Origin of the sequence: Corynebacterium silvaticum, from assembly GCF_002162115.2 — a bacterium.
Lineage (GTDB): Bacteria > Actinomycetota > Actinomycetes > Mycobacteriales > Mycobacteriaceae > Corynebacterium > Corynebacterium silvaticum.
Genome location: NZ_CP021417.2, coordinates 2,016,544 through 2,131,886, shown reverse-complemented (window position 1 = coordinate 2,131,886; position 115,343 = coordinate 2,016,544). Strand labels below are relative to the sequence as shown.

General features: G+C 54.0%; 102 protein-coding genes, 6 tRNA genes, 3 rRNA genes and 8 pseudogenes (1 of these 119 running past the window's edge). 85 read left to right on the top strand and 34 right to left on the bottom strand.

Annotated elements, in window-relative coordinates:
• The first annotated feature begins 270 nt into the window (after positions 1-270).
• The 28 genes and pseudogenes from CBE74_RS22520 to CBE74_RS22385 all read left to right on the top strand — a co-directional run bounded on the left by CBE74_RS22520 (position 271) and on the right by CBE74_RS22385 (position 22,105).
• The gene (locus CBE74_RS22520; protein WP_225870139.1) at positions 271-594 is read left to right on the top strand and encodes a hypothetical protein; all 324 of its coding nucleotides are present in this window, start codon (positions 271-273) and stop codon (positions 592-594) included.
• Positions 595-606: 12 nt separating this feature from the next.
• Positions 607-885 (top strand): hypothetical protein, encoded by a 279-nt coding sequence (locus tag CBE74_RS22515; RefSeq protein WP_087454516.1) that lies wholly within the window; start codon positions 607-609, stop codon positions 883-885.
• Positions 886-890: 5 nt separating this feature from the next.
• On the top strand, positions 891-1,268 hold the full coding sequence (locus tag CBE74_RS22510) for a hypothetical protein (RefSeq protein ID WP_134316177.1): 378 nt from the start codon (positions 891-893) through the stop codon (positions 1,266-1,268).
• Between the two features lie 2 nt (positions 1,269-1,270).
• Positions 1,271-2,188: a hypothetical protein gene (locus CBE74_RS22505; protein WP_087454514.1), complete on the top strand. Its 918-nt coding sequence runs from the start codon at positions 1,271-1,273 to the stop codon at positions 2,186-2,188.
• Between the two features lie 323 nt (positions 2,189-2,511).
• Positions 2,512-2,937: a hypothetical protein gene (locus tag CBE74_RS22500; protein WP_225870138.1), complete on the top strand. Its 426-nt coding sequence runs from the start codon at positions 2,512-2,514 to the stop codon at positions 2,935-2,937.
• A gap of 19 nt (positions 2,938-2,956) precedes the next feature.
• On the top strand, positions 2,957-3,361 hold the full coding sequence (locus CBE74_RS22495) for a hypothetical protein (protein WP_087454513.1): 405 nt from the start codon (positions 2,957-2,959) through the stop codon (positions 3,359-3,361).
• Positions 3,343-4,566: a phage tail tape measure protein gene (locus CBE74_RS22490; protein ID WP_171483266.1), complete on the top strand. Its 1,224-nt coding sequence runs from the start codon at positions 3,343-3,345 to the stop codon at positions 4,564-4,566. Before CBE74_RS22495 ends, CBE74_RS22490 begins: the two co-directional genes overlap by 19 nt.
• Positions 4,567-4,762: 196 nt before the next feature.
• A complete protein-coding gene (locus CBE74_RS22485) occupies positions 4,763-5,659 on the top strand; it encodes a phage tail protein (protein WP_087454510.1) in 897 nt (298 codons plus the stop codon).
• A 172-nt stretch (positions 5,660-5,831) separates the two neighbouring features.
• On the top strand, positions 5,832-6,551 hold the full coding sequence (locus tag CBE74_RS22480; RefSeq protein WP_087454509.1) for a hypothetical protein: 720 nt from the start codon (positions 5,832-5,834) through the stop codon (positions 6,549-6,551).
• A gap of 135 nt (positions 6,552-6,686) precedes the next feature.
• A complete protein-coding gene (locus CBE74_RS22475; RefSeq protein ID WP_166741053.1) occupies positions 6,687-6,839 on the top strand; it encodes a hypothetical protein in 153 nt (50 codons plus the stop codon).
• 37 nt (positions 6,840-6,876) lie between these two features.
• Positions 6,877-8,172, top strand: a complete 1,296-nt coding sequence (locus CBE74_RS22470; RefSeq protein ID WP_087454508.1) for a hypothetical protein — start codon at positions 6,877-6,879, stop codon at positions 8,170-8,172.
• The gene (locus CBE74_RS22465; RefSeq protein WP_087454507.1) at positions 8,165-8,428 is read left to right on the top strand and encodes a hypothetical protein; all 264 of its coding nucleotides are present in this window, start codon (positions 8,165-8,167) and stop codon (positions 8,426-8,428) included. Before CBE74_RS22470 ends, CBE74_RS22465 begins: the two co-directional genes overlap by 8 nt.
• Positions 8,429-8,431: 3 nt before the next feature.
• Positions 8,432-8,590, top strand: a complete 159-nt coding sequence (locus CBE74_RS22460) for a hypothetical protein (RefSeq protein WP_166741452.1) — start codon at positions 8,432-8,434, stop codon at positions 8,588-8,590.
• 170 nt (positions 8,591-8,760) lie between these two features.
• Positions 8,761-9,177, top strand: coding sequence for a hypothetical protein (locus CBE74_RS22455; protein WP_171483265.1), 417 nt, complete (start codon positions 8,761-8,763; stop codon positions 9,175-9,177).
• Between the two features lie 247 nt (positions 9,178-9,424).
• On the top strand, positions 9,425-10,261 hold the full coding sequence (locus CBE74_RS22450; RefSeq protein ID WP_087454506.1) for a hypothetical protein: 837 nt from the start codon (positions 9,425-9,427) through the stop codon (positions 10,259-10,261).
• A gap of 37 nt (positions 10,262-10,298) precedes the next feature.
• Positions 10,299-11,429, top strand: coding sequence for a hypothetical protein (locus CBE74_RS22445; protein ID WP_087454505.1), 1,131 nt, complete (start codon positions 10,299-10,301; stop codon positions 11,427-11,429).
• Positions 11,430-11,434: 5 nt separating this feature from the next.
• Positions 11,435-13,282 carry a glycine-rich domain-containing protein gene (locus CBE74_RS22440; protein ID WP_087453215.1) on the top strand — a complete coding sequence of 616 codons (1,848 nt, stop codon included), beginning with the start codon at positions 11,435-11,437 and terminating at the stop codon, positions 13,280-13,282.
• Between the two features lie 5 nt (positions 13,283-13,287).
• Positions 13,288-14,541, top strand: a complete 1,254-nt coding sequence (locus CBE74_RS22435) for a C39 family peptidase (protein ID WP_225871224.1) — start codon at positions 13,288-13,290, stop codon at positions 14,539-14,541.
• Between the two features lie 35 nt (positions 14,542-14,576).
• The gene (locus CBE74_RS22430; protein ID WP_166741455.1) at positions 14,577-14,741 is read left to right on the top strand and encodes a hypothetical protein; all 165 of its coding nucleotides are present in this window, start codon (positions 14,577-14,579) and stop codon (positions 14,739-14,741) included.
• A gap of 3 nt (positions 14,742-14,744) precedes the next feature.
• Positions 14,745-15,119: a hypothetical protein gene (locus CBE74_RS22425; RefSeq protein WP_087453216.1), complete on the top strand. Its 375-nt coding sequence runs from the start codon at positions 14,745-14,747 to the stop codon at positions 15,117-15,119.
• Positions 15,109-15,571: pseudogene (locus CBE74_RS24775) on the top strand (hypothetical protein). The gene CBE74_RS22425 and the pseudogene CBE74_RS24775 overlap by 11 nt, the downstream one beginning before the upstream one ends.
• Entirely contained in the window at positions 15,568-15,903 is a 336-nt protein-coding gene (locus CBE74_RS22415; protein ID WP_087454504.1) for a hypothetical protein, read from the top strand. The pseudogene CBE74_RS24775 and the gene CBE74_RS22415 overlap by 4 nt, the downstream one beginning before the upstream one ends.
• 205 nt (positions 15,904-16,108) lie before the next feature.
• A complete protein-coding gene (locus tag CBE74_RS22410) occupies positions 16,109-17,506 on the top strand; it encodes a hypothetical protein (protein ID WP_134316364.1) in 1,398 nt (465 codons plus the stop codon).
• Positions 17,507-18,645: 1,139 nt separating this feature from the next.
• On the top strand, positions 18,646-19,038 hold the full coding sequence (locus tag CBE74_RS22405) for an Ig-like domain-containing protein (protein ID WP_134316365.1): 393 nt from the start codon (positions 18,646-18,648) through the stop codon (positions 19,036-19,038).
• A gap of 285 nt (positions 19,039-19,323) precedes the next feature.
• On the top strand, positions 19,324-19,824 hold the full coding sequence (locus tag CBE74_RS22400) for a DUF5979 domain-containing protein (RefSeq protein ID WP_134873840.1): 501 nt from the start codon (positions 19,324-19,326) through the stop codon (positions 19,822-19,824).
• Positions 19,775-20,185 carry a DUF5979 domain-containing protein gene (locus CBE74_RS22395; protein ID WP_134316367.1) on the top strand — a complete coding sequence of 137 codons (411 nt, stop codon included), beginning with the start codon at positions 19,775-19,777 and terminating at the stop codon, positions 20,183-20,185. Before CBE74_RS22400 ends, CBE74_RS22395 begins: the two co-directional genes overlap by 50 nt.
• Complete coding sequence (locus CBE74_RS22390) at positions 20,148-21,164, top strand: DUF5979 domain-containing protein (RefSeq protein WP_225870284.1); 1,017 nt, start codon at positions 20,148-20,150, stop codon at positions 21,162-21,164. The genes CBE74_RS22395 and CBE74_RS22390 overlap by 38 nt, the downstream gene beginning before the upstream one ends.
• Positions 21,161-22,105 (top strand): DUF5979 domain-containing protein, encoded by a 945-nt coding sequence (locus tag CBE74_RS22385; RefSeq protein ID WP_233426040.1) that lies wholly within the window; start codon positions 21,161-21,163, stop codon positions 22,103-22,105. Before CBE74_RS22390 ends, CBE74_RS22385 begins: the two co-directional genes overlap by 4 nt.
• Before the next feature lie 73 nt (positions 22,106-22,178).
• Here the strand turns inward: CBE74_RS22385 and thrE are convergent, their stop codons facing one another.
• Positions 22,179-23,648, bottom strand: coding sequence for a threonine/serine exporter ThrE (gene thrE / locus CBE74_RS22380; protein WP_087454502.1), 1,470 nt, complete (start codon positions 23,646-23,648; stop codon positions 22,179-22,181).
• A 154-nt stretch (positions 23,649-23,802) separates the two neighbouring features.
• Between thrE and CBE74_RS22375 the strand changes: the two genes are divergently transcribed.
• Both CBE74_RS22375 and CBE74_RS24670 read left to right on the top strand, forming a co-directional pair.
• Entirely contained in the window at positions 23,803-25,539 is a 1,737-nt protein-coding gene (locus CBE74_RS22375) for a pyruvate dehydrogenase (RefSeq protein WP_087454501.1), read from the top strand.
• Between the two features lie 155 nt (positions 25,540-25,694).
• Positions 25,695-26,562: pseudogene (locus CBE74_RS24670) on the top strand (DUF559 domain-containing protein).
• Between the two features lie 4 nt (positions 26,563-26,566).
• Here the strand turns inward: CBE74_RS24670 and CBE74_RS22360 are convergent.
• From CBE74_RS22360 to CBE74_RS22340, 4 genes and pseudogenes are all read right to left on the bottom strand, one after another.
• Positions 26,567-28,484, bottom strand: a pseudogene (locus CBE74_RS22360) (solute carrier family 23 protein).
• 73 nt (positions 28,485-28,557) lie between these two features.
• Positions 28,558-29,739 (bottom strand): alpha/beta hydrolase, encoded by a 1,182-nt coding sequence (locus tag CBE74_RS22355; RefSeq protein ID WP_087454500.1) that lies wholly within the window; start codon positions 29,737-29,739, stop codon positions 28,558-28,560.
• A gap of 114 nt (positions 29,740-29,853) precedes the next feature.
• Positions 29,854-30,364, bottom strand: a pseudogene (locus CBE74_RS24665) (TetR/AcrR family transcriptional regulator).
• 9 nt (positions 30,365-30,373) lie between these two features.
• The gene (locus CBE74_RS22340) at positions 30,374-31,792 is read right to left on the bottom strand and encodes an MFS transporter (protein WP_259484498.1); all 1,419 of its coding nucleotides are present in this window, start codon (positions 31,790-31,792) and stop codon (positions 30,374-30,376) included.
• A 208-nt stretch (positions 31,793-32,000) separates the two neighbouring features.
• Between CBE74_RS22340 and CBE74_RS22335 the strand changes: the two genes are divergently transcribed.
• The gene (locus tag CBE74_RS22335; RefSeq protein WP_087454498.1) at positions 32,001-32,714 is read left to right on the top strand and encodes a response regulator transcription factor; all 714 of its coding nucleotides are present in this window, start codon (positions 32,001-32,003) and stop codon (positions 32,712-32,714) included.
• A 40-nt stretch (positions 32,715-32,754) separates the two neighbouring features.
• A complete protein-coding gene (locus CBE74_RS22330) occupies positions 32,755-34,263 on the top strand; it encodes a sensor histidine kinase (RefSeq protein ID WP_087454497.1) in 1,509 nt (502 codons plus the stop codon).
• Here CBE74_RS22330 and CBE74_RS22325 read toward each other — a convergent pair.
• Positions 34,260-34,877 (bottom strand): esterase/lipase family protein, encoded by a 618-nt coding sequence (locus CBE74_RS22325; protein WP_087454496.1) that lies wholly within the window; start codon positions 34,875-34,877, stop codon positions 34,260-34,262. The two genes, CBE74_RS22330 and CBE74_RS22325, sit on opposite strands and share 4 nt — an antisense overlap.
• Positions 34,878-34,881: 4 nt before the next feature.
• The gene (locus CBE74_RS22320) at positions 34,882-35,307 is read right to left on the bottom strand and encodes an HIT family protein (RefSeq protein ID WP_087454934.1); all 426 of its coding nucleotides are present in this window, start codon (positions 35,305-35,307) and stop codon (positions 34,882-34,884) included.
• 51 nt (positions 35,308-35,358) lie between these two features.
• Here CBE74_RS22320 and purD point away from each other — a divergent pair, with 51 nt between their 5' ends.
• The 5 genes from purD (at position 35,359) to CBE74_RS22295 (ending at position 41,253) form a co-directional block, all read left to right on the top strand.
• A complete protein-coding gene (purD, locus tag CBE74_RS22315; protein WP_087454495.1) occupies positions 35,359-36,627 on the top strand; it encodes a phosphoribosylamine--glycine ligase in 1,269 nt (422 codons plus the stop codon).
• Positions 36,628-36,684: 57 nt separating this feature from the next.
• Positions 36,685-38,019 carry a TrkH family potassium uptake protein gene (locus tag CBE74_RS22310; protein WP_087454494.1) on the top strand — a complete coding sequence of 445 codons (1,335 nt, stop codon included), beginning with the start codon at positions 36,685-36,687 and terminating at the stop codon, positions 38,017-38,019.
• Entirely contained in the window at positions 38,012-38,668 is a 657-nt protein-coding gene (locus tag CBE74_RS22305) for a potassium channel family protein (RefSeq protein WP_087454493.1), read from the top strand. The genes CBE74_RS22310 and CBE74_RS22305 overlap by 8 nt, the downstream gene beginning before the upstream one ends.
• 29 nt (positions 38,669-38,697) lie before the next feature.
• Entirely contained in the window at positions 38,698-40,137 is a 1,440-nt protein-coding gene (purB, locus tag CBE74_RS22300; RefSeq protein WP_166741062.1) for an adenylosuccinate lyase, read from the top strand.
• 222 nt (positions 40,138-40,359) lie between these two features.
• Positions 40,360-41,253 (top strand): phosphoribosylaminoimidazolesuccinocarboxamide synthase, encoded by an 894-nt coding sequence (locus tag CBE74_RS22295; RefSeq protein WP_087454492.1) that lies wholly within the window; start codon positions 40,360-40,362, stop codon positions 41,251-41,253.
• 55 nt (positions 41,254-41,308) lie between these two features.
• Here the strand turns inward: CBE74_RS22295 and CBE74_RS22290 are convergent, their stop codons facing one another.
• The gene (locus CBE74_RS22290; RefSeq protein ID WP_259484258.1) at positions 41,309-41,434 is read right to left on the bottom strand and encodes a hypothetical protein; all 126 of its coding nucleotides are present in this window, start codon (positions 41,432-41,434) and stop codon (positions 41,309-41,311) included.
• A 235-nt stretch (positions 41,435-41,669) separates the two neighbouring features.
• Between CBE74_RS22290 and CBE74_RS22285 the strand changes: the two genes are divergently transcribed.
• Together CBE74_RS22285 and CBE74_RS22280 are read left to right on the top strand one after the other, a co-directional pair.
• The gene (locus tag CBE74_RS22285) at positions 41,670-43,796 is read left to right on the top strand and encodes a S9 family peptidase (protein WP_087454491.1); all 2,127 of its coding nucleotides are present in this window, start codon (positions 41,670-41,672) and stop codon (positions 43,794-43,796) included.
• A pseudogene (locus CBE74_RS22280) lies at positions 43,793-44,267 on the top strand (glutathione peroxidase). Before CBE74_RS22285 ends, CBE74_RS22280 begins: the two are co-directional and overlap by 4 nt.
• 568 nt (positions 44,268-44,835) lie before the next feature.
• On the opposite strand, the gene CBE74_RS22275 reads toward CBE74_RS22280, so the two are convergent.
• Positions 44,836-44,967: a hypothetical protein gene (locus CBE74_RS22275; protein WP_259493867.1), complete on the bottom strand. Its 132-nt coding sequence runs from the start codon at positions 44,965-44,967 to the stop codon at positions 44,836-44,838.
• Between the two features lie 353 nt (positions 44,968-45,320).
• Here CBE74_RS22275 and purS point away from each other — a divergent pair, with 353 nt between their 5' ends.
• The 4 genes from purS (at position 45,321) to trhA (ending at position 49,361) form a co-directional block, all read left to right on the top strand.
• Positions 45,321-45,560: a phosphoribosylformylglycinamidine synthase subunit PurS gene (purS, locus tag CBE74_RS22270; protein WP_087454490.1), complete on the top strand. Its 240-nt coding sequence runs from the start codon at positions 45,321-45,323 to the stop codon at positions 45,558-45,560.
• On the top strand, positions 45,561-46,232 hold the full coding sequence (gene purQ, locus CBE74_RS22265; protein WP_013912248.1) for a phosphoribosylformylglycinamidine synthase subunit PurQ: 672 nt from the start codon (positions 45,561-45,563) through the stop codon (positions 46,230-46,232).
• A gap of 14 nt (positions 46,233-46,246) precedes the next feature.
• On the top strand, positions 46,247-48,547 hold the full coding sequence (gene purL, locus CBE74_RS22260; RefSeq protein ID WP_087454489.1) for a phosphoribosylformylglycinamidine synthase subunit PurL: 2,301 nt from the start codon (positions 46,247-46,249) through the stop codon (positions 48,545-48,547).
• A gap of 136 nt (positions 48,548-48,683) precedes the next feature.
• Positions 48,684-49,361 carry a PAQR family membrane homeostasis protein TrhA gene (trhA, locus tag CBE74_RS22255; RefSeq protein ID WP_087454488.1) on the top strand — a complete coding sequence of 226 codons (678 nt, stop codon included), beginning with the start codon at positions 48,684-48,686 and terminating at the stop codon, positions 49,359-49,361.
• Positions 49,362-49,385: 24 nt separating this feature from the next.
• Here the strand turns inward: trhA and nrdF (CBE74_RS22250) are convergent, their stop codons facing one another.
• Both nrdF (CBE74_RS22250) and nrdI (CBE74_RS22245) read right to left on the bottom strand, forming a co-directional pair.
• Positions 49,386-50,408 carry a class 1b ribonucleoside-diphosphate reductase subunit beta gene (gene nrdF, locus CBE74_RS22250; protein ID WP_087454487.1) on the bottom strand — a complete coding sequence of 341 codons (1,023 nt, stop codon included), beginning with the start codon at positions 50,406-50,408 and terminating at the stop codon, positions 49,386-49,388.
• Between the two features lie 38 nt (positions 50,409-50,446).
• Complete coding sequence (nrdI, locus tag CBE74_RS22245) at positions 50,447-50,872, bottom strand: class Ib ribonucleoside-diphosphate reductase assembly flavoprotein NrdI (RefSeq protein WP_087454486.1); 426 nt, start codon at positions 50,870-50,872, stop codon at positions 50,447-50,449.
• Between the two features lie 149 nt (positions 50,873-51,021).
• On the opposite strand from nrdI (CBE74_RS22245), the gene CBE74_RS22240 reads away from it, so the two are divergent.
• The 3 genes from CBE74_RS22240 to purM all read left to right on the top strand — a co-directional run bounded on the left by CBE74_RS22240 (position 51,022) and on the right by purM (position 54,176).
• Positions 51,022-51,429 (top strand): sterol carrier family protein, encoded by a 408-nt coding sequence (locus CBE74_RS22240; RefSeq protein ID WP_087454931.1) that lies wholly within the window; start codon positions 51,022-51,024, stop codon positions 51,427-51,429.
• A 42-nt stretch (positions 51,430-51,471) separates the two neighbouring features.
• Positions 51,472-53,037 (top strand): amidophosphoribosyltransferase, encoded by a 1,566-nt coding sequence (gene purF, locus CBE74_RS22235; protein WP_087454485.1) that lies wholly within the window; start codon positions 51,472-51,474, stop codon positions 53,035-53,037.
• 74 nt (positions 53,038-53,111) lie between these two features.
• Positions 53,112-54,176 carry a phosphoribosylformylglycinamidine cyclo-ligase gene (purM, locus tag CBE74_RS22230; RefSeq protein WP_087454484.1) on the top strand — a complete coding sequence of 355 codons (1,065 nt, stop codon included), beginning with the start codon at positions 53,112-53,114 and terminating at the stop codon, positions 54,174-54,176.
• Positions 54,177-54,273: 97 nt separating this feature from the next.
• Here purM and CBE74_RS22225 read toward each other — a convergent pair whose 3' ends face one another.
• Together CBE74_RS22225 and ygfZ are read right to left on the bottom strand one after the other, a co-directional pair.
• Positions 54,274-54,477, bottom strand: a complete 204-nt coding sequence (locus tag CBE74_RS22225) for a DUF3073 domain-containing protein (protein WP_013242574.1) — start codon at positions 54,475-54,477, stop codon at positions 54,274-54,276.
• A 218-nt stretch (positions 54,478-54,695) separates the two neighbouring features.
• Entirely contained in the window at positions 54,696-55,826 is a 1,131-nt protein-coding gene (gene ygfZ, locus CBE74_RS22220; RefSeq protein WP_087454483.1) for a CAF17-like 4Fe-4S cluster assembly/insertion protein YgfZ, read from the bottom strand.
• 53 nt (positions 55,827-55,879) lie between these two features.
• On the opposite strand from ygfZ, the gene CBE74_RS22215 reads away from it, so the two are divergent.
• The gene (locus CBE74_RS22215; RefSeq protein ID WP_087454482.1) at positions 55,880-56,797 is read left to right on the top strand and encodes an aminodeoxychorismate lyase; all 918 of its coding nucleotides are present in this window, start codon (positions 55,880-55,882) and stop codon (positions 56,795-56,797) included.
• Here CBE74_RS22215 and CBE74_RS22210 read toward each other — a convergent pair.
• Positions 56,794-57,438 (bottom strand): heme-binding beta-barrel domain-containing protein, encoded by a 645-nt coding sequence (locus CBE74_RS22210; RefSeq protein WP_087454481.1) that lies wholly within the window; start codon positions 57,436-57,438, stop codon positions 56,794-56,796. The two genes, CBE74_RS22215 and CBE74_RS22210, sit on opposite strands and share 4 nt — an antisense overlap.
• Positions 57,439-57,506: 68 nt before the next feature.
• Between CBE74_RS22210 and CBE74_RS22205 the strand changes: the two genes are divergently transcribed.
• Positions 57,507-58,541, top strand: a complete 1,035-nt coding sequence (locus CBE74_RS22205) for a diacylglycerol/lipid kinase family protein (RefSeq protein ID WP_087454930.1) — start codon at positions 57,507-57,509, stop codon at positions 58,539-58,541.
• 5 nt (positions 58,542-58,546) lie between these two features.
• Here CBE74_RS22205 and CBE74_RS22200 read toward each other — a convergent pair whose 3' ends face one another.
• Complete coding sequence (locus CBE74_RS22200; RefSeq protein WP_087454480.1) at positions 58,547-59,335, bottom strand: LmeA family phospholipid-binding protein; 789 nt, start codon at positions 59,333-59,335, stop codon at positions 58,547-58,549.
• Positions 59,336-59,385: 50 nt separating this feature from the next.
• On the opposite strand from CBE74_RS22200, the gene mshD reads away from it, so the two are divergent.
• The 6 genes from mshD to CBE74_RS22170 all read left to right on the top strand — a co-directional run bounded on the left by mshD (position 59,386) and on the right by CBE74_RS22170 (position 64,884).
• Positions 59,386-60,297 (top strand): mycothiol synthase, encoded by a 912-nt coding sequence (mshD, locus tag CBE74_RS22195; RefSeq protein WP_087454479.1) that lies wholly within the window; start codon positions 59,386-59,388, stop codon positions 60,295-60,297.
• Positions 60,298-60,579: 282 nt separating this feature from the next.
• Entirely contained in the window at positions 60,580-61,686 is a 1,107-nt protein-coding gene (gene pstS, locus CBE74_RS22190; protein ID WP_087454478.1) for a phosphate ABC transporter substrate-binding protein PstS, read from the top strand.
• Positions 61,687-61,735: 49 nt separating this feature from the next.
• Complete coding sequence (gene pstC, locus CBE74_RS22185) at positions 61,736-62,767, top strand: phosphate ABC transporter permease subunit PstC (protein WP_087454477.1); 1,032 nt, start codon at positions 61,736-61,738, stop codon at positions 62,765-62,767.
• A 27-nt stretch (positions 62,768-62,794) separates the two neighbouring features.
• Positions 62,795-63,673 (top strand): phosphate ABC transporter permease PstA, encoded by an 879-nt coding sequence (gene pstA, locus CBE74_RS22180; protein ID WP_087454476.1) that lies wholly within the window; start codon positions 62,795-62,797, stop codon positions 63,671-63,673.
• Positions 63,674-63,707: 34 nt separating this feature from the next.
• The gene (pstB, locus tag CBE74_RS22175) at positions 63,708-64,481 is read left to right on the top strand and encodes a phosphate ABC transporter ATP-binding protein PstB (RefSeq protein WP_087454475.1); all 774 of its coding nucleotides are present in this window, start codon (positions 63,708-63,710) and stop codon (positions 64,479-64,481) included.
• Positions 64,482-64,680: 199 nt separating this feature from the next.
• Positions 64,681-64,884 (top strand): hypothetical protein, encoded by a 204-nt coding sequence (locus tag CBE74_RS22170; protein WP_013912229.1) that lies wholly within the window; start codon positions 64,681-64,683, stop codon positions 64,882-64,884.
• A gap of 79 nt (positions 64,885-64,963) precedes the next feature.
• Here the strand turns inward: CBE74_RS22170 and phoU are convergent, their stop codons facing one another.
• Entirely contained in the window at positions 64,964-65,716 is a 753-nt protein-coding gene (gene phoU / locus CBE74_RS22165; RefSeq protein WP_087454474.1) for a phosphate signaling complex protein PhoU, read from the bottom strand.
• Positions 65,717-65,763: 47 nt separating this feature from the next.
• Complete coding sequence (dusB, locus tag CBE74_RS22160; protein ID WP_087454473.1) at positions 65,764-66,909, bottom strand: tRNA dihydrouridine synthase DusB; 1,146 nt, start codon at positions 66,907-66,909, stop codon at positions 65,764-65,766.
• A 674-nt stretch (positions 66,910-67,583) separates the two neighbouring features.
• On the opposite strand from dusB, the gene CBE74_RS22155 reads away from it, so the two are divergent.
• The gene (locus CBE74_RS22155; RefSeq protein ID WP_087454472.1) at positions 67,584-69,089 is read left to right on the top strand and encodes an acetyl-CoA hydrolase/transferase family protein; all 1,506 of its coding nucleotides are present in this window, start codon (positions 67,584-67,586) and stop codon (positions 69,087-69,089) included.
• A 55-nt stretch (positions 69,090-69,144) separates the two neighbouring features.
• Here the strand turns inward: CBE74_RS22155 and cydC are convergent, their stop codons facing one another.
• From cydC to CBE74_RS22135, 4 genes are read right to left on the bottom strand one after another with little or no spacing between them, the layout of a single operon-like run.
• The gene (cydC, locus tag CBE74_RS22150) at positions 69,145-70,728 is read right to left on the bottom strand and encodes a thiol reductant ABC exporter subunit CydC (RefSeq protein WP_087454471.1); all 1,584 of its coding nucleotides are present in this window, start codon (positions 70,726-70,728) and stop codon (positions 69,145-69,147) included.
• Positions 70,725-72,293, bottom strand: coding sequence for an ATP-binding cassette domain-containing protein (locus CBE74_RS22145; RefSeq protein WP_087454470.1), 1,569 nt, complete (start codon positions 72,291-72,293; stop codon positions 70,725-70,727). Before CBE74_RS22145 ends, cydC begins: the two co-directional genes overlap by 4 nt.
• A gap of 9 nt (positions 72,294-72,302) precedes the next feature.
• Positions 72,303-73,286, bottom strand: a complete 984-nt coding sequence (gene cydB / locus CBE74_RS22140; RefSeq protein ID WP_087454469.1) for a cytochrome d ubiquinol oxidase subunit II — start codon at positions 73,284-73,286, stop codon at positions 72,303-72,305.
• A 3-nt stretch (positions 73,287-73,289) separates the two neighbouring features.
• Positions 73,290-74,813: a cytochrome ubiquinol oxidase subunit I gene (locus CBE74_RS22135; protein ID WP_087454468.1), complete on the bottom strand. Its 1,524-nt coding sequence runs from the start codon at positions 74,811-74,813 to the stop codon at positions 73,290-73,292.
• A 271-nt stretch (positions 74,814-75,084) separates the two neighbouring features.
• Here CBE74_RS22135 and CBE74_RS22130 point away from each other — a divergent pair.
• The 7 genes from CBE74_RS22130 (at position 75,085) to CBE74_RS22100 (ending at position 77,531) form a co-directional block, all read left to right on the top strand.
• Positions 75,085-75,157 (top strand) — tRNA-Lys (locus tag CBE74_RS22130).
• A 242-nt stretch (positions 75,158-75,399) separates the two neighbouring features.
• Positions 75,400-75,475 (top strand) — tRNA-Glu (locus CBE74_RS22125).
• A 23-nt stretch (positions 75,476-75,498) separates the two neighbouring features.
• Positions 75,499-75,572: transfer RNA gene (locus tag CBE74_RS22120), tRNA-Asp, on the top strand.
• A 156-nt stretch (positions 75,573-75,728) separates the two neighbouring features.
• A complete protein-coding gene (locus tag CBE74_RS22115; protein WP_087454467.1) occupies positions 75,729-76,805 on the top strand; it encodes an iron-containing alcohol dehydrogenase family protein in 1,077 nt (358 codons plus the stop codon).
• Between the two features lie 124 nt (positions 76,806-76,929).
• A tRNA-Asp gene (locus CBE74_RS22110) sits at positions 76,930-77,003 on the top strand.
• Between the two features lie 21 nt (positions 77,004-77,024).
• Positions 77,025-77,100, top strand: a tRNA-Phe gene (locus CBE74_RS22105).
• Positions 77,101-77,234: 134 nt separating this feature from the next.
• Complete coding sequence (locus CBE74_RS22100) at positions 77,235-77,531, top strand: GNAT family N-acetyltransferase (RefSeq protein WP_087454466.1); 297 nt, start codon at positions 77,235-77,237, stop codon at positions 77,529-77,531.
• A gap of 61 nt (positions 77,532-77,592) precedes the next feature.
• Here CBE74_RS22100 and epsC read toward each other — a convergent pair whose 3' ends face one another.
• Together epsC and cysK are read right to left on the bottom strand one after the other, a co-directional pair.
• Positions 77,593-78,159: a serine O-acetyltransferase EpsC gene (gene epsC, locus CBE74_RS22095; protein WP_087454465.1), complete on the bottom strand. Its 567-nt coding sequence runs from the start codon at positions 78,157-78,159 to the stop codon at positions 77,593-77,595.
• Between the two features lie 165 nt (positions 78,160-78,324).
• A complete protein-coding gene (cysK, locus tag CBE74_RS22090) occupies positions 78,325-79,260 on the bottom strand; it encodes a cysteine synthase A (protein ID WP_087454464.1) in 936 nt (311 codons plus the stop codon).
• Between the two features lie 777 nt (positions 79,261-80,037).
• Here cysK and ramA point away from each other — a divergent pair.
• Positions 80,038-80,877, top strand: coding sequence for an acetate metabolism transcriptional regulator RamA (ramA, locus tag CBE74_RS22085; RefSeq protein ID WP_013912216.1), 840 nt, complete (start codon positions 80,038-80,040; stop codon positions 80,875-80,877).
• 66 nt (positions 80,878-80,943) lie between these two features.
• Here the strand turns inward: ramA and CBE74_RS22080 are convergent, their stop codons facing one another.
• Positions 80,944-81,516: a cob(I)yrinic acid a,c-diamide adenosyltransferase gene (locus CBE74_RS22080; RefSeq protein WP_087454463.1), complete on the bottom strand. Its 573-nt coding sequence runs from the start codon at positions 81,514-81,516 to the stop codon at positions 80,944-80,946.
• 38 nt (positions 81,517-81,554) lie between these two features.
• Here CBE74_RS22080 and murA point away from each other — a divergent pair, with 38 nt between their 5' ends.
• The 6 genes from murA (at position 81,555) to CBE74_RS22050 (ending at position 92,401) form a co-directional block, all read left to right on the top strand.
• Positions 81,555-82,811: a UDP-N-acetylglucosamine 1-carboxyvinyltransferase gene (murA, locus tag CBE74_RS22075; protein WP_087454462.1), complete on the top strand. Its 1,257-nt coding sequence runs from the start codon at positions 81,555-81,557 to the stop codon at positions 82,809-82,811.
• Between the two features lie 736 nt (positions 82,812-83,547).
• Positions 83,548-85,068, top strand: a 16S ribosomal RNA gene (locus CBE74_RS22070).
• 370 nt (positions 85,069-85,438) lie between these two features.
• Positions 85,439-88,522 (top strand): 23S ribosomal RNA (locus CBE74_RS22065).
• A 120-nt stretch (positions 88,523-88,642) separates the two neighbouring features.
• A 5S ribosomal RNA gene (gene rrf, locus CBE74_RS22060) occupies positions 88,643-88,759 on the top strand.
• Together the 16S, 23S and 5S rRNA genes form the textbook arrangement of a ribosomal RNA operon.
• 291 nt (positions 88,760-89,050) lie before the next feature.
• Entirely contained in the window at positions 89,051-89,800 is a 750-nt protein-coding gene (locus CBE74_RS22055; RefSeq protein ID WP_087454461.1) for an ABC transporter ATP-binding protein, read from the top strand.
• Entirely contained in the window at positions 89,801-92,401 is a 2,601-nt protein-coding gene (locus CBE74_RS22050; RefSeq protein ID WP_087454460.1) for an ABC transporter permease, read from the top strand.
• A gap of 379 nt (positions 92,402-92,780) precedes the next feature.
• On the opposite strand, the pseudogene CBE74_RS22045 reads toward CBE74_RS22050, so the two are convergent.
• Positions 92,781-93,124, bottom strand: a pseudogene (locus CBE74_RS22045) (fluoride efflux transporter family protein).
• 126 nt (positions 93,125-93,250) lie between these two features.
• Between CBE74_RS22045 and pgm the strand changes: the two are divergent.
• The 6 genes from pgm (at position 93,251) to CBE74_RS22015 (ending at position 97,462) form a co-directional block, all read left to right on the top strand.
• Complete coding sequence (pgm, locus tag CBE74_RS22040; RefSeq protein ID WP_087454459.1) at positions 93,251-94,903, top strand: phosphoglucomutase (alpha-D-glucose-1,6-bisphosphate-dependent); 1,653 nt, start codon at positions 93,251-93,253, stop codon at positions 94,901-94,903.
• Positions 94,904-95,007: 104 nt separating this feature from the next.
• Positions 95,008-95,469: a DoxX family protein gene (locus CBE74_RS22035; RefSeq protein ID WP_087454929.1), complete on the top strand. Its 462-nt coding sequence runs from the start codon at positions 95,008-95,010 to the stop codon at positions 95,467-95,469.
• 155 nt (positions 95,470-95,624) lie between these two features.
• Positions 95,625-96,359: a DsbA family protein gene (locus CBE74_RS22030; protein WP_087454458.1), complete on the top strand. Its 735-nt coding sequence runs from the start codon at positions 95,625-95,627 to the stop codon at positions 96,357-96,359.
• A 175-nt stretch (positions 96,360-96,534) separates the two neighbouring features.
• Positions 96,535-96,610: transfer RNA gene (locus tag CBE74_RS22025), tRNA-Ala, on the top strand.
• Between the two features lie 249 nt (positions 96,611-96,859).
• Positions 96,860-97,252, top strand: a complete 393-nt coding sequence (locus CBE74_RS22020; RefSeq protein WP_225870277.1) for a hypothetical protein — start codon at positions 96,860-96,862, stop codon at positions 97,250-97,252.
• 72 nt (positions 97,253-97,324) lie between these two features.
• Positions 97,325-97,462, top strand: coding sequence for a hypothetical protein (locus CBE74_RS22015; RefSeq protein ID WP_225870278.1), 138 nt, complete (start codon positions 97,325-97,327; stop codon positions 97,460-97,462).
• Between the two features lie 66 nt (positions 97,463-97,528).
• On the opposite strand, the gene CBE74_RS22010 is transcribed toward CBE74_RS22015, so the two are convergent.
• Positions 97,529-97,684 carry a hypothetical protein gene (locus CBE74_RS22010; protein ID WP_166741057.1) on the bottom strand — a complete coding sequence of 52 codons (156 nt, stop codon included), beginning with the start codon at positions 97,682-97,684 and terminating at the stop codon, positions 97,529-97,531.
• A gap of 246 nt (positions 97,685-97,930) precedes the next feature.
• Here CBE74_RS22010 and CBE74_RS22005 point away from each other — a divergent pair, with 246 nt between their 5' ends.
• Positions 97,931-98,170: a hypothetical protein gene (locus CBE74_RS22005; RefSeq protein ID WP_166741056.1), complete on the top strand. Its 240-nt coding sequence runs from the start codon at positions 97,931-97,933 to the stop codon at positions 98,168-98,170.
• A 40-nt stretch (positions 98,171-98,210) separates the two neighbouring features.
• Here the strand turns inward: CBE74_RS22005 and CBE74_RS22000 are convergent, their stop codons facing one another.
• The 5 genes and pseudogenes from CBE74_RS22000 to CBE74_RS21980 all read right to left on the bottom strand — a co-directional run bounded on the left by CBE74_RS22000 (position 98,211) and on the right by CBE74_RS21980 (position 102,062).
• Positions 98,211-99,998 carry a heavy metal translocating P-type ATPase gene (locus tag CBE74_RS22000; protein WP_233426039.1) on the bottom strand — a complete coding sequence of 596 codons (1,788 nt, stop codon included), beginning with the start codon at positions 99,996-99,998 and terminating at the stop codon, positions 98,211-98,213.
• 6 nt (positions 99,999-100,004) lie between these two features.
• Complete coding sequence (locus CBE74_RS21995) at positions 100,005-100,127, bottom strand: hypothetical protein (protein WP_259493866.1); 123 nt, start codon at positions 100,125-100,127, stop codon at positions 100,005-100,007.
• Positions 100,124-100,527 (bottom strand): annotated as a pseudogene (locus tag CBE74_RS21990) (ArsR/SmtB family transcription factor). Before CBE74_RS21990 ends, CBE74_RS21995 begins: the two are co-directional and overlap by 4 nt.
• Before the next feature lie 125 nt (positions 100,528-100,652).
• Positions 100,653-101,039: a hypothetical protein gene (locus CBE74_RS21985; protein ID WP_225870281.1), complete on the bottom strand. Its 387-nt coding sequence runs from the start codon at positions 101,037-101,039 to the stop codon at positions 100,653-100,655.
• Positions 101,040-101,612: 573 nt separating this feature from the next.
• The gene (locus CBE74_RS21980) at positions 101,613-102,062 is read right to left on the bottom strand and encodes a hypothetical protein (RefSeq protein ID WP_134316358.1); all 450 of its coding nucleotides are present in this window, start codon (positions 102,060-102,062) and stop codon (positions 101,613-101,615) included.
• 402 nt (positions 102,063-102,464) lie between these two features.
• Between CBE74_RS21980 and CBE74_RS21975 the strand changes: the two genes are divergently transcribed.
• Positions 102,465-102,872: a hypothetical protein gene (locus CBE74_RS21975; protein ID WP_259493865.1), complete on the top strand. Its 408-nt coding sequence runs from the start codon at positions 102,465-102,467 to the stop codon at positions 102,870-102,872.
• A gap of 87 nt (positions 102,873-102,959) precedes the next feature.
• Positions 102,960-103,393: pseudogene (locus CBE74_RS21970) on the top strand (pyridoxamine 5'-phosphate oxidase family protein).
• 8 nt (positions 103,394-103,401) lie between these two features.
• Here the strand turns inward: CBE74_RS21970 and nadE are convergent.
• Positions 103,402-104,232 (bottom strand): ammonia-dependent NAD(+) synthetase, encoded by an 831-nt coding sequence (nadE, locus tag CBE74_RS21965; RefSeq protein WP_087454455.1) that lies wholly within the window; start codon positions 104,230-104,232, stop codon positions 103,402-103,404.
• Between the two features lie 234 nt (positions 104,233-104,466).
• Here nadE and ykgO point away from each other — a divergent pair, with 234 nt between their 5' ends.
• The 4 genes from ykgO to nrdE all read left to right on the top strand — a co-directional run bounded on the left by ykgO (position 104,467) and on the right by nrdE (position 108,184).
• The gene (gene ykgO / locus CBE74_RS21960) at positions 104,467-104,589 is read left to right on the top strand and encodes a type B 50S ribosomal protein L36 (protein WP_003852698.1); all 123 of its coding nucleotides are present in this window, start codon (positions 104,467-104,469) and stop codon (positions 104,587-104,589) included.
• Between the two features lie 487 nt (positions 104,590-105,076).
• Positions 105,077-105,310: a glutaredoxin-like protein NrdH gene (gene nrdH, locus CBE74_RS21955; protein ID WP_087454454.1), complete on the top strand. Its 234-nt coding sequence runs from the start codon at positions 105,077-105,079 to the stop codon at positions 105,308-105,310.
• Positions 105,311-105,436: 126 nt separating this feature from the next.
• A complete protein-coding gene (gene nrdI, locus CBE74_RS21950; RefSeq protein ID WP_087454453.1) occupies positions 105,437-105,874 on the top strand; it encodes a class Ib ribonucleoside-diphosphate reductase assembly flavoprotein NrdI in 438 nt (145 codons plus the stop codon).
• 150 nt (positions 105,875-106,024) lie between these two features.
• Positions 106,025-108,184 carry a class 1b ribonucleoside-diphosphate reductase subunit alpha gene (gene nrdE / locus CBE74_RS21945; RefSeq protein WP_087454452.1) on the top strand — a complete coding sequence of 720 codons (2,160 nt, stop codon included), beginning with the start codon at positions 106,025-106,027 and terminating at the stop codon, positions 108,182-108,184.
• A 72-nt stretch (positions 108,185-108,256) separates the two neighbouring features.
• Here the strand turns inward: nrdE and CBE74_RS21940 are convergent, their stop codons facing one another.
• Positions 108,257-108,742: a ferritin gene (locus CBE74_RS21940; RefSeq protein ID WP_087454451.1), complete on the bottom strand. Its 486-nt coding sequence runs from the start codon at positions 108,740-108,742 to the stop codon at positions 108,257-108,259.
• Between the two features lie 453 nt (positions 108,743-109,195).
• On the opposite strand from CBE74_RS21940, the gene nrdF (CBE74_RS21935) reads away from it, so the two are divergent.
• Both nrdF (CBE74_RS21935) and ctaD read left to right on the top strand, forming a co-directional pair.
• Positions 109,196-110,182, top strand: coding sequence for a class 1b ribonucleoside-diphosphate reductase subunit beta (nrdF, locus tag CBE74_RS21935; RefSeq protein ID WP_087454450.1), 987 nt, complete (start codon positions 109,196-109,198; stop codon positions 110,180-110,182).
• Between the two features lie 479 nt (positions 110,183-110,661).
• Entirely contained in the window at positions 110,662-112,383 is a 1,722-nt protein-coding gene (gene ctaD, locus CBE74_RS21930) for an aa3-type cytochrome oxidase subunit I (protein ID WP_087454449.1), read from the top strand.
• Between the two features lie 116 nt (positions 112,384-112,499).
• On the opposite strand, the gene CBE74_RS21925 is transcribed toward ctaD, so the two are convergent.
• A complete protein-coding gene (locus CBE74_RS21925; protein WP_087454448.1) occupies positions 112,500-112,841 on the bottom strand; it encodes a hypothetical protein in 342 nt (113 codons plus the stop codon).
• A gap of 1,539 nt (positions 112,842-114,380) precedes the next feature.
• Between CBE74_RS21925 and serB the strand changes: the two genes are divergently transcribed.
• Positions 114,381-115,343: the 5' portion of a phosphoserine phosphatase SerB gene (serB, locus tag CBE74_RS21920; RefSeq protein WP_087454447.1), read on the top strand. It continues 315 nt past the right edge of the window; only the first 963 of its 1,278 coding nucleotides appear in the window; its start codon is at positions 114,381-114,383; the stop codon falls past the right edge of the window.

The following is a 115,343-nucleotide window of genomic DNA, read 5'->3' as shown; positions in this document are numbered from 1 at the left end:
TCGAGTCCGTTGCACTGGGTGGTCTTGTCTTGTCTGATTCTCAATGCGAGTTGCTTGGTTTGCTGGGTAGCTCGCGGTTTAATTTCCCGCCGCCTGGTCGTTGGCCGGAGGTGAGCGACGAGCGAGACTGTCGTCATTATTTCTGACTCTGTATGCGCCGCTGTGGCCTTGGTGCCTTTGAGTAGTGAGGTCGATTTGGCGGAAAGTCGTTGATGGAAAATCTTGGCGATTGATCATCATCAACTGCTGGTTTGAAAGGGTGGTCTGTGTATGGAACAGGTGATTCGTCGTCCTGACCCAGTGTTTGTGAATGGGTTCCAAGCTGGGGTGGTTGAGGAGATATTCTTTGCCGATGTGTTCCCCATGGGGGCAACAACGTTCGATGATCAAGGTGATGGGGTTAACGGGGGAAACACTCGGCAGGTGCAGGTGCAGGTGCAGGTGCTGGCTGCTGCTGGCACCCCAATCAATGAGGGCGATGAGCTTGTGATCCGTGGCCTGTCCTATCGCGTGATTCATATCCCGTGGGATTGGGCGACGGGGCGAACCCCTGCGCTTGCTTCTCATCGCCCCCCGCATGCAGGTCATCGCTGAGAGGGGTGAGGCATGAGTTTCAAGATTGAGTTTGATGATGCTGCGATCATGGAGGCTGTGCGTAATGCTCATGCTGCGACGATTGCTGAGGTGACTGAGAAGGTTGCTGGTGAGATTCCTGAAGATGTTGAGGTTCTCACCCAGACAGGTGTTAATGACAACGGTCGCCCCTATGGTCTTGTGACCATTGCGGAGCCTCACGGCATGCTGCTGCAGGCGAAGCACGGTTATCTGACGAAAGCGGCCTCGGCGCTTGGTCTGACCGTCAGCCCTTATGGTGGTGACGGTTGATGTGGATGAAAAGAGACGCCGCGGAGCTGTTGCTTAATCGTCTGCGTCGTGTGTTTGACCCCGTTGACATTATCTCCGACACGCTGCCGCCTAAGTGGACTCCCCGTGATGGCCCTCGTGTGGTTGTGGTCTCCGATGGTGTTCCTTATTCCTCGCGTGGTTGGACGCGTGAGGTTGTGAGGATCACAGTGCATTGCGGTGACCTGCGAACCACTAACAGGATGCTCGACATGATTGACGGGCATCTTACTAAGCCCACCTCAACGGGGTGGGCTTTTTCTATTAAGCCTGCGACTAATCGCATTGCCCGCCCTGATTCCCGCATTGGTGGGTTTGTGGCGTCGGCTGCGTTTAACGTCGCGTTGAACAGAAAGGTGGCCTAGATATGGCTGCAACGAAGGGCGCTTCTCAGCGCTCCCCAGAAAACGTTTCTCCGCTGATTGACGGTCAGGTTTTGGTGTCTTTTCACGAGAATCCGCTGATTGGTTTTGATGGGTCTTTCAATGAGCAGTGGGAGACCATCGGAATTTTGGACGATGGCACCAAGATCGACATTCAGAAGACGGTCGAGAAGTCCAAGAAGAAGGGCTGGGGCTACGGCGTGGTTTCCACCACTGTTAAGCCCGGTGAGCTGACCGCTAAGGCCTCTGTTATTGAGCGCAACGCCACCGTTGACCGGAACGCGTGGCCTGACCGCGAGGATAAGACCACCGAGGCTAAGGAGAAGTTCGACGGTGTCAAGAGCGCTGAGGTTCCTTTCGGTGGTTCTGCTGTCGCTCTGCCTTATGTTGCGATGGTCGTGACTGATCAGAAGGGCGATCTTGAGATCATTGCTTCTCGTTATCCGGCGATCGCCACCATGCAGAACATTGGCTATGGTGAGGACCCTGAGGGCAAGGAAATCGAGTTCGATTTCAAGATTGGTCAGATGAAGGACGCTTTCGACCGTATCAAGGTTGGCAGTGCTGCTAAGGCTGCGCGCAAGGTTGATCTGCTGCGTTTCTCTGAAAAATCTAACGGCGAGAAGGTTGCTGCTGAGTCTGTTAAGAACTTCACAGTGAAGTTCGATAAGGCTGCTTCTTCCGGCTCCTTCACGCTGACGGTGAACGGCAAGCAGACCGAAGCGATTGATTACAACGCTGCTGCTTCGAAGATTCAGGAAGAGATCCTGAAGGTCACCACTGGCGTCACCGTAACCGGTTCTAGCGCAACCTCTGGCTACACGGTCAAGGGCGCAGCCAGCGTTACTGCTAATGGTGCGAAGCTCGGTGACAGTGCGAAGGTCACCGTTTCTGAGGGGTAATCCTCATGGCCCCACGCTCATGGCAGACCGGCGTGGGGCCATCCCTAAAGGTCTGCACAAACTTTTTGCACACATCTAAATAGAAAGGTCTGCCATGACTAACTCTAAGAAAACCCCCGCGCAAGCAGAAGCCAACAAAGAAAGCATCAGTTTCGAGGTTGAGGTCAATGGGAAAACTATTACACTCACCGCGCCTTCATCCTTAGACGATGCACCTGTCGCTACCGCAATCGCATGGGAAGAAGAAAAATTCGTGAAAGCATTCTCACTGATCCTCGGGCCACGCCAGATGCAAAAACTCGAAAACGTAGGTGCTTCAGTCCGTGACTTCACTGAAATCATCATTCCTGCATACACAGAGGCCACCGGGCTGGGGAAGGCTAGGGCTTTTTCGCCTGATCCGCGAGCGCGAAGACCTTGTAGAGCAGGATTTCGCAGATAAAGGCTGGGATTACCGGTACTTTTTCCTCCCCAACGGTGGGGAATCCCGGCTGACACTGCGGCGGCTTTTGCTGCTTGTGGATGGGTTGGATCGTGATTCTTCCCGATTCTGGGCTGACGTGAACGACACGGAGCGGTTCACGAAGCTGGAATTGATCACGATGACGATTTTTAATCTTTTCTCTGAGAAGGCTCATCCGTTTATGACTGCGCGTGAGGATCAGAAGAAGCAGGCGGATTTCGAGGCGAGAAAGCAACAAATTTTGGCCGCCGAGCGGATGCGCACAAGGGCGCTCGGTATGGAATAACAAAAAAAGGGGATTCGATGTGTCTGGTGTAGGTTTTGCGTCTTTGCCGATTTCGGTTGATTTGCGAGGCATTCAGAAGAACATTCGGTCTCAGGTGCAGGCCCCGATGGAAGCCGCGACGAAAAAGGCGGGCCAAGGCATCGCACAGGGCTTTAAGTCTGGCGTTGATGTTGCTGGGGCTGAGGTGAAGCGTCTTGAGGCTTTGGAGAAGAAGGCCACTGAGACGGTTGTTGCTCAGCAGAAGAAGATTGCTGACGCTAAGGCTGATGTTGCTGTGAAGGTGAAGCAGGTTGAGGCTGCTGAGAAGTCTTTGGAGGCTGCGCGGGCTGGCGGTGACGCGAAGGTGCGTGCTGCTGAGGAGTCTTTAGCGAAGCTGCGTGCTTCGGGAAGGCCTCGGTTGAGCAGTTGGAGCAGGCGGAGCTGAAGTTGAAGCAGGCGCGGGCTAGTGCGGATGCTGCTGTTGCTTCTAAGGAGTCGGCGGTTGAGCGTGCGCGTCTGGAGGCGTCGAAGGCGTCGGATAAGCTTGCGGATTCTGAGCGGAAGCTGGGTGAGAATCAGAAGTTCGCGACTGGGGTTAGTTCGGATTTGTTTTCGGCGACGCGGCGTTTGGATGATGCTCAAGAGGCGGCGGCGAAGTCCACGGAGTCTATGAGCCGCGGGATGGAGAAGTTTAAGGAGAAGGGTAGCCATGCTATTGGCGCTGTCTCTGAGAAGCTTAAAGGGTTGCCGGGGCTCATGTTGGGGGCTGCGACCGCGTTTGCTGGTGTGGCGTCGATTAAGGGTGCGGTGTGGGATGTGGGGAAGGAATTCGAATCCACATATAACATCATCCGCTCTGGTACGGGGGCTAGTGGTGAGGCTTTTGATGCTTTGAAGCAGTCTTTGCGGAATGTGTCTGGGACGGTTGCCGCGGAGGGTGGTCTGGCTGAGATTGGCGCCACAATGGCGGATCTTAATACCCGGTTGGGTGTTACTGGTGCTCCGTTGGAGGAGATGACCCGTCAGTTTCAGAATTTGAAGAATTTGGGTTTTGATGCTGATGTGACTTCTGCTGCGTCTGCGTTGAGTGCTTTTGGTGTGGAAGCTGGGCAGATGCCGGAAGCAATGAATGACCTCTTCCGTGTGTCACAGGCTACTGGTGTGTCTATTGATAGCCTTGCGGGGAATGTGGTTAAGGGTGGCCCACAGCTTAAGCAATTTGGTTTTAGTATCGGTGAATCTGCGGCCCTTGTCGGTAAGCTGGATAAGGCTGGTAAGGATCCTCAGAAGGAGCTTCACGCGACTGCTAGTGCGGTTGGGGATCTTATTAAAAAGGGTGATGAGGTTGGGGCTATTGCCCTTTCCGAGAAGCTTTTTGGGGTGAAGGGCGCCGGTAAGTTCGTTGAGGCTGTTAAAACTGGTGCGTTGTCTATTGATGATCTTCAGGGTGATATTGGGGTAACTCAGGACACGATTAATGGCCTTGCCGGTGAGCTGGAAACCACAGGGCAGAAGTGGCAGCGGTTCCGGGATACTGCGAAAGAAGCATTGGAGCCTGTGGCTCAGGCGGTGCAGGATTTCGCTAAGAATAAGCTTGAGGCTTTGATTCAGTTTATTCCGGTGGCTGAGGCGTTTTCAAGGAGAAGCTAGTCCCCGCTGTGAAGGCTTTGCCGGAGGCTTTTAAGGAGGCTGGGCAATGGATCGAGGCTAATAAGGAAAAGCTTATTATTTTTGCATCTGTGGTAGCGCCCCTTGTTACCCCCCCCTTATTATTGAGCTGGGTGTTTCGTGGGTTCAATCGGGTGCGAAAGCTTTGATTGGGGCTGGGAAGCACGGCAAAGCCTGGATGATCGCGAAAGCCGATGCGATTAAAGGATCCGCGTCGAATGTGAAAGCCTTGTGGAAGGTTGGTTGGGCGTGGGCTAAAACCGCTGGCAAGGCTATTTTTAACGCTGGGCGGATCGCCGCGGCTTGGGTGATCGCAATGGGTCCTGTTGGTTGGGCTATTACTGCGATTACTGGTATTGGGCTAGCGTTGTGGGGTTTCTTCACAAAAACCGAGACTGGTCAGAAAGTTTGGCAGGGTTTCACTGATCTTGTAAAAAGCGGGGCTGAGTGGATCAAAGAAGCGTTTAATAGCATCGTGACCGGTGCCCATGAGCTTTTTGATGCGTTCATGAATAGTGATTTCGTTGCTGGTGTTAAGGCCTTATTTGATGGGGTCACTGCGATTGCGTCTGCGTGGTGGGAGCAGCTTAAAGCTAGTTTCTCGGCTGGCTTTGAGATTGTGAAAACCATATTCACCACGGGCTGGGAAGCCGTGAAAGATGTTTTCGCCACTGCTTGGCTAGTTATCGTTGCCCTTTTCACCGGCAAGTGGGATGAGATCGGCGGGATTCTCTCCGCGGGTTGGGAATCCATCAAAAATCGTTTCGGTGAAGCTATTGAGCATATTAAAGCCGTAGTTGGTGAGTGGCTTGATGGTACCCGCGAGCGTATTAGCGTGGCGTGGGACACCGTTGTTGGGTTGACTCAGCGTTTTGGGTCTGCGGTCAAAGATTTCTTCCGCGAAATGGTTGAATCGGTTAAAGCGAAGGTGTCTGAGTGGGCTGAGTCTGTGGGGCGAAAAACCACAGAGATGAAAGATCGCATCCTCTCCACGATTAGAGAGCTTCCCGATAAGATCAAGGGATTTTTGCGAAATCCGGTGAGTGGCTCGTTGATGCTGGCAAGAACATCATGAACGGCTTGTGGGAAGGGATAAAGCGGAAGTTTGGAGATGTAAAGAGATGGCTGTCAGAAGCTAAAAATAGTATTTTCAGTATTTTTCCGATACGACGCAATCTGCGGGTCGGCAGATTAACGTCGTTCACCGCCATAATGATGGTGAGATACCCGGGTTCAATCGTGGTGGCGTGCTACCGGATATCCCGGGGGTTTCACGATCCACCCGTGACCCAATCGTGGGGATTACCCGCGCTGGGGTGCCCATAGCCAGGGTCGAGCCTGGTGAATTCATCGTAAATCGTGAGGCTACTTCACGGAATCTTCCACTTTTGAGAGCAATCAACGGCGGAAACCTCAGCCCACGTGTAGGGGATTTGGGGCTGCCGAGGTTCGCTGATGGTGGGCTAGTGTCTGCGAGCGAGCTTTTGAGATTCTTCAAAGGCGAGAATATCCGCGGGCAGCAAGGCCCCTCTTCTTTAGAAGGATCCCGCTATGCGTGGGGCGGTGGATTGGCCTCCAGCTGGGGTGATTACTCTGGCACTCAGTCTGCTGGTGCAGCTTTGGTTGCTGGGGTTCCGGTCGCTGGCCGTAAATTCGCCACCCTTAACCAAGGGCAGTGGACCGCTGTGCATGGGTTTAGGCGCGGAATGGGCGGGCCTAATACTTACTCAATAGGATTTTTAACGGCGGGCCTTATGGTGGGCACACGTCGGGGACTATCACTTTTGGTGATGGGAAAAAGGTCAATATCGAAATGGGTGGTGGCCGTGGCAATGGCCAGATTGGTGGGGCTGCGGCGCCCGCTAATCATCCTCAATACACCGATATTTGGCATCGTTCTCTTGCTGGCCCCACGCTGGTTGAGGGTGTGCAGTCCACATCGACAAGTGGGCTTACAAAACAACTAGCGGTAAGGAGATTAGTTGGGGTGCGGCGTCGTCGCTTGCATCTGAGTGGGATAAGCGGGCCGGGCGTGAATCGGCGCTCGCGCGTTGGCGTGATCGTGCGTTTGATCTCGGTGGGGTTGCCAATGGCGTAGGTTTTTGCCTAAGGCAACGATTAAGCCAGAGCGGGTGTTATCGCCGGGGCAGACCGTGGCCTTTGAGCGCCTTCCTGACGCTTTGGTGAAGGTTGCGGAGTCCATGCAGGTAGCAGGTAGCAAGCTCAAATCTGGGGGCTTTCGCCAGCGGGTTTAGCCTCAAAGATGTTTTTGGGGTTGGTGAGAAGCTTGGCTTGGGTGGCTTCACTGGCCTTTTCAAAGGTGCTTTCGACGGGGATGAGTCGATGCAGGATGCTTTTGCGGCGCAAGTTGATGCTGCGGATGCTGTGCGTCAAGCTGAGTCGAATCTGCATGAGGCCCGCGAAAATCATCTGAAGGCTAAGGACCCGAAAGCATCGGCGGAAGCGCTGAATCAGCTCATGAAAGCTGAAAGTGATCTAGAGAAGGCCCGCGGTGTTGTTACGCTTGCGGCTAAGGCTGCTGGGCGTACTGAGATAGCGGCGGCGATTGAAGTCGCAATCGCGGTTGTTAAGATCACGGATAAAATCGTGGGTGCTGTGTTCCAGGCCCGCTTGCAGGTGAGTAATGCTATCGCGTCCATGATGGGTGCTGTGCGCGAGTTTTCCACAATGGTGGAAAAGCAGCGTGAGCAGGTCATGGAGTTGCGTGTTGCGTTTGCTTTATCTCAGATCCAGGTGGCCGCTGCGGCTCTTAATCTCCGGATTGTGCAGCTTGATGGAGTGCGCTCTCAGCTTGAGGCTGCAAAGACTGTGGCTCAGGCTCAGGCGAAGTATCAGGCTCAGTTGCGGGCTGACGCGCGCGCACGGTTGTTGTTGCAGTCGGATATGGGGTTGGCGTTTGATCGGTTCCGGTGGAAGCTTGGTCGTGATGTGGCTGGGGCTCTGGCGGATTTTGAGCAGATGTCTGATGAGTCCCGTGCGCTGTATGCGGAGGTTCAGGCTGCGTTGATTGGGCAGCAGCTTGCTGAGAAGCAGGCTCGTGTGGCTTCTTTGAATGCGGTTTTTGAGCAGACTAAGGCTGTGTTTGATTTGCGTGATGCGACGCGGTCTTTGGGTGTTGCGTCGCAAAAGCTTGTGGTTTTGACGGGGACTGCGTTCGGTTTGGATTCCACACAGGCGACTGTGGGGGAGCGTTATTCGAAGCTTGCGGCTGAGAAAGCGAAGATCGAAGCGGATAAAGCAAGCGTCGGGAATTGGATTAACCCGGTTAAGTGGGCAACGTGGTACCCGGCGGCGAACCGCCGTATCTCTCAGATTAATGAGGAGATGCGGAAGCTCGCTGAGATGCCGGAATTCAAGAAATTTGATGAGAAGTCATTGGCTGAGATCAATAAAGCAACGGCGAGTGCTGGTGCTCTTGGATTTTTCGGTGGTGGTGATCGGGTTGAGGAATTGATTCGGTTTTCGCCTCTTGGTGATGCGGCGCGTGCGCTTGATCGGGCGAAGTTCGATACCGGGCTGGTTGATCTAGCCGCTGACCGTGAGGCGTTGAAGTCGAAGATTGATTGATCGGGGTAAGGCTGAGGCGCTGCACAAGCTTGATTTAGCGCCATTGGAGACCCTGATTAAGTCGCTGGAATCGCGTCAGGGGTCTGAAAAGTCTTGGGCTGAGTATTGGCGTGAGAAGGATGCCGGGGCACGGAAGTCGATTGCGGATGTTGCGAAGGTGCAGTCTGATTCGGCTGATGTGCTGAAAAAGTTAGCTGATGAGGCTAATTCTCAGCGTGATCTTTTGGGCCGTGTGGTTCGTGATGGTGGGTCTTAGACCGTGGTTAATGTGACTTTGGATTCTTCTTATCCTCGGAATGATCCGGCTTTGCGTCTTTTGCGTGAGCTTGGGGATCGTGTTGATGGTTTGGAGGTCAAGGTGAATGATCGTCGGTCTGGGATTGATGGGCAGCAATGGGCGGCTTTGCGGAGTCGCTAGGTTTTGAGGGTGAAAGGATTTCTTTGTGTTTGAGTTGTCTCGGGCTATGCCGGATGTTTTTCGGTGGAGGTCTTTTCGCCCTCTGGTGCTCGCCATGTGAATTTAACGGATGTTTTTTCGCCGGTGGTTTTGGCCGAGTCCGGGTTGTCGGTTTAGTGGGGTCACCGTCGGTGTCTACGGCTTCCTCGGTTGGTGTTGCAGGGCAGGTTGTTACTGATGCGGTTGCTCAGCCGGTCGAGGAGTCGCTGTCGTGTTTTGTACAGACTTTGGGGCTGTGTGATGTGGCTGCGTTGGTGGCTGAGTTTCGTGGGATGTGGTCTTCAGTGGCGAAATCAGTGTTGGTGGTGTCGCATCCTAGGTTGGGTCGGTGGAGTTTGCCGGTTCGGTTGTCGGGGGCGTTGTCTACTCCTGTGGCTGATCCTACTGAGGGTGGGGAGATTGTGATTGATGTTCCGTTGGTGGGTGATGGTGGTGTTTGGCTGTCGGATACTTTTGAGTCCCACGGTTCGAATATCGTCACAGTGACGAATAGCGGTGATGTTCCAGTATCCCCCAAATCGTATGGGAGGGGGCCGGGGGTGAGGTAAAACTCCCCTCCGGTGCCACTTTTACACTTCCTGAATCTTTCGAATTGCGGGTTTTGTCACTCGCGTGGGCTGATGGGCTTAAAGTCACCACGTTGAGGGGTGAGCTTGATCGTGCCCTGTGGCTGAAGGTTCGGGGTAAGGCTCTTCCAGAGCAAGTTCCGGTGGGAAATCTGGTGTTTTTCATCTTCCTGATGGCGCCACTTTGCGGTGGAACATCGGTGTCTATGATCCGTGGAAGGGGTAAAAATTGGATTGGGACGCGTTTGCACAGCGCCGTAAAAGCGTTATTAAGGCTCGTGGGGAGTGGGTGGGGCTGCTTGATGAAAATGGGGAGCCCGTGTGCGAGTGCCCACCGTATGAGCTGATGAAGGACCCTACAACCCGGCTGAATCCTGAATCTTTTGAAGCAAAGTTTCGTGTGGATATCGGCGGCGTGGCCCACCAGATTGTTGATGAGCTTGTTGCTGATGGTTTGGGCAGGCAGGATGAGAGGCTGCGATTGGTGCCGGTGATGGGGCCGCCGCGGTTTGTCATGGTTGAGCGTGAGTCGTGGCGCGCGGTGTATCGTGTACAGCTCACGAAAGCCGAGTGTGACGCACGGCTTCCCCATAGTTTGACCGTGCATGGCACGGATATGCTGTCCGAGTTGATGCTTTTACCCGGCTGGTCAGCCCCCGGGCAGGTGAAAGGCGAGTTTGCGCTACAGGATAGTGACCTGGGGGCGAGGTATGAAAAGCCTCGCATGTATGCGCCTGTGAAAATGGCAGTCGTGGCAGACGGGTTCACTTTTGACGGTCCAGCCGATCAGGTCATCCGCCGAATGATCCGCGAGAGCCTGAAGGCCACCTATGGGCTTTTCGGGGTGGAGGATTATCCGATTGTGGTGGCCGATACCTCCACTGGTAAGCCCTCGAAAAGACTTTTGCTGCGCCCGTCGGATAATTCGCTATGGGACGAGATTAGTACTCCGGCGCAGATGTCGGGGTGTGTGGTCAAGGCCCATATGTGGCTGCCAGGGGATAAGCCTGTGGCGGGGTTGGATCTGGCGAAGCCGTCGATTGTTGTGGAGGTGTTGCAGCAATGAGTGATGTTGTGTTGGTTGCTGATGGCGGTGAGGCACCGTGGGGCGCAGGGTTGCGGGGTTTGTGTGGGGAAAGTGGAATACCCAGGTTTTAGATGGGGAGCTGCCCCAAGCCGATGATCCGCGTCTTGTGCAGGGTTTTGTTCATAAGCCCGCTGATATGCCTATGGGTAGGTTTGATGTGCGTGGGGTGAGGGCCGATATTACTCAGGTGATGGCCGTCACCCCTGATGGTGAGGTTGATTATGTGCGTGGTTCGTCGGATGCAGAACAGGTCTTGGATGCGGCGGAAACCCGGTCTGATGGTGAGGTGTTTTTTGAGTCCGATATCACGGCGATAGGGTTAGGGCCACATGTCCCGGGTGTGAATTTTGATATTGATTCCATCGTGGATGTGCAGCTGTGCCAGCATCGTATTCCTGCGCCCGTGACTGCGGTCGACATGGTGGCGGAGAATGGGGTGTGGGGGTGGCGCGTTCATGCTGGCGGGCAGCCAATTGTTGATTCTGTGCGTTTGAATTCGTCGAACACGCAGATTTTGGGAGTTTTAGCCCAGGAACGTCGTGAGGCTGCTGCGAAGGTAGCTGAGGTGTCTTCTCGTGTGTCTCAGGTTTCTCGTGTTGCTCACGAGGCGAAGTCAGACGCCAGGGTTGCTGATGGGAAGGCTGAAGCCGCAGACGAAAAAGCTGGGGAGGCCCAGAAGACTGCTGAGTTGTCGATAGAGAAGTGGCGTGAGCAAAAAGACGCAACTGACGCGCTGCAATCTGCTCAGATTGAGGCGAACGCGAAAGCTAATGACGACCAGCAACGCGCGATTGAGGCGAACTCAATAGCCCTTACCTGTGCCCCACGGTTTTTGCACATCGATGATGGTAAGCCGGGGTTTTATGGCAGTTCTTCAGGGAAGCTTTCTACAGGGGATGAATTCGGAAGCCTGGAATTTCGGGGAACGACGTTCACAAAAAATTCTGGCGCGGCTTTCATTTCCAAAGCTGGATGGAAGGGGTCCATTCTGATGATCTGTGTTGCGACGAACGGTGCGACTGACATCACTGCTATGGAGATTACGCAAGCCGGCCAAGTTCACGAGATGCATGCTGGTTGCTCCTACCAGGCGTATAGGTCTGCAACCGTTGTTGTTTTGCCGGTTTTTAGCGAAGGAAAGAGATAAAAAGTATGCCTGTTATTCAGGGAAAATTGTCCACGGTCACCAAGCAGCCTTCTGGTATTCGGGAGGTGTGGCTGCGTCCTGCTGCCACCCGCCCTGGGGGTGGTGGGTTGATTGTGGATGAGCCAGTGCGTATCACTGTGGATGAGCGTGGTGAGTTCAGTGTTGATGTAGCAGTGGGTGCTGCGGTGTTGGTGTTAATCGGGGCTGATTTCACAGCTCGTGAGTCTATCCCGATGCTGGTGCATGAGGGCACGGCCACGCTGCGTCAGGCTGTGGAGGATGCGAAGGATTTTACCCCGGAAGTGGCAGATAAGCTGGCTGAGCTGGCTGATCAGGTGGCTCGTGGTGTGAAGACTGCTGGCGAGGCTGCTACGGCTGCTGCTACTGATCGTGAGAAAGCGGAAAAGTCCGCCACCGCCGCTAAAGAGTCGGCGTCTGTGGCCAGTCAGAAGGAGTCGGCGGCATCGTCAGCGTGGCAGCAGTTGAAGGATCGGCTTGCTCAGTGGGAGCCACGCGTCCAGCAGCTAGATGCGTGGCAGCCGCAGTATGAGTGGCTGAAAGACAACGCTGAGAGGTCTTTTTCGGTGGTGCAAGAAAAGATCACCCAAGCCACACAGCAGGTTATCTCGCAGGTCAAAGGTGATGCAGAAGCTGTGAAGCGGGATGCTGCAACAGCGGGGCAGCATTCGCTGAAAGCGCAAGCAGCGGCAAATACCGCGGAGTCGGTGACGAACCGCGTTGTTGAATCAGCGATTAATAAGCTTCTTGATGGTGCGTCGCAAGCTTATGACACGCTGAAAGAAGTAGCGGATGAGTTGGTGTCTCAGAAGAGTGCTGCGGCTGTATTGATGAAGCAGCTTTCTGAGAAAGCGTCTGTGACTGAGCTTTCGGCACTGCGTCAAAAAGTTGAGTCCCTTGCGATTTCTGGTGTGTCTGGTTTGTCGCAGGCGTTGGCTGGTAAGGCGAACACGAGCCATACGCACAGAACTTCCGAGATCACAGGGCTAGGTGGTGAGATAAATGAGCTTAAAAGCTCCCTGAGCCAAAAGGTTGATCGAGATGACGTTGTCGGGGTTGTTGAAAAATCTCGGAAGGTTGAGCAAGCCTGGGATTATGCGCGCCGCGCGTTGGCAGGAATACTGATATGCGTGTTGTTGATGCTGCCCCTGAATATCCTGCGCCTAACGTGTGGTATTTCGTCAGGGAGTCATAAAGTGATTTTTGTTGGTGGGAAAGCAATCAAAAGCATTACTGTCGGTGCGGTCCAGGTTCAGGAGGTGTATCGCGGTGGGGTGTTGGTGTGGAGGAATTCACGCCATCCAGAGGTTCGCGAGTTTAGGCAGCCTGGGCACTACGTGATTTTCTCTCCCTCGTGGGCGAAGTTTATGGATTTTGTTCTCATCGCCGGCGGTGGTGGTGGGGCGTGTGGTGATAATTCTTGGGGGCGCTTAGGCAATGGCGGAGGCGCTGGGCAGGTCACAAGTGGCACCCAACCCTTGCTAGGCAGAGTTCAATTCAAAGTTACAGTCGGTGCTGGAGGGGGTGGCGGGCTATCCTGGGATGATAGAAATGGGCGTGCCGGAGGTGAAAGCTCTGTCAATGGGGGTGGCATTACCGGAACTGCTGTTGGAGGCGGAGGCGGCAGTGGATTTGGAGGTGCTGCAGCCGGTGTACGTGAGCAGGTCAAGGTTGATGGTTTTTATGCACCTGCTGGCTCTCCTGCTGGTGTCGATACCCCTGGCATGACCCCCGGGGATGGTGGTGGTGGGGGCACCGGAGGCATTTTGGGGAAGTTTAATCCAGGGCAGTCCGGCGCGGATGGGCTGGCGTGGATACGTTTCCGCAGGAGTTAACCAAGATGGCAGGCACCCTCATCGGGTGCATTTTTTATGCCCAAAAGGAGGGAACGTTGGATGCTCAAACACTTGCTGAAGTAATGGGCGGTAGTGCGGATTACGCCCGCTTTGCAGCCCCTTTCACAGAAGCGATGGATGCTGCAGGGTGTACTACGGTGCGCCGCGCGGCGATGTTTTGCGCGCAGATCGGGCATGAATCCGCAGGTCTGCGCTATATGGAGGAGATAGCTAGCGGTGATGCCTACGAAGGTCGGTCGGACCTGGGGAATATCCACCCTGGTGACGGCAGGCGTTTTAAGGGCTCAGGCCCGATACAGCTGACAGGCCGGAATAATTTCCGCGCGTTCACCAGGTGGGTGCAATCACGGGGACTGACAACACTTGATTTTGAGCAGCACCCGGAGTTGGTGCGTCAAGACCCCCGTTGGGGGTTTCTTGCTGCTACGTGGTATTGGACTGTGGCCCGCCCCGAGATCAATGACTTGTGTGATGCGGAGGATATCGAGGGGGTCACTCGTGCGATTAATGGCGGGCTGAATGGGTTCCAAGATCGAAAAGAAAGGTATGAGCGCGCCCTAGGCATCGGGCAGCGCTTGCTTGGTGGAGGCCAGGCAGAAAGGAAAGTGATGGAAAAAGTTCTTGATTACCCACGGGATCAAGTAACCCAAGACACTTTTTATAACTGTGGCCCGGCGTCCTGTCAGACCGTGATTAGGTCTGCGACAGGGGGCTTGGTGTCAGAAAGCGTTTTGGGGAAAGACCTTCGGACGACGACTAATGGCACTGATTATATTGGGCAATTCCCGGCGGTGTTGAACGCGAATGTTCCTGGTGGGGAGTACCGGCACCGTGATGTTGGGGCTTATCCGGATTACCGGTTGAAAGATGTGATCTGGGATGAGATCACTAATAGCATTCGTGCAGGTCATGGGGTGGTGGCCAATATTGTGGCCCCGCCAAGCAATTATCCGCGTGCTGTTGCCCCGTCAACGATGTCACCGCGTTATGGCGGTGGGGTGGTGTATCACTACATCGCAGTGATGGGGTACTCGGATGAAGGCATGCGCAAGCTGTGGATCGCTGATTCTGGGTTCTACCCTTATGGCTATTGGATTGGGTTTGACCAGTTCTGCACGCTGATTGTGCCCAAAGGCTATGCGTATTCCACGGCGGCTCAGAAAACACATGAGAGGAAGGAGGCCCCTGTGGGGGCTTTAACGGAAAAGTATTTAAGGATTTCATCACTGGGTTTTTAACCCCGGTTGTTGATGCGGTATTCCGCATAGAAACCATGGTGAAAGATATTCACACCCAGCTTCGTGGCCCTGAGTTGAAGGGATGGCCGCAACTGGGGCGTAACATCCACGGCGATAATTTAACCCCGGTTGATGGGATTGCTGCTTTGCGTGCCGATGTTGCCAAGATTTTGAGCCTTATGGACAAGGAAGGGAAATAATTCATGAATACACTAAATCCTGCTGGTTGGGTACGGCTTGTGATGTATGTTTTATCCGCGCTTGTGGGTGTGGCAGCAGTTGTGGCCACCACCTTGGGCTATGAGCAGATAGCGTCCCTTTTGGGCGTTGTTGCTGGTGCAGGAGCAGCCGTGACCGGTGGTACGGCAGTGGTGAATCTACCGAAAGCACCTGATCAACAAACCGCAGGTCTTGATCTGGCAGCGTTGTTGCCTGCGGTGTTAAGTATTGCTGATGCAGCAAAGGTGTATAGCAAGGCTGTATCGTATGAGCCACGCCATAGCAGTGGGGAGCCTGCGGGTTTGCCGATATACTCAGGCCAGAGTACCGCTGAGGTGGGTGTAGCCCATGCCGATTGAGCGACTGCCTGCAAAATGAGACCTGTAGCCCGCCGTGTGCGGGCTTTTGTGATGACTGATTCCACCGCGTTGCTGATTTTGGCTGTGGTGCAAATCGCCGTGGGAGCCTATTATGTGCCCGGGATTTTGGGTGATCCTTTGCAGTGGCAGCGTCCTAGTGAGTTGGTGATGCCACTTATGATATGGGCGTGGGTGCACATCATCGTGGGTGTGGTGGGTGTGGTTGCTGCGATCATACGGAAATGGCATCTGGATACGGTGGTGTTAGCGGTGTCTACGGCGTGAATTTGTCGTGGGCATCAAGTCTTATGGTGGCATCCATTGAGACTGGTGAGGCTGTGTTATGGCTGGTAGCTGTGCTTATTTTCGCGTTGACGGTGTCGTTGATGTGGGCTGTGTGGCGTGGGAAGCGTGGGGATATTCCGTTCGTTAAAGAAGGGGGGAAGCAGTGAGCGTTGTAGCTGCGATACTGAGCGGCATCGGCGCCCTTATAACCGCACTGGGTGGTGTGTGGATCGGTGTGGTAAAAGCCCGGTCGGATACGCAGGCTGTGAAAGGCTCACGCATGGACGCGTTGGAGGCACGCATTGATAAAATGCAGGCCGATTTAGACGATGAGCGGGCTAAGCGGCGTGGTGTGGAGGTGGATAATCACCGGCTGCGTATGGCATTGGTAACGGCGGTGAAGCATTTAGAGCAGTTGATCCGGTGGGCTGGTGGTGCGAAGCCACCTAGGACTGATGATATTGATTTAGATGAGATTAAAGGCTTGTTGAAGGCGTAAAAAATTTAGTCCCCTTTGGTTTAGGTGATACACCTAGGCTGAAGGGGACTATCTTTGTGTGTGGCGCACCTGATCCGGGCCCGGTCTATGCTGTGGTGATTACCAGGGGTTTCCTATCAAAGCTATACAGATAGTAAGATTTTAATAGCTATTTGGTAAAGTATTTTCCTAAGGTGCTAAAGGACCCAACTGGAAGGTATACAAGATGACGCCTAACAAAAAGAGCAGGCCGATGTGCGCAGTAGCTACGTTAACAGCAGTAACACTGTTAGCTGCTGGATGCGGAAGCCCTACTGAATCATCTCAGGACACTACACAATCTACGTCAGTTTCAGCTGAGCAGAACTCTTTTAAATCTTATCTTGAGCCTTTTGGCCAAAAGATACAGGCGCATTGGCCTGCCTCCTCTTTGGTCTGGCCCGGAGTTGATTTTACTAAACATGTAGCTGTGGTCTTTAAGCTGGACGACGAAAAGAAAATTGAAGAGGCTTGGTCATTCGATACACAAGGCTCAAAGAAGCTAAGTCAAGCGGACCTCAACGATCTTACTCCGCCAGATCCAGGGCAATACAGCCAAGCAACATTCAAGGATCGTACAGCGATTTTCCTGTCTGTCAATAACAGCACCATCAAAGACGACCCAGATGCCAATGAGTTGTATAGGTTTGCATCGCATGAGCCTGTTCATTTCTATCACCAGCAAGATGCAGCTCTCCAAGATATCGGAGTTAGCAGGTCCCAGGAATATCCGATAAACCCAGAACCGCGTATCTTGCGTCAGATGGCTTACCACAACATGGTTAAAGCCTACGAAAATCCGAAAGAGCGCGAAACGTATTTGCGATATGCTAAATATTGGCATGAGCAGTGGAAGCAACAGTTCCCTGATGAGTATAAGTCGATCGCTTGGGTCGATATCGCCGAAGGGCACGCTCGGTATATAGAAAATTTTATGACTTTCCGTACGGTGAAAAGTACACCTGAAGAGATCCACGCGGGTGCGCTGAAAAATATTAAAAAAGATGTAACGTTTGACAGCGCCGATCAAGAAAGCTATGAGATAGGTTATGTAGCTAGCTTGCTTCTAGACGAAAGTCAGCCTTCGTGGAAGGATACCTATCTAAAAGAGGGCATCACCCAGGCGGAGAAACTGCTATCAAATATCACCCCTTTGGAGGAAAAGATAAATCCAAAGATTGAGCGCGATGTGACATCCATTATTGAGGGCCAGAACAAGGGGATATCGTCAGATATAGCTCCAGTGTTAGATGCAGAAAAGGATATAAATATCCCTTTGCTAAAACTTGATACTACTGGCGCTAAAAACAGTTTCTACAGTAAGCACTTTATTAATCACAAAGGCAAAGAGGTGGTAATCGGCTTTACAGGCTCTTACTCGGTAGCTGACGGAGAAGCCGCTTTGAATGGCGCTGCTGTGTTTATGGAGAATGGCCAGCTAGAAATTCCTTTGCCTAAAGATACAGAAAGTAATGATGGCATTCTTAATGTAGACACCGAGAAGACAAAAATTAAGAATATCAAGGTAAGTAAGGAAACGGACGCTAGCGGTCGGACTATTTACCTAGCAAAGGCAACTTCTTAATAATTAGCCGTCTGTGCGTATGCGGTCCGCACAGTAGGGATGTTCTGGAGATTGCGCATGTTGTGTGAAGCGCCAGATGTTAATGTTCTATGGAATTTTAACATCTGGTGCTTTTATCACTGGTACTGGACTATATGCGTAATGCGCTAATTCCGGCGCAGATTATGGCCCCCTTCCACACGATTAGGAAACTTATGGAAGGGGATTTGTGTTTTGGGGGCTTTGGGTGATGGGTTTTTGTGTTGTGTAGTGCTGGATTGGTGGTGTAAATGCCACGACATTTCCACAACAAGCCATACAAAACCGCAGGAAAAGAGAAGGACACACAAGGAAAGAAAAAATAAGAAAACCCCCGATAACCTACAAAAACGCTGGTAGTGCACCACACTGGCAGTGTGGGGGTCACGGGTTCAAGTCCCATCTCCAGCTCAAAAAATGAAAAGCTCCCCTGTAGTTGGACTGAGAAAACAGATACTAACTACAGGGGAGCTTTTGGTATATAGGTGGGGTGCAGGTTCAGGCCGCAGGGTTGTCTGTATTCGTCGAAATATCCGATGTACATTTTCCTCTTAAATGCACAAAAGCTCGTGCTTTCACACGAGCCTTGGAAGCGGAGCACCGCAGTGCGTCCAGCCTCGAGCATATCATAGGGGTAGGGATAGGTGGTGTTACTTGGATAATGGGTGTGCAAAACCTGGGAAAATTATGCCCGTTTCTTAAAAATTGGTATTTTTGTTGATATAGCCATCATATTCGTGGGCGACGTTGAAGCGCGCTTTTTAAACTTTCGTGCTGTGGGGAGGGACTTGATAAGTCACCTGGTAAGCAAGTGTTTTTCTCTTTCTGTATTTTTGCGGCTGGTCTGGACTCGGATGTGGGCTAAATCGAAGAATTTCAATTAGATTGGAAAAGAATGAACTTAGAGGTTCCTTTATCTGCTTCCTCTCCTATACGGAAATCCTTGTTCCGTATCCCTGCATTCAAAGCTCTAGTCACGACTGTGATTGTGGTTTTGGTTGCTGCATTATGTGCGGTGATACCGAAGTCTGTAGCCCAAGAAGCAGTACGGGAGGAATGCGCCGCGAAGTATACAGATCTCAAATGGAGAGATGGCAGCCCGGGCGTTAGCAATAATGTGTATGACCAAAAGTCAGGCCGAGCAGAGGTGGAATTTAAAATGGTCTGTTAATGAAGACGCGAAGAACGGTGACCAATTTAAGGTTGAATTACCGCAAGAATTAATGACTGTTGCTACGGGTTTCCTTCCGTTGAAAGATGAAAACGGAAAAACTGTAGCTACTGCCGCTATATCGGGAGGGCAAAAAGAAGTAGTCTTCACGCTAACGGATTACGTGCAAACGAATTTCCAGGTTAAGGGATCAGCCTTTTTTACCGTGGAATGGGATCACAAACATAGCGGACTGTCTGTAAACGGTTTTGGGAGTAGGGAGAATCCAGGAACTCTTACTTTTGGGGATGTGGTGACGGTAATTTGCAAGGAGTTTATCTGCCTGATGGTCCACCTGGGGTGACACATAGAAATGGTAAAACTGGTGTTCAATACGATGCTCCTATTCAATTAGATGGTAAGACTCTTTATCCTTTCGCGTGGACGATTTTTGTAGGAAGTGATACCGGAAAGAAAGATTTTACAGTAACGGATACACCTCCTGAAGGGCATAAAATTGCGTGCTCTGGCGATTTTGATTTCGGTCCGACCGCCGGTACATCTGGATGCAGTTCGTAGTGCTGCTGTGGACCCAACACCGCATTATATAGTCGATGGTTATGGTCGGGTCGAAGGCGGAATTCATAATATGACAGACCTGACTACGCCGATTCCGCATGGCTATGGCTATGAGATTAATTGTACTCCAGAGAAACTTACTGTTCGTTTTCCCTATGGGGTGGATCCAAGTACTGGTCCACGTATTACGTTGATTACTTATACAGATAAAAAACCTGTTCCGGGAAGTGCTGTAATAAATCATGCGAATATAAACGGAAATGATGTTAACGGAACAGTCTTTATTCCTTCTGCTGGATGTTGGGCTGAAGGTAAAAAAGGTGGATTTGCAGTTCAAAAACAGGTAGATGGGGTGAAAAATGATCCTTTGAAGGAATTTACTTTTGATTGGTCGTGCTCGCCTTTAGAAAACCTTGAAGAAATCTCGAAGAGTGGAACTCAAAAAATTAAAGGTGGTGAAAATTTCCACATCAGTGACCTTGACAAAGGATTAATTTGTAAGGTTTCTGAAAAGGACGCTGATGTTGAAGGATTCGAGAGGGAAACCCACTTGGACCCTCAGTGGAAATAAAGTCGAAGATGGAAAAGTCGAGTTCCCGGTTCGTGAGAAAAATGAAGACGCTGTTGTCGTCGAAGCAGTAAATACTTACACCAAGAAAACCGAGCCTAAGAATAGCAGCTTTAAGATCGTAAAAACTGTCAAGGGGCTGCCTGCGACGGAGAATCTTCCTACTTATTCATTTGATTACAGTTGTAAGAAAGATGATGTTGAAGTAAAAGCGGGCGTAGCTTCTATCACGGGAGCCGGAGAAGCACAGGTTGACGATGTTCCCGTGGGTGCATCCTGTCTTGTAACTGAACAAGAAAATTCTGCCAAAGTTCCTGGCTATTCTGTTGAAATCCCTGAGAAAAAAAGAAGTACTTATCGTTGAGGGGAAGACAGAGGTAGTAGAAGTAACTAACAGCTACAAGAAGGAATTTGGCAAATTCTCGGTTCTCAAGAAGGTCGTAGCAAACGGAGTTAACGTACCTGAGGACAAAGCCTTTGCAGTGGATTACACCTGTACCAAGAACGGTTCAGAAGAAATCAAGGGTGCACTATCAATCAAGAATGGTGTTTCTACAGAGTCTCCAGAAATCCCGGTTGGTTATTCCTGCAAAGTTGCTGAACGTGATTACTCCGCCCAAATCGATGATGCAACTGTTGACATTGATAATGGGCAGCCAGTAGGCGTTATCGCAGATAAGACCGCACAGATTACTGTGACCAACACGTATCACACTGCGGTCGGTGGATTCAAAATTGCGAAGACAGTTGATGGACTTCCTGCCTCACAACAAGCGAAGAACTATAAGTTCAACTACACCTGCACCAAGGACGGCAAAGAAATCGCTTCAGGTGTAAAAGAGATTTCTGGTGCTGGCGAAGCCACGGTGGAAAAGCTGCCGGAAAGTGCATTTTGCGCTGTCACCGAGGATCAGGAAAGCGTTCAGGTTAAGGGCTACTCGTTGGTCGTTGAAACTGGTGCTCCAGTTCTTATTACGGCAGGTACTACCGGGACCGTGACTGTGAACAACACGTACTCTAAGAAAGTCGGATCTTTCAGCATCACTAAGAAATTGGTAGATCCTGATGGTGTTGCTACCGGTAAGAAATTCACTTTTGATTACAAGTGTGTGAACGAAGAACTCGGTGAAGTCAAAGAAGGTGTTCTTGGCCCAATCGGTGCGGGTGAAGAAGCCAAGGCTGAAAATATCCCGGCTGGTTCTATCTGTACGGTTACAGAGAAAATGCTGAGGTTGGCAAGGCAGATCTCAAGGTTTCTGGGCTTGACTCCATCACAATTGTTGACAACAAAGAAGAAAAAGTTGTTGCAACCAACGAGTACTCCGCGTGGCGTGCTTCTTTGAAACTGAACAAGAAAATTCTGGGGCCACAGGTAGATGCTCTGCTGAATAAGACTTTCGATGTGGATTATGTATGCACCTTGGGCACATATTCCAAGAATGGTACGGTGACCATTTCTGCTAAGAAGCCTGCAGAAATCACGGATGTGCGTTCTGGTGCTACATGTAAGTTCACAGAGAAGACTGATACTGCCAAAGTTGAAGGATTTGAGTTTGATCTTTCAGCTTCTACCACTGCTACTGAAGTAGTCGTTGGAGATAAGGGAAGCACCAGCGAATCTACACTCGTCAATGCTTATGACGGTCTTGGTCGTATCTCCTTGACTAAGAAAGTGAGTGGTTTGGGATCAGTGCTTTCCGGTTCGTCTCAGAATCCTCGTGAGTTTGATGTTGAGGTTTCTTGGACAGATGAAAAGGGAGTGAAGCAGACCCGTGAGGTAAAGATCAGCGAAGGAAAGATCACTAATCTAGATCCGCTTCCGGTTGGAACTGAACTCCTGCTGAAGGAGATCATGCCCAAAAATACTGCGTTTACTACCTGGTCTACCCCAGGCTTTAGCACCACTAATCCAGGTGTTGAGCTAAAGGATCATGGTGATGGGACGGCAACGTTGTTGGTTTCTGTCCAGACGGTCAAAGAAGCCGCATTGATTGAAGTTCATAACACTGCAAATATTCCGTGGTGGTGGATCTTGGTGCCTACTTTGCCGCTCTTTATCCCGCCGTTGCTACCATCGGGTTCCTCGTCTAGCGCTATGCCAGTCACGCCGGCTACATCGGCTCCGCAGCCGGCGCCCAAGGATGTGCCTGCTCCAAAGGACGCTGACAAGAAACCGAAGAAGCTGCTGGCTAAGACGGGCGCTGAGATTGGTGTCGTTGTCATGCTAGGTATGCTTGACATACTTGCTGGGCTGATATTAGTGATCCGTCGTCGCAATAGCTAAGCGTGGAGTACGGACCTAAACATTAAAGAGAAGGCGTGGACCCAACTGAAGGATCCACGCCTTTTTTCATACCCTAATTGCCTGTCGCGATTTGCTTGTAGATCTTTTTGCGGCGGTTGCGTACGAGCTTGCGGGTGAAGCGTCGATAGTGATCAAGGCTCGGGGGCCTACGGAAACGGCGGGCGATCCACTCGCCAAAGACAACCCCGGAAGAAAGCGCTGTGGCGATGGCTATGGCATAAGAGAGGTTGGAGAAGCCGACCAGGATTTGATCATGGAGTAGTCCGTAGAGGCCCCGATAGATTGCAGAACCCGGGAGCAACGGAGTGATGCCAGCAATGGAGATGATGAGAGGCGGGATCAGGTAGCGGCGCCCTAAGAAGCCGCCTATGAGCCCGATGAGGACAGATGTGAGTGCAGATCCGGTGATGTCTCCAACTCCATGGGGGAGGAGCACAAAATAAAACAAGCTTGAACCACAGGCCGCGGTGAGCGCGGAGATGAAGACGGAAGGCCAGTCGGCGTAGCAAGCGCGGGCGAAACCGGACGTGGCAAAAATACTGCCCAAAACGCGGACGGTATTGGATGCGAAGTTGGGGACGGGGACGGTTTCTACCGGGGGCAGTGAGAATCCTAATGACCCCGCAAGGGATACACCTATGGCAATGCCGGCGACGATGCCAGCGGTGATGATGAGGGCGTCGAAAAGCCGTGCCGTGCCCGTGATCGGTGCGGAAGTGACTCCATTTTGAATCGCCTGCACCAGGGTTAGCCCCGCGACCATCACGATGATCGACGTGGCGATCACCATGCTGGGGCGGATAGAAAGTCCCAGGTACTGCCCCCAGTCGTAGGTGATGGCGGCCAGGAAGGCGACAAAAATTCCGCCCGCGGTGTTCTGGAAGAAGATCGGCAAGCCGTGCTTGTCTAGCCAGGCGCTCATCCAGATGATGACGGCGCCGGCAATGGTGGAAATGAGCGCGACGGGGATATTTCCTCCAAGGAGGAATGCCACGGCACCACTCATGACTGCAAAAGATGCGACAACTCCGGGCAGCCCGATGGGGTCGGGCGCGCGGTGTATGGCGTCGAGACGGGTCTCGGCATCCAAAGGCGAGGCATGGCCTGAATGGATATCGCGGATCAAGCGATCTACGTGCATGAGTTTGCGAAAATTCTGTGGGGCGGGCGCTACCACGCGAACGACCGTTACCGGATCGCGTCGGTCTTCAGAAACATTGGCAAAGAGCCGGATGCGATTGGAGGTGAGATCGACGTGAACAAACCACAGTCCGAATGATTCTGTGACGGCTTTGACCTGGTCGCTGGCATCGGAATTGGTTGATCCTGCTGAGATAAGGATTTCTCCGATACGTGCGGCGATTTCCAGCACGCCGGTGACTTGCCCGCGGTCGCTGAGGTCGACAGGAGCGAGCGGTGCGAGTGGAGGCGCAGCTGCGACGTCGATGGTGGCGGTGCCCGTTGATGCTGCTTGCCTACGTCGCAGGATTCGGAAGATGGGGGCGTCGAAAAGCTTCAGCATGATGAGACACAGAATACCGCAGCGAACAGAAGCACAACATTTAGTTATTTATGTCATAATTGTGGGGTAGATGTGTGATTTCAGTCGAACTATGGTGGGAAGAACCAGCAGGGAAGCACAATCGGAACCATCATCAACGTTATGGAGGACGATCATGGCTCAGTCGTTTGCAGAACAACTTGTGGAGACCCTGGAAGCCCAAGGCGTAAAACGCATCTTTGGATTGGTCGGCGATAGCCTCAATCCCATTGTCAACGCCGTGCGGAAATCCAGCATCGAATGGGTGCACGTTCGCAATGAAGAAGCTGCGGCATTCGCTGCCGGCGCAGAATCACTGATCACTGGCGAGCTGGCCGTGTGCGCAGCCTCGTGCGGTCCCGGAAACACCCACCTTGTACAGGGGATTTACGACTCCCACCGCAACGGTGCAAAAGTCCTAGCCATTGCCTCTCACATTCCTTCCACACAAATCGGCTCCCACTTTTTCCAAGAAACCCACCCCGAAGCCTTGTTTGCAGAATGCTCCGGCTACTGCGAAATGGCCAACTCTGCGACCCAAGGGCAAACGATTGTGCACCATGCAATCCAGTCCACCATGGCGGGAAAGGGCGTATCAGTCCTGGTGATCCCGGGCGACGTCACCATGCAGCGCGCGGAGGACGATACCTTTGCCGGCTCGGTGATTGCGAGGGGAAAGCCGATCCTCTATCCAGATCCTGCGGAGGCAGCCGACCTGGTCCGCGCAATCAACGAGGCCTCCACAGTCACGCTTTTCTGCGGATCAGGTGCCCGCGAAGCCCGTGAACAAGTCCTTGCGTTAGCCCAAAAAATCAAAGCTCCCGTTGGACATGCGCTCGGCGGAAAAATGTATATCCAGCATGACAACCCCTATGACGTGGGCATGTCGGGGCTGCTCGGGTATGGGGCATGCCACGATGCTTCCCATGAAGCCGACCTCCTCATTCTGCTCGGCACCGACTTCCCCTATACCGAGTTCCTCCCCAAAAAGAACGTTGCACAAGTAGACATTGATGCCTCCCATATTGGTAAGCGCACCCGAATCACGCATCCTGTCGTGGGTGATGTAGCTGCAACGATTGAGAATATTTTGCCGCACATAGAGGAAAAGACTGATCGCAGTTTCCTTGACCGGATGCTTGAACTGCATCACCGGAAGCTTACTGATGTTATTGAGGCATACACCTCCAACGTGGAAAACCACACACCCATTCACCCCGAGTACATCGCCAACATCATTGATGAGATAGCCGATGACAACGCTATTTTCACCATCGACACCGGCATGTGCAACGTGTGGGCCGCTCGCTACGTAACCCCCAATGGCAAGCGCGAGATGCTGGGTTCCTTCCGCCACGGAACCATGGCCAATGCTTTGCCGCATGCAATTGGCGCGCAATCCAGTGATAGGGACCGGCAGGTCGTGTGTTTCTCCGGCGACGGCGGCCTCAGCATGCTCATGGGGGAGCTGCTCACCGTGAAACTTCATCGACTGCCCATCAAGATCGTTGTTTTTAACAACTCTTCCTTGGGAATGGTCAAGCTTGAGATGCTCGTGGAGGGGATACCGGAGTATGAAACAGACCATGAACACGTTGATTTTGCGGCGATTGCGGCTGCCGTAGGCCTGCACCACATCGCGATCACAGACCCGAAGACTGCAAGAGAACAGCTAGAGGCGGCTTTTTCTCACCCCGGGCCTGTGCTTATCGACGTCACCACCGACCCCAATGCCCTCTCCATCCCACCTAATATCACCATGGAGATGCTCATGGGGTTCTCCAAGGCAGCGACTCGCACGGTCTTCGGCGGTGGAGTGGGGCACATGGTGGACATGGCATGGTCTAATCTGAGGAACATCCCGCGCCCCTAAATACACGGGCCGTGGAGCCTGCATTTCCATAGACATTAGGCTGTAAAACACATTTTTAGGCGTCTTTGTCTATGGAAATGCAGGTTTTTCCGTATCTTCCTACTACTGGGAACCGATCGCTAAGTCCCCACGTCTAAGGACACACGGGCAACCACATCTTTAAGACCCAAGAGCTCCATCAATTGGGGCTTTCCCGCAGCGCTATTGCAACGAAAATAAAACACGGCGATCTCTACCGCGTGGAGCGCGGAATTTACACCGACAAAAGACCGGAGGGAATTTTGTTGCTCAAAGCATTGCAAAAGTCTCGGCCCGGGATTGTCTTTAGCGGGCGTACAGCGATGCAGGTGCATATGTCTGCAGAGATTGAGACTCCGGTGGAAGCCGTAATTATCAAGAGCAGATCTGCCTGTTCTAATGATGTGATCCGCATCAAACAAGTGAGGTCTGCAGCGTCAGAGTTCAGGCAGGGGGTTCGCGTAGCTCCTCCGCTTGATGTTCTCAATAATGCCGAGGCCATGACTATTGCTGAACTCGTTGAGTTTATTGAGAACATATATTGGGGAAAGACCGGGGTAGCTCGATTAATCCGCGATATGTCCAAAACCCGGCTGACTAAGCATGCTCATCGAGTAATTGAGCTTGCGGCTGTAGGAGCAGAAAGTCCTGCAGAGATTCTCTTGTTCCGAAAGCTACGCTCTATGGGGTATCTTTGAACAAAACCTGCAGCTCGGCGCTTATCGGTGGGACGGGGTACACACAAAGAGCAAAGTTATCGTTGAAGTGGACGGCTACACCTACCACGGGAATCGTCATGCTTTTGTCTATGACCGGTGGAAAGGCAATGACGCCGTGCGCCGAGGCTATGCCTTGGTGCGGTATTCCGCGTGGTGTGTCTTTGAATGCCTTGACCAGACAGCAGGGCAAATAGTTGCCTTGGTGAGTGCCCGGCTGTCTGGTCGGCAAGCTCCTTTATTGGAGTTTGAGAAGACGCCAGTGTGGGATTGGCATCCGATGCTGTAGCGCGTTATTCCACTTCGGTGAACTTCCGGTCCCACGCGGAGCGGACGGGGTTGGCATCGGCGAGGAGGATGTCAAAGCGGTCGTTGGCAATCTCGATGATCTCAGAGAAGGCTACGCGGTGTTCCTGTTCGTCGGAATTTGCTAGGCGTCGTATAGCTGCGTCCACGATGCTTCGGATGCTGTCGTTGGTGCCCAGGCAGTAGACGAATGGCATGTTGAAGCGCTCGCGGTAGGCGGCGCTGACCTCGAGGAGCTGCGCGGTTTCTACGTCGTCGAGGTCGTCAAAGCCAAGGGAGCCGCGCTCGGCGCTGATGCTGGGAGCCTCGGCGTCGGTGGCTAATAATATGGCAGAGGTATCTGGGTAGTCGTGGATCAAAGCTTCTCGACGCTCCCCAGAAGCCGTGAGAACCCCAACCTGGATGGCTGCTCGTAGCTCGCTGACATCGGCGAATGGCCGTGATTCCCATGCTTCCTCTAGCGGCCAGGTCTCCTGGTTGAATAGCGGGCACAATGCGGCGACAAAATCTTCGCGGGTCATAGCGTTGATCTCCTCCAAAGACACACCCTCACCGCTGGCGTCACGGGCTACGTCAGAACCGGTTTGCTTACCTACGTGGAAGAACAGGATGTTGAGGAGGATCGCAGCAATAGCTCCGATGGACATGCCGGAAGAGACGAAAATGCGGGCCCATTCAGGGAAAGCCTCGGCAACCGAAGGTTTGAACGTGACCAGCATGGCGAGGCCCAGCGCAGTGGTGACGATAGCTGCATTGCGGTTATCCGTGAGGTCGGTTTTAGCGATGGTCTGCAGGCCGACCCATGCCACGTTGGCAAAGAGCGCCAGAGACGCTGCTCCCAATACTGGCGAGGGGATAGAAGCCACGATTGCTCCGGCCTTAGGAAGCAGCCCCAGAAGGATCATGAATCCCGCAGCGGAAGCCGCGACCCAGCGTGACTTCACTCCGGTGATGCGGACGAGTCCTACGTTTTGCGCGAAGCAAGTATACGGGAAAGAGTTCATGACACCACCGAGGAAAGTGGAAAGACCGTCTGCGCGGAGGGCCCGCTGGATGTCATCACGTCGGATACGCTTTTTCACGATCTCTCCGGTGGCAAACACGTCGCCGGTGGTCTCGACCATGGTGATGATCATGACGATAATTATGGAGAAGCAGGCACTAGCGCTAGCGTTGAAAACGGGTGTTCCAAAGTAGAACGGCGTTGTGATCCCCACGATCGCAGCATGAGAGACCTCCGAGAGGTCCGCATGAGCGCTACGAGAGTGCCGCTGACCAGGCCTATGAGCACAGCGAGGGTGCCCAAGAAACCCCCAAGAAACCACGGAAAAATCGTTGCGCCAAGATGATGACCACGAGAGTGACAAAGGCGTACCACAGGTCGCGACTTAACGGAGTGTCCTCGGCGTAGTTGATGAAGTCATTTGCGGAGACTGCGAGGAGGGATGTGCCCATCACCAACAAAACGGAGCCGGTGACTACCGGCGGAAAGAACTTGAGAAAACGTGCGAAGATTGGTGTGGCAAAAAACGTAAAAAGTCCGGCTACGATAACCGCGCCGTACACGGTGGGGAAAGACTCCACGCCGCCTTGTCCGTCAGAGACGCTAAGGCCAATCGCGATAATGGGAGCCACCGCAGTTGTGGTGACTCCCTGAACGATAGGCAGACGTACGCCTATGTATTTTCCTACGCCGACTGATTGGATCAGTGTGGCTAAACCACAGGTGAGTAGGTCGGCGTTGATGAGATGAACGGTGGTTGCTGCGTCGAGGTTGAGGGAACCTGCGATGAGCAGCGGCACAATCACCGCGCCAGCATAAAACGCTAAAACATGCTGGATGCCTAGCGCGACGAGTTTAGGAGACGAGGGAAGTGCGTCCACGGGGTGGGTCGCTGAGGTCACGAGCAGAGCTCCTTGAGATAGGTCGGTTCTAGACCCCGTTTACCTTAGCAACTCACCGTGACCCCAAGGTTTGTTAGTAAAGAACACCCTTGATGGCATCCCACGCGGGACGCAGTTGGCGGTTAAAGAGCGGCCAGTCGTGGACTCCACCCTTGATCAGATCGACTACGTGGTGGTTCATTCCGCGGGAACGCATCGCGGAGTCGAGGGCCTTGGTGCAATGCAGGGTTCCCTGCTCCAAGGCCACGGCTGCTGGCAACTCGTAGAAGGGGCGGTTGTGCGCACGCTCTAGGTCTGCCGGAAGAACTCCACCGTCGGCGCTAGAAAGATAAACCGCCATGTTGCGCAGGCCCTCAGGATTGGAGGGGACGTCGTGACGCTTCCATAGCTCAGAACCGTCTGGGCCCCACATATTGTGGACGTTGCCGCCGCGGGACTCCACAACGAGCTTAGTGGTGATTCGGCCCACGGGCTCTTGCGTGGAATAGCATCCCGAGATACCGAATACTCCCTTGAAGAGATCGGGGTTCTGGTTAGCAATGTGGACAGCGCCGATAGCCCCCATGGACAGGCCGCCGATGGCGCGCTTGCCGTTGAAGTTGAGTTTTTGTGCTGGATCCTCGACGAGTTTTGTCAGTTCCTTTGTAATAAAGGTTTCCCACTTGAGGTGTCCTAGGGCGGGATCATCCGTGAGCCAGTCCGAATAGAGGGAGGCTAGCGCCTGGGTAGGCATAACCACAGGCACGTTCTGGTCGCCGAGGGCTGGGTGTAGTCCGCCTTCGCGGACCCAGCCGGGATTACGCATTCCACCGATGCCGTCAAGGAGATAGAGCGCGGGGGAAGGCACCGAGGTGTCCTTGGGTACGCGGACAACAACCTCTACGTTGCGCTGCATCGCTGGGGAAGCCACAACCCAGCGCTCCAGGTTCGGAATCGTCGTTTCCGCTGTACGGCTAAGGACCTCCGCCTTGGTGATGTGCGGGTTGGTAGGCAACGGATACTCCGAGTCGGAGCTGCCCACGCCTGAAGGAAGCCGCCATGCCGGGAAACCAATCGACTGGGCCAAGTGCGCGGCATTATCGATGGTGGCATCGCTGGAGCTGGGGGAGTTGGCGAGTGCGGCAGTAAGCGATGCGACGATGGAGCTCGCCGAGCTGGAAACAGGCGCGGAAGAAGTAGATGCGTGCGCAGGGCTATGCGTTACGACGAGCGCAGTACACACTGCGGCAACGCCGAGAGAACGGGACAATTTCATGTCGATTGAGGCTTTCTAAATGGTTTTCTACGGAATCCACGGCGGCGAACCACCAAACATGAGAGTTATCTTAAAGTAATTTAGGTTAATCGTGAAGTTGAGAGTAAAGATAGGCTATTCAGTCACTTCATTAGATAGTTTACCCAGCAACGATTGCGCTGCATCTACTGCGGCGTGTCGCTGTTGGGGGGTGAGTGGGCGGGCATTGATGTGGTCGTATACCCACAGGCCATCAGCGATAAGTTGCACGATAGTTGCATGAGGATTGTGGGGATCGGTCCAAGGCGTTAAGGCTTTGTCCCATATGGCACGGATCTCCTCGTTGAGGTTGGCGTCGATGCTTAATAAAAGATCCGCGCGAGTAGCGCTTTGCGATTCCACCTCCAGCAGGGCGCGCATTCTCTGTCTGAGGGAAACCTCGGAGGCAGGTCCCCCCCGCTGCTGCCTCTAGCTCCTGCGTCCATGTTCGGGCTGCGGACGCATTCAGCTCTATAAGGAGCTGGTGGCGAGTGGGGAAGTGATAGATCAATCCAGACTTGGATATGCCGCTGGCTGCGGAGAGGGAATCGTATGTGAGGGCCGCAAGGCCGTCTGGCTCCACGATGCTGAGTGCGGTGGCCAGCAGCGAGTCTTTTTATTCGTGCGCAAATTGAGTCTCCTTGGGGTTGTTTCGCAACAGATAAGCGGTGATGACGCATGCGATGCATGCAGTTATGGCAATAATGACGAGCACGGATACATACGAGGTGTCTATGGCGGCGCGGGCGGCGTCGGCAAGCGTGGGGTGCGAGAGGCCCTGCTCAAAATTTTGGGCGATGGCTTCGGGTGCGGAACGTGCGTAGAAGAAGGAGAACAAAGAGCCCACCACCGCCACCGAGAGCAGCGTGCCAAACTCGTAGGAGACTTCCTCCATAGCGGACGCCATGCCGGAGCGGCGCGCCGGGGCCGAGCCGATGATCGCGGTCGTGGATACGGACATGGTCAATCCTGCGCCGAAGCCTACGAGGAGCAGACCAACAACAAAGAGTGGGAAGGCGTCGGCACGCGTGCCTCCGACTGCGATCGACGTTCCAATAGCCATGGAGAGAAAGCCGCCAGAAATGAGCGGGAGAAAGCCGATGAGGTGCAGCAACGCTCCGCCCAAGATTGAACTAGGAAACGCTGCCAAAGCTACGGTGCCTGTGAGTAGGCCGGCTTGCAAGGGGGTAAAACCCTCGGCTAGCTGGAAGCGCTGTGTGGTCATGAGCTCTGCGCCGGAGAGGATGAACATCGCTAGCGCTGCGGCCAGGGTTCGCGCCGTGAAAACTCGGTTTTTGAATACGTCGAAGGTGAGGAGCGGCTCGGGGAGTGTGCGCTGGCGTTGGCTGAAAAGCAGCGCGCCGATGATGATGGCGGCCAGTGCTCCGATGAGTACTGCTATTTCTATATGGGCGTGCGTAAGTTCCTTGATCAGTAGCACAAGGCCCATCATGGTCACCATCGCCCAGAGAGAAGAGAGAAAATCCCAGCGGCGGGAAGAATCGGCCATATTGGGCGGCGCGATTAATAACGTTCCTAGGAATGCGACGATTGTTACTGGGATGTTGATCAGGAATACGGATCCCCAGTAATAATGCTCGATAAGGAAACCCCCGATGACTGGGCCGAGCGCTGCTCCTAGCGTGGCGACGGAACCCCAGATGCCGATTGCGATGTTGCGTTCACGGACATTGGGGAAAGTGATGCGGAGCAGGGCGAGCGTGGCGGGCATCATCGTGGTGGCGCCCACGCCCAGGACGGCGCGTGCAGCGATGAGTGCCAGCGGATTGTGGGCGAAAGATGCGGCCAGGGACGCCAGTCCGAAGATCGTAATTCCGATCTCAAACATTCGTCGGTGCCCAATCTTGTCTCCAAGGGTGCCTGTTCCTAGGAGAAGGCCGGCAAGGACCAGCGAGTAGGCGTTGATAATCCAGAGGCCTTCAAGCTCGGTGGTGTGCAATTCGCTTCTTAGTACCGGTAGGGCGGTGTAGAGGATGGAATTGTCTGCGCCGATCATGAAGAGTCCTAGCGAGATAACACCTAAAAAGACTCAGCGTTGTCGAGATTCCATAACTCAAAACTGTACCGAACGGTCATTACAGTTTCAATTTTCGGTGCGGGTGCGCTAATCCATTCACAGGTAGTTACCAGCTACGCTTCAGAAGAAAAGCAGAGCCGTGTTGTTGACTTAAAGGAACTAACCGTGAGGTCGTGTCCTCACCAGGAGATCAGGACAGGTAAAAATGGAAGGCGTGAACGAAAAAACTAAGCGAATACTGGTCGTCGACGACGAGCCGAACATCGTTGAGCTTTTGAACGTCAGCTTAAAATTCCAAGGATTTGATGTTGCCGTAGCTAATTCCGGCGTAGAAGCGCTGGAAATAGCCAAGGATTTTAAGCCCGATGCATTCATTCTTGACGTCATGATGCCGGGCATGGACGGCTATGAGCTCCTGCCCAAACTTCGGGCGGAAGGCCTCGACGGTCCCGTTTTGTACCTGACGGCAAAAGACGCCGTGGAGCACCGGATTCATGGGTTGACCATCGGGGCTGATGATTACGTGACCAAGCCTTTCTCCTTGGAGGAAGTGATTACTCGGTTGCGCGTGATTTTGCGCCGAGGCAGCACCGTGGAGATGGTCGAAGACGATTCCACCTTGGTGTATGCCGACCTGACGCTTAACGACGACACCCATGAGGTGACAAAAGCCGGAAAGGTCGTCGATCTCTCGCCCACCGAGTTCAATCTGCTGCGCTGCCTGATACTTAACGCTGAGGTTGTGATGTCTAAGGCAAAGATTTTGGATCACGTGTGGCATTACGATTTCGGTGGCGACGGAAATGTTGTCGAGTCCTATATTTCTTATTTGCGTCGCAAAGTAGACACCCATGATCCGCAACTGATCCAAACAGTGCGAGGCGTGGGATACGTGCTGCGTAAGCCGCGAAATGCGTAATAGCCGCAGTGCGGCGAAAACCCAAAGAAGAAAGTAGTAGATGAGCACCCAGAACCCATATTCCACCGCGGTGGTTCGCGGGAGCCCTGTCCACAGCGGGAAACAACGCTGGGGGTATTGGGGTGCCAGAAAAACGGGTAAAAGCTTGGTCGCGCGAGTCCGAGATATGCACGTGTTATCTGGGATGCCATTACGCTTTGGGCTGTTAGTAATCGTGGTCGCGGTCTCCGCGGTGGGGTTGATCGGCAGCGCCGTTGCCGTTAACCGAACGATGCGGGAGCTCACCTATTCGCGCATTGACAAGGAACTAGAACTGGGCCTCAATGGGTGGGCCAAGCAAGATTCGCTTTTTAAAACTAACCCCGGGGCTACCAGCGCGCGGCCGCCGACAGAATTTTATGTGGTCAAGATCTACCAGGACGGAACCACAAACGTATACAACGAGGACGTTTCTGAACCTGATCTGAGCCAAGTTTATGCTGGCCAAGGCCCTCACACTGTGGAATCTAGCCCGAAGAGCCATAAAGAAGGCATGTGGCGAGTAACCGCTGAGACACGTAATGGCGTGACCATGGTCGTGGCCAAGGACATTACCCAAGAAGCCAACATGTTGCGCAGGCTTGCCGTGGGGCAGGTCATCATTGAAGTCGCCGTGCTTCTTCTCATGGCGCTCATTGCGTTTTTCCTGATCCGTAGAGCATTGCGGCCTTTGCGCGAAGTCGAATGCACCGCCAAAGCAATCGCGCAGGGCGACTTAGACCGACGAGTGCCGGAAGTCTCGGAAAACACTGAGGTTGGGGCGTTATCGCGCTCATTGAACTCGATGATCTCTAGGCTGCAGTCCCTCATCGTGGAGCTGCAGGATAAAGAAGCCCAGATGCGCAGATTCGTCGGGGATGCCTCCCATGAGCTGCGGACACCGCTGACGTCGGTTCGCGGCTACTCGGAGCTGTACCGTTCTGGAGCCACAAAAGATGCGGATCTGGTGATCGACAAAATCGAGGGAGAAGCCTCTCGCATGAGTCTCTTAGTAGAAGATCTCCTCGCGCTTACTCGCGCCGAAGGTGCTCGTCATGAGACAGCCCAGGTTGATCTTTTGGAGGTTTCTCTGTCGGTGGCGTCCTCCCTGCAGGCCGCCTACCCTAACCGCAGCATCGACGTGCGGTCTGAGTGCGCCGGTGTGCCCATCACCTTGGGCGACGCGGCCCGGCTGCACCAAGTGCTCACCAACCTCACCACCAACGCTTTGAAACATGGCGGCGAGGACGCAAAGGTGCAGATTAAGCTTTACGACGATCCCACCAGCAACAATATCGCCATCGACATCATCGACGATGGCATAGGTATGTCGGAAAAGGATGCCGAGCATATTTTCGAGCGCTTCTACCGAGCCGACACGTCACGCGCCCGCTCCACCGGCGGCAGCGGCCTGGGGCTGGCCATCGTGAAGTCGCTGGTATCTGCCCACAGCGGAAGCATCAGCGTGATCAGCACTCTTGGCCAAGGAACCACCTTCCATCTAGTGCTTCCCCGGCTAGAAGATCGCTAAGCCCCCAACGCGTCTACGATGATGTCGGCCTGGCGCGGCAAGTCCTCATGGCGAACTCCATGAATCTCTACGAGTTCGCCTAGCTTGCTCGACTGAGCCGGCACCACAAGGTCCGCGGTAGAAAACACTGAAATCAATTCCACGTTCTCTGGAAGTTCAGCCGGGATTTTTTGCGTAAGCTGCAAAAGCGCTTGTCCGCCAATCCATTTGACCACAGGCTTAAAACGTAAATTCTTGGGAACCCCATGGAACGCTGCCCCTAGCCCCACCAGTTTCCTCACAAAACCCGGGCGGGCATGAGCGATCCGCAGCGCGAGAAGTCCCCCGGCGGAATGCCCCACAACATCAACGTGATGTATCCCCTGGCTAGCGAGCCCATCGACGTACCTCAGTAGTTCTTGTAGCGAGGAATCAAGATCGGCTGTCCCATGGTTGCCATAGGCCGGCGCGAAAAATGGGCGCCCTTGCTCTACAAGCCGCTGGGCGGGCCTCTCAAAGTTACCCGGTGACCCTAAAGTTCCGTGTAAAAACAGCGCGGGGATATGGGAGTCTTTGGTGATACGGGGAGAAACCGGCAGTCGGCCGCGTGTGGGCACCCACCTCAACAACGCCATGGGGCTACTTCACTAGCCCGTTCTCATCAGTTCCCAGTGCCTGCCGTAGCTTTTCTGCTGCAGCATCCATCTGAGCTGGGTCGGTCGCGTCCATGGACATCGCTTGAGAGAAAACGTAATCGGACATCTTTGCGGCTGGGAAAACATGAATATGAGTATGGGGAACATCAAAACCAGCGATCACGTAGCCCGCGCGAGGTGTAGCAAACACGTCGGTGATTGCCTTGCCCACTCGCTGCGCTAGCTCATTGAGCTTTGCCCACGTGCTGGGATCCAGGTCGGTCCACTTATCTACTTCTGCCACTGGCACCACCAATACGTGTCCGTAGGCCAACGGCTCGATGGTCAGGAAGGCCACCACGTCTTCGTCGCGATAGACAAAACGACCTGGCAAATCACCTGCAATAATTTTTGTAAATACGCTGCTCATGTTTTCGAGGATAGTCGGCTTATACGCAGTCTCGCCGGTATGATTCGGATCATGCACATTCTTGTTATCGGTTCGGGCGCCCGTGAGCACGCCCTTGCACTCGGCTTGTCCAAGGACCCTGCGGTTACAGAAATCCACGTGGCACCAGGAAACGTTGGCATGGAGTCGATTGCTACCGTTCACCCGGAAGCAACGCAGGTGGATAATCCAGATGAGATGCTAAAGGTCGCGCAGGAGGTACATGCGGATCTTGTGGTCATAGGACCTGAAATTCCTCTGGTCGCGGGGGTAGCCGATACCTTGCGTGCACATGGGTTTGCAGTCTTTGGTCCCAATAAGAATGCTGCACGGATTGAAGGCTCAAAGGCCTTTGCCAAGGACGTTATGGCCAAAGCGGGTGTGAAGACAGCTCGCGCGGAACAGATCGTGCCGGGTGCCTCGGATGCCGAGCGGGAAGCTGCCCTGGATAATTTTGGTCCGCATTACGTGGTCAAAGATGACGGCCTTGCTGGTGGCAAAGGCGTTGTGGTGACTAAGGATCGCGCGCAGGCGCGTGCTCATGTGGATGCTGTTTTGTCTGCCGGAAATCCGGTGCTCTTGGAGAGCTTCCTCGATAGCCCTGAGGTTTCACTCTTTTGCTTGGTGGACGGGGAAACGGTTGTGCCGTTGCTTCCGGCGCAGGATCATAAGCGCGCGTTTGATAATGATGAGGGCCCGAATACCGGCGGCATGGGAGCTTATACGCCGTTGCCGTGGCTACCAGAAGACGGGGTTCAGCGAATCGTGGACGAGGTCTGTGTGCCCGTGGCGCGTGAGATGGTCGCTCGTGGTTGTTCATATTCCGGGTTGCTGTACGCCGGCATAGCGTGGGGCGAAGAAGGCCCCGCAGTGGTGGAGTTCAACTGCCGTTTTGGCGACCCAGAAACACAGGCGGTGTTGGCTCTGCTTACATCGCCTCTGGCGGAGGTTCTGAAGGCTGTGGCCACTGAAAAACTGGTTGAGTTGCCGCCGCTGGAGTGGGAAGATGGATATGCCTTGACGGTGGTTTTGGCTGCTGAAGGCTACCCGGAGGATCCCCGCAAGGGCGGCGAGATCACTGGCGCGGACGATGCCGCAGTGCTACACGCTGGCACGGCGCGCGACGCAGACGGAAAACTTGTTGCCGCTGGAGGACGCGTTCTGAACGTGATCGGCACCGGGGACTCGCTTATCGACGCCCGTCGTAACGCTTACAACGTCTTGGACAAGATCACGCTGCCTGGTTCCCACTACCGCTCTGACATCGCGTTGCCCGCGGTGGAAGGAAAGATCACGATTTAACTGAGCGGGCGCTGAGTTCTTGCTCTGCGAGCCGTGGCAGGAGTAACGTTTCGCCTCATGCGTAAGACCCCTGCTCGGCTTGTAGCCGGTAGTTTTGCAACGCTCGTTATCATCGGAACGCTTGTCCTTCTTCTCCCCATATCCCGAGAAGGACAAGCGCAAGCGGACGTCATCACGGCTTTGTTTACCGCAACCTCGGCCGTGTGTTTGACCGGCCTGACCGTTGTGGATACCGCCACGTATTGGTCGCATTTTGGCCAATTAGTGATTCTTCTTTTGATCCAGCTCGGCGGCTTGGGCATCATGACCTTGACGTCTTTTGCCGCGTGGGTGCTGGTGGGGCGGATCGGAGTGCGAGACAGGCTCAACGCAGCCGCGGAGGGGCGCGGTAGAGAATTAGGCGAGGTCAAAGGCCTGCTCGTAGCCACCTTTGCGTTCACCGTGGTGGTGGAGTCTGCCGTAGCGCTGGTCTTGACCCTGCGCTTTAAGGGGCTGGGTTTTTCTTGGGGCGCGAGTCTATGGGAAGGCGTCTTCCACTCGGTGTCGGCCTTTAACAACGCCGGCTTTGGTCTGCGGTCAGACAACCTCGTGCCCTACGTGGGGGATTTTGGGATTATTCTCCCGATTTCCGGCGCCATCATCCTCGGTGGACTAGGGTTTACCCTTCTTTTGGAACTGCATCGTCGGCACGAGCATAGAGCGGCGGGTATCGCTGAGCGGCGATTTTCTTTGACTGCGGTGTTCACGATCGTCGGAACGCTCGCGTTGCTCATCACGGGAACTGTGGGCATTGCTGCATTTGAGTGGCGCGGAGTTCTGTCTGGATTTAGCGTGCCGACGAAACTCCTCGCCTCCTTTTTTCAGTCAGTAACTAGCAGGACCGCAGGATTTAACTCGATCAACATAGGTGAGATGCACCCCTCCAGCCTGTTGCTCACTGATTTCCTCATGTTTATTGGTGGCGGTTCTGGTGGCACGGCTGGTGGCATCAAGATCACGACGGTGGCAGTTCTCCTCACCGTCATGGTGGCGGAGATCCGCGGAGATGACAACATCTTGATCCGAGGTCGCCGAATCCCCACCCGCACCGTGCGCCAGGCGTTGGCGGTCACCATGCTGGCCACGCTGTTGGTGTCTGTCTCCCTGATGACCATGCTATTGGTGGCCCCGGAATTTGAGTTTTTGGATATTTCCTTTGAAGTAGTCAGCGCTTTTGCCACGGTAGGCTTGAGCACGGGTATTACGCCGGATCTGCCTAGCGTTGGCAAGCTGCTTCTGGTTCTTTTGATGTATGCAGGCCGTGTTGGGCCGGTGTCGCTTGTGGCTGCTCTTGCAGCTCGCAGCAATAAGCGTTTGTACTCCTATCCAGTAGAAAGGCCGATCATTGGCTAAGTTCCGTTCCCGCTCTAAAGCACCCGTGGTGATTCTTGGCTTAGGTCGATTCGGCATGGCTCTGGGCGAAGAGCTGGTGCACTCTGGCATTGAGGTTTTAGGAGTTGATTCTTCTGAATCCGTGGTCAACGCAGCCGCTAAAGTTCTCACCTATGCCGCCATGGCGGATACGACCAACGAGGAAGCTCTCCGCCAGCTCTCTGTGGATGAGGCTTCCCGCGTGGTGATCGGAATCGGCTCGGACATGGGGGCATCATTGCTCACCGCCTCTACCGTGATTGATCTGGACGTGCCGAGTATCTGGGCGAAGGCTCTGAATAACTCCCACGCTAAGATCCTGCGTCAAATCGGGGTGCATCACATCATTCGCCCGGAGCAGGATACTGGTCGACGAGTGGCACATTTGATGAATGGCCGGGTGCAGGAATACGCGGAATTCGACCGAGATTACGCCATCGTGAAAGTTGCGCCGCCTGTCTCAATTCTGGGTAAGCGGGTACACGAGGTTGATCGGGTACAGATCATTGCCGTTCGTCCGAGCAACGGTATGTTTAGGCCCGCGAAACCCGAGATGATTCTGCAAGCAGGGGATTTGGTTTTGGCGGCTGGTCACCCAGACGAGTTAGAGCAGTTTGGGATGACTGACTAGGGGGGACAAGCGGTGCTTCGCATGCGATAATGAGTGACGTGGCAGACAAGAAGAAGATCACCAACGTCCTTTCCAACCGATACGCTTCCGCCGAGCTCACTGAGCTGTGGAGCCCCGAGGCCAAAATCCTGCTAGAGCGCCAGCTCTGGATCGCTGTGATGAAGGCTCAAAAAGCATTGGGGGTTGAGATTCCTTCGGAGGCTATTGCTGCCTATGAGCGGATCATCGACCAGATTGATCTCGCGAGCATTGCTGATCGCGAGAAGATCACCCGCCATGACGTTAAAGCCCGGATTGAGGAGTTCAATGCCCTCGCTGGGTTTGAGCATATTCACAAGGGCATGACCTCGCGTGACCTCACTGAAAACGTAGAACAGCTGCAGATCTACCGTTCTTTGGAATTGATCCGCAACAAGTCTGTGGCAGTGGTGGCACGGGTGGCACACCATGCCGCTCAATACCAATCACTGGTTATGGCTGGGCGTTCTCATAACGTGGCTGCTCAGGCCACTACATTGGGCAAGCGTTTCGCTTCTGCCGCCGAGGAAATCCTGGTGGCCATCGACCGCGTTGAGGAGCTCCTTGATCGCTATCCTCTCAGAGGAATCAAGGGCCCGATGGGCACGGCGCAGGACATGCTTGACCTGATGGGTGGGGACCAGAAGAAGCTGGCGTCCTTGGAAACGCAGGTGGCTGATCACCTTGGCATTTCACGGGTCTTTGATTCCGTGGGGCAGGTGTACCCGAGGTCCCTCGACTTTGACGCTGTATCGGCTCTGGTTCAGTTGGGGGCAGGCCCATCAAGCTTGGCAACCACCATCCGCCTCATGGCAGGCAACGAGACGGTGACTGAGGGCTTCAAGGAGGGACAAGTCGGTTCTTCCGCTATGCCTCACAAGATGAATGCTCGCTCATGCGAGCGGGTCGGTGGACTCCAGGTGATCCTGCGTGGATACCTCACGATGGTCGCCGATCTTGCGGGCCAGCAGTGGAATGAAGGCGACGTCTTCTGCTCTGTGATCCGCCGTGTGGCTCTGCCAGATGCGTTTTTTGCTCTCGACGGAATGTACGAGACCTTCCTGACTGTCCTCGACGAGTTCGGGGCATTTCCGGCAATGATTGATCGGGAACTTGAGCGTTACCTCCCATTCCTTGCCACCACCCGTATTTTGATGGCGGCGGTTCGCGCAGGCGTGGGCCGTGAGACTGCCCATGAGGTGATCAAGGAAAACGCCGTTGCAGTGGCACTGAACATGCGAGAAAACGGTGGCGGGCAAGACCTGATTCAGCGCCTCGCAGCAGACGAGCGCCTGCCGATGACTCAGGAGCAGCTGGACGAGGCCCTTGCGGATCATCATGCCTTTATCGGTGCCGCAGAATCGCAGGTTTCCCGGGTTCTCAACCGGGTGGAGGACCTCACCAACCGCTATCCGAGCGCCGCGGCCTATACTCCTGGCGAGATTCTTTAGCGTTTAAATTTAGCGTTGAAAAGTGCTACTCCACTGAAGTAGCCGGTTGTAGCTTTGGTCACTGTAGTGTGTGATCGTCACGACCCTGGTTTTAGGATCAGGGTGGTGAACAGTGGAAACGGGCGCGTTTGGGATATGTTTGGCCGCTTGCGCATAACGTTAACCCTACAAAAGCAGATAAGATATGACTTGCATGAGACGTGAGGGCTAGACTGCTACGTTATGCGTCCTGAACTCTCCCAGTACACTCATGTGTCCGCGGGCAAAGTGCGTGAGATCTATGAGATCGACGACGAACGCCTGCTCATGGTGGTCTCTGACCGCATCTCCGCATACGATCACATCCTGGATCCGGAGATCCCCGACAAAGGCCGAGTGCTCACTGCGATGAGCATGTACTTCTTTGATCACATCAATTTTCCCAATCACCTTGCCGGACCCATCGATGATCCTGCGATTCCAGAAGAAGTTTTGGGACGTGCGCTGGTGTGCAAGAAACTGAAGATGCTGCCTTTTGAATGCGTGGCACGTGGTTACCTCACCGGCTCTGGCCTCAAGGAATACCAGCAGGCCGGCAAGGTATGCGGTATCGAGCTGCCAGAAGGCCTGGTAGAGGCATCTAAATTGCCCGAACCGATCTTTACGCCTGCAACCAAAGCTGACTTTGGCGATCATGATGAGAACGTGTCCTTTGACGCGGTCGTCGACAAGCTAGGCGAGGCGCGCGCTAACGAGCTACGCGCAGTGACTCTGAAGATCTACTCCGAGGCAGCAGCCATCGCGGAGTCCCGCGGCATTATTCTTGCGGACACAAAGTTTGAGTTCGGACTCGATGCGGACGGCACTTTAGTGCTTGCCGACGAAGCCCTCACCCCAGATTCCTCCCGCTATTGGCCTGCCGACGGCTACGAGGAGGGCAAGGCGCAGCCGAGCTTTGATAAGCAGTACGTGCGCAACTGGCTCACCGGCCCCAAGTCGGGGTGGTCCACGGATTCGCTTACTCCGCCGCCCTCTCTTCCTGGGTCCGTCGTGGAAGCGACGCGGGAACGCTATGTGGAGGCATTCGAACGCATTACTGGAAAAAAGTTCAGTGATTGGATCGGAACCTGTGTGTAAAAACTAAAAGAAGCGCTGTACCTGATACCGGTACAGCGCTTTTTGATTTTCTTAATTAGGTGAGCTTGTTGATCTTCTCTACAACGCTGACGATCTTGCTGGTAAAGCTGACCATCTCCGAAAGTAGGTTGAGACCTTTGATAGACGAGAGTTGGCTAAATACGTCTACGGCATTGCTCATTATGGTACCTTTCATTTTTCTCACTAAGACCGGATTTACACTAGCCGAACTCTGTAAAAAATCAAGAGAAAAAGGCAACACGTGGCGGGGTTCACTGAAGTAAAAAGACGCAGCACTAAGGTGATAAATCCATATTTTTTGCATATGTCTTGGTGGGGGGACGTAGGGGCGGATGTCAAGAGCTCGAAAAGCTTAAAAAATAGGCTTGGTAGTGGTTTCCACTACGATTTAGAGCATGTCTGAAGCAACGCGAATTCAAGCGCCGATAGCCCCGATTCATCCGCACACCAGAACGGTGCATGACACCACGTTTGTCGATGAATACGAATGGCTACGGGATAAAGAGCCTCCAGAGACCATTGCGTATCTGGAGGCGGAGAATGCCTTCACGGAGCAAGAGACCGCAGGGTTGTCTCAGTTGCGGGACAATATTTATCAAGAGATAAAGTCGCGAGTAAAAGAGACCGATATGTCGGTTCCGCAGCGCTCCGGCGATTTTTGGTATTACGGGCGCTCGGAAGAGGGGAAAAGCTACGGTTACTCCTGCCGCATCCCCGTCGTTGAGGGGCAGGACGCATGGGTACCACCTGTGATTCCAGAAGGGGAGCCGGTTGCTCAGGAACAGGTCATTCTCGATTTGAATGAGCTGGCGGAGGGGCACGAGTTTTTCTCCCTGGGAGCCTCCACGATCACCACGTCGGGCCGCTACTTGGCCTACTCCGTGGATACCGCCGGCGATGAGCGTTTTACCCTGCGGATTAAAGACCTGGAGACAGGGGAACTGCTAGACGACGTCCTGGAGGATCTTTTCTACGGCGCAACATGGGCCGGAGAAGACTACCTGTTCTATCAGCGAGTCGACGACGCATGGCGTCCGGACTCCGTGTGGCGACACAAGATCGGCACGGATTCGAGCGAAGACGTTCGCGTGTTCCATGAGGCAGACGAGCATTTTAACACCGGTATTGGTGCGACGCGTTCAGAAAAATACCTGATGATTGCATCCGCATCGAAGATAACTTCTGAGGTGTGGGTCCTTGACATGGATAATCCAGAGGGCGAATTCCGCTGCATTATCCCCCGGAAGTCGGGCGTGGAATACGACGTGGACCACGGCGTTGTTGCTGGCGAAGACGTGTGGATAGTTACTCACAACGCTACGGGGCCGAATTTTGAAATAGGGTGGGCACCCGCGACGGAGCCCCTTGCCTTGTCCGATCTGACAACGCTGATGCCGCACCACGATGATGTCCGGATTGAAGGCGTAGACACCTACCGCGATCAGATCGTGGTGGGATACCGCGCCGGGGCCATTGGTCGTGCCGCAATAATGCAGCTCACTGACCAAGGCTTCGGGACCTTTGAAGAGCTTCAGTTTGATGAGGACCTCTACACCGTGGGCGTTGCCGGAAACCCCGAGTGGGATGCGCCCGTGCTGCGCGTTTGCTATACCTCGTTTACCACTCCCAGCCAGGTGTTCGACTATACGGTTGCGGATGGTTCCAAGCGCCTGCTCAAGCAACAAGAGGTCGTTGGCGGCTACAACCGTGAGGACTACGTAGCAACCAGGCTGTGGGCCACGGCAGCAGATGGGGTGCAGATCCCGGTGTCGCTCGTGCACCGCGCTGATCTCGACATGACCACTGCAAACCCAACGCTGCTCTACGGCTACGGTTCCTACGAGGTATCTATGGATCCCGAATTTTCCATTGCGCGGCTCTCCCTTATGGATCGCGGGATGATTTTTGCCGTTGCACACGTCCGCGGTGGCGGCGAGATGGGCCGGGGTTGGTATGACAACGGCAAGATGCTGTGCAAAAAGAATACGTTTACGGACTTCATCGCCGTAGCGGATTTCCTTATCGCTCAGGGCGTGACCACGCCAGAGCAGATGGTGGCCGAGGGCGGCTCCGCCGGTGGCATGCTGATGGGAGCAATTGCCAACCTCGCAGGCGACCGATTCAAGGCAATTGAGGCTGTGGTTCCGTTCGTGGATCCGCTGACCTCCATGCTGATGCCAGAGCTGCCGCTGACTGTCACGGAGTGGGATGAGTGGGGCGATCCGCTGCACGATAAGGAGGTATATGACTATATGGCGTCGTATGCCCCTTATGAGAATGTGGAGGCCAAAGACTATCCCAATATCCTGGCTTTGACCTCGATTAATGACACCCGGGTGCTGTACGTAGAGCCTGCCAAGTGGATTGCTAGGCTGCGTGCTACCGCCAAGAGCGGCGACTTTTTGCTCAAGACCGAGATGGCAGCGGGCCATGGCGGAGTGTCCGGTCGGTATGAAAAGTGGAAGCAGACGGCGTTTGAATATGCATGGATCATTAACCAGGCGACGGGAGTGCTTCAATGACACAGTTCTTTGATATTCCGGTGACGCTTAACGACGCCACCGAGACAACCATGAATGACTGGGCAGGACACTGCCTGCTTATTGTGAATACCGCGTCCAAATGCGGTCTGACTCCGCAGTACGAGGCTCTGGAAGAGTTGTATCGCGACTATGCTCAACGAGGCTTCTTTGTGATTGCGATGCCGTGCAACCAGTTTGCTGAGGAAGAACCCGGATCCAATAAACAGATCGCGGAGTTCTGCAAGCGGGAAATACGATGTGACCTTCCCGATTCTTGCAAAGGCAGACGTGAACGGTGAGAACGCTCATCCGCTGTACCGATTCTTAAAGGGAGACGGCCCGGATATTGAGTGGAACTTTGAAAAGTTTGTGGTCTCTCCAGAAGGAAAGGTTGTGGGTCGGTTCACCCCGAATATGGACCCCGATGATCTCAAGATTATCGAATGCCTAGAGGAACACGTGGTGCTTTAGCGCCCAACAGCCTGCATTTCCATAGACAAAACATCCTCTGGGTACCGTTTTGCGGTCCAATGTCTATGGAAATGCAGGCTGTGGTGACAAAAAGAACCGGCCACCGTGTGCGCGGTGGCCGGTATCCCTCAACCTCAAAAGGAAAGATGCCTCAGAAAGTTAAACCGAAATGGATTCGGCTGTGGGACCAGTCGGTCTGTCTTTGCCTAATGCCTGCTCTGAGTCGCGCCCCTCAACGCTTCCCAGGAGGTGGGATAATCCCTATGCATCGAGCTACCTATGACTCTTAGAATGTGGTGCGTTAGCTAGTCCCTCAACAAGTAACGCTATCCCTTGAGTCTCTGGTCCTCGGGTTCGCCGCTCATCGTGCTACATGTTCGCTACCATGTGCCGCTGTGTTGAGCTGCTACCCGAGAGTTAGCTGCCATGCTCTCTCCTTTCGCCGGTGACTGTTTGGGTCTCCCAACAGCTTGTGTGCTGTTGATGCAATGAAGTCTCGCATGGATTAAGTAGAGGCGCAATAGGACAAAAACATCTATAATCATGCCGCTGAACTGCATAAATTCCTTTAGCTGAAAAAATTCTGTGAGCGCTGGGAAATTTCTGGAAACGGTGCCTGACCTGCTTGTTTTTGCTTGGTATGTTGTTGTGTGAATATCGCGGGGGTGGATTGTTGGAGTTTGCTGACAAACTGTTCCATGTTTCCTACTGTGGTCGTAACCTGCTATTTTGCGATGTATCTGAGTTGGGATGTGGGGATGGGGTCGGTGGGGGTGGTTGACAGGTCATAAGCATGTGTTCTCCTGGGTAGAGGTGAGGGGTGCCTGGAGGCTGGCAGGTAGTACCAGTTCCCTGTCTAAAGCGGTGTTGGTGCTAAAAATCCTGTCTTAACCTGCGGGGATAACCTGATCTTTTCTGGATATAACCAGTGGTTTTTAGTGGGTTTGTGGCTAGTTTTTTTGTGATGATGTCTAGGTAAGCTGGGGCCATTGATTCCCTTCTCTTGGGAATCGGTTTGCATACCAACCTCTGAATAAGGGAGCTGAAGTCAACGTGGCCCGTGTAGTTGTAAACGTGATGCCAAAGGCAGAGATTCTGGACCCGCAAGGCCAGGCCGTCGTTCGTGCGCTGGGGCGTATCGGGGTTACGGGTGTTGCTGATGTCCGGCAGGGTAAGCGCTTTGAAATCGAGGTCGATGATTCGGTGTCCCGCGAGGACCTGGAAAAAGTGGCGGAGACCTTGTTGGCTAACACGGTTATTGAAGACTTTGACGTGATCTTTGAGGACGCCTAGATGACTGCGAAAATTGGCGTAATTACGTTCCCTGGAACTCTTGACGACGTCGACGCTGCGCGTGCTGCTCGCATCGCAGGCGCGGAGGTAGTGAGCTTGTGGCATGCCGACGCAGACCTGCGTGGCGTGGACGCTGTGGTTGTTCCCGGCGGTTTTTCGTATGGCGACTACCTGCGCACTGGCGCAATCTCAGCATTGGCGCCGGTGATGCGTTCTGTCGTAGAGGCGGCCGGCAAGGGCATGCCAGTATTGGGAATTTGCAATGGATTTCAGATTCTCACTGAGGCCAAGCTTCTCCCTGGCGCGTTGACGCGTAATCAGGGCCTGCATTTCCACTGCGTGGACACCCATTTGGTAGTGGAAAACAACCACACCGCGTGGACCACTACCCTAGAAGCAGGACAGAAAATCTTGGTCCCTGCCAAGCATGGTGAGGGGCGCTTCCAGGCTTCTCAAGAGACCGTGGACATGCTTGAGGGGGAGGGGCGCGTGGTGTTCCGCTACACGGATAACTTCAACGGCTCGGTTAACGGGATTGCTGGCATTACCAATGAGACGGGCCGCGTGGTGGGGCTGATGCCGCACCCAGAGCATGCCGTCGAAAAGCTAACGGGCCCGTCCGTGGACGGCTTGCAGCTGTTCCTTTCCGCAATTGGCACGATCGCAGCGTAGAAGAGGCAACTTTCATGACTGAACGCACAACTTTTAATGACACGGTCGAGGCTGCAACTGCTGAGCCACACCTCGACCAACCGTATGCGAGCCTGGGACTTAAGGACGACGAATACGCTCGGATCAAGGAGATCCTGGGTCGTCGACCCACCGACGCTGAGCTGGCCATGTACTCCGTCATGTGGTCGGAGCACTGTTCCTATAAGTCCTCTAAAGTGCACTTGCGTTATTTCGGGGAAACCACCACGCCTGAGATGGGGGAGAAGATCCTCGCGGGTATCGGTGAGAACGCGGGTGTTGTGGATATCGGAGACGGCAACGCTGTTACCTTCCGGGTGGAGTCGCACAACCACCCGTCTTATGTTGAGCCGCATCAGGGCGCTGCAACCGGCGTCGGCGGCATCGTCCGCGACATTATGGCCATGGGCGCTAGGCCTATCGCAGTGATGGATCAGCTGCGCTTTGGCCCTGCTGATGCCCCGGATACCGCCCGGGTGCTGCCTGGCGTGGTTGACGGAATTTCCCACTACGGAAACTGCCTGGGACTTCCCAATATCGGCGGTGAGACGGTCTTTGACGAGTCCTATTCCGGAAATCCTTTGGTCAATGCGCTATGCGTGGGCACGTTGAAGGTGGAGGACCTCAAGTTGGCATTCGCGTCGGGCCTGGGCAACAAGGTGATGCTGTTTGGTTCTCGTACCGGCCTTGACGGCATTGGCGGAGTATCTGTACTGGCATCTGACACCTTTGTGGAAGGCGCGGAGCGCAAGCTTCCAGCCGTGCAGGTCGGTGATCCCTTTGCGGAGAAAGTACTCATCGAGTGCTGTCTTGATCTGTATAAAGCAGGCGTGGTTGTGGGAATCCAGGATCTCGGCGGTGCTGGTCTTGCCTGTGCGACTTCGGAGCTTGCTGCGTCTGGCGACGGCGGCATGGAAGTCAACCTGGATGCCGTTCCATTGCGTGCGGAGAACATGACCGCGGCGGAGATTTTGTCTTCGGAGTCGCAGGAGCGCATGTGCGCGGTGGTGCGCCCTGAGGATGTCGAGCGTTTCCAAGAGATCTGTGCTCATTGGGATGTTACCTGCGCCGAGATCGGTGAGGTGACGGACGGAAAGCACCTGATTATTCGGCACCGTGGGGAACTCGTGGTGGATGCTCCGGCGCACACCATTGCTAACGAGGGGCCGGTATACGATCGCCCGCTGGCGCGCCCGGAGTGGCAGAATAGCCTGCAAGAATTCGCTGGTGTGAATAAGCCCACGGATGCTGCGGAGATTAAACAGGCTCTCTTTGACATGGTCGCTTCCCCTGCGTTGTGCTCTCGTGCGTTTATCACGGAGCAGTACGACCGCTATGTGCGCGGAAATACGGTTCAGGCCAAGAATGCGGATGCGGGCGTTTTGCGTATCGACGAAACCACCAACCGCGGGGTCGCTGTCTCCGCGGATGCGTCGGGTCGCTACACCAAGCTGGATCCCAACACCGGTGCGCGCCTTGCTCTGGCTGAGGCGTATCGCAACGTGGCGGTTACGGGTGCTCGTCCGGTTGCTGTGACCAACTGTCTGAACTTCGGTTCTCCAGAGGACCCCGGGGTGATGTGGCAGTCCAAGGAGGCCGTGCATGGCCTGGCGGATGGTTCCAAGGAGCTTGGCATCCCGGTTTCTGGCGGAAACATCTCTTTCTACAACCAAACCGGCGATGAGGCGATTTTGCCTACTCCTGTGGTCGGCGTTTTGGGAGTGATTGACGATGTACATCAGGCCATCGGCGCGAAACTGGGAACCGTTGAGGGGACAGAGGAGGTTTATCTCCTAGGCGAGACCTTTGATGAGTTCGGTGGTTCCATCTGGCAGCAGGTCTCCGGCGCAGGGCTCTCCGGTATGCCTCCGCGCGTGGATCTGGCTAATGAGGAAAAGCTCGTGCGATTCTTTGCGGAGCCAGGAATCGTGACTGCGGCTCATGACATCTCAGAGGGTGGGCTTGCCCAGACTCTGGTGGAGCTAGCAGTGCAGGCGGACAAGGGCATGGACATTGACGTCACCGAGGTGGCTACTGATGTGTTTACGGCTCTGTTCTCCGAGTCTGCGTCCCGCGTGGTCGTGGCCACACAGGCGGGAGACGCCGTGGAAGCTCGTGCTCGGGAATTGGGAATCCCGGTTCTCAAGGTAGGTGTCACTCGCGATGACCTCATGCTGAGCGTGAAGGGCGCTAACGCTGAGTTTTCCGCTGGGGTGGAAGAGCTCCGTGCAGCATGGGAAAACACTCTTCCGGAGTTGTTTGGACATGCTGTGGGAGCGAACTCCGTAGTGGAATAAAATACAGCTAACAAGTGAGTTCTTCCGGTGGTTACGCCGGGGACCCACTTTTGTTGTATCCAAGGTCTTGGCAACGCACCCGCGGGAAGGTAGGTTTAGAAAAACCTACGCAGTAGTAACTTAGGGTGGAGGGTTAATGACAGTGACAATGAAAAAGGCCGTGGTAGTAGACCGTGGCCAGCGGCCACAGACTAGAGGTTGGTTCCATGCTGTGGCTTCTTTGTTTGCGCTGGTATCGGGCGCTATTCTTGCTACTTTTGCGTGGCTCATGCTCACGTGGTGGCAAGCACTGGGAGTGACGATCTACGTCCTGGGGACAGTGGCTCTCTTCAGTGTATCGGCCTCCTATCACCTAGGGCGCTGGCGCAGCATGAGTACGATCAAACGCTGGCGCCGGGCTGATCACGCCACCATTGCGGTCTTTATCGCGTCCACCTACACGCCGCTCTGCCTTGTGGCCTTGCCACCGGCCACCGCCGCATGGGTCCTGACAGTGGCCTGGGCGGGCGCCGTTCTTGGCGTGATACTCGCGCTCGTGTGGGTAGACCACCCGAGGTGGCTTGCGGTATCCGTCTACCTTGTCCTTGGATGGCTGGTGATACCGGTGATCCCCAACCTCTGGGTCAACGCTAGTCCGGCTATTGTTTGGCTCCTAGCCGCAGGCGGAGTGATCTACTCCCTGGGTGCTGTTGTGTATGCGCTGCGCTGGCCCGGCCGCAGCGCGCGCATCTATGGCTACCACGAGCACTTCCATACAGCCACGATCGTTGCTGCTATCGCCCACCACGTGGCTATCTGGCTCTTGGTGGCATAGGGCCCGGGCGGGGGCGTCGAAAAGCTAGAAGTCCCAATCGGACTCGGTGGTGTTTTCGGCGCGGCCGATAATGTAGCTGGACCCGGAGCCGGAGAAGAAGTCGTGGGTCTCATTGGACTCAGGGGTGAGCGCGGCGATGATCTCGGGGCTCACATGGGCGGCTTGCAGCTCGTATGCGGGGGCATAGCCGAGGTTCATGAGGGCCTTATCGGCGTTGTAATAGACAAAGGCCATCACGCCGTCAATGGTGGGTCGGGGTTCTTCGAGAGTGTCCACGCTGGCGTAAAGGTCGGCGGAATAGTCTTTTTCCAGGGCGAGGAGCTCGTCGCAAAAGTTGTACGTGAAGTCTTCCATCTCGTCTTTGCGTTGTGGCTTTGCGTCCAGCCCTCGCTGATACTTGTAGCCGGAATAATATCCATGCACTGCCTTGTCGCGCAGGATGAGCCGGATCATATCGGCCGTGTTCATGAGCTGGCCGCGTGTGGAAAGCCATAGGGGGAGATAGAAGCCGGCGTACAGGAGGAGCGAAGATAGCAGTGTGGAGGCAACTTTTCGCTTGAGCGGATCGTCGCCGTAGTAGTATCTCATCACTGAGGACGCTCGTTGTTGGAGCAGGGGGTTAGACACTGCCCACGAGTAGGCCTCATCAATCTCGGTGGAGGAGCACAGGGTGCTAAAGACGGAGCTGTAGCTGCGCGCGTGGACGGCCTGCATGAAGGCGATGTTGGTGTACACGGCTTGCTCGTGCTCGGTTTGGGCGTCGGGAATCTGACTGATCTCACCGACTGTGGCCTGGACGGTGTCAAGGAGAGTGAGGCCCGTAAAGGTTCGGGTGACCAGGGTACGATAGTTTTCTCCCATGCCGCGCCATGTGGGGATGTCGTTGGAAAGTGGGACCTTTTCTGGGAGCCAGAAGTTGGAGGTGAGACGCTGCCAGACTTCCATGTCTTTGGGATCTTCTGTGTGGTTCCAGTTGACGGGGCGCATGGGGATTTCCGGGGTGGTGCGCCATTGCGGTGGGGTGATGGACTGATCGATATAACTCATGGGTGAATGGATCTCCTTAATAAAACGTCGGGGGATGTTTATACGTGTGCGGGCGCTTTATCCAAAGCGTTGAGGACTGCGGTGCGCACGTATTCGGCGTCGACCGCTGTTCCTAGCAGCTCAAATCGATAGAGCTCGGGCACGCCGCATTTATGGGCGATGGTGGTTCCTGCAAAACAGAAAGCCGGGCCGAAATTGCGGTTTCCGGAGGTGATAACGCCTCTTAAGAGCTCCCGATTTTCCGGTATGTTTAGGAACTTGATCACCTGTTTGGGCACCGCTTTGGCTAGGTCACCGCCGCCATAGGTTGGGGTGATGAGGACAAAGGGGGAGGAGGCATGGATGGGGCCGTCTTTGACCCTCAGGCCAATGCGTTGCGCAGGTAGCCTTGTTTTTTCAACGAACCGCTTTGTGTTTTCCGAGACTGAGGAAAAATAGATCACGGCGGGTCCCTCAGGGGACATGATTAACCCTCCAAATCTATAAATGAACATAAAAGTTCAATGGATTGAACTTTAGGGGATATGGAGAATGTACGCCGCGCTGAGTAAATTGCAAAAGCTCCGAGGTAAGCCCGCGTAGCTTCTCGACGCCACCAGATATGCTTAACGCCATGGCACCACGCAGTATCGATCCCCTGGAAACCCGCGCAGCAGTCCTGGCAGTCGCACAGTGGATCATCGACCCCCACCAGGCCCCCAAGCCCTCGCGAGAGTCCCTAGCCAAGGCCGTACGCCTGAGCGTCCGCACCCTCGGGCAGATCGCGCCGGGGAACTCAGTTGAAGTGCGGGTGCCGCCATTTGCCGCAGTGCAATGTGTGGAAGGCCCTCGGCATACTCGGGGCACACCTCCTAACGTTGTGGAGATGTCTCCGCACACATGGCTCAGGGTGGCGGTTGGACTGGAGACGCTCACCGGAAACGCTTCTGTTGACGTGTCGGGAACGCGTGTGCACGAAGTGGAAAAGTGGTTGCCGCTTGTGACCCTGCCAACACCACCAAAAGAAGGGACAGTATGTTAACCCCATTAGTGCATGTATGGATCACGAGCTAGAATGACATGAGTGGCACAATTTGACCGTCATCGTAACGATTACTTTCCACACTCAACTACTAACCCGACGCAACCTGATCAAGGGCGTCGAATTTTAGACCTCAACGATCATGGCGAGCAGTCCCCCCGCGAAGAATGCGGCGTTTTTGGCGTCTGGGCGCCCGGCGAGGAAGTTTCCAAACTCACGTACTTTGGCCTTTTCGCGCTTCAGCACCGTGGTCAAGAAGCCGCTGGTATCGCCGTAGGCAATGGTGACCAAGTGGTGGTGGTGTTCAAAGATTTGGGCCTTGTGTCGCAAGTTTTTGATGAGCAAACGCTGGAATCCCTCAGTGGCGACATAGCTATCGGACACACGCGTTATTCCACCGCCGGTGGCGTGATGTGGGAGAACTCGCAGCCCATGTTCCGCGTCGCCCCCGATGGAACAGACGTGGCCCTGTGCCATAACGGCAATCTGGTGAACTACCTTGAGCTCATGGCGGAAGCTGGGGAGCTCGGTCTGGTAAAGCCGGAAGAAGCTCCGTCGGATTCCGACGTCATGACTGCTCTTTTGGCGCATGGCATTGCTAAGGATCACGGGCTGCTGGATTCAGCGCGTGAGCTCTTGCCTAGAATGCGCGGAGCGTTTTGCTTGACGTTCACCGATGGAAAAACCATGTATGCCGCCCGAGACCCGTGGGGAGTTCGCCCCTTGGCTCTCGGGCGGTTAAACAATGGGTGGGTTATCGCTTCCGAGACGTGCGCGTTGGACATTGTCGGAGCTTCCTTTGTCCGGGAAATAGAACCGGGCGAGCTGGTTGCTATCGACGGCTCCGGGGTGCACAGTGAACGCTTTGCTCAGCCGCAGCGCAAGACGTGTGTGTTTGAGTACGTTTACCTAGCGCGTCCGGATTCCACGATCCATGCGCGCAACGTCAATGCCACTCGCCTGGAAATCGGGCGCAGGCTTGCTCGTGAGGCCCCCATCGAGGGCGATTTGGTTATCCCGGTGCCAGAGTCGGGAAACCCCGCCGCGGTGGGGTACGCCCAAGAATCCGGGATTCCTTTTGGCCAGGGCCTGGTGAAAAACGCTTATGTGGGTCGAACCTTCATCCAACCTTCGCAAACCTTGCGACAACTGGGCATCCGGTTGAAACTCAATCCGCTGCGCGAGGTCATCCAGGGCAAACGATTGATCGTTGTCGACGATTCGATTGTGCGCGGTAATACGCAGCGTGCCCTCATCCGGATACTGCGTGAGGCGGGGGCGGCGGAGGTTCACGTCCGCATTGCCTCGCCGCCGGTGAAATGGCCGTGTTTCTATGGCATTGACTTTGCTAGCTCCGGTGAGCTTATTGCCAACGCGGTAACTGGCGATAACGAATCGGAGATTGTTCAATCTGTGTGTTCCGCGCTCGGTGCGGATTCGCTGGGGTACGTCTCTGCGGAACAAATGGTGGATGCGACTCAGCAACCGCGTCATGAGCTGTGCTGTGCATGCTTTGACGGCGAGTATCCCATCGGCATGCCTGAGGGGAATAAGAACGCGGAATTGGTCTCTGCCATGAAGCGAAGCTCCTGCGCTAGCATCGATTAGCAATTATTATCGGCGGTGCATGAGTAGTGTGCCGAATACAAAATAAACTCCCAAGAACAAGGACAATAAGGACCATGACGGATCCCAAAGAAAGTGTCTCTTACGCTGCCGCTGGCGTGGATATTGAAGCCGGCGATAAAGCCGTTGAGCTCTTTGCACCCTTGGCAAAGAAAGCAACCCGCCCGGAGGTGCGAGGCGGGCTTGGTGGATTTGCCGGACTCTTTGCCCTTGGCAAATACCGCGAGCCACTGCTTGCTGCTGGTTCGGATGGCGTAGGCACTAAGCTTGCGATCGCTCAGGCGATGGATAAGCACGACACTATCGGCATCGACTTGGTGGCAATGTGCGTTGATGACCTGGTGGTGTGTGGCGCAGAGCCCTTGTTCCTGCAAGACTACATCGCTATCGGGAAAGTGGTGCCCGAGCATGTCGCGCAGATAGTTTCCGGCATTGCCGAAGGCTGTATCCAGGCAGGATGTGCCTTGCTCGGTGGCGAGACCGCTGAGCATCCCGGTGTCATGGAGCAGGGGCATTACGACGTCTCCGCGACCGCCGTGGGCGTCGTGGAAGCAGATGAGCTATTGGGCCCTGATCGGGTGCGTAACGGGGACATCGTTATCGCGATGGCTTCTTCCGGTCTTCACTCCAACGGGTACTCGTTGGCGCGCCACGTGCTGCTAGAAAAGGCCGGTTTGCCTCTCGACGGACACCTGGAAGAGCTCGATCGCACCTTGGGCGAGGAATTGCTTGAGCCAACCCGGATTTACACAAAGGACTGCTTAGCGCTTGCCGACGAGTGCGAGGTGCACACCTTCTGTCACGTCACCGGTGGCGGTCTGGCAGGAAACCTTGCTCGTGTTATCCTTGAAGGGCTCACGGCAGAGCTTACTCGTGCCTCCTGGACTCCAGCGCCGATCTTCCGTCTCATAGAGACGGTAGGACAGGTGCCTCAGGAGGAAATGGAGAAGACCTTCAACATGGGTGTGGGCATGGTTGCTGTTGTCGCGCCACGCGACCGTGACCGTGCGCTCGCTATGCTGACCGCGCGGCATATCGACGCGTGGGAATTGGGCACCGTGCGTGTGAGCGCTGAGGGCGAGGATTCGGTAGTTCTTAACGGAAACCATCCGAGTTACTAAAGCCTGAAGGCACGCGAAGAGGCTCGGGGAATTTACTCCCCGAGCCTCTTCGCGTTGTCTAAGTTGCGGAGCTATGTAAGCAGGAGGCGGTGCCTTGCTACTTTTTCTCCCAGTCGGAGTAATCCCCGTACTGGTCGTCCTCTGCATACTCATCCGAATAATTGTTCTCATAGTTATCGCTAGAATTAGGGGACTTCCCAGCTAACTCTCGTTGAAGCGAATCCAGATCCATATTCGGAGTGTTGTACTTCAGCTGGCGTGCAACCTTGGTCTGTTTTGCCTTCGCGCGACCGCGACCCATGGCAGGACCCCCTTGGAGTGAGCAGGAGAAGACTTGGGAATTTGGGCTTCTCCGGAAGCTGTAATATTCGACGTATATATTCCTGTTAGACACAATAGCCCGAAACAGTCCGATTTGTCGCACCGCCGCCGTAACCACGGAAAATTTCCCCTCAGTCGTGGGTTCGTGGTGCTGAATTTTCTCCTTGCTTACCCCCACGGGGTAAGCAAGTCTCAACCTTAATCGGTGGAAAGTCCTTTTAATCTGTTGATAGCCTTTCTCCCAGCTTTTTCATCGTCATCTGTGGGGAGAGAATCTGGATCTATGGCAAGGGCCACATCATCTGCGACCACGAGGTTAATGGCGTTCAGTGCGCTTCGCTTAATCGTTGCTAGTGCGATCGGGCCCAGCTCATAGTCCTGGACCACAGTGCCGAGCTTGCCGACAGTCCTGCCACCAGACACAATCGGGTCTCCTGGCTTGGGCGTGGTCGGGGCGGAGCCGTCGAGAAGCGCAATCACCAGCGAACGGGGTGGGCGGCCGAGATTTTCCACCCGGGCCACCGTTTCTTGCCCGCGATAGCATCCCTTGTTCAGGTGCACAGCATCTGCGATCAGACGAGAGGCTTCGTGGGGAATCGACTTATCGTCCAAATCGAGAGATACAACAGGTTGTTGGCTTCGCACTCGCTCCGCCGTAAAAGCCATAAGCCCAGTGGGCACAGCGCCGGCGTCCGTAAGCGTTGTCGCGATGTCCGCGAGCTCTGGGCGGCGCACAAGAATATCCAGGCGGTGGGTAGTAAAACCTGGGACCTGTGCAGCAGCCACAATCGCGTCTGAGCTTGGTAAGCGGAAATCAGGGACTCCAGTCCCCATGAGGGTCAAGAGAGCAAGGTCGGCGGGTTCTACTTCGACCTTGGACCAAAAAATCATGCGGGTGAGGAACGTGAAAAACGTCTCGTATTGGTCCTGCGGAAGATGTAGGTAAAGCACATCTTCCGAGTCCTGTGCCGCGAGTATGTTCACTTGGTGGAGGATGTGGCCCTGAATGTCCAGGTCTAATGCCGAGGTTGCAGTATTTTTTTCTGCCAGGCACTGGGGGGCGTCGGAAAGCTTTTGGGAAAGGAGGTTGTGCAGGAAGGCACCGGCCTCCGGGCCGTGGACTTTGATAACGCGGCGGTGGGAAAGATCAATAAGCCCCACGCCGGTGTCAAAGACTCGTTGTTCAGTAAGCGGTGCGCCGTAATGCCAGGCAACACCTGCATATTCGGGGAGATCGTCGTCGCCTTGGGGCAGCGCAGCACCCGGCCAGGTGGCAAGCGGAGACACATATACGGAATCGTGGGGATGAGAGTTCTCAAAGTTTGTCACATTTTGATCGTACCGCGACCGAGCACGTGGTTGTCAGGGCATAATGAGTAATCATGGCGCCCAGCTCATCAGATCAAGATCATCGGGATGATCGACACGAACCGAGGAATCCCGAACCCATAATCCTTGCGGTGGAACCCTATGGTGGGTCAGTACGAACGCATAGCCCGCTGCTGCCCTTGGTCTACTGGGATGATGCTGTGGTCACGCGTGGGGATGGTGTTTTTGAGACGCTTCTTCTACGACAAGGGAAGGCCTGCAACATCGAAAGGCACGCGCAACGCTTTATCGCTTCTGCAAAATTGCTGGATTTGCCCGCGCCTAACATTGAGGATTGGCTGCACGCCACCACCATGGCGATTGAGCAGTGGTTTGCACACAACGCGTGCGACGCTAAATGCGTATGGACGTACACCCGCGGGCGCGCTTCCACAGGACATCCCTCTGCGTGGTTGACGATCACCAAGGTCGACGAGGGCGTCGTAAAGCAACGTGCTGAGGGCGTACGCGTTATGACGAGCCCACGGGGATACCACGTGGATTCCACCTCAGTTCCCTGGCTGATCCTGGGAGCTAAGACCCTCAACTATGCATCCACCATGGCTGCTCTGCGGTGGGCACGTAAACATGGTTTTGACGATGTCATCTTCACCGAGGGCGACCGCATCTTGGAAGGCGCGACATCGACCGTGATTACGGTTCGCGATAAGAAGATACGCACGCCCCATCCCGGCGGAGATATCCTGCCGGGGACAACTCAAGCAGCGCTTTTTGAACAAGCCCGCGCAGCCGGGTGGAACTGTAAAACTAAGGGCCTGGACCTGGAATATCTCACTGAGAAAGCCGACAGCGTCTGGCTTGTGAGCTCAGTGCGCGTTGCCACCCGGGTACGGCGCATTAACGACGTCAAGCTGCCGCGCCCGGACAACGAGGATGAGATCCGCGAGCTTATCTATTCAGCCCTGGGCTAGCCAATGACGCGGGAAAGCTCCGCAGACATCCGGGGGCGGAGCTCGCCGTCAACCATGCGCTCATCTACCCATCCCAGATTGTTGTTGGGCATGAGGCCGTACAAACGCTTGCCGGGGCCTAGGGAAGCAGGGCCGGTAGAAGTGACCATCGTCGAGGCTGACTCGACCTGCCAGGCGCGCTCGTTCATAGGCTCGCCGTAGAGAACCTCGACGACTCCGGTGGAGTGCGTAAGCACAACCTCGATCTCATCTTTGAGGCTGATACGCCAGAAACCGGACTCGCGTTGATCTAGACCGATGTGGTTGCCGTCCTCGTCCAGCTTCCAGATGCGGGACTCATAGGTGAGATAGTTTTCTCCATCGTGGGCAAAGGTAATTTGTTGCCCAAAGGAATACTGGCCGTCTTCTGCAGTATCCGCACGGCCGGTGCCGCGCCACACGCCCACCAGCGGCAGCAGTGCGAGAAGCCCATCGTGCAGGTTGGGTCCTTCGCGCAGGTTTGCGGTGTCATCAGGGATCGGAAGGTCACCGAACGCCGGAATATTGCGCAGGGCGGAGTCTTTCCATTGTTCCGCAGCGCGGTTGACGGCGTCGTTCCCGCTGAGAGCAGGAGCATCTACGTGGTTTTTATCGTCGCTCATAGCAACTCAGCCTACTGGCAATTATGCAAAGAACCCCAACTGTTCGCCAAGGCGATAAGGTGGGGGCCGTGCGAGCCCTTCTCATAGCTAACCCGAATTCCACCACCCAAGATTCGGACTTGTTTGGAGTGGTGATTCCTCTGCTGCGCTCTGTGGCAGGCTTGTCGTTGCATGCAAAGTTCACTCACTACCGAGGTCATGCCACGAACATCTGCGCGGGACTCAGCCGAGACGACGTTGACGTAGTCATCGCGGTCGGTGGTGATGGAACGGTGAATGAGATCATCAATGGGCTGTTGGGCCCGGCGGGAAAGAAACCCAGAGAGAATCTCCCCATCCTCGCGGTAATACCCACGGGTTCTGCCAACGTGTTTGCCCGCGCACTCGGGTTTCCACCGGATCCTATTCAGGCGACCGAGGTGTTGGTCGACGCACTGAAACACCACAAGATCCGCAGTATTGATGTAGGAACGTGGGGTACGTCCTGGTTTGCCGTCAACGCAGGCTTTGGGATTGATGCTGATGTGATCGTGGGCGTCGAGCGCGTGCGCAGACGCGGTGCCGCCGCGACACCGTTGCGCTACCTCCACGCGGCATTAGTAGCGTGGCGACGCATACACCGGCACCCTCCGCGGATGAGAGTCCGAGCGAAAAACCGTAAGGGAGAGCTTTTCGAGCATTCCGACCTACCGTTGCTCATCGCTTCCAACACCAACCCCTGGACCTTTTTAGGTCCCGTCCCCGTGGTAACCAACCCCAGAAATTCTTTTGATCTAGGGCTGGGGTTATTCGGGCTGACAGACTTATCCGGCCCGGGCGGTGTGGCTGCCATGGCGCACCTCGTGGGTTTTGGGCACAGCCGGGCGATGAAGCGCTGGTTTAACCGTCGCATTGTGCGTTTCGACGATGCCATGGACGTGGAAATCTCATGCGCAGAAAACCAGAGTTTCCAAGTAGATGGGGAATTTGTAGGAAAGTTCGATGGTATTCGACTAGGTGCTGTGGCTGATGCCCTCAACGTCTATGCGCCGACGCATCCGGTGAAAGCGAACCCGATGTCCAAAATCCGGCTCGCTTTTAGTTTCTTCGATCCTCGTATGTAGCGCTTTTAATCCACTACCACTTTGTTGGATGCGGAGCGGACAGGCGCAAGATCTTCCAGCCGCAAGGTGACGTTGCGCTCTTGTGCCTCAAAGCGAATGCTTCCGCCGGCAAGGTAGACGTAACTGGCTTGGGCGTTGATGGGGAGCGTCTTGGTGTTGAGCGTCCAGGTGAAGGCGCGGAAAAGAGCAGAGTCATCTAGATCGGAGTCGCCACGGTCCACCACAGTGATAGGCGTGAGCTTAAATGTAGGGCCTTCGAGCCGCATGGTCGCGATCACTGTGACGGGTTTGCTAAAGCCGTCTGGGGTTCCGCGCAGTTGTACTTCGCTGGAATTGGTGCCAGCGGGGGACACGTCATAGGGGTTGGAAAGGTCTAAATCTAAAATATCGAGTTGTTTTCCCACTGCTACTGCGTCGAATCCCACGGTGCGGGTGAGCAATTGAGCGTGGGTTCCTTCTACGTCGCCGCTGAATAACTGAGAGCGGTTGAGTTCCATGTCGGTGACTTGGGAGGTAGTGGTAAGAAGCCCAAAATCGTTTACTTCCACGTCAGAAACGCTCACACCCAGCCCGGGGACTTTTCCTGAAAACAGAGCACCAATATAAGGAAAACCCCCAAGATAGACGCTGGGGTTTTGATCGAGGTGCGCGTTGTTGCGAACGTCGTGAGAAATTCGGTGCTCCGCTCGTGCAGCGATTGCGGAATCGACACCCCACAGGGCAGCGATGAGGGAGATAAGAGCAATGCCTGCCCACACAGCGATGGAAAGCCGAGACCGGGTTGTAATTCTCACCTCACTATTATTACCAGCTAGACCTGGCAGCGCTGACTAGTGTGGTGGCTATGATTTTCACATCCACCCAGATCCCCGCAGATAAACAGCTCTCCCAAGCTGCCGTAGCCCTTGTCAAGTCTGCACAAGCGGTTGATGGTGTAGCCCCGCTGGCAGAACACCTTGTTGCGGGCCTTGAAAACCCCGAGCTAGACCACCATCACATCGTCGTACACGACAACTCCGGGCAGCTTAGCGGTGTAGGTGCCTATCACGGCGGGAAAGCAGAGTTTGTTGTTGCGCCTGAACACCGCAATAAAGGGATTGGGCGTGCGCTGGCTCGCAAGCTTCTCGACACCGGCCTCACCGACTTTTGGTCCCATGGATACCTTCCCGCAGCGCAACGATTAGCGGTAGCGCTCGACCTGACTGTCTCGCGTGAGCTGCTGGTCATGGCGGCCCGGAGCGAGGATCTTGTCCCAGGCGCCGGTACTGCTCCCGAGGGATACCGCGTGATGAACCTTTTAGAAGCGCGAGAGCTATTTCCCGATATAGACGCACAATGGCTCCGCATTAACAACGAGGCCTTTTGGTGGCACCCAGAACAAGGCGGGTGGGACGCTGAGCGCTTAGGCCGTGCGCAGCAGACTCCATGGTTTGAACCTGAGGGGGTTCTCTTCCTTATCACCGCCGATCCTGAGAACCCAGAAGTCGCGGGATTCCATTGGACTAAAAAACACGGTGACCTGGCAAAAGGAGCAGATGGGGAAGTCTATGTGGTTGGCCTGGCGGACTCCTTCCGAGGCAAAAAACTCGGTGGCCCTTTGGTCGCCGCAGGATTACAACATCTGGTGCATGAGGGTGCCCAGCGGATCATCTTGTACGTAGAAGCGGATAATAAGCCAGCGCTTGAGGCCTATAACCGGCTTGGATTTAGCACTTTTGAACGGCATGTGGTGTTCTCCGCGGCTGGACAAGCGTGAACATGAGGTTAATATCAGCCGGTGGGTGCGTAACCTAGGCACCCAAGGCGGGCGGCTTTCACCCCCTAATCGGGATAAAATGAGTGGGCAGGGGGCGTCGCAAAGCTGCAGTGAACTGCGGAAAGCTAAAAGTCAACCGGTCGTTTTGCAGGATTTAACCTAAATAGGTGTTGTACGTCACCTTGGTTCTTTAGATTCTTCCACGTGAGCGAGAGGCATTCCTTGTGTGCAAGGAACAGTCGCTTACATGATCCTCACTCAACATCATTTGGAAGGTCGATCGTGAACCTGAATCTCAAGCGCTCAACTACCGCCCTCAGCATCGTATGTATGGGCGCTGTCGTACTCTCCGCATGTTCCGAGACGGGAAGTTCCTCCGGGGCAGGGGCCTCTACCAGTGAGGTCTCCGGTCTGAACAAGGTAGGCGGAGAACTCGTTGGCGAGGGAGCCTCCTCACAACAAAACGCGATGGACTACTTCAACATCAAGTATCAAGAGGCCGTCTCGGGAGCTTCGCTAGCGTACACAGCCTCGGGCTCTGGTTCTGGGCGTAAAAACTTCATCGCTGGTCAAGTAGCATTCGGTGGCTCGGATTCCCCGCTGAGCGCAGAACAAGTGGACAAAGCAAAGCGTCGTTGCAACGGCAACGACGCATGGCACCTTCCGTTTGTCATCGGACCAGTGGCAGTGGCCTATCACCTCAACGGCGTAGACCACCTCAACCTCTCCGCTGCCACCGTAGCCAAGATCTTCAAAGGCGAGATCAAGAAATGGAACGATGAGGCAATCGCTCAGGAGAACACGGGTGTGCAGCTTCCAGACTCAGACATCAAAGTGGTCTATCGTTCCGACGAGTCCGGTACCTCCGATAATTTCCAAAAATTCCTCAAGGCAGCCAGCCCAGAGAACTGGTCTACAGAGGGACAAGCATTCCCCACGGCCGTCGGCTCAGGTGCAAACGGCTCCAATGGTGTGGCCACCGAAGTATCCAACATTGATGGCGCCATTACGTATGTCGAGGCTGGATTTGCCAAGCAGCAAAAGCTAGGAATAGCTGCAATCGACTTTGGTCAGGGACCCGTCCGGCTCAACCCCGACTCCGTGGGAGTGGCCCTGGATCACTTGACCTTTAAAACCCAGGGTAACGACATGGTTGTCGACTCCTCAGCGCTGTTTGCCATGAAAGAAAAAGACGCCTACCCGTTGGTTCTCACAACCTACGAGATCGTGTGCTCCGCAGGCTATGACCAGACCACCCATGATCAAGTCAAAGACTTCCTGAGCGTGGCACTGAATTCCCAAGACCAAGAGCTCGCCGACCTGGGCTATATCCCAGTTAAAGGCACTCACCGCGATCGCCTAGAAAAAGCAGTCAAAGCTATCTCCTAATCGGGAATGCAACGACAACAAGCGATAACTATGTAAGGACGCAGTCTCAGTGGAACGTATCGCGGAACGCATAACAATTGAGGATTTGGTTCTCCCCGAATCCTCACCACCGGCACCACAGAACAGCCCGAAGCAGAAACCGGTTCGGGTTCGCCGGCTAGGAGACAAGATCTTTAGTCTTCTTACCACCTCATCTACGGTGATCATAAGCGTGATTATCGCAGCTATCGGGCTGTTTTTTGTGTGGCGTGCCATTCCGGCACTCCGTCATAACTCAGAGGGCATCGTTGGGTTCTTTACCTACGCGGGAGCATGGAATCTGCAGAACACAGCGCAGATGCTCTTTGGTATTCCCAACCTTTTGGCAGCGACTGTCCTTGTCTCTGCGATAGCGCTTGTCATTGCGATGCCCATTGCGTTAGGGATCGGAATCTTCCTGTCCCACTATGCGCGTCCGCGTGCGGTAAAACCACTGGGATTTTTGGTGGACATGCTAGCTGCGGTCCCATCAATTGTTTATGGGCTATGGGGTTGGCAGGTTTTGGGGCCGGCGTTGTCAGGCTTTTATGAGTGGGTGAGTAGCTGGGGCGGAGGCTTCTTCCTCCTTGCCACCTATAGCAACTCGCCGGCCTTTGCCACCGGTCGCAATATCTTCACCGGTGGTGTGGTTTTGGCGGTGATGATTCTTCCGATCATCGCCGCGACCGCTCGTGAGGTCTTTGTACAAACACCGCGCGGGCACATTGAGGCTGCGTTGGCACTAGGTGCTACCAAATGGGAAGTCGTGCTCATGACAGTGCTTCCTTTTGGCAAATCGGGTTTTATCTCCGGCTCGATGCTGGGGTTGGGACGTGCTTTGGGCGAAATGATGGCGCTGTACCTCGTCATTTCGCCTTCGTCCGAGTTCCGTTTTTCGCTTTTCGACGGCGGCACGACCTTTGCCACCGCGATCGCCAATGCCGCGCCGGAATTCAACGATGACCTACGCGCCGGGGCGTATATCGCTGCCGGACTGGTCTTATTCCTGCTGACTTTTGCAGTTAACTCCCTTGCCAGGTCGATAGTGAATTCTAAGGCCTGACATGAATGATTTTGATCTGAGGACGTCATGATCCACATGCAGACTGCCACTAGGCGTCGAAAGCTTACAGATAAAACGGCTACGCTTCTGGTCTATGCGTGCATGGCTCTTGCCCTCATCCCGTTGTTATGGGTTCTTGCCACCCTGATCACAAAAGGCTTGGGAACGCTGATCGACCCCTCGTGGTGGACTACTTCCCAGCGGGGTGTTTTATATTCTCGTCCAGGTGGCGGTGCGCTACACGCGATGGTCGGGACGCTGGTTCAGACTGCGATCTGCTCCCTTATCTCTATTCCGATTGGGGTGCTTACGGCGGTCTACCTTGTGGAATACGCACACGGTAATCGTTTAGGGCGTATCACCACCTTCATGGTGGACATCCTGACCGGCGTTCCTTCTATCGTGGCTGCGCTGTTTGTGTACTCCATGTGGATTGTCATGTTTGGCTTTGGCCGCTCCGGATTTGCTGTGTCTCTGGCGCTGGTTATTCTCATGATCCCCGTGATTATTCGGAACACGGAGGAGATGCTGCGGGTTGTCCCCATGGATTTGCGAGAGGCCTCCTACGCCCTGGGAATTCCACGATGGAAGACGATCACCAGGATAGTTTTGCCCACCGCTTTATCCGGAATAGTCACCGGCGTGATGCTGGCTATCGCGCGAGTGATGGGGGAGTCCGCGCCCGTGCTTATCTTGGTGGGTTCGACCCAAGTGATCAACTGGAACCTAGCAGCGGGGCCGCAGTCGTCGTTGCCGCTGATGATGCTGGATATGTACAAAGCAGGCACAGCGGATGCCGTATTGGACAAGCTCTGGGGCGCTGCGCTCACGCTTGTTCTCATCATTACCGTGCTCAATGTTCTTGCACGGGTTATTTCCTCCAAGTTTTCCGTCCGCTCCGCGTAGCCGGTTCTCTTTTCACAGAAAGTAATGTGCGAGTATGTCTAAGCTAAAAATTGATGGTCTGAACATTTTTTACGGTGATTTTCACGCTGTACAGGAGATCAATCTTGAGGTCCCGGAACGCTCTGTGACTGCTTTTATCGGCCCGTCGGGTTGCGGAAAATCCACGGTATTGCGCTCTCTTAATCGGATGCATGAGGTGACACCGGGCGCCCGAGTAGCGGGCACTGTGCTTCTCGACGGCCACGATATCTACGCGCCGCATGTCGATCCCGTTACGGTCCGCACGACCATCGGAATGGTCTTCCAAAAAGCCAATCCGTTCCCCACTATGTCTATCGAGGATAACGTTGTGGCGGGTTTGAAACTTGCCGGGGTCAAGGACAAAAAGAAAGTCAAAGAGGTAGCGGAGAAATCGCTGCGTGGGGCAAATTTATGGGAAGAAGTCAAAGATCGCCTCAATAAACCTGGCGGTGGATTGTCTGGTGGGCAGCAACAGCGTTTGTGCATTGCCAGGGCCATCGCGGTAGAACCCGAGGTGCTACTGATGGACGAGCCGTGTTCTGCACTCGATCCCATTTCCACGCTGGCGGTGGAGGAACTGATACATGAGCTCAAACAGGACTACACCATCGTCATCGTTACCCATAACATGCAGCAAGCATCCAGGGTGTCTGATCAGACAGCGTTTTTCTCTTTGGAAGCCACGGGGAAACCTGGCCGACTGGTGGAAGTGGGAAAGACCAAGAAAATCTTCTCCAACCCCACAAATAAGGAGACGGAAGATTATATTTCGGGCCGGTTCGGCTAGGTTCTGAGGTGACCCTTTGTGCTGGTTATCACCTTTTCTGAGGTTATTTACCTGAGATGACGGGGAAGTTCACCAACTGTTTACCTGCGCGGTGCTTTCCTTTTAACTTTGGGCGTTAGATTAGTTTCTTGTGAGGCTAAGTCAGCGTCACAAGAAAACATCATCAATGTGATTTCAGAACTTCTAAGAAGGAACATTTATGGCCGGCACCATCACCGCACTTAAGCTCGATCTCCCTACTGCAGATCAGTTGATAAACGCGGCAGATGTAGCTTTTAGCAACATGTATGCAGCACAAGAGCGAGACAACTCCAGTGTCGCTGACTTCCTCGTTGGATCTTTCCGCCGTATTCAAGAAAACCTCAGTGAGTCTTTCCGCTCTGCCGGTCCTCTCCGCGCGTAGTCGCACGGAGAGACGCAGATAAAAAGCTTCCCAACCCCTTTGGTCGCGAGTTGGGAAGCTTTTTCATGCGGTATAACCGCTATTCCTTGGGCTTAGGCCAGTCGAAGTTGCTGAACTGCTTTTCTAACTCGGAGAAGCGTCGTTCTAGCTCGTCCTGCGCGTAGCCGTCGTTACGCTTTTTCTGGTATTCCTCTGGCATGAGGCCTGATGTGAGGTAGACGATTTGGGCTGCGACGTTGACCGTGTGGTCGGCAAAGCGCTCAAAGTAGCGTGCGAGCAGAGTGACGTCCACTGCCTCGCGGGTGCTGTGTGGCCAGTCGCGTTTAGTGAGCACACCCATGAGATGGTCGTGTAGATCGTCCACGGCATCGTCCTCCGCGGAGAGTACGAGCGCTACGTCTGCATCGGGATCGATGAGGACACTGCGGATTTTTTCCGACATTTCCAGGCTAAGCCGGCACATCTCTTGGAAGTAACCCGTAATGGGTTCAGGTATAGCCGACTCGGGATAACGACGCCGCGCGATGCTTGCGATGTGCATCGCGAGCTTGGCCATACGATCCAGGTCTTCCACAATGTAGATGGAGGAGACGATTTGCCTGAGATCGCGGGCAACGGGAGCCTCAAGGGCCAAGAGCTGAACAGCGCGCTTGCTCGAACGAGTTTTGATTTCCTCCATCTCGTCGGAAAGCGATAGCGCGGCTTGAGTCGCTTGCAGCGATTGTTCCATCAGTCCTTTGGAGGCATTACGAAGGATCTTTGTCACCGTGTCGCACATGACGATGAGGTCATGAGAAAAGGCATCAAGATGTTCTCTGTAGGCTGTCCGCATGGGGAAACTATAACCCTAAAACGCTAGCGCGGCAGGGTATGAAGCGCCTATCCCCCCGAGTGCATGATGTCAGCTCCTTCCGGCACAGTAGCGTCCTGCGGATCATCAAGCCAGCCGTCGGGAAGCGATACCTTAGCCGGTGAACCCTGCCTGCCACGTGCGCTATCTGAGTCTTCTGCCAAAGCCTCGGAATCTGCCCACGGTGCCAAGGCCTCTTTGAGCTCAGCGAGCGTGCTAATGCGGGACAGCGCTCCTCGGAATTCTCCTCCCACGGGGAATCCGCGGAGATACCAGCCCATGTGCTTGCGCATATCGCGGCAGCCCTTGGTTTCGCCTTCATGCTCGACGAGGAGTTCTGCGTGGCGATAGATGATGCGAGTAACTTCTCCCAGGGTGGGCTCCGGAGGGATGTCCTCGCCACGCATGACAGCCGATAGTCCGGCAAAGAGCCACGGCCTGCCCAAGCAGCCCCTGCCCACTACCACGCCGTCGCAGCCAGAGGCTTTGATCATATCGACGGCATCTGTGGGCTTGAAGATGTCGCCATTGCCCAGCACCGGGACATTGGTGCGGGCGAGATGTTCTTTGAGCTTTCCTATTTCGTCCCAGTGGGCATCTCCGGAATATCTCTCGGCGGCGGTGCGAGCATGGAGAGTGACGGCTGCAGCGCCCTCTTCTGCGGCGATCCTTCCTGCGTCAAGATGGGTCAGGTGATCTTGGTCGATGCCCATGCGGAACTTGACCGTTACGGGGATGTTAGTGCCTTCCACGCCTTTGACTGCGGCTGCGACGATATTGCCAAAAAGACGGCGCTTATACGGCAGAGCGGAGCCGCCACCGCGTTTGGTCACCTTGGGAACTGGGCAACCAAAGTTCATGTCTATATGATCTGCGATGCCTTCGTCAGCGATCATCTTTGCTGCTTTGAAGGTGTACTCAGGGTCAACGGTGTACAGCTGAAGCGATCGAACATCTTCGTGGGGCCCAAAAGTGGTCATGTGAAGAGTCTTCTCGTTGCGGTGTACCAGCGCGCGGGCGGTAATCATCTCGCAGATGTAGAGCCCGGAGACTGTTCCGGTTCTTTCGAGTTCTTGCTCTCTGCAAAGGGTGCGGAAAGCTACGTTTGTTACACCTGCCATCGGGGCAAGGGCCACGGCGGAGTCTAGGCTGAGCGCACCAATCTTCAAAGTCACCCGTGTCATTGTTCCTTAAGGGAGCCCTGCTCTCAAATATTCGCTAGAAGAAGTCCGTTATCCTGTGTTTTGTGGCCATACTTGTTCACTTCGGGTGTAGTTGTATGGGGTGCTGTATGCAACCTATTCACAGTATGGGGGATGGCTCTTATTAAGGGGTGTCCCTGTGGCGTTGCCGCCGCATGTGATTGGCGCGTCTAATGACGGTTTGGGGCAAGGCTGGGGGGGATGGTGCAAGGCTTATCGGCGGTCTCGGTGGAACGGGGCTTAAAAAGTGCTTCACACCTCTGAACTGTGTAATCAATCGCACAATCGATTTTATGAATTGTGTCTCTCGTGCAAGTACTCTGAATGAAAGTACCTCTGATTGTCTTTCTTTATGTCAACCATGATGAACTTCCCGGGAACCTGTTCAGTGGCAGATGAAAGCGGGGAAAGCGTATTTACTGATGCTTTACTTTTCCTGAATTCTTGCTGAGTTTCGGCTCTGTGGGGGAATTATGGGTGAAATAGTGAACTAAGCAACAGTGCTCGCATTATTGGACTATTGTGGTGCCCATAACTGAATGGCTGTGATGCCGGTCGCTATTACTCGACGGGTGGAAAGCACGTAATGTCCGAGCCTTCTGCGGATGGGTAAGAACCCACCAGCAGGTTTCTTTGAGGAGGAATAAATGTCTGATCGCATTGCTAACGCACAGTTGCGGGGCAAAATTATGTCGGCACAAGAGGCCGCTCAGTTCGTAGACAACGGCGATAAAGTCGGTGTCTCGGGCTTTACCGGTGCCGGCTACCCAAAGGTTATGCCTGCTGCGATCGCCGAACGTGCAAAGGAAGCACATGCTAAGGGGGAAAGCTACACCATTGACCTCTTCACCGGCGCTTCCACTGCACCGGACTGCGATGGCGTACTGGCAGAAGCCGGCGCTTTGCGTTTCCGAATGCCATATCAGTCAGACCCCAACATGCGTAAGGCTATTAACTCAGGGGACATGCTGTACTCCGATATTCACCTATCGCATTCGGGCGCAATGGTTGCGGAGGGCTTCTTTGGCCAGCTCAACGTGGCCATCGTTGAGGCTGTCCGCATCAAGGAAGATGGCTCGATCGTGCCTTCTTCCTCCGTCGGCAACTCTGTGGAATACCTCGATGCCACAGAAAAGATCATCATCGAGGTTAACTCCTGGCAGTCCGAACACCTTGAGGGAATGCACGACATTTGGAGAATGCCACGCACCCCGAACCGCATTGCAATCCCCATCAAGAACACCGGTGACCGTATCGGCGATACCTCGATTTCTATCGACCCCAATAAGGTAGTCGCAGTTATCGAGACTGACGCCCCTGACCGCAACGCTCCTTTCAAGCCTCTCGACGACATCTCCCGTGAGATCGCCTCGAACTTCCTGGGCTTCCTCGAAGGCGAAGTGAAAGCTGGTCGCCTCGATTATGACCGCTACATCATGCAGTCCGGCGTGGGCAACGTCCCCAATGCCGTGATGGCAGGCCTGCTGGACTCTAAGTTTGAAAACATCCAGGCTTACACCGAGGTCATCCAAGACGGAATGGTCGACCTGATCGACGCTGGCAAGATGACCGTTGCCTCTGCCACCTCGTTCTCGCTGTCTCCGGAGTATGCGGACAAGATGAATGAGAATGCGGAGTTCTACCGCAAGCACATCGTTCTTCGCCCGCAGCAGATCTCCAACCACCCTGAGGTGATCCGTCGTACCGGACTGATCGCTTCCAACGGCATGATCGAGGCTGACATTTACGGCAACGTGAACTCAACGCACGTCAATGGTGTGCGCATGATGAACGGCATCGGCGGTTCCGGAGACTTCACCCGTAACGCTTTGATCTCCACGTTCATCTCCCCATCGGTGGCTAAGGACGGCGCTATCTCCGCTATCGTTCCTTTCGCATCTCACACTGACCACACGGAGCACGACGTGATGGTTCTTATCACCGAGTACGGTGTCGCAGACTTGCGTGGACTTGCACCACGCGAGCGCGTCCAGAAGGCCATCTCCGTTGCGCACCCGGATTACCGCCCCTTGCTGGAGGAGTACTTCGAGGCAGCAAAGAAGGCAACGCCTTTCATGCAGACCCCGCATGATCTCACCCAGGCATTCTCGTTCCATCAGCGCATGAACGAGACCGGAACAATGGCTAAGTAAACACACACATATTCGTCATCAGCACAGGACGCGTCCACCACGGGCGCGTCTTTTGCTATCCGCGGACGGGTTTTCCCTGTTCGTGGCTGACGATTATGAGGCTGCGGTGGGGCAACGCGCCGGGTAACTGCTGATGAAGCAGGGTATAGAGGATACGAGAGGCGTCGGCGTGGGAGATATGGGCGGTGGGTTCGTCGAGAAGCACAATTGGCGCAGTAGAGCACAAGGCTCGGGCCAGCAATAATCGCCGGCGCTGACCGCTGGAGAGCGAGCTGGCGCCGTCGAGAAGCACCGTATCGAGCCCCTGGTTTGCATCCAGCCACTGGCCTAGGCCCAAATCCCTGAGCGTGGCGTCGATGAGATCATCGGAGGCATCAGGGTTGGCAACGCGGATGTTTTCTCGGATAGTGGTGGAAAAGAGCCACTCGTTTTCGGGATGCATACGGATAAGCGCTCTCTTGGCCTCGGCGGTAGTATCGCCGCCTATCGACGCGCTACCGGCACGAGGCTCCAACAAACCAGCCAGGGTATAGAGCAGCGTGGTTTTTCCGAGTCCGCTAGGCCCGGTAATGAGGAGCCGCTCGTTGGGTGCGAGCGTGAAGTTCCACGTTTTGTCTGTATGCAGGCACTGCAGATGGGAAACGGTGAGCGTCGTATCGTGGGGAAGCTGTGTGGCTGGGTGACGCGGTAACGCCTCGCCGGTTACCTCGGCTAGTGCTTGCGACGCAGTGGACACGACATCTGCATAGACAGATGCTTTTGCCAGCTCGGCATGGGATTCAAAGGCGGCTAAAGACAAGATAACCAGCATCCCCAACCACATCGGTGAACCACCATAATGCTGGACCCCCAGCCACGCTATCCCAAGAACGGTGAGGTCGCAGGATAACGACAGCAAGAATGCCTGAACAGACTCGTTTCGGGTTGCACGGATCTGGTCGTGGGAGGCGCGTCGAGAAGCAGTGGCCGCCGACTCTGCGCGTTGCTGTGCGATGCCTGCGGCGTGGAACTCTACGCGATGAGAGAGCACCCCCTGCAACTGCTGCTCCCACGCGTCCTCCGACTCAACGGCAGCGCGCTGCAACCGCTTGTCGGACGCGCGCCGGGAAAGCCACGGAATGAACACACCCGTAACGCAAAAACCAGCGAGCAGCACTAAATCCGCCGTGGGTAGTAAAAGGGCGGCAAAGGCTACCGCGATAATGGACACCACCAGTGCTGTACCAGCCGGAACGAGCGAGCGGACGATGAGGTCAGTCACCCGCTCGGTGTCCTTGGAAAGACGGGTGAGCTGATCGCCTTGTGTGAGAAGAGCATCGGGGTGAGGCGTTGTTGTCTCAGCGATACTCTGGAAGACAGTGCTGCGGAGGTTTCTCAGTGCGCGTAGTGCCAGCCGGTGTGAGATCAGGCGGTCAATATATCTGAACACAGCCCGGGAAATACCCAGGGCCCTGACCGCAGTGATGGCGATGGCTAAGTCCAAGATCGGAGGCATCTGCCACGCCCGCGTGATAAGCCAACCGGACAAAACAGACAACCCAAGCGCGCTTATAAGAGTGACGCTTGCGGCGGCGATAGCGCCGGCCAGGTCACGGTTGCGCACCCCGCTTTGGCGCAGAAATTTTCTCGTATCATTCATAGTTCCACCACCTGGTGGGCAGCTGTGAGGAGCCGATCATCGTGCGTGGCTATCACTACAGCAGCGCCAGCTGCTGCGCGTTGTTGAATGGCGTCAATCAACGGTGCAATCAGCTCTGGGCTGAGATGAGCACTGGGTTCGTCGAGAAGATAGAGGCTAGCGGGCTGGGCGAGCGAGCGGGTGAGAGCCAGCCGCTGTGCCTGCCCGGTGGAAACACCCGTGCCAGGGCTCATCTGACGTTCAGGCGGCAGTTGTACATCAAGTTGTGCCATATATGCCTCTACGGCGGCGGGATCGCACTGGCCAAACACATGGAGGTTCTCATCCACCGTTCCCTCCAGAAAATAGGGCTGAGCGGCGAGATAAGAAATGGATTCTAATGGCGGGGCCGTGATAGTCCCGGTGTAAGGAAGAACGCCGAGAACAGCAAGAAATGTTGTGGACTTACCGGAACCGTTGCCACCCAATAAGACGGTGATGCGTCCACGAGGTGCGTTAAAGCTGAGGTTGTGGGGCAAGATGCCGTCGCGGCCTGCCACGCTGAGTCCTCGGACACACAGTTCCCCAGCGGGTTCATGCGTCGGCGATACATGCGACGGGGGAGCGTCTTTGATCAGCTGAAACACCTGGTTTGCTGCCGTGAGCCCGTCAGCTGAGGCATGGAAAGCAGCACCTACCCTGCGCAAGGGTGCATAGACCTCAGGTACCACAATAAGGATGATCAGCCCCGCTTCCAAGGATATTTCTCCGTGCACCAAACGCAGCCCGATGCCCACTGCTACTAGCGCGACAGAGAGCGTGGCAATAAATTCCAGAGCAAAGGAAGAGAGGAAGGCTAGCCGGAGAACAGACATCGTGGTGCGAGCATGGCGGGTGCCGCTGCGCCGTATTTCTTCCGCTGGACCTGCAGTGTTTCCCAATGCTTTAAGGGTAAGTGTCCCGGATAATAAATCCACGAGCTGTCCGTTGAGAATCCCGGTCTCCTGCAGACGACGCTGGGTAGCGGTGCGGGTGAGCGTACCGATGAGCACCATAAAAAGGGGTATGAGTGGAATCGTGACTGCTGCGAGAATCCCCGAAGGAAGGTCGAGCAGACTAATGACGAGGATCGCGGAGGGGGTAGCGATGCACATTGCGAGCAGCGCCGGAAGGTAATCGCTGAAGTATCCGCGCAAGCCGCCAAGTCCCTCACCTAAGAGAGTGCGCCAGTGCGCAGATTCTTCTTGCACCTCACGGGGGTCTTTGCGTCGCAAAGCGTCAAGTGCCTGAGATCTTAATTGGTCTATTGCGTTGCCGCAGCTGACGTGCGCCCAGTGGCGCGCTGCACCTGTTACTAGTGCGAGCGCAACCATGACTATCAGCGTGCTTATCCAATACCAGGAAGAAATATCCGGGATGGTCTGGTTACTAAAAGTAGTAATCACGCGTGCCACAAGGGTTCCGATGAGGAAGCCCCTCGCAATCACCAGGCAACTACGCACCCCTTCTGCCACGCCAGCACCGATGAGGAACTTTTGTGTGGCAGGAGTACTACGTACGAGGTCGATATTGATCGGCCCATTCATAGAGCGCACCTAATCGCGATGGACGATGACTCTGGCGCGGAATACCCAGTAGGTCCATCCTTGGTAGAGCAAAACCAACGGGGTAATAAGAACCGCAGCCCAGGTCATGACCTTGAGCGTGTAGGCAGAGCTTGCGGCGTTGTAAATGTCGAGCCCAACGCCATCGGTGAGAGTAGTCGGAAGCAAAGATGGGAACAGCGAGCCAAAAAGCAACACGGAGACCGCGCAAATGAGAACAGCCGTTGCGCTAAAGGCCCAGCCGGCACGTCGGAAGCTTAACGACGCCACCACAGCCGCGCACGCCGCAACAATGACCGCGACCACTGCCCACGTCCAGGTTTTGCCAAAGGAAAGTTGCGTCCACAAGGCAAAGGCGGCACCAACGGCAATAGTTGGCCCAATCATTATGCGTGCAGCACGGTGAACCGGCTGGATGTCTGTTTTTAGAGCCAAGAACGTGGCCCCATGGAGGAGGAATACCGCAACAAATGCAACACCTCCTAGCAGCGCAAAGGGATTCAAAAGCGCCAATAAACCGTGTAGCCCGGAATCTATCTGTCGGTTGGCATCTACTGCGACACCACGCACGATGTTGGCAAAAGCAACGCCCCACAATAATGCTGGGACCCAGCTTCCAATGCCGATGCCACGGTCGCACCAGTGGCGCCAGGCAGCAGTGTCAGCTTTAGAGCGCCATTCCAATGCGACTCCGCGCAGGATCAAACTGATCAGGATGAGGAATAACGGCAGGTAAAAGCCTGAAAACATGGTGGCATACCACTCAGGGAACGCTGCAAAGAGCGCACCTCCAGCGGTGATCAGCCAGACCTCGTTACCGTCCCACACCGGGCCGATGGCTTTGACAGCAGCATCGCGTTCGCAGTGCTTGAGGAAGGGCAACAGCATGCCTACGCCGAAGTCGAACCCCTCAAGGATGAAGTAGCCGGTAAACAGGAATCCCACGAGGATAAACCAAATGATGTGCAGGTCCATCTGTTAGCTCCTACTTTCACGGTCGGTTGAGGGCTTGTCTTTGCCAAACTGCAGAACGTGCACGGACGAGTCTTCATCGTGCGGAGTGACAAGAGGTGCGGAGTCCACATTGGTGGGCATTCCCTCCACAACTTTCTTCTTCATCAACCAGAACCAGACACAGGCCAGAGCACCATAAACGAGGGTGAAACCGATGAGAGACGTAAAGACTACCCACACTGGGTTGTTAGACACGCCAAAGTCAACGATGAGATGAATACGATCTGCGTTGTCTGGGGAGCCAGGCGCCACATCTGGGTTGGGGGCGACTACCCACGGCTGCCGACCCATCTCGGTGAAGACCCATCCCGCTGAGTTGGCAAGGAAGGGGAAAGGCACAGCGATTAATGCGCCAATGCCCATCCAACGAGCACGCGGGACTGCACCCCGTCGGGTGTACCAGAGGCCCACGACAGCAAGCACTATCGACGCCAGCATTAACCCAATCATCGCGCGGAATGACCAGTACGTGACAAACAGATTAGGCGTGTAATTGCCAGGGCCGTAGAGCTGTTCGTACTGCTTCTGCAGCTGTTCTACACCCTGCAATGTCACACCGCTGAACTTATTGGTGGCAAGGAAACTCAAGATGCCGGGCAACTCAATGAGATGCTTTACCGCTCCACAATCGTTATGGGTTCCTACGGATAAAACTGAGAAATAGGGGTCTTTGGCGGTTTGGCACAAGGACTCTGCAGCAGCCATCTTCATTGGCTGCTGGACAAACATGAGTTTTCCTTGAATGTCTCCAGTAAGACCCAATCCTGCGGCGCTTAAGAGCGTGACCCACGACCCGATGCGTAAGAGAGGCCGCCATACAGAAGCTGCTTCTTCGCGCTTTTCTGCGGACTTACTTCGGGCTTCTTTAATCATCCACCAACCAGCAATTCCCGCGACAAAGGTGCCTGCGGTAAGCAACGAACCGGTTACCGCGTGAGGCCACGCAGCAAGAGCGGTGGGGTTTGTCAGCAACTCGGTGAGAGAGACGAGCTCGGCTCGCCCAGTATCGGGATTAAAGATAGCTCCCACCGGGTGCTGCATAAAGGAGTTGGCGACGATAATGAAGTAAGCGGAAACATTGACGGCTATGGCAACAAGCCAGATGGACGCCAGGTGAGCCCATCGGGGCAAACGCCCCCAGCCAAAGATCCACAGTCCAAGGAAGGTGGACTCCACGAAGAATGCGACGAGGCCTTCTAGCGCGAGTGGTGCTCCAAAGACGTCACCGACAAACCTGGAGTACTCGCTCCATGCCATTCCGAATTGGAACTCTTGCACAATGCCGGTGACCACGCCCATGGCAAAGTTCACCAGGAAGAGAGTGCCAAAAAATTTTGTGGCTCGTAGCCACTTGTCTTTGTTAGTGAGTACCCAAGCAGTTTGAAAGCCTGCGACTATCGGTGCTAGCCCGATTGTGAGTGGTACAAAAATAAAGTGGTAAACAGTTGTGATTCCAAACTGCCACCGTGAAATATCAACCAGATCCATGGGAACTGCTTTCAGGGAAAATCGGGATAAAACCTTAAGGAAATACTACGGTAACTTAACTGTCGCTAAACGTGGCTAAAAAGTTTCCGACTGTGACAACTTTCATCGAGGGACGGGGGTGTGGCCTGTTGTGTCACATGACGCGCGATTTGCGGGAGTTTTTGTGTGGGGGAGTGATGAGGGTGCAGGGAAAACCTGAGCGGTGGGGGTTGGATTTCGCACTTGAGGGATGAAAGTAGTAAAGTGCCAAACGCACCGGCAAAACGGTGATGGGCCTTTAGCTCAGTTGGTAGAGCTACGGACTTTTAATCCGCAGGTCCCGGGTTCGAGCCCCGGAGGGCCCACTTTTATGCAGGCCAGGAAGTATCTATTTACTGCCTGGCCTGTTTTTGTTTTAGTGCGTAATGGGAGGCCTCGTGTTGCCTGCATTGGCCGGTGTCGGTGGGAACCTTTCTGGGGCTTGACGCTTCTTGCTTCATATATTGGAAGGAAAGAAGCACTTTTACCTGCTGTTTTGTGATTATTGGAACATCAAGTATAGTTCTCTGCAGTCGAGCCGCTCAGCTAGCTGAGTATGGTGACGCTTGCTCCCATCGTCTAGGGGCCTAGGACACCGCCCTTTCACGGCGGCGACACGGGTTCGAATCCCGTTGGGAGTACCACCACTTTTGTGGTTTTGTGATACGGTCCTGTGGCGCAGTTGGTTAGCGCGCCGCCCTGTCACGGCGGAGGTCGCGGGTTCAAGTCCCGTCAGGGTCGCAACTAAGCGGCGAGTTTTTACTCGCCGCTTTTTGCATGTTCTTAGTAGCTTACGGGGGTGAAGCGGAGGGCTTATGATGCGTGATTGCACTACCTTGGGTAATCGACACCGCTAAGGTGAATCACGGAACTAGAATTTTCTGAGGTGTACTAGTTATGTCTTACTCGCTTCAACTTCCTGGCTACAGCATTGGCAAAGATGCGTATGGGAAAATTGATGAGGTCATTGCTGCTTATGGATACCGTGCAGTAGTTATCGGGGGTAAAACCGCCATAGAGAAAACCCGTGAAGCTTTTGAGATTGCACAAGCAAGCCAAGATTTTGTTATCGAGGACTGGATTGTTTACGGGCATAATTCCACGTACGCCAACGTCGATAAGCTATGTAGCCTTGAATCGGTGCGCGACGCAGAGGTCATCTTCGGTGTTGGGGGCGGCCGGGCAGTTGACACCGTTAAGGTTGTTGCAGCGCGGTTGGGAAAGCCCCTGTTCAACTTTCCTACGGTGGGCTCTAATTGCGCGGCGGCGACAAATCTATCCGTGATGTACAAGGAAGATGACGCCCTGGACGGCTATGACTACCAACCAGGACCTTGTCAGCATGTATTTATCAATACTTCCGTGATCGCGCATTCCCCGGTAGATCTCTTCTGGGCGGGCATTGCCGACGGCATGTCAAAAGAATGCGAAGTCAAATTGCAATCCCGGGGCAAAGAATTGACCAGTGCCCCACTGATGGGCCGTCATTTGAGCTCAGCCGTGACTCCTGCACTCATGGAGTATGGATTCCAGGCCCTTCAGGATTGCAAGAACGCTAAGCCTTCAACTGCCATTGAAGAAGTGGCCCTGGCGATCATTATGACCTGTGGATACGTATCTAATATGACAGTCGATCCGGGACAAACGTATTACTACAATTCCGCATTGGCGCATGCTTTCTATAACTCCACTACCGCGATACCTCGTTGCGTCGGTGTGCATCTGCATGGCGAGATCGTGTCCTATGGAGTGTTGGCGCTCTTGCAGTATGACCAAGATTTTGATCGCAAAGATCGTTACGTGGAGTTTTATAAAACCATGGGCTTCCCATTGACGCTTGCGGATCTGGATCTTAGTGAGTCTGATGTTCCGGCGATTATGGAAAGAATTCCGGCTACCACCGAGTGGAAAGTCGGAGAGTACGACTTTGATCGATTCGCCCGGGCGATCATTGAAGCTCAGGTCTTGGACTAGTCAGGATTTCAATCATAGTTTCCTGCCCGCACGCTGGGGATTTGTGCGAGGTGACGACTACTGTGTAAAGTTTTACCTCGTGCAAAGGGGAGCGATGCTTACCGGATTGCATACAAATAAATATGGCCCTGTGGCGCAGTTGGTTAGCGCGCCGCCCTGTCACGGCGGAGGTCGCGGGTTCAAGTCCCGTCAGGGTCGCGGATCACTTTTGTGGTCAGTGGCGCGGTAGCTCAGTCGGTAGAGCGTCCGCCTGAAAAGTGGAAGGTCACCAGTTCGATCCTGGTCCGTGCCACCACCGAAGCCTCATCCTCGTTGAGGATGGGGCTTCTTTTTGTGTTGCTGGGGACGTCGAAACGCTTAATGGAACATCGGACAGTGATGCGTTGTTGTAGAGAGTACTTGGACGCTACAACTCATCAGGGGATAGCTATGACACAGAACTCTCATAACATCATTGCAGTAGAACATGAGCCGGAGCAGAGCCGTTTTGTTGTTTACAAAGACGGGAAGCCCGGAGGATTCGCCAGTTACGTTGAACGCGGCCAGTCTCGCGACTTCAACCACACGGTGGTAGATTCTGCATTCCGTGGGCAGGGGCTATCCAAACCGCTGATTATGCAGGCCCTTGAGAGCAGCCATGCAGATGGTTTTTCTATCGTTCCCACGTGTTCTGCGGTGGAAGGATTTATTGCTAAAAATCCTGAGTACCAGGATTTCGTTGTTTAGCGCGAAAATTTAAAAAAGAAGCAGTCGGAGACGACTGCTTCTTAAACGTTTGATGGCTGTATTAGATGTAGTAATCCGGATCCACGAGTTTGATCTTTTCTCCGGCCCCACGGGGGCGGTTTTTCGCGGGGATTCCCACAGCTATGTGGTTAGTCGGGACATCTTTTGTTACTACGGCGTTAGCGCCAATGGCACTTCCTTCGCCGATAGTGATGGGACCTAGGACTTTAGCGCCTGCGCCAATCGTTACGTTATCTTCCACAGTCGGATGGCGCTTTGTTTGGGTGAGAACCTGTCCGCCGAGGGTTACGCCGTGGTACAACATAACGCCTTCCCCGATCTCCGCGGTCTCTCCGATGACTATGCCCATGCCGTGGTCGATAAAGAACCGACGGCCGATGGTTGCACCGGGGTGGATCTCAATGCCAGTGAGGAATCGTGTGAATTGGGATAGGAGACGCGCTGGCCCCTTATAGCCTTTCTTCCAGAGCGCGTGTGCCACTCGGTGTGACCAAATGGCGTGTAGTCCGGAATAAACAATGGCGTTTTCCACGTCACCGCGTGCCGCAGGATCATGATCCCGTGCATTTGCTAGGTCCTCGCGAATCACCTTGACGATGTTGTACATGGTTGTTGAGCCTATCAGTCTGTCTTTTCCTGCTGAGGCGATTCAGATTGTGACTATTATCTGGGTGAACCTTCTATAGGAATGAGCTTGTTTAAGGGGTACAACCCACTGCAGGAAAAATAAATTCCCCACGCTTATGACTAGCGTGGGGCTAAAAAGAAGTTTTTAGTCGCGGATGTCGTCGAATAAGGCAGTGGAGACGTAGCGCTCGCCGTAATCTGGAACGACGGTGACGATGGTCTTGCCTTCATTTTCTGGGCGGGCAGCTATTTCAAGAGCTGCCTTGAGGTTTGCGCCTGCGGAAATACCTCCGAGGATGCCTTCCTGGGCTGCCATTTGGCGGGAAGTCGCAATGGCGTCCTCGTTGGTCACCGTGAGAACTTCCTCGTAGATCTTCTGATTGAGGACCTCGGGGATAAAGTTGGCACCTAGACCTTGAATCTTGTGGGGGCCGGCTTTACCGGTGGTCAGTAGGGGAGAGGCTGCTGGTTCGACGGCATAAATCTTAATGTCTGGGTTGTGCTTCTTTAATGTCTCACCTGCACCTGTTATTGTTCCGCCTGTGCCGATGCCAGCTACGAAAATATCAACCTGGCCCTCGGTATCGTTCCAGATTTCTTCACCTGTGGTGTTGCGGTGGATCTCTGGGTTTGCGGCATTGGCAAACTGGCTGGCCAAAATAGCATTGCCTCGCTCGCGGACGATCTCATTGGCTTTATCCACGGCCCCTTGCATGCCTGCGGCACCAGGAGTCAGGATGATTTCTGCCCCATATGCACGGAGCATGACGCGGCGTTCCAAAGACATTGTTTCCGGCATGGTCAGCACAACGTCATAGCCACGGGCTGCGCCGACGAGCGCAAGCGCAATGCCTGTGTTTCCGGACGTTGCTTCGACTATGGTGCCACCAGGTTTAAGCACACCAGATGCCTCTGCAGCATCCACAATGGCTTTACCAATCCGGTCCTTAACCGAATTAGCTGGGTTAAAGGACTCTACTTTTACCAGCACGTTGCCTGGAAGGTCCTGTGCTAGACGGTTAATGCGAACAATTGGTGTATTGCCAATGGTGTCCAAAATGTTGTCATAGACCTTAGCCATAGCTGTTGGGGCTCCTTAGTCAGATTAATTCTACGTAGATATCAGTAGATAGCAGCACAATTGTGCGCTTTACCGTGACCTTACTCTTCCTCAGCGAAAAAGACCAGACAGGTTAGTCTTTATATATGGACAAATCTGTCTATATATGTCCAGGTGTGGCTCTTTTTGTCCCGGCGGCATGTATCCATGAAATGGCAGGAAAATGGGTTCTATATGGTAAATTCTTATGTAAATAATATCCAAATCATGGTTTTATATGGGGTGTATATAGATGAGGTCTAAGCTAGTTCCCGCGATTGTGGTGAAATACATCACACAATAATGACGCTTTTGTTTTTCTTTTCGGACAAAACGGACATTTGGGATGGTTGACCTGACTCTGGGTTGGGGAATTTAAGGGCTGTAGGGGAATAGAAATTGGGAAAGTGGAGGTGGATATTTTCACCGAATGCACTATCGTGGAAAGTGCATAATATTTACATTTTGCGTGAGTATGCAGGACTATTTGCGTAATTTATCCGGCATGATGGGATTTTTAATCTTTAAATATGTGAAATCTGCGTGCGTTACTGAAAACCATCTCGAGCTGGAAGTGCACCCCTGCGTTCCGACAAAACGGACATATTAAAAACGACACGTCGGACCGGAGGGCTTTTGACTACCCCCGTAAAGTAGATATACTTTCGCCAGTTGCACATTTTCGCTCAGGAATGGATCAAACGAACCAACGAATCTGTTGGGTGTTTGCCTGACCGGGCGTCTGACAGGAGGCTTACAGTGGAAGCTCAACGCGTCAAAGATGATGACGATGCGATCCGCTCTGCGCTGGCATCACTGAAAAATGCCACTGGTATCCCGGTGACTATGTACGCGACCGTTCAGTCGGATAATCGCCTGCTGATTAATCAGTGGGTGGGTTTGCGTACCCCCGCGCTTCAGAATCTCACGATTGAAAGTGGCGTGGGTGTTGGCGGGCGAGTGGTCAAGACTCGCCGTCCAGTAGGTGTGAGCGATTACATGCGGGCTAACGTGATCTCACATGATCTGGATCCTGTCATCCAGGACGAGGGCTTACATTCGATCGTGGCCGTCCCTGTTATCGTGCATCGCGAGGTTCGCGGTGTCCTGTACGTTGGCGTGCATTCTCCGGTGCGTCTTGGTGACAAAGTGATTGAAGAAGTCACCATGACCGCGCGCGTCCTGGAACAAGATCTCGCTATTATTGCTGCTTCTCGACGCTCCGAGGGGCTGCGCGGCGCAGCCAAGCAGGGGCGCATGATGAACGGCGCCGAGTGGGAGCAGATTAGAGCTACTCACTCCAAGCTGCGGATGCTTGCTAACCGCATCGAGCATGAAGAGCTGCGCCAAGAGCTTGAAGAGCTCTGCGATCAGATGGTCGCTCCTGTACACGTCAAGCAAACCACCAAGCTTTCTGCTCGTGAACTTGATGTTCTCTCTTGCGTGGCTCTCGGACACACCAATGTCGAGGCTGCTGAGGAAATGGGAATCGGCGCAGAAACAGTGAAGAGCTACTTGCGCTCTGTGATGCGTAAGTTGGGTGCTCACACCCGCTACGAGGCCGTGAATGCGGCCCGCCGCATCGGCGCGCTGCCCTGATAGAGGGCGTGCATGAAGGAACAAGGGTAAGAGATTTTCTCTTACCCTTGTTTGTCTATCGAGGGATTAGCGGCTTCCTCCCGGAACCCATTTCACGTCATTGCTATCGTTTGCTACTCGGCTCAGGATGAACAATAAATCGCTGAGCCTGTTGAGGTATTTAGCTGGTAACACAGAGGTGGTGTCTGGGTGAGCCTCTATGGCTCCCCACGCTGCGCGTTCTGCGCGACGGGCGATAGTCCGTGCAGAATGCAGCAATGCAGCCGCCGGTGTGCCACCTGGGAGGATGAAGGAGTTGAGCTTTTCTAGGTTCTCGTTGAAAAAGTCGCAGTCTTTTTCCAGGTTGTCTATATAGGATTGCTCAATGCGTAGGGGCGGGTATTTGGGATTCTCGGCGATGGGGGTAGCCAGGTCTGCGCCGGCGTCGAAAAGCTCATTTTGGATGCGGCGTAAGCATGCGCCGACTGTGTCAGGTACCTCGGATAGCGCCAAAACTACGCCGAGCACTGCGTTGAGCTCATCGCAATCTGCGTAGGCGACAAGCCTGGGGTCGTTTTTGGAAACTCGGGAGAAATCGGAGAGTCCGGTGGTTCCATCGTCACCGGTACGCGTGTAAATCTTTGTTAAATGAACAGCCATAAGCCCAACCTACGTGAGAAGTCAGTAGGGTTGGGAGGGTGAAAGAAAGATTTCTAGTGACGGGTGGGGCCCGACTCGAAGGCTCCGTACGGGTAAGTGGCGCAAAAAACAGCGTTCTCAAACTTATGGCGGCAGCTCTGCTTGCGGAGGGAACAACCACCCTAACTAACTGTCCGCAGATTTTGGACGTTCCCTACATGATCCGGGTGCTTGAAGGCCTGGGATGCTCAGTGGAATCCGATAATGGGACAGTGTGTATTAGCACCCCCGCGGAGATCTCTAGCGATGCGGATTTTGATGCCGTGCGACAGTTCCGTGCGTCGGTGTGCGTGCTGGGTCCGCTGACCTCGCGTTGCGGTCGAGCCGTTGTGGCCTTGCCCGGCGGCGATGCCATTGGTAGCCGACCTTTGGATATGCATCAGAGCGGTCTGGAAAAACTCGGTGCCAAGACACGTATTCAGCACGGTGCTGTTGTCGCGGAAGCAGAGCAGCTTAGAGGTGCCAAAATTACGCTCGATTTCCCTTCCGTGGGAGCGACGGAAAATATCCTCACCGCCGCAGTGCTTGCCGACGGCACCACCATCCTTGATAACGCAGCCCGTGAGCCCGAGATCCTCGACCTATGCACCATGCTTAAAGAGATGGGTGCCGATATCTCCGGCGAGGGAACCTCAACGATCACCATCACCGGTGTGGATAAGCTCTATCCTACGGAGCATGAAGTGATTGGCGACCGCATCGTTGCGGGAACTTGGGCGTATGCCGCAGCTATGACCCAGGGTGACATCACTGTCGGCGGCATTGCGCCGCGGAACCTCCACTTGCCACTGGAGAAGCTCAAGGTAGCTGGCGCGGAAGTTGAAACATATGAGCATGGATTCCGTGTGCGTATGAACCGTCGCCCGCAGGCCGTTGATTATCAAACGTTGCCTTTCCCGGGTTTCCCTACAGATCTCCAGCCGATGGCCATCGGAATTGCGACCGTGGCTCAAGGAACCTCTGTGATCACAGAGAACATCTTTGAAGCACGCTTCCGCTTTGTCGACGAACTGATGCGGCTTGGTGCAGACGCCACTGTGGATGGACACCACGTTGTTTTACGCGGAGTGGAACAGCTGTCTTCTACTCCCGTGTGGAGCTCAGACATTAGGGCCGGTGCCGGATTAGTTCTTGCCGGCTTGTGCGCGGAGGGAGTCACCGAAGTTAACGATGTCTTCCATATCGATCGCGGATATCCCAATTTTGTTGAGGATTTACGATGTTTAGGCGCCACCATCGAGCGAGTAGTCGATTAAACACTCTTTCAATCCCCAGCTTCACGCCTGTGAGCTGGGGATTTGTGTGTTCTGTAAGTGGTGTGTAACTTTATGTAAGTCGCCGCGACCGACAGCGCCCCTCACAGAGGCAAACACCACGAAGGTGATTGTGAATCAGTGAGTGTAAGGCGAGAGGAAAACAAGCAGGCGATAAACAAAAATTATTCTTACAGTCATCACAGACCAACATGGTTGGTGTGTGTGGGTGTGGGTGTGTTGTTTGAGAACTCAATAGTGTACCAATGTACTTATAGATATATTTTTTATTAGTCAACATGGTAGATGATAACCACGTGTGGTTGTTGTCGCTGACACACATTTATTGTTACATGATGGTTATGTGATGATCACGGTGAACACGCTTTGGCCGGCAAGTATGGCTTGCTTGTTAAAAGATTTTGGTAGCCAAGAAAATGTTGTGAAAGCACCTGTGAAACAGGTTATCCACCATAATGATCATGGGAATCCCTGTGGTTGTGTGTGGTTGCTGTGTGGATGAGCACATAAGGGCATTCTTTTATATGGGGGTGTTGTTGTGTGTGGTGATTGTTGTGTTGTCTCGTCAAGGCATCGATGGTCACTAGTGTTTTTTGCTTTACTTTTTTCATTATTTTTTTGATGAATGATCAATGGATTATTTTTTGTTGGTTGTTTGTTTTTTGCCAGTTTTGGTTGGGCTTTTCACGAAGCCTGGTTGGTCTTTTTTGACTGATTTTTTGTGGAGAGTTTGATCCTGGCTCAGGACGAACGCTGGCGGCGTGCTTAACACATGCAAGTCGAACGGAAAGGCCCCTTCGGGGGTACTCGAGTGGCGAACGGGTGAGTAACACGTGGGTGATCTGCCTCGTACTCTGGGATAAGCCTGGGAAACTGGGTCTAATACTGGATAGGACCACATTTTAGTGTGTGTGGTGGAAAGTTTTTTCGGTACGAGATGAGCCCGCGGCCTATCAGCTTGTTGGTGGGGTAATGGCCTACCAAGGCGTCGACGGGTAGCCGGCCTGAGAGGGTGGACGGCCACATTGGGACTGAGATACGGCCCAGACTCCTACGGGAGGCAGCAGTGGGGAATATTGCACAATGGGCGCAAGCCTGATGCAGCGACGCCGCGTGAGGGATGACGGCCTTCGGGTTGTAAACCTCTTTCGACAGGGACGAAGCTTTTTGTGACGGTACCTGTATAAGAAGCACCGGCTAACTACGTGCCAGCAGCCGCGGTAATACGTAGGGTGCGAGCGTTGTCCGGAATTACTGGGCGTAAAGAGCTCGTAGGTGGTTTGTCGCGTCGTCTGTGAAATTCCGGGGCTTAACTCCGGGCGTGCAGGCGATACGGGCATAACTTGAGTGCTGTAGGGGAGACTGGAATTCCTGGTGTAGCGGTGGAATGCGCAGATATCAGGAGGAACACCGATGGCGAAGGCAGGTCTCTGGGCAGTAACTGACGCTGAGGAGCGAAAGCATGGGGAGCGAACAGGATTAGATACCCTGGTAGTCCATGCCGTAAACGGTGGGCGCTAGGTGTGAGGGTCTTCCACGACTTTCGTGCCGTAGCTAACGCATTAAGCGCCCCGCCTGGGGAGTACGGCCGCAAGGCTAAAACTCAAAGGAATTGACGGGGGCCCGCACAAGCGGCGGAGCATGTGGATTAATTCGATGCAACGCGAAGAACCTTACCTGGGCTTGACATATACAAGATCGGCGTAGAGATACGTTATCCCTTGTGGTTTGTATACAGGTGGTGCATGGTTGTCGTCAGCTCGTGTCGTGAGATGTTGGGTTAAGTCCCGCAACGAGCGCAACCCTTGTCTTATGTTGCCAGCACGTTATGGTGGGGACTCATGAGAGACTGCCGGGGTTAACTCGGAGGAAGGTGGGGATGACGTCAAATCATCATGCCCCTTATGTCCAGGGCTTCACACATGCTACAATGGTCGGTACAACGCGTTGCGAGCCTGTAAGGGTAAGCGAATCGCTGAAAGCCGGCCTCAGTTCGGATTGGGGTCTGCAACTCGACCCCATGAAGTCGGAGTCGCTAGTAATCGCAGATCAGCAACGCTGCGGTGAATACGTTCCCGGGCCTTGTACACACCGCCCGTCACGTCATGAAAGTTGGTAACACCCGAAGCCCATGGCCCAACCAGTTTTCTGGGGGGAGTGGTCGAAGGTGGGATCGGCGATTGGGACGAAGTCGTAACAAGGTAGCCGTACCGGAAGGTGCGGCTGGATCACCTCCTTTCTAAGGAGTTTTATTTTTTCCAGCATTCACTGGTTGGTGTTTGTTGTTGTTTATTTTGAATCCGGGTGGAGCAAAGTTGTGTGTGGTTGTGTGCTGCCAACAGAATGGTGGCTGTGCATGGTTGTGTGATGGTGTGTGTGGTTGATTAATAAAGTGTTGTGTTTATGAGTGGTTGGTATGCTGTTGGGTGTCTGGGATGATGCACTGTGGTGTTGGTGTTGATTCTTGATGGCTGCTGTGTGTGCTGGTGATCCTTGTGTGGGGTTGGTGGTGTGTGTGGTGGTTGTGTTGTGTGAGAACTGTATAGTGGACGCGAGTAATAAATCTTTATTCTTTTAGTTCTTGGTATTTTTGTTTGCATATTTTGTGTGTGTTGTTTTTTAAGGGCACACGGTGGATGCCTTGGCATTATGAGCCGATGAAGGACGTGTAAGGCCGCGATAGGCCTCGGGGAGTTGCCAATAGAGCGTTGATCCGAGGGTGTCCGAATGGGGAAACCTGGCCATAGTTATGTGTGGTTACCCTTCAGTGAATTCATAGCTGTTGTGGGGGTTTACGCGGGGAAGTGAAACATCTCAGTACCCGTAGGAGAAGAAAACAATTGTGATTCCGTTAGTAGTGGCGAACGAACGTGGATGAGGCTAAACCATGTGCGTGTGATACCTGGCAGGGGTTGCGTGTGTGGTGTTGTGGGGTGTGTGCGTGAAAAGGCTGCCATCTTTTTGCTGGTTTGTGCATGTGTTAGCGGAAGTGGTGTGGGAACGCCTGCCGTAGAAGGTGAGAGTCCTGTACGTGAAAGCATGTGTGCGCTGGTTGTGCATGTCCCCGAGTAGCAGCGGGCTCGTGGAATCTGCTGTGAATCTGCCGGGACCACCCGGTAAGCCTAAATACTTGTAATGACCGATAGCGGATTAGTACCGTGAGGGAATGGTGAAAAGTACCCCGGGAGGGGAGTGAAATAGTACCTGAAACCGTGTGCTTACAATCTGTCAGAGCCTCTTTTGTGGGGTGATGGCGTGCCTTTTGAAGAATGAGCCTGCGAGTCAGCGGCATGTCGCGAGGTTAACCTTTTGGTGGGTAGCCGTAGCGAAAGCGAATCCTAACGAGGGTGTTGTTAGTGGCATGTCCTGGACCCGAAGCGGGGTGATCTACCCATGGCCAGTGTGAAGCAGAGGTAAGACTTTGTGGAGGCGCGAACCCACTTAGGTTGAAAACTGAGGGGATGAGCTGTGGGTAGGGGTGAAAGGCCAATCAAACTCCGTGATAGCTGGTTCTCCCCGAAATGCATTTAGGTGCAGCGTTGCGTGTTTCTTGCTGGAGGTAGAGCTACTGGTTGGTTGAGCGGGACTACAATCTTAGCAATGTCAGCCAAACTCCGAATGCCGGTAATGTTATAGCGTGGCAGTGAGACTGCGGGGGATAAGCTCCGTTGGTCGAGAGGGAAACAGCCCAGATCGCCGGTTAAGGCCCCTAAGCGTGTACTAAGTGGAAAAGGATGTGGGATCGCGAAGACAGCCAGGAGGTTGGCTTAGAAGCAGCCATCCTTGAAAGAGTGCGTAATAGCTCACTGGTCGAGTGGTTCTGCGCCGACAATGTAGTGGGGCTCAAGTACACCGCCGAAGCCGCGGCAGTCAACATTTTTGTTGGTTGGGTAGGGGAGCGTCGTGCATGTGGTGAAGCATTTGGGTGACCGGGTGTGGAGTGTGTGCGAGTGAGAATGCAGGCATGAGTAACGAATGAAAAGTGGAAAACTTTTCCGCCGGATGACTAAGGGTTCCTGGGTTAAGCTAATCTTCCCAGGGTGAGTCGGGACCTAAGGCGAGGCCGACAGGCGTAGTCGATGGATAACCAGTTGATATTCTGGTACCCGTGGTGATGCGACAAGTGGTGAATCAGTGGTACTAACCGCCCATTAATTGCATGTGTTCATACATTGTGTGGGTGTGTGTGGTTGTGCGTGGGACCTTCGTTGGTAGTAGCCAAGTGATGGGGTGACGCAGTGAGGTAGCCGAGCCACTTATTGGATTGTGGTGTAAGCGTGTGGCCCGTGGCATAGGTAAATCCGTGCTGCATTATGGGTGAGGCGTGATGCGTAGACCTTTTTGGTTGATGTTGGTGATCCTGTACTGTCGAGAAAAGCCTCTAGCGAGTGTCATTATGGCCCGTACCCTCAACCGACACAGGTAGTCAGGTAGAGAATACTAAGGCGATCGGGTGAACTGTGGTTAAGGAACTCGGCAAAATGCCCCCGTAACTTCGGGAGAAGGGGGACCATTGTTGGTGACAGACTGATGGAGCTGACGGTGGTCGCAGAGAATAGAGGGAAGCGACTGTTTATTAAAAACACAGGTCCGTGCGAAAACGTGGAAGTTGATGTATACGGACTGACGCCTGCCCGGTGCTGGAAGGTTAAGAGGACCTGTTAGATCTCTTTTGGGGGTCGAAGCGGAGAATTTAAGCCCCAGTAAACGGCGGTGGTAACTATAACCATCCTAAGGTAGCGAAATTCCTTGTCGGGTAAGTTCCGACCTGCACGAATGGCGTAACGACTTCCCTGCTGTCTCAACCACAGGCCCGGTGAAATTGCAGTACGAGTAAAGATGCTCGTTACGCGCGGCAGGACGAAAAGACCCCGGGACCTTCACTATAGCTTGGTATTGGTGTTTGGTTCGGTTTGTGTAGGATAGGTGGGAGACTGTGATACTGCGCCGCTAGGTGTGGTGGAGTCGCAAGTTGAAATACCACTCTGATCGGATTGAGCACCTTAACCTTGGCCCATGATCTGGGTTGGGGACAGTGCCTGGTGGGTAGTTTAACTGGGGCGGTTGCCTCCTAAAATGTAACGGAGGCGCCCAAAGGTTCCCTCAGCCTGGTTGGCAATCAGGTGGTGAGTGTAAGTGCACAAGGGAGCTTGACTGTGAGACTGACAGGTCGAGCAGGGACGAAAGTCGGGACTAGTGATCCGGCACCTACTTGTGGAAGTGGTGTCGCTCAACGGATAAAAGGTACCCCGGGGATAACAGGCTGATCTTCCCCAAGAGTCCATATCGACGGGATGGTTTGGCACCTCGATGTCGGCTCGTCGCATCCTGGGGCTGGAGTAGGTCCCAAGGGTTGGGCTGTTCGCCCATTAAAGCGGCACGCGAGCTGGGTTTAGAACGTCGTGAGACAGTTCGGTCTCTATCCGCCGTGCGCGTGAAACTTGAAGAAGGCTGTCCCTAGTACGAGAGGACCGGGACGGACGTACCTCTAGTGTGCCAGTTGTCACGCCCGTGGCAGGGCTGGTTGGCTACGTACGGAAGGGATAACCGCTGAAAGCATCTAAGCGGGAAGCCTGTTTTAAGATGAGGTTTCTTTTGAGGTTCCCTCGAGATTAGGGGGTTGATAGGCCAGATCTGGAAGAGTGGTAACACTTGGAGGTGACTGGTACTAATTTACCGATAAACAACCACCCATTGTGGTGCGAGTATTGTTGTGCCTGGAGCGTTTAAAAAGAATAGTAGAGTTTTGTTGCTTGTGTTCACTGTGCAGTGTCTGACATGACACCTGTTGTGTGTTGTGTTGTTATGGATGTGTTGGTGGTTATAGTGTCGGGGGTACGCCCGGTCCCTTTCCGAACCCGGAAGCTAAGCCCGATTGCGCTGATGGTACTGCACCTGGGAGGGTGTGGGAGAGTAGGTCGCCGCCAACCAAAAAATTTGATATGTAGGAAGAGAGTCTAGGTATGATGCCTTACCCCCTTGGGGGTGGGTGTGGTGCCTAGACTCTCTTCCCTTTTTTTACGCGTAAACAACCCCCAACAAACCAGGGGGCAAGGAAAGAAAGCGTAGGGAACACGTTACGGGGGTGGAAAAGAGAGAAAAAAAGGGGGTAGCCGTGTGATGGGTGCGCACACTAGAGCTTCAAGGTTGAATAGACTTGTTACGCTTCTACGGATTTGATGTAGCAGCTTGGAAACAACCCAGATAGGAACTAGTTCTATATGTTTATCACCGACTCCAAGAGGCCAGCAGCTCGTGCAGTTGCTCTCACCAAGAGCTATGGGCAGGGGGAGACCATGGTCCGGGCCCTTGATGGCATCGACGTGGAATTCGCCACCAATGAATTCACCGCGATTATGGGGCCTTCTGGTTCCGGCAAATCTACGTTGATGCATTGCATGGCAGGCTTGGATTCTGTTACCTCGGGGTCGACATTCATTGGAGACACGGATCTTTCGCAGTTGAAAGATAAACAGATGACTGCGCTAAGGCGCGATCGCCTTGGATTTATCTTCCAATCTTTCAATCTGGTTCCTACGCTGACAGCAGCGGAAAATATTACGCTTCCGAGGGACATAGCGGGGCGTAAGGTCGACAAAGAGTGGTTTGAAGAGGTGACGCAGCGCCTTGGCTTGAACCAACGTCTCAACCACCGTCCGGCAGAATTATCAGGCGGTCAGCAGCAGCGCGTTGCGTGTGCTCGTGCCTTGGTGGTACAGCCAGAGATCATCTTTGGCGATGAGCCAACCGGAAACTTGGATTCCAATTCTTCAGCGGAAGTTTTGTCGATTCTACGTACTGCAGTAGATCAGGATGGACAGACAGTAGTCATAGTTACTCACGATCCGCGTGCTGCCTCTTACGCAGATCGGGTGGTTTTCCTTGCAGACGGTCGAATCGTGAAAGAACTGCGTGCCCCCTCGGCGGAGGAGATCTTGCAGACTATGGCTTCCATCGAGGAGCTGGCATAGATGGGACAGCATTCTGCTAAAGGCAGAGAGCCTTCATACTCGACTAGTACTCCTAGCAAAGACAGCTCTACTGCGATGCTTCGCGTGAGCATACGATCTGTTTTGGCTCATAAGGTTCGTCTGGCCCTGACACTGTTGGCTGTCGTTTTGGGTACCGCTTTTGTCTCCGGCTCTTTGATGTTTACTGCATCCTTGAGCAAATCATTTGATGCGGTGGTCGACGATAGCCTTGCTGGTATTGATGCTGTTGTCTCAGGTAAAAAAAAGCCGATTACTGTTGCGGAGATCGAACAGCTTCGAGCAGACAAAAATGTGAAAGCTGTAGACGTCAACGGATCTACCAACGTTGTTGTGGCGACGTCGGATCGCAAGGCTATTCAGACAGGAGCCGGGCGAGCTAGCGTCTCCATTTTCCATGGAGAAGGCAGCGCAAGTAACCGCCCGGTGAAAATCGCGGAGGGGACAGCCCCCAAGGACAACGCTGATGTAGTCATTGCGACAGGAACGGCTTCTGCACACAACATCAAGATCGGTGACTCCCTTCTGGTCATTGACGCGATGGGACAGCGTGAAGTCAAGGTTGTGGGAACGTATGAACCGGCTTCCTCCAATGCGCCTGGGCTAACCTTGTTGACGTCTGAAAACGGCTACCTTGCTAATTACACGCAAGGATCCGTGGGATCAGTGATTGCTAAAAGCGCCGGTATGTCTTCTGAAGACTTAGTGAAGTATCTGTCAGAGACCTATCCGCAGTACAAAGTGGATACTGGAAATGCCATAGCCGAACAAATTACCGGAGTCATTAAAAAGGCCCTGAGCTTTGTCAACTACTTCTTGGTGGCGTTTGGCCTTATTGCTCTTCTGGTAGGCACTTTTATCATCGCTAACACGTTCTCCATGATCGTTGCCCAGCGTTTAAAGGAATTTGCTCTTCTCCGAGCTTTGGGCGTGTCCAGAAAACAACTTACCCGCTCGGTTGTGTTTGAAGCCGTCATCATTGGTCTCGTGGGATCCATAATCGGAATCTTTGGAGGCATGGGGCTGGTCAAACTCATTCAGTTTGTGATGGCTAAGTTTGGCATGGAAATTCCCGCAGCCGGTTTGGGCCTTACCGTTACCTCGGTGCTCCTTCCATTGGCGCTGGGCACAATTGTCACTGTGGTGAGCGCCTGGGCGCCAGCTCGTCGCGCCGGTGCTGTACGGCCCGTGGAAGCCATGCGTTCTACAGAAACCGCCTCCGAGAGCTCTTTGAAAGTCCGCACTATTTTTGGCCTGGTCGGGATTATGCTGGGTATCGCTGCTGCTTTGGTGGGGATTTTCGCAGAAGATGCAGCCACTAAGACTCGGGCGATTTCCGTGGGCGTTGGCGCATTGTTTGTAATCGTTGGTGTGTTTGCTGCATCACCTGCGATGAGTATCCCCATCGTCGGGGCACTGGGACGTGTGCTGGGAGCCCTGTTCGGGGCCGTCGGCAAGCTATCGGCTACGAACGCTCGACGTAACCTTAAGCGGACTGCAACGACTGCGTTTGCGCTCACCTTGGGCGTTGCTCTTGTGACAACGATCGGCATGCTGTCGGCGACGATGAAGAGCAGCATTAGCGATCTCGTGGACAGCGAGGTCAAGGTAGAATTTATCTTGTCGGGGCCTCAGGGCGGACATTTCCCCGTGCCAGCTGAAGCGGAACAGAAAGTCCGTGAGGTCGAGGGTGTGGGCTCTGTGACATCGATGGGATTTGCGCCAGTCACATTGGGAACCGCGAAACTAGAAGCAGCCTCGCACCCGAGCGGAACGGCGTTGGTGAACGGAAGGATCGACGATGTGGTCAATGCCGAAGGGGTAGAGGGAAGCCTTGACCTTACAGCTGCTGATCGAGTGGTCGCTAAGAAGAGCTACTTGGAGGCTCAGAACTTAAAGGTTGGCGACCAAGTGCCGCTGCGCCTGGAAGACGGGACGGAGATCGCGCGTGTCACAATCGTGGGCAGTTTCTCCGAGAGCAAGATTTTGAATGACGTTATAGCTTCGAGCAAAACTATCGAGGGCAAGAACGTGCTCTCGACGACCTCAGTTTTGTTTGTGAACGGCAACGGAACCAAGACCACCGATGAGCTCCGCGACGGGCTTAATAAAGCCGTTGAGGATTTCCTTGTAGTACGTGTGCAAACGTCAAAAGAGTATGCGGGTGAGCAAGCCTCGGCGGTCAGCCAGATGATGAATATCCTGTATGCGCTCCTCGGGCTTGCCGTGGTGATTGCGATCATCGGAATCATCAATACTCTTGCGCTGAACGTTATTGAACGCCGCCAGGAGATCGGCATGCTGCGGGCAGTGGGCACACAGCGTAGGCAGATTCGCACAATGATTTCTATTGAATCCGTGCAGATTGCTCTTTATGGTGCCGTGGTGGGTATCGTGATCGGCCTTGGACTGGGGTGGGCGTTCCTCAAGGTTCTCTCTTCCCAAGGACTAGACACAATCAGTATTCCTATCGCAGAGATCCTGTGGCTGCTTGTCGGCTCGGCAGTTGTCGGCGTGGTTGCCGCGCTGTGGCCAGCACGGCGTGCCGCCAAGACTCCGCCGTTGGACGCCATAGCGGACTAACTGTTCGCGTATAAAACCTCGGGTTCACTATCACGTGGGCCCGAGTTTTTTATAGGTGCATGATGAGGCTAGCGCTGCCAACACCAAGCGCACAGGTCACCGCCAGATATCCAAGAGCGGCTGCCCAGCGGCCTTGGACAATATCCGTTCCCAACTCTTTTGCCAGGGTCGACCATGTAACAGAGCGCCTGCGAGCCCGGTCCCCGCAAACACCATAAGTTCTTGGGGTAGTGTGCTCCGCCATAGCCAAGCGATCAATACACAAGCAGCAAGGTTGGCCGCCAAGGTTCCTCGGTAGGGCCCCAGTTTTCCTAACCAGAAACGGCAGAGACCCCGCCGCAAAATCCGCCGAGGACCACGGCTCCTAGCGCGTAGAGCGTCATGGGGCGAGTGGCCTTCTGCGCGTAAGGGTGTTGCCCAGGAGCCATCCCGCGATGCACCCGAAGACAGTAGCGAGGAAGACACCAGCCGCAGAAAATCCGCTGAGCTGAGGCGTTGCTAGGTAGAGCGCGAAGGCGGAGAAGCTAGTAAAGCCCCGAGAAATCCGGTTCCCCAGAAAGGGCGTGGGTGGAAATAACCCATGAGAGTTGCTCCCACGATATTGATGAGAACGATGGTGGCGGGGGCGTCGATAAGCGATACCTGACTGGTGATGAGGAAACGCGCAGCGGCTCCGAGAGCTGCGCCGCTTCCAACGACCACCGAGAGAGGGACTCTATCCATGAGTGCAAAGCCTACTCCGTCGATGGGCGGATTGATGTGTCACAAAAACTCACAAATCAGATGCGTCGGGCATCGAAAACCGCGAAGATAGAAGTGATACACACCGAGCGGACACTAAGGAGCATCATGGCGCATGAACGTGCAGGTCAGTTGGCCCAGCCCGAGGATCTTATTGATATTGCAGAAGTGGTGACTGCGTATTACACGCGTCATCCCGATGCAGATAACCCCGATCAGCAGGTATCTTTTGGAACGTCCGGCCATCGTGGTTCCTCTTTGGATACCGCGTTTAATGAGCAGCATATCCTCGCGATTACGCAGGCTATCGTGGAATATCGGCGGAGCAATAACATTGATGGCCCGCTCTTTATCGGACGTGACCCGCATGCGCTCAGCGAGCCGGCGATGACCTCCGCCCTTGAAATATTACTGGCCAACGATGTGACTGTGCTTGTCGATGACCGTGGCCGCTACACACCAACGCCCGCAGTGTCGCATGCGATTCTTACCTATAACGCGGGCGCCCAGGCACAGCGTGCCGAGACACAGCGTGCCGACGGAATCGTGATTACACCCTCCCATAATCCTCCACGAGACGGTGGTTTTAAGTACAACCCTCCTAACGGCGGACCTGCGGACACAGACGCCACAGATTGGATTGCTAACCGAGCGAATCAACTGCTCCGCGATGGCTTACGTGGAGTTCAGCGGACCTCAGTACAGGGTGTCCTCGATCCGCGAGCCCACGCATACAATTTCCTAGATTCTTATGTTGCAGATCTGCCAAACGTGGTCAATATCGCAGCCATAAGAGACTCCGGGTTGCATATCGGCGCGGACCCTATGGGCGGGGCATCCGTGGACTATTGGGGCGCGATAGCGGAGTACCACAAGCTCAATATGACAGTTACTAACCCGCTTGTTGATGCGACCTGGCGTTTTATGACCCTAGACACCGACGGAAAAATCCGAATGGACTGCTCCTCGCCCGACTCTATGGCCTCGCTGGTGAGCAACCGAGACAGGTTTGACATATCTACCGGCAACGACGCCGATGCAGACAGACACGGGATAGTCACCCCAGACGCCGGCCTGATGAACCCCAATCACTATCTGGCGGTAGCTATTGATTATCTGTTTACGCATCGCCCTCAGTGGTCTACCAACATTGCCGTGGGCAAGACGCTGGTCTCGTCTTCGATGATCGACCGAGTAGTCAACGGCCTGGATCGCAAGCTCATCGAGGTGCCCGTAGGCTTCAAGTGGTTTGTGCCTGGCCTTGTGGACGGCTCCGTGGGGTTCAGCGGCGAGGAATCCGCGGGGGCATCCTTTTTGCGTCACGACGCAACCGTGTGGTCTACAGACAAAGACGGACTTATCCTCAACCTCCTCGCCGCGGAAATAGCTGCGGTGACCGGGAAGAGCCCGTCGCAACGCTGTGCGGAACTGGCACAGACCTACGGTGCCCCTGTCTACGCGCGTATCGACGCTCCCGCCAACCGCGAACAAAAAGCAACGTTGAAAGGGCTTTCTCCAGAGGCCGTCGTGGCTACCGAGCTAGCGGGCGAAGCCATTACCGCGAAACTTACCCATGCACCCGGCAATGGCGCGGCACTTGGTGGGCTTAAAGTGACTACCGACAACGCCTGGTTTGCTGCGCGACCTTCAGGAACGGAACAGAAGTACAAAATTTATGCTGAGTCTTTCCTCGGAGAAGCGCACCTACAGCAGGTGCAAAGGGAGGCACAAGAGCTTGTAGATGGGATACTCCAAGCGTAAGGAACATGCTCGGGAGGCCTAGTGCTGGTGGCACAATGAACTCTTCCAGCACTTCCCTCCACCCTAAAGCTGCATTAGAGTTTAGGTTTGTGTCTGAAAATACGATGAGGCGTTCCAGAAAGACTATGGCGTTAGATGCCATGAGCTTCTTCGCGCGCTTCTTTATGGCTTATATCTGGATCTCGGCGGGTATCTCTAAAACAGGGTCGCATCTAGAGACAGCGCAATCGGTAAAAGCGTATGAAATTTTTAGCGATACGTGGGCTAACTGGATTTCCATGATCATCGGCCCGTTGGAGATCGCCGGCGGTGTGTTGCTGCTGCTAGGAATATTCCTACGCAAGGCAAGCTGGGTCTCCACCTTTGTCATGGTGTTGTTCATTGTTGGACTTTCCCAAGCGTGGGCCCGAGGACTCAGCATCGACTGTGGTTGTTTTGGTCCGCAGGCAATCACAGAAAACACCGCTGCTGATTACGCAAAAGTGATCGCTAGAGACATCGTCTTTGTCGTGCTGTCTCTTTGGACAGTGTACCGCCCCTTTAAAAAGTGGGCTCTATACGCATAAAAACATGATGTGTTGCGGGGAGTCTTCTCTACCTCCCCGAGACCACGTATTATGGCATCAATTGAGCCTGAAAGCTCATCACCCATGTTTCTTCCGTCTGCAAAGTACGTAGCTCGTGGGTGAGAACAACGACAAGAAACAAGGTTGTAAAAATAGTGAGTGGTGCATCCTCCGTGAAAAAGGTTAAAAACCCTACTGAGAAGTCCAATGGGTTCCTCTGGGCTATCCTGGCACTTCTGGTAGTGGTCATCGCTGTGGTCGCTTTTATTGTGATCCAAGGTCGAGGCGCTCAGGAAGATAAAATTGCAGATCGCGAACGTGAGTCAATCTCTTTCGGCGGTGCAGTAACGGACAACGCAATCCAGCTGAAAGCGGCAAACGCAAAGTCTGATGCCAAGAAGATTGATCTCTACGAGGATTACTCTTGCTCCCATTGCGCTGAGCTAGGAAAAGCAACAGACAAGCCGATGAAGGAAGCCATTGAAAAAGGCGAAATCGTGGTTAACCTGCGATTCCTTAACTTCCTCGATCGCGGAAACGAAGACGGCAGCTCCAGCAAAGGCGGAGCAGCTGCTCTAGCCATTGCTAACGCTGGTGAGTGGGAAGCCTACTGGAACTACCGCACGCTGCTCATGGAAGAGCAGAACAGCATCTACGGGCAGTGGAGCAACGACGACTTTGCCAACGCAGCCAAGAACGTCGGCGCATCCGATGGGGTAGTGCAGAAGATTCGTGAGGGCGCTGAAAAGCAGCACTTCCTTGACGCTGCTAAAGCCAATACCGACAAGCTAGAGAAGGACAGCGGAAAAGTTTCCTCACCGCGCGTCTTTATCGACGGCAAGGAAGTCACCGAAAGCATCAATACCTGGGTTACCAAGGCTACTTCCTAAGTACAGCTGAACGCATAAGACAGCGACGCCACCTTGTAGGGTCGCTGTCTTTTTATGGTATTTGTGCTGGTTGATGTGCGTGTACATCGGTGTTCGGTCCAGAATTTGGTAAATCCATCATCGATGACTACCATCTTGAACAGAAGAACGACGCGTACGCGCGAAGTTCACATCTGGGGCTATGGCGCAGCTGGTAGCGCACCACACTGGCAGTGTGGGGGTCACGGGTTCGAATCCCGTTAGCTCCACCATCTCACCCGCTTACCGCTCAGGTAAGCGGGTTTTTGCTTATCTGCCTGCAGAATATAGGACCCAGCAAGACTGCGATATGGAATAGGTAGACGCATATCTTCACTGGTATGCCCGTCGTGCAGTATTTCTGCTACGTAGCACCCAGTGGAAGTGATTTCAGTACGTGTGTAGCGGATTTATCAGCGGGTCTTTCCTGTCGTGGATCTCCGCGGGTAGCAGTACTGGTTGGATGGGTGTAAAAATTTTACATGTCTTATCCCAATGCGTACGGTCTGGGGCGTGGCGGAGGTTTTAGGCTTATTTTTTCTTTCCTAACAGCTGAGAACGTGATCTTTTCTTTCCTATCGAAAGAAAACGTAGTTTTTTCTTCCAGCTACCGTCAAAGAAAAAGACTAGAGCACCTTAAATTCCTGGATGAAGCTCTAGAAAGAGAGTGGGAAAAAGACGATGAGGAAAGCATCAAGAAACAGATAAAGGAGATAGAAGGAAAATTCTCCGGCAAACACTGGGTACGGCAGCCCTCCTGGATGGAAGTCGCGATTGCAGGGGCGATGATAACATCGCTGACGTTAATCGTATCGGGGGCTATTTTCTTTGTCTCTCACATACTCTCTGAACACATATTGCGTGAGAATGGTTAGGAACAAGGCGGGGTTCTCGCCTTAGAGCTAAGGATTTTGATAATCGGGATTCTCCTGTTCCTTATTATTGTTTTGAGCGCGCCTATCCTGCTGGATTGGCCTGGTAGTAAAGCCCCGGATACGCGCAAGAAGAAGAAAAATGGGGAAAGCGTTAATGAGGACATAGAAACCGCCTCCGAGATGATTCCTCTAGCCTTGCCTGTGCGGTGAGGATAGAGACCTTATTTTTTGGTTGTTGCCTGCCTCATAGAATGGTCACTTCTTTGTGTGCCCGCACTATTGCGCCGAGATGTCGGCCGTGCACCCGCTCCGCAGCCCAAAGATCCACCCTGGCGAATCACTAGCGCCCGACTCTTTGATCTTCACCTCAAAGATTGTCGCAAGACGCTCTAGCCTCAATTCCGAACCGGCATCTTGGGTAGTCTGAGGCATGGGGGGGTAGCCGTTGGAGTACCAATGGTGCTCCATGCATCCAGCCTGATGGGACTGAGAACATCGGGGCGTGATTCGGCCAGGTGCCGGACTCGGGCGATTTTGGGGTAAGCGGGGGTAAGGACAAAGTGATATGCCCTATCTGGGCAAAAGCAGCTGAATCAATTCGTGACGATGCGTAGCGTTATGGGAAGAAACGAATGGTAAGCGCTAATCAGACAGTCTGATTGAAAAGGGAAACCACTAATGGAAAAGAACATCATCCAGCAGTTCGCAGCAGGGGAAGCGACGATGGACGACGTGAAACGAGCACTCGACAACGAACCGAAGGGTCCGGAAATCGACCGCAGAAAGATTCCGGTGCGCGACGACCTGCCGTTCATGGACAACCTACTAACCGAGATTCGGGTGGCAAAATTCCGCGGGAAGATCACGACGGAACAAGCAAACGAAATGTACGAACACGCAATCAAGAGAAACAAGTAACCTCACACGCTATGCTGCGTGGAAGCGAGGCTTTCTTTCGCTAACCGAAAATAGCCGCGCATGTTGCACGGTTTGTCACTTCACCGTCATCCAACCACAGTCGCCTGGCCTGCAGCTCCCTAGCGCCGCCGCGGGATGAGCCGAGCTGAGTTGAGGATAAAAGCGGTTTCTCGACATGGATGAACGCTGCAAACACGGGGGAGAGCAGTCCATACGAGGCAAGGACCATGCCAAGGATGTCGATGGCAACGGTGCCGATGAAGTTGAACATGATGATTTTTCGGGCACGTTTGGCCACGTGGACAGTGTGCGCAAGGTCGTTGAGATCAGAGCTGATAAGGACTACGTCTGAGCTTTCTTGAGCGATATCGGTGCCTGATCCCATGGCGATCCCCACGGTGGCATGCGCTAGAGCGGGGGCGTCGTTGACTCCGTCGCCGATCATTGCAATCGTGCGTCCGGCGGTGCGTTGTGCGTCGATAATGGCGAGTTTGTCGTCGGGAAGCAACCCTGCGTGGACTTCGTCGATACCTAGCTCGGTTGCGACGTCCCGTGTTGTGGTCTCCTGGTCGCCGGTGAGCATCATGGTTCGCAGCCCGAGTTTCTTCAGGCCCGTAATGGCAGATTTCGCGGAATCACGGATGGCATCAGCCAAGAGAATCGTGCCTGCATAATGTCCGTCGATGCTGATGTGGACGGCAGTAGCGGTACCGTGGGCATCAACCGTATCCGGCGCACCTGATACCAGGGAACGGTTCCCTGCGCGCACCGTTTTACCTGCGATTATGACCGTCACGCCTTGCCCTGGTTGATAAACAAAATCTTCAGCCTGGCCGATAGGAAGCCCCTGCGCGCGAACATATGCGACGACAGCTTGCCCTAACGGATGCTCGGAATAAGATTCAGCGGTTCCTGCCAGCGTAAGCAGATCTTCGCGGTCAATGCTTGTCGACGGCACGACCTCCACGACCGTAGGGACGCCGGTAGTAAGGGTTCCTGTTTTATCGAAAACAATCGTATCGACGCTAGAAAGTGCTTCAAGGTGGGCGCCGTCCTTGATAAACGCTCCATTTCTGGCGATTCGGGCGATGGCCGCTAAAACTGCGAGCGGTGTGCCAGCCGCGATTCCGCAAGCGCCAGCGACAACAACCACGGCAATCGTGGCCTTGAGATCGTGGGTAATGAGGTAGGTGATCACGGCGCTGGACAAGGCGAGATACACCAGCCATGCTGCGAGTTTATCGGCGAGGCGCTGTGCTGGTGGTTCTGTGGATTGTGCCTGTTCCACTGCCGCGATGATTCGTCCGTAGGAGGACTCAGTGCCGACTCGTTGTGCACGAACTTCGACCACACCGATCTGGTTGATTGATCCGGCAAACACCTCATCGCCGACCGTAATATACACAGGCAGGGGTTCTCCGGTGATACGTGATTGGTCAGCGCTTGATTGACCGGAAATAACGGTCCCATCAACAGGTATGCGCCCACCCGGGGACACGATGACGGTGTCTCCTGCGACAACCTCATGCAAGGGCACCAGGATGGTCTCATGGTCGCGTCGGACCTGCACTGTCTCGGGGAGGAACGTCATCAGGTCAGTCAAGGCCCCGCGACCGCGATCCAGCGAAAGATCTTCTAAGATCTCTGCGGCCAGGGCGAAAGCGGTGATCACCAAAGACGTTATCCACTCACCGATGGCTGCCGAAGCGACAATTGCGATGAACATGGACAGCTCCATGCTCATCTTCCTATGACGCAAGTCCTCAAAGGCTTCGAGCGCGATTGGCCAGCAGCCCACCACCAGGCCAAGAACCGCGATGACCGGCATCGTCGGCTACGGCCACGTGAATCCTAGGGCGAGCGCTACTGCGCAGAGTGCTACGAATAAGGTGCGCGCGAGGTCTTCGCGGTCGATGCGTCGCCATAAGCTACGCATATCTGTTGATGAGGTACTCATTGTGCAGCGCCAGGAGTCTCGATATCGGCAGTAATAGAACCGTCAGGATTGCGATGGTGCGTCGGCGCAGAGCGCACCACATGTTGCTGAGCGTGGAACACGGCGTGCGTGACGAGCTCGCGGGCGTGATCGTCGATAAGCCGATAAAAGACTCGATTGCCATCTTGGCGAGCCTCGACGATCTTTCCCCAGCGCAGTTTTGCTAGATGCTGCGAGGTGGTCGTGGGGGCTTTGCTAATTTCTTCTGCTAGCTCATTGACGGATTTTTCCGTGTCGCGCAAAGTCAGGATGATATGATGCGCACTCGTGTGGCATCCGAAAGCAGGGCGAACACCTCGGCGGCGAAGTTGGCGTATTGGCTCTCCGGGTTGAATGTGCATTTCTTAGTATCTTCACGCATGCTTAGATATTAAGGTTTGAGGGGGAAAGTGGCAACCCTGTTGTGTCTGTTTATGGGCTGGGTGCAAAAAGAAGTCGCTCTCCCCGGGATTACCTGGGTAGAGCGACTATATGGGCTAACAGCGATTAGCGGAATAGCTGAGGGAGTCGATCTTTGAAGAAGAACCAGATAGCTCCAGCAGCTGCGCTGATGATGGCAAGCGCGCCGGCGACCCAGGGGGCGTAGGTGCGGAAGGGGGAGTTAAGGCTTTGCGTGTGCTCGACGTGAACGTGGCAGGCTGGCTCGCTGCTGTCTTTCTCGGTAATAGGGAAAGTGAGTCGTTTTGTCACTTCTTGTTTTTGGATGTCATCTTCCGTCACCGTGTAGGTGTAATCAATTGCAGCAAAGTCATTTCGACTCAGGTATGTCTGATCACCGTCGTTGGTTATTGGCTTTATGACGATTTTCCTCATGGTGTCAGGTGTGCCGTCAATTTCGGGAGGGCTGCTGATGGCGACATCGATTTTGGTCATAGAAGTGTTGGTAATCGAGATTTTGTAGTTGATTGTGTCTCCTGCCGCTGCGTGCCGGGCGAATCCCCAAGATGTTTCCACGGGGAGCAATACAGCGGGTGCGCTTTTGCATTCGTCTTCGATTTTGTTTGTCGCGCCCGCTGTCGGGGCAGCAACCAAAGCGGACGCTGCGGTGGCGACTGCTCAGGTCAGTGCGATTGCTGTTCGTTTTACACGATTTTGGGAGGGGGCGGCGGGCTTCATGAGGGCCTTTCGGGAGAGAGGGATTGTTAGATTTGCCTGTTAAAGATATGTATGGTGCATGCAATAGATCTTGTGCACCTGGAGGTAAGCACAGAAGGTGCCCTAACCAGAGATTCTTGATTAGGGCATGGGGTGTGACTGCGCTATCGGAATAATTGAGGCAGTTGATCTTTGAAGAAGAACCAGATAGCTCCAGCAGCTGCGCTGATGATGGTAAGTGCACCAGCCACCCAGGGGGCGTAGGTGAGGAAAGGAGATTTAAGGTTTTGTGTGTGCTCGGTTATTGCGTTGCAGAGGGGGTTTTGTGCATATTCTTCTGTGAGTGGAATATTAATTTTTATCAACGCTTGATTTTTCGATATCGGCAGCAGTAAGTGCATGGGTGTGCGAGGCTGTGACACTTTCGCCTTGGTTAAAGAGCTCAGGATTTTTTCCGAGTGAGTGGACGAATTTTACTTGTCCATTTTCGGCGTATACGCCGTCGACGTCGGGGGGTACTGTAGCTGCGACTCCCAGTATGGCAGCTCCTTTTTGGAAAGAAACATTTGAGATCTTCATCTGGTAGGTGATCGTATCGCCCACCTTTGCCTGTTGAAAGCTAGACCAGGAAGGCGTCACGGAAGTTAAAGAGTAGTCAATGCCAGCACATTGCCCTTCGAGCCGCGTTGCCGCACTTGCCGCAGGTGCCGCGACGAGGGTGGAAGCCGCAGTGGCAAATGCGCACGTTAACGCAATTGCTGTTCGTTTGGCACTGGTTTTAGACGGAGTGGTGAGCTTCATTGCTTCCTTTCGCGGAGTTCTGGCTGGCGCAGCGGTTAGGGTCCAAATCCCTTACAAAGAATTACCTTTGATTTTGTTGACGCGTCTTTAATCTTAGTTAAGCTTAGTCGTGTGGCAGTATTTGTCCATATCGGGAAAAATTTATCCCATTATTGCTGGTAAATGCACATTTTGCGGGGGATTGTGTGGGGTAGTGTTAAATTGGGTCCGCTTATCTCTCGCTTTTTATTTAAAGGTATCGCATATCGCATCAAGGCTTGAGTAAGTGAAACTTCTTATAGTAGAAAAGCTGCCGAGCCTTCGGTCTTAGAAATGTTTCACGTGAAAACTTAAATAAAAAGCGTGAAATCATCACCCCTCAGAAGCCTGTTCTTTTCTGGCCGGTATGTGACAATAGGTTGCATGCAAGGTGAGAAAGTTATGTCGCGTGAGGGCGTCGAAAAGCTAACAAAACTGCTTGTCTCCGGCGAGGCTTTGCGCTGGATTCGCGAGTTTGAGGCTTATCGCTCGGGGTTGGCAAACGTGGAGGAGTGTGATCGGCCGGATAAGCGGACAACCGTTTTTGTGGACGCTGCGGACCTGGTGTGGGCATGGATTTCAGAGCCGGGGGATAATTTTCGACGTTATGCTGAAGAACTGATTTCTCGCGAGAAAGCCGAGACCACTCCTGAAAGTGTGGATTTTCCCGAATTGACTGCCCTCTGGCCAGATTCGGAGATGACTGTCTTGTCTCAGGTGGTGGAGCAGTGGGAGTTTAGCCACCCGCCATTTGTGGGGATGGTCGATGCCGATGGCGGAATTATTCGTTAGCCTGAGGCCACCCCTAGATGTGACGAATATAATTCCAGTTAGGTAAAGATCGCGCTTTTTTGGTGCGCCGCTGGGATTATGGGTGGCATGGATAACAATTCTGAGGCGATAAGGGTATTAGGGCAGGACGAAATTATAGAAAGGCTCCGCGGCGAGCCCGTTGGTCGGATCGTTGTTCGACGTAAAGACGATATGGACGTCTTTCCGGTGAACTACGTCGTTGACACCTCGCAGGGGGAGCCACGTATTTATTTACGCACGGCGGAGGGGACAAAGCTGTTTACAGTGAATCTGAACCCCAGGTGCTCTTTGAGGTTGACCAGTTTAATGAAGAAGCTGGTTGATCGGTGGTTGTCCGCGGCACTGCGCATGTGGTGAAAGATAGTGCCGAAATTCAGCGTGCAGAGACTCTTGACCTGCGCCCATGGCTGCCGACATTAAAGTACAACTTTGTATGCATTCCCTGCCGGGAGTTGTCGGGGCGCGCGTTCGTTTTTGGTGAAGAGCCGGAACGTTACTAGCAGCAGGCTTATCGACGCCACCACGTGTCGCCTGGTTCTACTGGTAGATGGCGCTTATGCTCGCTGACATTCCATAAGTGCTCGATGCGGGCGCTAGCTTCCTCGGAAACTTCGTCGGTGCCTTCGATGTAGGCATCAATATCGGAATAAGTGACGCCGAGGGCGGCCTCGTCGGGAAGCGCTGGGCGCTCTTCCTCCAAGTCTGCGGTGGGGACTTTAAGCCACGTGGAATCTGGGGCGTCAAGGGCTTGTAAAAGCTGTGCCCCTTGGCGCTTGGATAGTCCCGCGAGGGGGAGGATGTCGGCTGCGCCGTCGCCAAACTTGGTAAAAAAGCCAGTGACGTTTTCGGCGGCATGATCGGTGCCGATAACCAGAAGTCCCTTTTCGCCGGCCAAAGCGTACTGTGTGATCATCCGTTGGCGCGCTTTGACGTTTCCCTTATTAAAGTCGCCGAGTTCTTCTATGCCCAGGGCTTGGGCAACGTCTGCTGCACAGGCATCCGTGGCGGGCTTGATATTAATGGTGACGCTATGGTCTGGCTGAATAAAAGCAAGGGCGGTTTGGGCGTCGGCCTCATCTGATTGAACACCATAAGGCAACCTGATTGCCCAAAATTCTGCGAAGCGCCCTTCCTTGCGTAATTTTTCTACCGCCAGCTGGGCTAAACGCCCGGCCAATGTTGAGTCCTGTCCGCCGGAAATGCCAAGGGCAAAGCCTTGTGCGCCGGACGAGGCGAGGTAGTGGGCAAGGAAGTCGACGCGTGCTGTAATTTCTTCAGCAGGATTGATGGCTGGCTGGGTGTGGAGTCGGCGTTTAATCGTGTTACGTAGTGTGTCCATGATGCCATCTTAGTTTTTCTCCCGTCGGGTGCCGTTGGGCGTAGAAAAATGAGGCGAGATCAGCGGGTCGGGGACGTTGGGCACCAGGGTTTGGTATTTGCGTGCTTGGTAAGATAACATCATCCCTCGTGTAATGGCAGGTTTTCTACCTATGCGAAAGCATGTGAGTGGAAACGTGCCCAAATAACCGTGAAGCCTCTCTATGGCTTTTCTTGGAGAAGAAAGGAGCGCCCGATGAAGGTCCGCAAGTCCCTTCGGTCGCTGAAGAACAAGCCGGGCGCTCAGGTTGTCCGTCGCCGCGGCAAGGTTTACGTGATCAACAAGAAGGATCCTCGTTTCAAGGCTCGCCAGGGCTAGGATATTTTTTTGCAAACGACCACCTCTCGGGGTGGTCGTTTTTGTTATGTACAGGGAGAAAAGGGGGATTGTTGGGGAGAGGAGTACTTTCCACGCTCTATAACTTTTCTATAACGAAAAAAATTTTAGCGAGGGAGTGAGCTGGTCTTATGCAGGGCGGGGAAAACTTTGTTGTGACTTTCGGCCGGGTGAACATGAGTGTCACCCGCTAGATGTAGTGGCGGGGGCAAATGCCGTACTGGGAATTCCTTTGATGTAACTACTATATATTGTGCCTGTTGCGTATTTTGACCACTAACTATAGTGTCTTCTTGTGTCGCCGGAACGGCTCGGAGAACAGCGGAAATGAAGAATTTCCGCCCGTATCCCCTCTGCTGTGGTGTTGTTTGTATAGAGCACCGCATGTTCTCCGGGGAACAACATACGTTGTTAACTATGTCGTTTCGGTCCTAGGGACCGTTTGCTCAAGAGTTAGGAATTGTGCGCCATGTCGATCACCGTCTACACCAAGCCAGCTTGTGTTCAATGCAATGCCACCAAAAAAGCCCTCGATCGTGCAGGACTTGATTACACGCTCGTAGATATCAGCCTCGACGATGAAGCCCGCGATTACGTGATGGCTCTTGGTTACCTCCAGGCTCCGGTCGTTGAGGTAAACGGTGAGCACTGGTCAGGCTTCCGCCCCGAGCGCATCAGCTCGCTGGTGGCACAGGTTGCCTAATGACCTTGTCTTCTGAGCGCCGTGACGGGGCCAGGGACTTCTAGGAAAGCCCGAGTGAGACAATAGGTCTTGCTTGGGCTTTTATACATAAGAGCCAGGACGCAATGTTTAGGAAGGTAGCCGGAGATGCTCGTCGTCTATTTTTCTTCTGCAACGGAGAACACGAAGAGATTCGTGCACAAACTAGGTTTTCCTGCCAAGCGAATCCCATTGCATAAGTCTTCCCCTGAACTGGTTGTGGACGAACCCTATGTACTGGTGTGTCCCACGTATGGCGGGGGAGCGTCGATAAGCGGTGGCAATACTAGGCCAGTTCCGGCGCAGGTGATCCGCTTCCTTAACAATGAGCACAATAGAGGGCTGCTGCGCGCGGTTATCGCAGGAGGCAACTCTAACTTTGGCCTTGACTTTGGCAAAGCCGGAGACATGATCGCAGCCAAATGCAAGGTGCCCTACGTGTATCGGTTTGAGCTTTTGGGTACGGATGAAGACGTTCGGCTGGTCCGCGATGGCTTGCTTGGCAACGCGGCTGCGCTGGGCCTGCTTCCTGAGCCTGTGGCGTAAAACAAGGGGCTCGCTCGTTTCCGTAGAACCGTGGGGTCCCATTATTTAATACTCGCCTTCTCCGTGAGCGTTGACTCCGAGAAGAGTCTAATTTCATAACATTTTCTATATCCGCACATCACCATTATTTGAAAAGGTAAAGGTTTCTTCGTGTCGCAATCTTTGGGAAAACACGTTGCTGAGCCGGTGTCTCGCATCGAACAACTCGACTACCACGCGCTTAACGCGCTACTCAATCTTTATAACGCGGATGGAAAGATCCAGTTTGATAAGGATCGTGAAGCTGCAAATCAGTTCTTTTTGCAGCACGTTAACCAAAACACTGTCTTTTTCCACGATCTTGAGGAAAAGATTGAGTACTTGGTTGAGAACAACTACTACGAGCCCGAAATTATCCAGAAGTATGAGTTCGCGTTTATTAAGGACCTCTTCAAGCAGGCGTATGCCCACAAGTTCCGTTTCAAGTCATTCCTTGGGGCGTATAAGTACTACACCTCCTACACGCTAAAAACTTTCGACGGACGCCGCTATCTTGAGCGCTTCGAGGATCGCGTGTGCATGGTCGCGCTAACGCTTGCCGACGGCGACCAGAACCTCGCCCGCAACCTCGTTGATGAGATCATGACTGGTCGATTCCAGCCAGCTACCCCTACCTTCCTCAACTCCGGTAAGGCACAGCGCGGCGAGCCCGTGTCCTGCTTCCTCTTGCGTATTGAGGACAACATGGAGTCCATCGGGCGTTCCATCAACTCCGCGCTGCAGCTGTCCAAGCGCGGCGGCGGCGTTGCCTTGCTCCTGAGCAACCTGCGTGAGGCTGGCGCACCCATTAAGAAGATTGAGAACCAGTCTTCCGGTGTGATCCCAGTGATGAAGCTGCTTGAGGATTCTTTCTCCTACGCAAACCAGCTTGGTGCACGCCAGGGCGCAGGTGCCGTGTACCTCAACGCACACCACCCAGACATCCTGAGCTTCCTGGATACCAAGCGCGAAAACGCAGATGAAAAAATCCGCATCAAGACGCTTTCATTGGGTGTTGTGATCCCGGACATCACCTTCGAGCTGGCTAAGCGTAACGACGACATGTACCTGTTTAGCCCCTACGACGTTGAGCGCGTCTACGGTAAAGCCTTTGCCGACATCTCTGTGAGCGAGCACTACGCCGAGATGGTGGAGGACCCACGGATCCGTAAGAGCAAGATCAACGCGCGCGAGTTCTTCCAGACCATCGCGGAGATTCAGTTTGAATCTGGTTACCCGTACATCATGTTCGAGGACACTGTGAACAAGGCAAACCCCATCGAGGGTCGCGTGAACATGTCCAATCTCTGTTCCGAGATCCTTCAGGTGAACACCCCGTCCCTATTCAACGACGATCTTACGTACGAGGAAGTTGGCGAAGACATTTCTTGTAACCTGGGCTCGCTGAACATCGCGATGACGATGGACTCACCAGACTTTGCCAAGACCATCGAGACAGCGATCCGCGGACTTACCGCAGTATCAGAGCAGACTGCTATCAACTCGGTTCCGTCGATTCGCAAAGGCAACGACGCAGCGCACGCTATCGGTCTTGGTCAGATGAACCTTCACGGCTACCTTGGCCGCGAGCACATCTACTATGGCTCTGAAGAAGGCCTCGACTTTACCAACGCCTACTTTGCCGCTGTTCTCTACCAGTGCTTGGTGGCCTCCAATAAGCTGGCTCGCGAACGCGGACGTACTTTCGCCGGCTTTGAGACCTCCAAGTATGCGACTGGCGAATACTTTGATGACTTTGATCCCGCAGATTTTGCGCCTAAGACCGAAAAGGTAGCAAAGATTTTTGCGGACTCCTCGATCTATACGCCAACGGCCGCTGATTGGGCAGACCTTAAGGACGCCGTGGCCGCTCATGGTCTCTATAACCGTTACCTTCAGGCCGTGCCACCAACGGGATCGATTTCCTATATCAACCACTCAACCTCTTCTATTCACCCAATCGCATCCAAGATTGAGATTAGGAAAGAGGGCAAGATCGGTCGCGTTTATTATCCAGCGCCCCACATGGATAACGAGAACCTCGACTATTTTGCGGATGCCTATGAGATCGGCTTTGAAAAGGTTATTGACACGTACGCCGTAGCGACGAAGTACGTGGATCAGGGGTTGTCGTTGACATTGTTCTTCAAGGACAGTGCGACTACCCGTGATATTAACCGTGCACAGATTTATGCCTGGAGAAAGGGCATTAAGACCTTGTACTACATCCGTCTGCGTCAGGTAGCCCTGATGGGAACTGAAGTAGAGGGCTGCGTTAGCTGCATGCTCTAACCTCAAAAAGGGGATGGCCCACCGCTTTCGCGGTGGGCCATCCCCCTTTTTTCTCAGCGTGCGCTGGGCGGTTTAGCGCTCGGCGAGCTCGGCGTCGATACGCAAGATTCCGGAACCAGTATCTGCGATGCGCAGGCGATCCAGGATCTCCTTGACGGTTGCTTCCTCTTCAATCTGCTCTTCTAGGAAGCGATCGATGAGCGGGCGTGAATCGTAATCCTTGACGGAATCGGCGATCTCTGCGAGCTCGCGGATCATGGCCGTGACTTTCTGCTCGTGTGCGAGGGAAGCCTCGAATGCTTCGATTGCAGAATTCGCATCGAGCTTCGGCGGTGCAATATCGCCGATCTGCGGGCGGTAGTCGCGATCAAGAAGGTGCTTAGAGAACTGAGCCGCGTGATCGAGCTCTTCCTTATGCTGAGCCTGCATCCAGTTGCGCATTCCGGTGAGAGAAAGATCGTCCAGGATGTAGGAAAGCTGAAGATAAACCATGGAAGCTTCAAGTTCGGCGGTGATCTGGTTGTTAAGGGCTGCTGCTAGATTTTCATTGATACTCATGGAAGTGATACTAAGTAGCAATAACGGATGTGTCACCTTAAGTTAGCCCAGCATAACAGGGATTTTTGTTGTTGGGTTGCCTAACTTAATGGCGGGGATTGTGGCGGTAAGTAAAGTGCTACTGAAAGTGAAATGAAAAGCTAGAAGGTGGTAAAGGCCACACTTTTGGGGCAGGTGGCTTGGATGTGCGCTCAGGTTTAACTTAGGGTATGGCACCCTATGGGGTCGCGGAATTGTGTGACTAAGATTACATTTTGGTTGTTGTTGGGTAGTTGCTGCCGGTCGAAGAAGTGGGGAGCCTTATAGTTCCTTCCGGGGCGTTGTGGGGTAGAATCGACGAGTAATAAGCTGCCCCGGGTCTGTGCGTAAGGCTGGCCGTTGTGCGTCGAAAAGCGGCATGCTTTTGACTGCTGGGTAAGGCAGGGAAAATTCCGAAGTAGGAAAGGTGAAACGGTGGAGTCTTACGATTCTTATCTCGAATCACATAAAAAGCCGGTCTCTGCAATTAACTGGAATAGCATTCCTGATGAAAAAGATCTTGAGGTGTGGGATCGCCTAACCGGTAACTTCTGGCTCCCTGAAAAAGTCCCAGTCTCTAATGACTTGAAGAGCTGGGGAACTCTCAATGATCTGGAAAAGACCACCACCATGCGGGTCTTTACTGGTCTGACCATGCTGGACACGATCCAGGGTACGGTTGGCGCCGTGTCGATGATTCCAGACGCGATCACCCCGCACGAAGAGGCTGTATATACCAACATTGCCTTCATGGAAAGCGTGCACGCCAAGTCTTATTCCAACATCTTTATGACGCTTGCCTCCACCGGGGAGATTAACGAGGCGTTCCGGTGGTCGGAAGAGAATGAGAACCTTCAGAAAAAGGCCAAAATCGTTCTTTCCTACTATGAGGGCGATGACCCGCTGAAGCGGAAAGTTGCCTCGACACTTCTGGAGTCATTCCTTTTCTACTCCGGCTTCTATCTGCCCATGTACTGGTCGAGCCATGCCAAGCTGACCAACACGGCAGACATTATCCGACTGATTATTCGTGACGAGGCCGTGCACGGTTATTACATCGGATACAAGTATCAGCAGGCCGTACGACAGCAAACGCCAGAGCGTCAGGAAGAATTGAAGGAATATACATTTGACCTTCTTTATGACCTCTATGATAACGAGATTCAGTACACGGAAGATCTCTATGATGATCTGGGGTGGACTGAAGATGTAAAGCGCTTCCTGCGTTATAACGCCAACAAGGCGCTCAATAACTTGGGATATGAGGGATTGTTCCCGGCTGACGAGTGCAAGGTTTCGCCGGCAATCCTCTCTGCGTTGTCACCTAACGCCGATGAGAACCATGATTTCTTCTCTGGCTCTGGTTCCTCCTATGTGATCGGTAAAGCCGAAAACACCACCGATGATGACTGGGACTTCTAGTAGGGAGTGCTAGAAAAACAGCGAATAACCGCCGTGCAAAAATTCTTCTTGAATTCCTCTTGTGCAGCGGTTTTGTCTATTTTTGAGCAAGGGGAATTGGGTGTATGGGGGGCCTTGGGCGGAACCTGCTTTGAAATGGAAAATGTGATCTGACACCCCATTCATCCTTTGGATTGATAACCGCTGGGGGTGGGGTAGGGGCGCTTTGTGGGGGTGGCGTATAAAAACGCACCCTTTTTACTATGTGGTGCGTATCACTGGAACTATCTGGAAAATGCTGTACTTTTAGCGGAATTGGTTGCCCGGTTATGTAAAACCCCAGATAGACATTTCGTTTTGCAGGTCATCGCGCATAAACTTAGCTGAATTCCAGCCGGCTGTGGCTGGCTTACGTACTTACGCTGCCATAAGATGGGGCAGTGTAAATTTAGTCGTCTTCGTCACTTGGGGCGAGGCGGCTCACAAGTCAGGAGGATCGTATGACCGCTGTGGCGCTGAGGCTCGAGAATTACTCCGAGCCAACAAGGCCCGCGCCGACCGGCGGTGCCCGTAAGGGCACCCTGGCCTGGAAAATGCTAACCACCACCGATCACAAGCAACTGGGCATCATGTACATCATCATGTCCTTTGTGTTCTTCTTCCTCGGTGGACTTATGGCACTGCTTATCCGCGCGGAGCTTTTCTCTCCAGGGCTGCAGTACCTCTCAAACGAACAGTTCAACCAGCTCTTCACGATGCACGGCACCGTGATGCTGCTTTTGTTTGGTACTCCCATCGTGTGGGGCTTTGCTAACTACATCCTGCCTTTGCAGATTGGTGCCCCGGACGTTGCATTCCCTCGTCTGAATGCTTTTGGTTTCTGGGTCACCATGATTGGTGCCGTTGCCATGCTTTCCGGCTTCCTCACCCCTGGTGGTGCTGCGGACTTCGGCTGGACAATGTACCTCCCGCTGGCAGACTCCATTCACTCCCCGGGAATTGGCTCGGACATGTGGATTGTTGGCGTTGGTGCAACTGGCGTGGGCACGATTTCCTCCGCTATCAACATGATCACCACGATCCTGTGTATGCGTGCTCCGGGTATGACCATGTTCCGCATGCCAATTTTCTGCTGGAACATTTTCGTGGCATCCGTCCTGGTTCTCATGATCTTCCCGCTCTTGACTGCTGCCGCCCTAGGTGTGCTGTACGACCGTAAGCTTGGCGGACACCTTTTCGATCCGGGCAACGGCGGCGCCATCATGTGGCAGCACCTGTTCTGGTTCTTCGGACACCCCGAGGTATACGTCCTCGCGCTTCCGTTCTTCGGAATCGTCTCCGAGATCATCCCGGTCTTCGCACGTAAGCCAATGTTCGGTTACATCGGCCTGGTCTTTGCAACGCTGTCGATCGGATCGCTGTCTATGGCCGTGTGGGCACACCACATGTTTGTTACCGGCGCAATCCTGCTCCCGTTCTTCTCCTTCATGACCTTCTTGATCTCGGTTCCTACCGGCGTGAAGTTCTTCAACTGGCTTGGAACGATGTGGAAGGGACATGTCTCCTGGGAGACTCCGATGACATGGACCATGGGCTTCCTGGTGACCTTCCTCTTTGGTGGTTTGACCGGCATCATGCTGGCCTCGCCTCCGCTAGACTTCCACATCTCTGATACCTACTTTGTAGTTGCTCACTTCCACTACACCTTGTTCGGTACCGTGGTGTTTGCTTCCTTCGCTGGTGTGTACTTCTGGTTCCCCAAGATGACCGGACGCATGCTCGACGAGCGTCTGGGCAAGATCCACTTCTGGATCACCTTCGTGGGCTTCCATGGAACCTTCCTGGTCCAGCACTGGTTGGGTAATGAGGGCATGCCGCGTCGTTATGCTGACTACCTTGATTCGGATGGCTTTACCACTCTGAACCAGATCTCTACGATCTTCTCGTTCCTCCTCGGAATGTCTGTGCTGCCATTCATCTGGAACGTCATCAAGTCGTGGCGCTACGGCGAGGTTGTTACCGTCGACGACCCATGGGGTTATGGAAACTCCTTGGAGTGGGCTACCTCTTGCCCGCCACCACGACACAACTTCACTTCGCTGCCACGTATTCGTTCCGAGCGTCCTGCGTTCGAGCTCCACTATCCGCACATGGTTGAGCGGATGCGTCGTGAAGCGCACGTGGGACACCACGCGGAGCCGGTTACCAAGAAGACTAGCTAACGTGCAGTAGCGACTGATTACTCTCTGACTTAAGTCGAGGCCTAGAAAAAATCTAGGCCTCGACTTTTTGTTGCGCTGCTGTTTTTTGGGTTGGAGAAAGGGGAAGGGGGCTTCTGTCAGCTAGATAATGTGCTCATAAATAGAGGGAAAGACGAGGACAGTCCAAAGTTTGGCAGTCTAGGAGGATTTGCAATGCACCTTTGGAGGTGCTGCTGACTTATCTCCAGGTAATGCTTGATTGCTTCCTCGGATTGGCCGTTGTTGGATAGCTTGTTAGTGGAAGATTGGGCCTCTTTGAGCTGCTTATTCCAGGCGGCTACCTCTGCCTGGAGGTTCTGGCATGCGGGCAGTACTGGCTTATCTGTTGCATGAGCCAGCGTGCTTGTGGCGCCGAGCGCGAAAGATAGCGCAACGGTGGTGGTTATGAGGACACGGGTAACAGTGGTCTGAAGATGCATATAACCCTAACTTCTTTAACGTTAATCAATTGTTAAGTTAATTTATATGTGGGGTTGTTGTTTATCAAGTGTTTTTGTGGTTCAAAATTTATGTGCGCTGCGTGATTATCGTTATATGAAGATGGAGGGGGTAGCTGTTTTGTGCTTGGAAAGGGCTATCACTATATCTGCAATCGTATTTAGAGCTATTTCTTGCATAAAACTTAAGCGGTGCGCGTCCGTGTATAGCTGATTTGGCAGTATTAAAGTATGAAATCAGCTACTAGAGATACGATCATCAATGCTCTAGGGGCGTCTCGGATGGGCTGTATCTTTCCGATACGCAAAACAATAAAAAGCAAGCGCTTGAGCTTTATAGATGGAGCGTCGAGCTAGCGGCATCAATCCAAGAAACATTAGGTATTACAGAGGTGATTCTACGTAACGCCATGGATGGCCAATTGCAAAGTGGAATCGTAACGAGACCGGAAATGATAGTTGGCTCCTTGAGGATCCTGCTTCTCCACTACGAGGCCTTACTCAAGGAAAACGCCGAGAAGCAGTAAAGCGAGCAGAGAACTCTACAAAGAATCGTTCCACGACTCATCCTCGTTGTGGAAAGCCAATTACGCATGATGATGTTTTGGCGAACACCATGTTTGGAATGTGGAAGGACATTCTTCCAAATCATGCTCCCAATGCTCGTCCGGAGAATACAAAAACAAAAACCGTATTCGAATGTGGGAAGAAGCACTAAAACAAGCCTTTCCACATGTATCAGATCCTGATGGGAAAGAGACTTACTGGCGGGTAGCGCATCTCCATTTACTCAGAAATCGAGTGTCGCACAATGGACAGCTTGCTCAACGTTGATGCCCCTGATGTCATCGGCGATGCATTTTCTCTTGTAAGAAGCATAAATCCAGTTCTAGAGCAGTGGCTTACTGGAACGAGCACTGTGAAGAAAATTTATTCCACGCGCCCCTGATAGAAAAAGAAAAAGCCTACAGGCGCAATTTGTCCTGTAGACTTTTTCAACTCATAGCGAGGGACCTCGTCCTCACTTTCTCTGAGATCGAGCATACTCGCAGAAGATTTTATTGCAAGTTGCCAAAAAATAGCCCCTAGAAAAATCACAGTAACGGCCTACCCATCTCACTTTGCCGGAGCGATCTCCGCATACGCGGAGAAAAGCAGGCACGTGTCCATTCCAAACGCGTGGCTCAGGAACTACCTCCGCATACGCGGAGAAAAGACTAACTTACCTGCATGTTTACTCACCAAAGAAGTCAAAACAGCCCAAACTGCGTCTGGAATAAGCACATTAACTCCATGTAATCGGTGCGAAAACTAGCCTCCGTTATTAGACCATGACAAAAGTGGGAAAGACCATTGCACACCCCCGCAGGATCCACGAGAAGGCCTAGAACCACAAGACCGAAGGAAGGTACTTTGCCCCATAGGATGGAGAACAAGCGCGTGCTCGTTGATGCGGCGTCCGTCATTCCTAAATAGGGGAGTACTGGGAGGGATCGAGAGGCTTCGTGCAACAATAGATCGGTGATTGAACTGGACCAGCCTCAAGTAACTGTTAGCCTTCGCCCAGAGTTGACTCCGGCTGTTATTACTATTTCAGGCCAGGATCGGCAGGGAGTGTCGGCAGCAGCTTTCCGTGTTTTGGCTGCTAACGGCGTGCAGATTCTTGATGTTGAGCAGTCGCAGTTTCGGGGGTTTCTCGGTCTGGCAGTGTTCGCGGGCGTAGAGGCCGCGGGCGTGGAGACTCTGGAGGTAGGTCTTAAGGAGACTCTGAAGACGTATGGGCAGAGCGTCAAGATTGAGCTGCAAGAAGTCGCTCAGTCTTCACGTCCGCGTTCTACGCATGAGGTGGTTATTCTTGGGGACCCGGTGGAAGCTCATGATTTGTCGCGTATAGCGCAGACTCTGGCAAATTTTGATGCGAATATCGATACGATCCGTGGCATTTCTGATTATCCGGTTACTGGCCTTGAGCTGAAGATTACTGTCGCTAATCATGAACCAGGTGCGGCTATGCCTTTGCGAAAAGCCCTGGCCGAGCTCACTACAGAGCTAGGTGTGGACATTGCGATTGAGCGTGCAGGGCTTTTGCGACGCTCTAAGCGTCTCATTTGTTTCGATTGCGATTCCACGCTCATCACCGGTGAGGTTATTGAGATGCTTGCAGCGCACGCCGGTCGGGAAAAAGAGGTCGCAGAAGTCACAGAACGCGCGATGCGGGGCGAACTGGATTTTGAAGAGTCGCTGCGGGAACGCGTCAAGGCTTTGGCGGGTCTCGACGCTAGCGTCATCGGTGAGGTCGCTGATTCCATCGAATTGACGCCGGGGGCAAGAACAACCATTCGGACGTTGAAGCGGTTGGGCTACAAGACTGCTGTGGTGTCAGGTGGTTTTATCCAGGTTCTTGAGGGCCTTGCAGAAGACCTTGGGCTGGATTATGTCCGCGCCAACACACTGGAGATCGTGGACGGGAAGCTTACTGGCCGG

Bases quoted from the DNA above. Each gene is read 5' to 3' on its own strand.
- CBE74_RS22520 (WP_225870139.1), top strand. From the start codon at position 271: ATGGAACAGGTGATTCGTCGTCCTGACCCAGTGTTTGTGAATGGGTTC.
- CBE74_RS22515 (WP_087454516.1), top strand. From the start codon at position 607: ATGAGTTTCAAGATTGAGTTTGATGATGCTGCGATCATGGAGGCTGTG.
- CBE74_RS22510 (WP_134316177.1), top strand. From the start codon at position 891: ATGAAAAGAGACGCCGCGGAGCTGTTGCTTAATCGTCTGCGTCGTGTG.
- CBE74_RS22505 (WP_087454514.1), top strand. From the start codon at position 1,271: ATGGCTGCAACGAAGGGCGCTTCTCAGCGCTCCCCAGAAAACGTTTCT.
- CBE74_RS22485 (WP_087454510.1), top strand. From the start codon at position 4,763: ATGATCGCGAAAGCCGATGCGATTAAAGGATCCGCGTCGAATGTGAAA.
- CBE74_RS22440 (WP_087453215.1), top strand. From the start codon at position 11,435: ATGCCTGTTATTCAGGGAAAATTGTCCACGGTCACCAAGCAGCCTTCT.
- CBE74_RS22435 (WP_225871224.1), top strand. From the start codon at position 13,288: ATGGCAGGCACCCTCATCGGGTGCATTTTTTATGCCCAAAAGGAGGGA.
- CBE74_RS22430 (WP_166741455.1), top strand. From the start codon at position 14,577: ATGGTGAAAGATATTCACACCCAGCTTCGTGGCCCTGAGTTGAAGGGA.
- CBE74_RS22425 (WP_087453216.1), top strand. From the start codon at position 14,745: ATGAATACACTAAATCCTGCTGGTTGGGTACGGCTTGTGATGTATGTT.
- CBE74_RS22410 (WP_134316364.1), top strand. From the start codon at position 16,109: ATGACGCCTAACAAAAAGAGCAGGCCGATGTGCGCAGTAGCTACGTTA.
- CBE74_RS22405 (WP_134316365.1), top strand. From the start codon at position 18,646: ATGACCAAAAGTCAGGCCGAGCAGAGGTGGAATTTAAAATGGTCTGTT.
- CBE74_RS22400 (WP_134873840.1), top strand. From the start codon at position 19,324: ATGACAGACCTGACTACGCCGATTCCGCATGGCTATGGCTATGAGATT.
- CBE74_RS22395 (WP_134316367.1), top strand. From the start codon at position 19,775: ATGTTGAAGGATTCGAGAGGGAAACCCACTTGGACCCTCAGTGGAAAT.
- thrE (WP_087454502.1), bottom strand. From the start codon at position 23,648: ATGCTGAAGCTTTTCGACGCCCCCATCTTCCGAATCCTGCGACGTAGG.
- CBE74_RS22375 (WP_087454501.1), top strand. From the start codon at position 23,803: ATGGCTCAGTCGTTTGCAGAACAACTTGTGGAGACCCTGGAAGCCCAA.
- CBE74_RS22355 (WP_087454500.1), bottom strand. From the start codon at position 29,739: ATGAAATTGTCCCGTTCTCTCGGCGTTGCCGCAGTGTGTACTGCGCTC.
- CBE74_RS22335 (WP_087454498.1), top strand. From the start codon at position 32,001: ATGGAAGGCGTGAACGAAAAAACTAAGCGAATACTGGTCGTCGACGAC.
- CBE74_RS22330 (WP_087454497.1), top strand. From the start codon at position 32,755: ATGAGCACCCAGAACCCATATTCCACCGCGGTGGTTCGCGGGAGCCCT.
- CBE74_RS22325 (WP_087454496.1), bottom strand. From the start codon at position 34,877: ATGGCGTTGTTGAGGTGGGTGCCCACACGCGGCCGACTGCCGGTTTCT.
- CBE74_RS22320 (WP_087454934.1), bottom strand. From the start codon at position 35,307: ATGAGCAGCGTATTTACAAAAATTATTGCAGGTGATTTGCCAGGTCGT.
- purD (WP_087454495.1), top strand. From the start codon at position 35,359: ATGCACATTCTTGTTATCGGTTCGGGCGCCCGTGAGCACGCCCTTGCA.
- CBE74_RS22310 (WP_087454494.1), top strand. From the start codon at position 36,685: ATGCGTAAGACCCCTGCTCGGCTTGTAGCCGGTAGTTTTGCAACGCTC.
- purB (WP_166741062.1), top strand. From the start codon at position 38,698: ATGAGTGACGTGGCAGACAAGAAGAAGATCACCAACGTCCTTTCCAAC.
- CBE74_RS22295 (WP_087454492.1), top strand. From the start codon at position 40,360: ATGCGTCCTGAACTCTCCCAGTACACTCATGTGTCCGCGGGCAAAGTG.
- CBE74_RS22290 (WP_259484258.1), bottom strand. From the start codon at position 41,434: ATGAGCAATGCCGTAGACGTATTTAGCCAACTCTCGTCTATCAAAGGT.
- CBE74_RS22285 (WP_087454491.1), top strand. From the start codon at position 41,670: ATGTCTGAAGCAACGCGAATTCAAGCGCCGATAGCCCCGATTCATCCG.
- CBE74_RS22275 (WP_259493867.1), bottom strand. From the start codon at position 44,967: ATGGAACAGTTTGTCAGCAAACTCCAACAATCCACCCCCGCGATATTC.
- purQ (WP_013912248.1), top strand. From the start codon at position 45,561: ATGACTGCGAAAATTGGCGTAATTACGTTCCCTGGAACTCTTGACGAC.
- purL (WP_087454489.1), top strand. From the start codon at position 46,247: ATGACTGAACGCACAACTTTTAATGACACGGTCGAGGCTGCAACTGCT.
- trhA (WP_087454488.1), top strand. From the start codon at position 48,684: ATGACAGTGACAATGAAAAAGGCCGTGGTAGTAGACCGTGGCCAGCGG.
- nrdF (WP_087454487.1), bottom strand. From the start codon at position 50,408: ATGAGTTATATCGATCAGTCCATCACCCCACCGCAATGGCGCACCACC.
- nrdI (WP_087454486.1), bottom strand. From the start codon at position 50,872: ATGTCCCCTGAGGGACCCGCCGTGATCTATTTTTCCTCAGTCTCGGAA.
- CBE74_RS22240 (WP_087454931.1), top strand. From the start codon at position 51,022: ATGGCACCACGCAGTATCGATCCCCTGGAAACCCGCGCAGCAGTCCTG.
- purM (WP_087454484.1), top strand. From the start codon at position 53,112: ATGACGGATCCCAAAGAAAGTGTCTCTTACGCTGCCGCTGGCGTGGAT.
- CBE74_RS22225 (WP_013242574.1), bottom strand. From the start codon at position 54,477: ATGGGTCGCGGTCGCGCGAAGGCAAAACAGACCAAGGTTGCACGCCAG.
- CBE74_RS22215 (WP_087454482.1), top strand. From the start codon at position 55,880: ATGGCGCCCAGCTCATCAGATCAAGATCATCGGGATGATCGACACGAA.
- CBE74_RS22210 (WP_087454481.1), bottom strand. From the start codon at position 57,438: ATGAGCGACGATAAAAACCACGTAGATGCTCCTGCTCTCAGCGGGAAC.
- mshD (WP_087454479.1), top strand. From the start codon at position 59,386: ATGATTTTCACATCCACCCAGATCCCCGCAGATAAACAGCTCTCCCAA.
- pstA (WP_087454476.1), top strand. From the start codon at position 62,795: ATGATCCACATGCAGACTGCCACTAGGCGTCGAAAGCTTACAGATAAA.
- pstB (WP_087454475.1), top strand. From the start codon at position 63,708: ATGTCTAAGCTAAAAATTGATGGTCTGAACATTTTTTACGGTGATTTT.
- CBE74_RS22170 (WP_013912229.1), top strand. From the start codon at position 64,681: ATGGCCGGCACCATCACCGCACTTAAGCTCGATCTCCCTACTGCAGAT.
- phoU (WP_087454474.1), bottom strand. From the start codon at position 65,716: ATGCGGACAGCCTACAGAGAACATCTTGATGCCTTTTCTCATGACCTC.
- CBE74_RS22155 (WP_087454472.1), top strand. From the start codon at position 67,584: ATGTCTGATCGCATTGCTAACGCACAGTTGCGGGGCAAAATTATGTCG.
- cydC (WP_087454471.1), bottom strand. From the start codon at position 70,728: ATGAATGATACGAGAAAATTTCTGCGCCAAAGCGGGGTGCGCAACCGT.
- CBE74_RS22145 (WP_087454470.1), bottom strand. From the start codon at position 72,293: ATGAATGGGCCGATCAATATCGACCTCGTACGTAGTACTCCTGCCACA.
- cydB (WP_087454469.1), bottom strand. From the start codon at position 73,286: ATGGACCTGCACATCATTTGGTTTATCCTCGTGGGATTCCTGTTTACC.
- CBE74_RS22135 (WP_087454468.1), bottom strand. From the start codon at position 74,813: ATGGATCTGGTTGATATTTCACGGTGGCAGTTTGGAATCACAACTGTT.
- CBE74_RS22115 (WP_087454467.1), top strand. From the start codon at position 75,729: ATGTCTTACTCGCTTCAACTTCCTGGCTACAGCATTGGCAAAGATGCG.
- CBE74_RS22100 (WP_087454466.1), top strand. From the start codon at position 77,235: ATGACACAGAACTCTCATAACATCATTGCAGTAGAACATGAGCCGGAG.
- epsC (WP_087454465.1), bottom strand. From the start codon at position 78,159: ATGTACAACATCGTCAAGGTGATTCGCGAGGACCTAGCAAATGCACGG.
- cysK (WP_087454464.1), bottom strand. From the start codon at position 79,260: ATGGCTAAGGTCTATGACAACATTTTGGACACCATTGGCAATACACCA.
- CBE74_RS22080 (WP_087454463.1), bottom strand. From the start codon at position 81,516: ATGGCTGTTCATTTAACAAAGATTTACACGCGTACCGGTGACGATGGA.
- CBE74_RS22055 (WP_087454461.1), top strand. From the start codon at position 89,051: ATGTTTATCACCGACTCCAAGAGGCCAGCAGCTCGTGCAGTTGCTCTC.
- CBE74_RS22050 (WP_087454460.1), top strand. From the start codon at position 89,801: ATGGGACAGCATTCTGCTAAAGGCAGAGAGCCTTCATACTCGACTAGT.
- pgm (WP_087454459.1), top strand. From the start codon at position 93,251: ATGGCGCATGAACGTGCAGGTCAGTTGGCCCAGCCCGAGGATCTTATT.
- CBE74_RS22035 (WP_087454929.1), top strand. From the start codon at position 95,008: ATGAGGCGTTCCAGAAAGACTATGGCGTTAGATGCCATGAGCTTCTTC.
- CBE74_RS22020 (WP_225870277.1), top strand. From the start codon at position 96,860: ATGTCTTATCCCAATGCGTACGGTCTGGGGCGTGGCGGAGGTTTTAGG.
- CBE74_RS22010 (WP_166741057.1), bottom strand. From the start codon at position 97,684: ATGCCTCAGACTACCCAAGATGCCGGTTCGGAATTGAGGCTAGAGCGT.
- CBE74_RS22005 (WP_166741056.1), top strand. From the start codon at position 97,931: ATGGAAAAGAACATCATCCAGCAGTTCGCAGCAGGGGAAGCGACGATG.
- CBE74_RS22000 (WP_233426039.1), bottom strand. From the start codon at position 99,998: ATGCCGGTCATCGCGGTTCTTGGCCTGGTGGTGGGCTGCTGGCCAATC.
- CBE74_RS21995 (WP_259493866.1), bottom strand. From the start codon at position 100,127: ATGAGTACCTCATCAACAGATATGCGTAGCTTATGGCGACGCATCGAC.
- CBE74_RS21985 (WP_225870281.1), bottom strand. From the start codon at position 101,039: ATGACCAAAATCGATGTCGCCATCAGCAGCCCTCCCGAAATTGACGGC.
- CBE74_RS21980 (WP_134316358.1), bottom strand. From the start codon at position 102,062: ATGAAGCTCACCACTCCGTCTAAAACCAGTGCCAAACGAACAGCAATT.
- CBE74_RS21975 (WP_259493865.1), top strand. From the start codon at position 102,465: ATGCAAGGTGAGAAAGTTATGTCGCGTGAGGGCGTCGAAAAGCTAACA.
- nadE (WP_087454455.1), bottom strand. From the start codon at position 104,232: ATGGACACACTACGTAACACGATTAAACGCCGACTCCACACCCAGCCA.
- ykgO (WP_003852698.1), top strand. From the start codon at position 104,467: ATGAAGGTCCGCAAGTCCCTTCGGTCGCTGAAGAACAAGCCGGGCGCT.
- nrdH (WP_087454454.1), top strand. From the start codon at position 105,077: ATGTCGATCACCGTCTACACCAAGCCAGCTTGTGTTCAATGCAATGCC.
- nrdI (WP_087454453.1), top strand. From the start codon at position 105,437: ATGCTCGTCGTCTATTTTTCTTCTGCAACGGAGAACACGAAGAGATTC.
- CBE74_RS21940 (WP_087454451.1), bottom strand. From the start codon at position 108,742: ATGAGTATCAATGAAAATCTAGCAGCAGCCCTTAACAACCAGATCACC.
- ctaD (WP_087454449.1), top strand. From the start codon at position 110,662: ATGACCGCTGTGGCGCTGAGGCTCGAGAATTACTCCGAGCCAACAAGG.
- CBE74_RS21925 (WP_087454448.1), bottom strand. From the start codon at position 112,841: ATGCATCTTCAGACCACTGTTACCCGTGTCCTCATAACCACCACCGTT.